Source organism: Gilliamella sp. B2911 (assembly GCF_026536965.1).
Taxonomy (GTDB): Bacteria; Pseudomonadota; Gammaproteobacteria; order Enterobacterales; family Orbaceae; genus Gilliamella; species Gilliamella apicola_E.
Map to the genome: position 1 here is coordinate 1 of NZ_JAFNNA010000008.1, position 115343 is coordinate 115343.

Annotated in this window: 98 protein-coding genes, 2 tRNA genes, 2 pseudogenes and 1 riboswitch (1 of these 103 running past the window's edge); of the genes and pseudogenes, 59 read left to right on the forward strand and 43 right to left on the reverse strand. The window is 34.5% G+C overall.

Translation table 11 applies throughout. The annotated features are described in order from the left end of the window. The 4 genes and pseudogenes from J3U27_RS07710 to dinB all read left to right on the forward strand — a co-directional run. Window positions 1-1078 (forward strand): annotated as a pseudogene (locus J3U27_RS07710) (hypothetical protein); the annotation flags it as partial. Between the two features lie 192 nt (window positions 1079-1270). Continuing rightward, on the forward strand, window positions 1271-1771 hold the full coding sequence (locus tag J3U27_RS07715; RefSeq protein ID WP_267377195.1) for a hypothetical protein: 501 nt from the start codon (window positions 1271-1273) through the stop codon (window positions 1769-1771). Between the two features lie 319 nt (window positions 1772-2090). After that, window positions 2091-3785: a phosphoethanolamine transferase CptA gene (gene cptA / locus J3U27_RS07720; RefSeq protein ID WP_267377196.1), complete on the forward strand. Its 1695-nt coding sequence runs from the start codon at window positions 2091-2093 to the stop codon at window positions 3783-3785. A gap of 73 nt (window positions 3786-3858) precedes the next feature. Further along, a complete protein-coding gene (gene dinB / locus J3U27_RS07725; protein ID WP_267377197.1) occupies window positions 3859-4914 on the forward strand; it encodes a DNA polymerase IV in 1056 nt (351 codons plus the stop codon). A gap of 81 nt (window positions 4915-4995) precedes the next feature. On the opposite strand, the gene J3U27_RS07730 is transcribed toward dinB, so the two are convergent. Then, window positions 4996-6432 (reverse strand): 6-phospho-beta-glucosidase, encoded by a 1437-nt coding sequence (locus tag J3U27_RS07730; RefSeq protein WP_065734534.1) that lies wholly within the window; start codon window positions 6430-6432, stop codon window positions 4996-4998. A 13-nt stretch (window positions 6433-6445) separates the two neighbouring features. Next, the gene (locus J3U27_RS07735; protein WP_267356939.1) at window positions 6446-8317 is read right to left on the reverse strand and encodes a beta-glucoside-specific PTS transporter subunit IIABC; all 1872 of its coding nucleotides are present in this window, start codon (window positions 8315-8317) and stop codon (window positions 6446-6448) included. 137 nt (window positions 8318-8454) lie between these two features. Between J3U27_RS07735 and J3U27_RS07740 the strand changes: the two genes are divergently transcribed. Further along, window positions 8455-9195, forward strand: coding sequence for a GntR family transcriptional regulator (locus J3U27_RS07740; RefSeq protein WP_267330917.1), 741 nt, complete (start codon window positions 8455-8457; stop codon window positions 9193-9195). A 69-nt stretch (window positions 9196-9264) separates the two neighbouring features. On the opposite strand, the gene J3U27_RS07745 is transcribed toward J3U27_RS07740, so the two are convergent. The 3 genes from J3U27_RS07745 to rph form a co-directional block, all read right to left on the reverse strand. Beyond that, window positions 9265-10377, reverse strand: a complete 1113-nt coding sequence (locus J3U27_RS07745; protein ID WP_267337016.1) for an SIMPL domain-containing protein — start codon at window positions 10375-10377, stop codon at window positions 9265-9267. A 146-nt stretch (window positions 10378-10523) separates the two neighbouring features. Continuing rightward, window positions 10524-11171, reverse strand: a complete 648-nt coding sequence (gene pyrE, locus J3U27_RS07750; RefSeq protein WP_065561745.1) for an orotate phosphoribosyltransferase — start codon at window positions 11169-11171, stop codon at window positions 10524-10526. Window positions 11172-11184: 13 nt separating this feature from the next. Then, window positions 11185-11901, reverse strand: a complete 717-nt coding sequence (gene rph / locus J3U27_RS07755) for a ribonuclease PH (RefSeq protein ID WP_267377198.1) — start codon at window positions 11899-11901, stop codon at window positions 11185-11187. A 150-nt stretch (window positions 11902-12051) separates the two neighbouring features. Here rph and J3U27_RS07760 point away from each other — a divergent pair, with 150 nt between their 5' ends. Together J3U27_RS07760 and J3U27_RS07765 are read left to right on the forward strand one after the other, a co-directional pair. Further along, on the forward strand, window positions 12052-12918 hold the full coding sequence (locus J3U27_RS07760) for a YicC/YloC family endoribonuclease (protein WP_065734530.1): 867 nt from the start codon (window positions 12052-12054) through the stop codon (window positions 12916-12918). Window positions 12919-13310: 392 nt separating this feature from the next. Next, the gene (locus J3U27_RS07765; protein WP_267377199.1) at window positions 13311-14204 is read left to right on the forward strand and encodes a hypothetical protein; all 894 of its coding nucleotides are present in this window, start codon (window positions 13311-13313) and stop codon (window positions 14202-14204) included. 54 nt (window positions 14205-14258) lie between these two features. Here J3U27_RS07765 and J3U27_RS07770 read toward each other — a convergent pair whose 3' ends face one another. Further along, window positions 14259-15647 (reverse strand): MATE family efflux transporter, encoded by a 1389-nt coding sequence (locus tag J3U27_RS07770; protein ID WP_267377201.1) that lies wholly within the window; start codon window positions 15645-15647, stop codon window positions 14259-14261. 178 nt (window positions 15648-15825) lie between these two features. Between J3U27_RS07770 and yejK the strand changes: the two genes are divergently transcribed. From yejK to J3U27_RS07790, 4 genes are read left to right on the forward strand one after another with little or no spacing between them, the layout of a single operon-like run. Then, the gene (yejK, locus tag J3U27_RS07775; protein WP_065734527.1) at window positions 15826-16824 is read left to right on the forward strand and encodes a nucleoid-associated protein YejK; all 999 of its coding nucleotides are present in this window, start codon (window positions 15826-15828) and stop codon (window positions 16822-16824) included. A 9-nt stretch (window positions 16825-16833) separates the two neighbouring features. Continuing rightward, window positions 16834-17676 carry a deoxyribonuclease IV gene (nfo, locus tag J3U27_RS07780; protein WP_065561737.1) on the forward strand — a complete coding sequence of 281 codons (843 nt, stop codon included), beginning with the start codon at window positions 16834-16836 and terminating at the stop codon, window positions 17674-17676. Then, window positions 17673-18686 carry a hypothetical protein gene (locus J3U27_RS07785; RefSeq protein ID WP_267377202.1) on the forward strand — a complete coding sequence of 338 codons (1014 nt, stop codon included), beginning with the start codon at window positions 17673-17675 and terminating at the stop codon, window positions 18684-18686. The genes nfo and J3U27_RS07785 overlap by 4 nt, the downstream gene beginning before the upstream one ends. 46 nt (window positions 18687-18732) lie before the next feature. Continuing rightward, entirely contained in the window at window positions 18733-19290 is a 558-nt protein-coding gene (locus J3U27_RS07790) for a hypothetical protein (RefSeq protein ID WP_267377203.1), read from the forward strand. A gap of 26 nt (window positions 19291-19316) precedes the next feature. On the opposite strand, the gene yccS is transcribed toward J3U27_RS07790, so the two are convergent. Further along, a complete protein-coding gene (yccS, locus tag J3U27_RS07795) occupies window positions 19317-21407 on the reverse strand; it encodes a YccS family putative transporter (protein WP_267356921.1) in 2091 nt (696 codons plus the stop codon). Window positions 21408-21741: 334 nt separating this feature from the next. On the opposite strand from yccS, the gene J3U27_RS07800 reads away from it, so the two are divergent. From J3U27_RS07800 to hisM, 3 genes are read left to right on the forward strand one after another with little or no spacing between them, the layout of a single operon-like run. Further along, complete coding sequence (locus J3U27_RS07800; protein ID WP_065561733.1) at window positions 21742-22530, forward strand: lysine/arginine/ornithine ABC transporter substrate-binding protein; 789 nt, start codon at window positions 21742-21744, stop codon at window positions 22528-22530. Window positions 22531-22535: 5 nt separating this feature from the next. Continuing rightward, window positions 22536-23219: an ABC transporter permease gene (locus tag J3U27_RS07805; protein WP_065734523.1), complete on the forward strand. Its 684-nt coding sequence runs from the start codon at window positions 22536-22538 to the stop codon at window positions 23217-23219. A gap of 12 nt (window positions 23220-23231) precedes the next feature. Further along, entirely contained in the window at window positions 23232-23951 is a 720-nt protein-coding gene (hisM, locus tag J3U27_RS07810; RefSeq protein WP_267377204.1) for a histidine ABC transporter permease HisM, read from the forward strand. Window positions 23952-24029: 78 nt separating this feature from the next. Here hisM and J3U27_RS07815 read toward each other — a convergent pair whose 3' ends face one another. Both J3U27_RS07815 and lexA read right to left on the reverse strand, forming a co-directional pair. Further along, window positions 24030-24410, reverse strand: coding sequence for a hypothetical protein (locus tag J3U27_RS07815; protein WP_065734521.1), 381 nt, complete (start codon window positions 24408-24410; stop codon window positions 24030-24032). A gap of 51 nt (window positions 24411-24461) precedes the next feature. Continuing rightward, window positions 24462-25088 carry a transcriptional repressor LexA gene (lexA, locus tag J3U27_RS07820; protein ID WP_065734520.1) on the reverse strand — a complete coding sequence of 209 codons (627 nt, stop codon included), beginning with the start codon at window positions 25086-25088 and terminating at the stop codon, window positions 24462-24464. 323 nt (window positions 25089-25411) lie between these two features. Between lexA and coaE the strand changes: the two genes are divergently transcribed. From coaE to J3U27_RS07850, 6 genes are all read left to right on the forward strand, one after another. Beyond that, the gene (gene coaE, locus J3U27_RS07825) at window positions 25412-26026 is read left to right on the forward strand and encodes a dephospho-CoA kinase (protein ID WP_267377205.1); all 615 of its coding nucleotides are present in this window, start codon (window positions 25412-25414) and stop codon (window positions 26024-26026) included. Beyond that, complete coding sequence (gene zapD, locus J3U27_RS07830; RefSeq protein WP_065734518.1) at window positions 26019-26756, forward strand: cell division protein ZapD; 738 nt, start codon at window positions 26019-26021, stop codon at window positions 26754-26756. Before coaE ends, zapD begins: the two co-directional genes overlap by 8 nt. A 25-nt stretch (window positions 26757-26781) precedes the next feature. Further along, the gene (gene yacG / locus J3U27_RS07835; RefSeq protein WP_065734517.1) at window positions 26782-26994 is read left to right on the forward strand and encodes a DNA gyrase inhibitor YacG; all 213 of its coding nucleotides are present in this window, start codon (window positions 26782-26784) and stop codon (window positions 26992-26994) included. Continuing rightward, window positions 26994-28013: a tRNA (adenosine(37)-N6)-threonylcarbamoyltransferase complex transferase subunit TsaD gene (gene tsaD / locus J3U27_RS07840; RefSeq protein WP_267377206.1), complete on the forward strand. Its 1020-nt coding sequence runs from the start codon at window positions 26994-26996 to the stop codon at window positions 28011-28013. Before yacG ends, tsaD begins: the two co-directional genes overlap by 1 nt. Before the next feature lie 31 nt (window positions 28014-28044). Beyond that, window positions 28045-29802 carry a 30S ribosomal protein S12 methylthiotransferase accessory factor YcaO gene (gene ycaO / locus J3U27_RS07845; RefSeq protein WP_267377207.1) on the forward strand — a complete coding sequence of 586 codons (1758 nt, stop codon included), beginning with the start codon at window positions 28045-28047 and terminating at the stop codon, window positions 29800-29802. Between the two features lie 422 nt (window positions 29803-30224). Further along, window positions 30225-31178, forward strand: a complete 954-nt coding sequence (locus J3U27_RS07850) for a carbohydrate kinase family protein (protein ID WP_267377208.1) — start codon at window positions 30225-30227, stop codon at window positions 31176-31178. A gap of 203 nt (window positions 31179-31381) precedes the next feature. Here the strand turns inward: J3U27_RS07850 and J3U27_RS07855 are convergent, their stop codons facing one another. Next, window positions 31382-32212, reverse strand: coding sequence for a shikimate 5-dehydrogenase (locus J3U27_RS07855; protein ID WP_267377209.1), 831 nt, complete (start codon window positions 32210-32212; stop codon window positions 31382-31384). Between the two features lie 72 nt (window positions 32213-32284). Here J3U27_RS07855 and J3U27_RS07860 point away from each other — a divergent pair, with 72 nt between their 5' ends. From J3U27_RS07860 to J3U27_RS07915, 12 genes are all read left to right on the forward strand, one after another. After that, window positions 32285-32659, forward strand: coding sequence for a nitrous oxide-stimulated promoter family protein (locus tag J3U27_RS07860; RefSeq protein WP_255561409.1), 375 nt, complete (start codon window positions 32285-32287; stop codon window positions 32657-32659). A gap of 191 nt (window positions 32660-32850) precedes the next feature. Then, on the forward strand, window positions 32851-33087 hold the full coding sequence (locus tag J3U27_RS07865; RefSeq protein ID WP_065734513.1) for a FeoA family protein: 237 nt from the start codon (window positions 32851-32853) through the stop codon (window positions 33085-33087). Next, window positions 33084-35384, forward strand: coding sequence for a Fe(2+) transporter permease subunit FeoB (gene feoB / locus J3U27_RS07870; RefSeq protein ID WP_267377210.1), 2301 nt, complete (start codon window positions 33084-33086; stop codon window positions 35382-35384). The genes J3U27_RS07865 and feoB overlap by 4 nt, the downstream gene beginning before the upstream one ends. 15 nt (window positions 35385-35399) lie before the next feature. Beyond that, a complete protein-coding gene (locus J3U27_RS07875; protein ID WP_065561719.1) occupies window positions 35400-35636 on the forward strand; it encodes a FeoC-like transcriptional regulator in 237 nt (78 codons plus the stop codon). A gap of 770 nt (window positions 35637-36406) precedes the next feature. Next, window positions 36407-37357 carry a transaldolase gene (gene tal / locus J3U27_RS07880; RefSeq protein ID WP_065561718.1) on the forward strand — a complete coding sequence of 317 codons (951 nt, stop codon included), beginning with the start codon at window positions 36407-36409 and terminating at the stop codon, window positions 37355-37357. Between the two features lie 115 nt (window positions 37358-37472). Next, window positions 37473-39479 (forward strand): transketolase, encoded by a 2007-nt coding sequence (tkt, locus tag J3U27_RS07885; protein ID WP_267377211.1) that lies wholly within the window; start codon window positions 37473-37475, stop codon window positions 39477-39479. 359 nt (window positions 39480-39838) lie between these two features. Further along, a complete protein-coding gene (locus J3U27_RS07890) occupies window positions 39839-40786 on the forward strand; it encodes a sugar-binding transcriptional regulator (protein ID WP_065734499.1) in 948 nt (315 codons plus the stop codon). Window positions 40787-41003: 217 nt separating this feature from the next. Then, window positions 41004-42251 (forward strand): NAD(P)H-dependent oxidoreductase, encoded by a 1248-nt coding sequence (locus tag J3U27_RS07895; RefSeq protein ID WP_065734498.1) that lies wholly within the window; start codon window positions 41004-41006, stop codon window positions 42249-42251. Window positions 42252-42330: 79 nt separating this feature from the next. Next, window positions 42331-42717: a transcriptional regulator GutM gene (locus J3U27_RS07900; protein WP_065734497.1), complete on the forward strand. Its 387-nt coding sequence runs from the start codon at window positions 42331-42333 to the stop codon at window positions 42715-42717. 45 nt (window positions 42718-42762) lie between these two features. Further along, window positions 42763-43284 (forward strand): PTS glucitol/sorbitol transporter subunit IIC, encoded by a 522-nt coding sequence (locus tag J3U27_RS07905; RefSeq protein WP_065734496.1) that lies wholly within the window; start codon window positions 42763-42765, stop codon window positions 43282-43284. Window positions 43285-43296: 12 nt separating this feature from the next. Continuing rightward, entirely contained in the window at window positions 43297-44322 is a 1026-nt protein-coding gene (locus J3U27_RS07910) for a PTS glucitol/sorbitol transporter subunit IIB (RefSeq protein ID WP_267377212.1), read from the forward strand. Between the two features lie 18 nt (window positions 44323-44340). After that, on the forward strand, window positions 44341-44694 hold the full coding sequence (locus J3U27_RS07915; protein ID WP_065734494.1) for a PTS glucitol/sorbitol transporter subunit IIA: 354 nt from the start codon (window positions 44341-44343) through the stop codon (window positions 44692-44694). Window positions 44695-44814: 120 nt separating this feature from the next. On the opposite strand, the gene J3U27_RS07920 is transcribed toward J3U27_RS07915, so the two are convergent. The 4 genes from J3U27_RS07920 to J3U27_RS07935 form a co-directional block, all read right to left on the reverse strand. Beyond that, on the reverse strand, window positions 44815-45984 hold the full coding sequence (locus J3U27_RS07920; protein WP_267377213.1) for a phosphoethanolamine transferase: 1170 nt from the start codon (window positions 45982-45984) through the stop codon (window positions 44815-44817). Between the two features lie 602 nt (window positions 45985-46586). After that, window positions 46587-47975: an MATE family efflux transporter gene (locus tag J3U27_RS07925; RefSeq protein ID WP_267377214.1), complete on the reverse strand. Its 1389-nt coding sequence runs from the start codon at window positions 47973-47975 to the stop codon at window positions 46587-46589. Between the two features lie 9 nt (window positions 47976-47984). Beyond that, window positions 47985-49301, reverse strand: coding sequence for a 30S ribosomal protein S12 methylthiotransferase RimO (rimO, locus tag J3U27_RS07930; protein WP_065734491.1), 1317 nt, complete (start codon window positions 49299-49301; stop codon window positions 47985-47987). A 195-nt stretch (window positions 49302-49496) separates the two neighbouring features. Further along, window positions 49497-50396 carry an ABC transporter substrate-binding protein gene (locus tag J3U27_RS07935; RefSeq protein ID WP_267377215.1) on the reverse strand — a complete coding sequence of 300 codons (900 nt, stop codon included), beginning with the start codon at window positions 50394-50396 and terminating at the stop codon, window positions 49497-49499. A 194-nt stretch (window positions 50397-50590) separates the two neighbouring features. Here J3U27_RS07935 and J3U27_RS07940 point away from each other — a divergent pair, with 194 nt between their 5' ends. The 3 genes from J3U27_RS07940 to J3U27_RS07950 all read left to right on the forward strand — a co-directional run bounded on the left by J3U27_RS07940 (window position 50591) and on the right by J3U27_RS07950 (window position 56271). Beyond that, window positions 50591-52564 (forward strand): TonB-dependent receptor domain-containing protein, encoded by a 1974-nt coding sequence (locus tag J3U27_RS07940; RefSeq protein WP_267377216.1) that lies wholly within the window; start codon window positions 50591-50593, stop codon window positions 52562-52564. Between the two features lie 635 nt (window positions 52565-53199). Further along, window positions 53200-54759, forward strand: a complete 1560-nt coding sequence (locus tag J3U27_RS07945; protein WP_267330224.1) for a hypothetical protein — start codon at window positions 53200-53202, stop codon at window positions 54757-54759. A gap of 546 nt (window positions 54760-55305) precedes the next feature. Beyond that, entirely contained in the window at window positions 55306-56271 is a 966-nt protein-coding gene (locus tag J3U27_RS07950) for a sugar-binding transcriptional regulator (RefSeq protein WP_065563273.1), read from the forward strand. A gap of 52 nt (window positions 56272-56323) precedes the next feature. On the opposite strand, the gene pssA is transcribed toward J3U27_RS07950, so the two are convergent. Next, window positions 56324-57679, reverse strand: coding sequence for a CDP-diacylglycerol--serine O-phosphatidyltransferase (pssA, locus tag J3U27_RS07955; protein ID WP_267377217.1), 1356 nt, complete (start codon window positions 57677-57679; stop codon window positions 56324-56326). Window positions 57680-57811: 132 nt separating this feature from the next. Beyond that, window positions 57812-58864 carry an AI-2E family transporter YdiK gene (ydiK, locus tag J3U27_RS07960; RefSeq protein ID WP_065734485.1) on the reverse strand — a complete coding sequence of 351 codons (1053 nt, stop codon included), beginning with the start codon at window positions 58862-58864 and terminating at the stop codon, window positions 57812-57814. Between the two features lie 102 nt (window positions 58865-58966). Here ydiK and eco point away from each other — a divergent pair, with 102 nt between their 5' ends. The 6 genes and pseudogenes from eco (at window position 58967) to ribB (ending at window position 65338) form a co-directional block, all read left to right on the forward strand. Continuing rightward, window positions 58967-59461 (forward strand): serine protease inhibitor ecotin, encoded by a 495-nt coding sequence (gene eco / locus J3U27_RS07965; protein WP_267377218.1) that lies wholly within the window; start codon window positions 58967-58969, stop codon window positions 59459-59461. A 304-nt stretch (window positions 59462-59765) separates the two neighbouring features. Continuing rightward, on the forward strand, window positions 59766-60875 hold the full coding sequence (locus J3U27_RS07970; RefSeq protein ID WP_267337023.1) for an extracellular solute-binding protein: 1110 nt from the start codon (window positions 59766-59768) through the stop codon (window positions 60873-60875). A gap of 100 nt (window positions 60876-60975) precedes the next feature. Then, a complete protein-coding gene (potG, locus tag J3U27_RS07975) occupies window positions 60976-62112 on the forward strand; it encodes a putrescine ABC transporter ATP-binding subunit PotG (protein WP_081299544.1) in 1137 nt (378 codons plus the stop codon). 324 nt (window positions 62113-62436) lie between these two features. After that, window positions 62437-63309 (forward strand): annotated as a pseudogene (potH, locus tag J3U27_RS07980) (putrescine ABC transporter permease PotH); the annotation flags it as partial. A gap of 237 nt (window positions 63310-63546) precedes the next feature. Continuing rightward, a complete protein-coding gene (locus tag J3U27_RS07985) occupies window positions 63547-64305 on the forward strand; it encodes an ABC transporter permease subunit (RefSeq protein ID WP_416380372.1) in 759 nt (252 codons plus the stop codon). A 109-nt stretch (window positions 64306-64414) separates the two neighbouring features. Beyond that, a riboswitch (FMN riboswitch) is annotated at window positions 64415-64553 on the forward strand. Window positions 64554-64699: 146 nt separating this feature from the next. Beyond that, complete coding sequence (gene ribB, locus J3U27_RS07990) at window positions 64700-65338, forward strand: 3,4-dihydroxy-2-butanone-4-phosphate synthase (protein ID WP_065734483.1); 639 nt, start codon at window positions 64700-64702, stop codon at window positions 65336-65338. A gap of 42 nt (window positions 65339-65380) precedes the next feature. On the opposite strand, the gene J3U27_RS07995 is transcribed toward ribB, so the two are convergent. Genes J3U27_RS07995 through J3U27_RS08005 form a run of 3 tightly spaced genes read right to left on the reverse strand, consistent with a single transcriptional unit; the run spans window position 65381 to window position 67618 of the window. Next, window positions 65381-66481, reverse strand: a complete 1101-nt coding sequence (locus J3U27_RS07995; RefSeq protein WP_065563279.1) for a M20 peptidase aminoacylase family protein — start codon at window positions 66479-66481, stop codon at window positions 65381-65383. A gap of 14 nt (window positions 66482-66495) precedes the next feature. Continuing rightward, entirely contained in the window at window positions 66496-66969 is a 474-nt protein-coding gene (locus J3U27_RS08000; RefSeq protein ID WP_065563280.1) for a YjiG family protein, read from the reverse strand. After that, entirely contained in the window at window positions 66962-67618 is a 657-nt protein-coding gene (locus J3U27_RS08005) for a nucleoside recognition domain-containing protein (RefSeq protein WP_065734480.1), read from the reverse strand. The genes J3U27_RS08000 and J3U27_RS08005 overlap by 8 nt, the downstream gene beginning before the upstream one ends. Before the next feature lie 599 nt (window positions 67619-68217). On the opposite strand from J3U27_RS08005, the gene J3U27_RS08010 reads away from it, so the two are divergent. The 3 genes from J3U27_RS08010 (at window position 68218) to J3U27_RS08020 (ending at window position 69052) form a co-directional block, all read left to right on the forward strand. Then, a complete protein-coding gene (locus J3U27_RS08010; protein WP_065734479.1) occupies window positions 68218-68541 on the forward strand; it encodes a DMT family transporter in 324 nt (107 codons plus the stop codon). A 23-nt stretch (window positions 68542-68564) separates the two neighbouring features. Continuing rightward, the gene (locus tag J3U27_RS08015) at window positions 68565-68879 is read left to right on the forward strand and encodes a DMT family transporter (RefSeq protein WP_065563283.1); all 315 of its coding nucleotides are present in this window, start codon (window positions 68565-68567) and stop codon (window positions 68877-68879) included. A gap of 97 nt (window positions 68880-68976) precedes the next feature. Continuing rightward, window positions 68977-69052 (forward strand) — tRNA-Lys (locus J3U27_RS08020). Between the two features lie 465 nt (window positions 69053-69517). Here J3U27_RS08020 and J3U27_RS08025 read toward each other — a convergent pair. Both J3U27_RS08025 and J3U27_RS08030 read right to left on the reverse strand, forming a co-directional pair. Next, window positions 69518-69715: a hypothetical protein gene (locus J3U27_RS08025; RefSeq protein ID WP_267377219.1), complete on the reverse strand. Its 198-nt coding sequence runs from the start codon at window positions 69713-69715 to the stop codon at window positions 69518-69520. Beyond that, window positions 69708-69977 (reverse strand): hypothetical protein, encoded by a 270-nt coding sequence (locus J3U27_RS08030; RefSeq protein ID WP_065734477.1) that lies wholly within the window; start codon window positions 69975-69977, stop codon window positions 69708-69710. Before J3U27_RS08030 ends, J3U27_RS08025 begins: the two co-directional genes overlap by 8 nt. Window positions 69978-70518: 541 nt before the next feature. Between J3U27_RS08030 and J3U27_RS08035 the strand changes: the two genes are divergently transcribed. From J3U27_RS08035 to J3U27_RS08040, 3 genes are all read left to right on the forward strand, one after another. Further along, complete coding sequence (locus J3U27_RS08035; protein WP_267377221.1) at window positions 70519-70707, forward strand: hypothetical protein; 189 nt, start codon at window positions 70519-70521, stop codon at window positions 70705-70707. Window positions 70708-71372: 665 nt separating this feature from the next. Continuing rightward, complete coding sequence (locus tag J3U27_RS11655; RefSeq protein WP_416380556.1) at window positions 71373-71480, forward strand: hypothetical protein; 108 nt, start codon at window positions 71373-71375, stop codon at window positions 71478-71480. A 1121-nt stretch (window positions 71481-72601) separates the two neighbouring features. Next, a complete protein-coding gene (locus J3U27_RS08040; RefSeq protein ID WP_065563209.1) occupies window positions 72602-72934 on the forward strand; it encodes a DMT family transporter in 333 nt (110 codons plus the stop codon). Between the two features lie 148 nt (window positions 72935-73082). Here the strand turns inward: J3U27_RS08040 and J3U27_RS08045 are convergent, their stop codons facing one another. Together J3U27_RS08045 and srmB are read right to left on the reverse strand one after the other, a co-directional pair. Further along, window positions 73083-73685 carry a peroxiredoxin C gene (locus tag J3U27_RS08045; protein WP_065563210.1) on the reverse strand — a complete coding sequence of 201 codons (603 nt, stop codon included), beginning with the start codon at window positions 73683-73685 and terminating at the stop codon, window positions 73083-73085. A gap of 125 nt (window positions 73686-73810) precedes the next feature. Beyond that, window positions 73811-75121 carry an ATP-dependent RNA helicase SrmB gene (gene srmB / locus J3U27_RS08050; RefSeq protein ID WP_267377222.1) on the reverse strand — a complete coding sequence of 437 codons (1311 nt, stop codon included), beginning with the start codon at window positions 75119-75121 and terminating at the stop codon, window positions 73811-73813. Window positions 75122-75364: 243 nt separating this feature from the next. Here srmB and trmA point away from each other — a divergent pair, with 243 nt between their 5' ends. From trmA to J3U27_RS08065, 3 genes are all read left to right on the forward strand, one after another. Next, window positions 75365-76465 carry a tRNA (uridine(54)-C5)-methyltransferase TrmA gene (trmA, locus tag J3U27_RS08055; protein WP_267377223.1) on the forward strand — a complete coding sequence of 367 codons (1101 nt, stop codon included), beginning with the start codon at window positions 75365-75367 and terminating at the stop codon, window positions 76463-76465. A 351-nt stretch (window positions 76466-76816) separates the two neighbouring features. Next, on the forward strand, window positions 76817-77503 hold the full coding sequence (locus J3U27_RS08060; protein ID WP_065563213.1) for a heavy metal response regulator transcription factor: 687 nt from the start codon (window positions 76817-76819) through the stop codon (window positions 77501-77503). Further along, the gene (locus J3U27_RS08065) at window positions 77481-78893 is read left to right on the forward strand and encodes a heavy metal sensor histidine kinase (RefSeq protein WP_081299540.1); all 1413 of its coding nucleotides are present in this window, start codon (window positions 77481-77483) and stop codon (window positions 78891-78893) included. Before J3U27_RS08060 ends, J3U27_RS08065 begins: the two co-directional genes overlap by 23 nt. Here the strand turns inward: J3U27_RS08065 and J3U27_RS08070 are convergent. The 5 genes from J3U27_RS08070 to J3U27_RS08090 all read right to left on the reverse strand — a co-directional run bounded on the left by J3U27_RS08070 (window position 78886) and on the right by J3U27_RS08090 (window position 83181). Continuing rightward, window positions 78886-79086: a YaeP family protein gene (locus J3U27_RS08070; protein ID WP_065734473.1), complete on the reverse strand. Its 201-nt coding sequence runs from the start codon at window positions 79084-79086 to the stop codon at window positions 78886-78888. The genes J3U27_RS08065 and J3U27_RS08070 overlap by 8 nt on opposite strands. 37 nt (window positions 79087-79123) lie before the next feature. Beyond that, window positions 79124-80086, reverse strand: coding sequence for a lipopolysaccharide heptosyltransferase RfaC (rfaC, locus tag J3U27_RS08075; protein WP_267331405.1), 963 nt, complete (start codon window positions 80084-80086; stop codon window positions 79124-79126). A gap of 2 nt (window positions 80087-80088) precedes the next feature. Beyond that, window positions 80089-81129, reverse strand: coding sequence for an ADP-heptose--LPS heptosyltransferase RfaF (rfaF, locus tag J3U27_RS08080; RefSeq protein ID WP_220224830.1), 1041 nt, complete (start codon window positions 81127-81129; stop codon window positions 80089-80091). Window positions 81130-81140: 11 nt separating this feature from the next. Beyond that, window positions 81141-82067: an ADP-glyceromanno-heptose 6-epimerase gene (rfaD, locus tag J3U27_RS08085; RefSeq protein WP_065563218.1), complete on the reverse strand. Its 927-nt coding sequence runs from the start codon at window positions 82065-82067 to the stop codon at window positions 81141-81143. A 118-nt stretch (window positions 82068-82185) separates the two neighbouring features. Further along, on the reverse strand, window positions 82186-83181 hold the full coding sequence (locus tag J3U27_RS08090; protein WP_267377224.1) for a KpsF/GutQ family sugar-phosphate isomerase: 996 nt from the start codon (window positions 83179-83181) through the stop codon (window positions 82186-82188). Between the two features lie 249 nt (window positions 83182-83430). Here J3U27_RS08090 and J3U27_RS08095 point away from each other — a divergent pair, with 249 nt between their 5' ends. The 4 genes from J3U27_RS08095 (at window position 83431) to J3U27_RS08110 (ending at window position 88179) form a co-directional block, all read left to right on the forward strand. Continuing rightward, on the forward strand, window positions 83431-84195 hold the full coding sequence (locus tag J3U27_RS08095) for a DeoR/GlpR family DNA-binding transcription regulator (protein WP_141673957.1): 765 nt from the start codon (window positions 83431-83433) through the stop codon (window positions 84193-84195). Window positions 84196-84264: 69 nt separating this feature from the next. Then, on the forward strand, window positions 84265-85563 hold the full coding sequence (locus J3U27_RS08100) for a four-carbon acid sugar kinase family protein (protein WP_065563221.1): 1299 nt from the start codon (window positions 84265-84267) through the stop codon (window positions 85561-85563). Window positions 85564-85637: 74 nt separating this feature from the next. After that, a complete protein-coding gene (gene pdxA / locus J3U27_RS08105; protein WP_267377225.1) occupies window positions 85638-86639 on the forward strand; it encodes a 4-hydroxythreonine-4-phosphate dehydrogenase PdxA in 1002 nt (333 codons plus the stop codon). A 199-nt stretch (window positions 86640-86838) separates the two neighbouring features. Further along, complete coding sequence (locus J3U27_RS08110) at window positions 86839-88179, forward strand: GntP family permease (RefSeq protein WP_065563268.1); 1341 nt, start codon at window positions 86839-86841, stop codon at window positions 88177-88179. Between the two features lie 54 nt (window positions 88180-88233). On the opposite strand, the gene cmoM is transcribed toward J3U27_RS08110, so the two are convergent. Together cmoM and J3U27_RS08120 are read right to left on the reverse strand one after the other, a co-directional pair. After that, window positions 88234-89001, reverse strand: a complete 768-nt coding sequence (gene cmoM, locus J3U27_RS08115) for a tRNA uridine 5-oxyacetic acid(34) methyltransferase CmoM (RefSeq protein WP_267377226.1) — start codon at window positions 88999-89001, stop codon at window positions 88234-88236. Then, entirely contained in the window at window positions 88991-89728 is a 738-nt protein-coding gene (locus tag J3U27_RS08120) for a 1-acylglycerol-3-phosphate O-acyltransferase (protein WP_065734458.1), read from the reverse strand. Before J3U27_RS08120 ends, cmoM begins: the two co-directional genes overlap by 11 nt. Window positions 89729-89814: 86 nt before the next feature. Between J3U27_RS08120 and mnmD the strand changes: the two genes are divergently transcribed. Beyond that, complete coding sequence (gene mnmD, locus J3U27_RS08125) at window positions 89815-90528, forward strand: tRNA (5-methylaminomethyl-2-thiouridine)(34)-methyltransferase MnmD (protein ID WP_065563225.1); 714 nt, start codon at window positions 89815-89817, stop codon at window positions 90526-90528. Between the two features lie 41 nt (window positions 90529-90569). On the opposite strand, the gene J3U27_RS08130 is transcribed toward mnmD, so the two are convergent. From J3U27_RS08130 to J3U27_RS08155, 6 genes are all read right to left on the reverse strand, one after another. Next, a complete protein-coding gene (locus tag J3U27_RS08130; protein ID WP_267377227.1) occupies window positions 90570-94370 on the reverse strand; it encodes a translocation/assembly module TamB domain-containing protein in 3801 nt (1266 codons plus the stop codon). 1 nt (window position 94371) lies between these two features. Then, window positions 94372-96090, reverse strand: coding sequence for an autotransporter assembly complex protein TamA (locus tag J3U27_RS08135; RefSeq protein ID WP_305082836.1), 1719 nt, complete (start codon window positions 96088-96090; stop codon window positions 94372-94374). Between the two features lie 17 nt (window positions 96091-96107). Beyond that, entirely contained in the window at window positions 96108-96647 is a 540-nt protein-coding gene (gene hpt / locus J3U27_RS08140; protein ID WP_065563227.1) for a hypoxanthine phosphoribosyltransferase, read from the reverse strand. Window positions 96648-96771: 124 nt separating this feature from the next. Beyond that, the gene (gene tadA / locus J3U27_RS08145) at window positions 96772-97269 is read right to left on the reverse strand and encodes a tRNA adenosine(34) deaminase TadA (protein WP_220224824.1); all 498 of its coding nucleotides are present in this window, start codon (window positions 97267-97269) and stop codon (window positions 96772-96774) included. 8 nt (window positions 97270-97277) lie between these two features. Beyond that, the gene (dapB, locus tag J3U27_RS08150; protein ID WP_267377228.1) at window positions 97278-98099 is read right to left on the reverse strand and encodes a 4-hydroxy-tetrahydrodipicolinate reductase; all 822 of its coding nucleotides are present in this window, start codon (window positions 98097-98099) and stop codon (window positions 97278-97280) included. Window positions 98100-98462: 363 nt separating this feature from the next. Then, entirely contained in the window at window positions 98463-99074 is a 612-nt protein-coding gene (locus tag J3U27_RS08155) for an FKBP-type peptidyl-prolyl cis-trans isomerase (RefSeq protein ID WP_220224823.1), read from the reverse strand. 207 nt (window positions 99075-99281) lie between these two features. Between J3U27_RS08155 and bamE the strand changes: the two genes are divergently transcribed. Further along, window positions 99282-99725 (forward strand): outer membrane protein assembly factor BamE, encoded by a 444-nt coding sequence (gene bamE, locus J3U27_RS08160; RefSeq protein ID WP_065563231.1) that lies wholly within the window; start codon window positions 99282-99284, stop codon window positions 99723-99725. 86 nt (window positions 99726-99811) lie between these two features. Here the strand turns inward: bamE and J3U27_RS08165 are convergent, their stop codons facing one another. Further along, entirely contained in the window at window positions 99812-100183 is a 372-nt protein-coding gene (locus J3U27_RS08165) for a DUF5362 family protein (protein WP_220224822.1), read from the reverse strand. Between the two features lie 382 nt (window positions 100184-100565). Between J3U27_RS08165 and dusA the strand changes: the two genes are divergently transcribed. The 3 genes from dusA (at window position 100566) to J3U27_RS08180 (ending at window position 103986) form a co-directional block, all read left to right on the forward strand. Then, the gene (gene dusA / locus J3U27_RS08170) at window positions 100566-101528 is read left to right on the forward strand and encodes a tRNA dihydrouridine(20/20a) synthase DusA (RefSeq protein ID WP_267377229.1); all 963 of its coding nucleotides are present in this window, start codon (window positions 100566-100568) and stop codon (window positions 101526-101528) included. Window positions 101529-101624: 96 nt separating this feature from the next. Beyond that, the gene (rep, locus tag J3U27_RS08175) at window positions 101625-103640 is read left to right on the forward strand and encodes a DNA helicase Rep (protein WP_065734450.1); all 2016 of its coding nucleotides are present in this window, start codon (window positions 101625-101627) and stop codon (window positions 103638-103640) included. Window positions 103641-103909: 269 nt separating this feature from the next. Further along, window positions 103910-103986: transfer RNA gene (locus J3U27_RS08180), tRNA-Arg, on the forward strand. Between the two features lie 1304 nt (window positions 103987-105290). Here J3U27_RS08180 and J3U27_RS08185 read toward each other — a convergent pair. From J3U27_RS08185 to J3U27_RS08210, 6 genes are all read right to left on the reverse strand, one after another. Further along, window positions 105291-110276: a DNA repair ATPase gene (locus J3U27_RS08185; RefSeq protein ID WP_267377231.1), complete on the reverse strand. Its 4986-nt coding sequence runs from the start codon at window positions 110274-110276 to the stop codon at window positions 105291-105293. 106 nt (window positions 110277-110382) lie between these two features. Continuing rightward, on the reverse strand, window positions 110383-112461 hold the full coding sequence (locus J3U27_RS08190; protein ID WP_218058451.1) for a hypothetical protein: 2079 nt from the start codon (window positions 112459-112461) through the stop codon (window positions 110383-110385). A 52-nt stretch (window positions 112462-112513) separates the two neighbouring features. Beyond that, window positions 112514-113161 (reverse strand): hypothetical protein, encoded by a 648-nt coding sequence (locus J3U27_RS08195; protein WP_065563262.1) that lies wholly within the window; start codon window positions 113159-113161, stop codon window positions 112514-112516. A gap of 96 nt (window positions 113162-113257) precedes the next feature. After that, window positions 113258-113950 carry a PspA/IM30 family protein gene (locus J3U27_RS08200; RefSeq protein WP_065734407.1) on the reverse strand — a complete coding sequence of 231 codons (693 nt, stop codon included), beginning with the start codon at window positions 113948-113950 and terminating at the stop codon, window positions 113258-113260. A gap of 31 nt (window positions 113951-113981) precedes the next feature. Next, window positions 113982-114623, reverse strand: coding sequence for a YjfI family protein (locus tag J3U27_RS08205; protein WP_267330274.1), 642 nt, complete (start codon window positions 114621-114623; stop codon window positions 113982-113984). A 217-nt stretch (window positions 114624-114840) separates the two neighbouring features. Beyond that, window positions 114841-115343, reverse strand: the final stretch of a protein-coding gene (locus tag J3U27_RS08210; RefSeq protein ID WP_267377232.1) for a TonB-dependent receptor domain-containing protein. Its footprint extends 1798 nt past the window's final position; the window shows 503 of its 2301 coding nt (coding positions 1799-2301); its start codon lies beyond the right edge, outside the window; it ends in the stop codon at window positions 114841-114843.

Consider the following 115343-nt stretch of genomic DNA (forward strand, 5'->3'; position numbering starts at 1 on the left):
GTTCGTTCCTACTGATACAAATTCAGTCGCTTTGAGTTCTCTTATCGGTCCACCTAATAATTATTGGGGGGATGATGATGGTGATTCTGGTGTTACCGCTACAGGTTCTTTAAGTTTATCTATCGTCGATAAAAACAATCAGTCAGTATCACGTAATTCCGTGTTAACGACTTGTAACGCACCTTATAGGATTAAGTTATCTAGTACTGACGGTACATTATCAACTCGTTACGGATTTCCTAATCGTAGTACTTTCAGTGCTAGTAATGTGACTTACTATGTTAATCCTAAGGCTTCGCCGGTGGTTTGTTTTGCCAGACCGGATATGTACTATAGTACAGGTCAATATGCTGGCCCAGCTTCGATGTGGGACCCGGATAATGGTTTTATCCCTCAGTCAACTGGCCCATCCTCTTACGGTAGAAACTTTCCTACAACTGGCGCTAATGGATTGTACTTTGATTTACTCATTAGTGGTAGTAGTCAGCCATTGTTTTGGTCTCCTGTTTCTCAGGGGGGTATCACAGTCACAATGTCTAATTCTACTGCTACAAGCGTTCGTGTTACTTTAACTGGTCCTTACGCTACCGAATCCCAGATTAATTCATCCAGTCCTATTCCTATTTCTAAACCTACTTTGCCTCAGACCTTCGAGTTGGTCGGTCGTGATAGTAATGGTACTCCAGTCGTCAGATATGGTTTTACTTTAAAGCAGTGGTTCGTCCACCGAGGTTCTAAGTGGGACAATTATTCTAATACATTATCTTGGTGTAATAGTCTTGGTTATCGCCTTCCTAAGGTAAAGGATTTAACCAACGCATTTTGTCCTAACAACGGTTTTAGGTGTCAGGGTTCAGTCGGCGCCACCCCTTCTTCCTCTGATAATCATTACATGCGTCATATAGGTTCAGGTTTTTTCACGGAGTGGGGCAAAATGGAGGATTACTCTGGCGTTGGCTTCAACAACGTGTACTGGACTAGTGACCCGTCTGGTAGTAACCAGTTTACCGTGGCCACGTACAACGGCGATGTGTATTTTAGCAACGCCTCTTACTACGGGCTTTGTGCCTATCCTTAGTTCTTATTCCTTCGTCCTTAATCCTTAGGGCGGGGGTGGGGGTGATAAAAAATAGTGTTGAGTGATTAAAAGCAAGCTGACTCGAAGAGTCAACGTCGTTTAGCTATAAAAAGCGATTTTGCGGCTAAGCGGCAAAAATGCTGGGCACCGAGGTGGTGGTTAAAAATATTGATATTAAAGGAGTAATATAAAATGAATATTGAAGAAAAAATAGCGTTAAGTAAAAGGCCGGTTCAGTTTATTGCTGAAGGTAATTTTTTAAAGCTTTATGATCAATCATTATATGTGGTTGAGCAATTATTGGGTTTTAACTTAAAGGTAACGGCAAAGTATATAAAAAAAATTGATGAAATTATTATTTGCGGTGGATTTCCTACCCGTTCTATTACTAAACGCTATCCCAATGCCAGCCCTAATTTAACGGGGTATGAGTTATTGGGTGATTATGATTTAAGTGGCTATAATTTATGGTACCAAAAGCATTGCCAAGTACCGAAGCAAAAAACACCACAATCCCTTCTCACAACATCCCAAGAGGTAAACGAACAGTTAAACGAATTTCGCGATATGAACAAACCGTTAACGGTTCAGCATCTATTATTTTTACAATCATGGCAGGCAAATAAATATCCTGCTATGGTAGATAGTGCGTTTATTCAGGAGTTGAAGAATTATTTTAGTGAATTGCATTAATAGCAGAGTGATGTCGAAGATAAATCATCCGTTTCAACTAGGGTGATTTTTTAAGTTTTTTATCGAAAAAAAAAGTTGAGGAGTGGGGGTTTTGGGGTTTAAAATTCTGCAATGTTGTCTAAAATAAATAATTCGGCCTTAAACTGAGGCTTTTTTTAGTAGCCGTTTTTTGCATCAAAAAAAGTTGAGGAACGGGGTTTTTGAATCCCTTTCTTCATAATCAATCAATAAATAATCTTTATTAGTTCCATCTTAAGGTTTTGTTAATCTGTTTTTGTTAGTTTAGTTGCACTTTTATTTGTAATTATTGGAGCAAAATTTGGATAGAAATTTTAGTTGGCGCTCGTTGGTTTATGCTATTTTGTATTTCTGTTACTTTTCTTGTGCATTACAACTTTACATTGCATTGTCAGGACATGCTAATTTTATTGGGCTTCGTGACTCGATAATTTATAGTATGATTTGGCTGGTGCCTATTCTCTTTTTTCCTAATATTACCAAAAAATTTGCTACCGTTTATGGCATTATCGTCGGTGGGTTGTCACTAATTTCGATTGGTTATTTTACGATATATCGACAGGAGTTTTCGCAGAGTGTTTTTTTTGTGATGGCAGAGTCGAACTATAATGAGTCGCATGAATTTATTTCCCAGTACCTTAGTATTAAACTCGTCGCCGTGCTGTTGATTTATATTTTGGTTGGGGTGTTTTTGTGGTTTAAGGTTAAACCGGTTTATGTAAAAAATATGACTAAATGGTTAGTGTCGATAATCATTGTGGTTTATGCGTTGATGCCTTTGTTTATTAGTGTGGCGATTAAGAAGACTTCGTTTGAGCGCGCTACCCAGCATCTGTTAAGTCGGATGGAAACGACGGTTCCATGGCAATTGCTCAGTAGTTATATTGCTTATCGTTCTCAGCTTTCTAATATGGACAAAATCTTGAATCATCTCGAAACCTTGCCTAAATTCGAAAATTTAACTGATGCCAATGGAAATACTCCAAGAACGTTAGTACTGGTGATTGGTGAGTCAACGACTCGTAGCCGTATGGGCATTTATGGTTATGATCGTGATACGACGCCGTTAATCGAGCAATTTAAAAAAGATAATCCTGATTTTCTTGCTTTTAATGATGTTGTTTCATCAAGACCTTATACGATCGAGATTTTGCAACAAGCGCTAACTTTGGCCGATGAGCAACATCCTGATTTATATCTTTCTAAGCCATCATTAATTCATTTGATGAAACAGGCCGGCTATAAGACTTTTTGGATTACCAATCAACAAACGATGACTAAGCGCAATACGATGTTGACGATGTTCTCTAAGCAAGCTGATGAGCAGTTTTATATGAATAATGATCGTAATCAGAGTTCCAGACAATATGATTCGTCGGTTTTTGAGCCGTTTAAGAATGTGCTAAATGATCCTGCTGAAAAGAAATTTATTGTTATTCATCTGCTCGGTACGCATATGAAATATGAGCTGCGCTATCCGGAAGGTGAGGAGTATCAGCGTTTTAAAGATAAGACTGGCGTAAATTTTGATTTGGATAACGATAAGTTAAAAGTTTATAACAGTTATGATAATGCGGTCGCGTTTAATGATTTTGTTACTACTGAGCTGTTTAAGCTATTTAAGAATAGTGATCCAAATGGTTTTATTTTGTATTTTTCCGATCATGGTGAGGAAGTTTATCAAACGGCTCCGCATGATGTTTTAGGGCGTAATGAGAAGGCGCCAACTAAAGCTATGTATACGGTTCCTTTTATGCTTTGGCAATCGCCTAAGTGGTTAGTGAGTCATCCTAATAATCATTTTGAGTCTTATGTGAATCGAAAATTTAGTACTCAGGATTTGATTCATACTTGGTCTGATTTGGCTGGGTTAAGCTTCGATGATTATCAACCCGAAAAAAGTATTGTGAATGAAAAATTTGCACAGCCAACTCGATGGATTGGTGATCCTCATGGTAAGGAGGGGTTAACCGATTTCGATCAGCTCGCTAAATAGTGATTTACAGATAAAGTAAAGGTATGGTATTGTATATTTATACAGTTATTTTCTATATACTAATACCTTCATTATGCGAAAAATTATTCATGTCGATATGGATTGTTTTTATGCAGCTGTCGAAATGCGAGATAATCCACGTTATCGCAATGTGCCGATCGCCGTAGGTGGCGATCCACGTAAGCGTGGTGTGGTGGCAACTGCGAATTATATTGCTCGTCAATATGGTGTGCATAGTGCGATGTCAATGGCACAGGCAATTAAGCTGTGCCCTAATATTAAGGTCATTCCTGGTCGTCATGCCGTCTATAAAGAGGTTTCCAATCAAATTCATCAAATATTTAAGCGTTATACTCAAGCCATTGAGACGCTTTCGCTTGATGAGGCTTATTTGGATGTGACGGATTGTAAGCTCTGTCATGGTTCTGCTACGTTAATCGCCCAAGATATTCGACAAGCAATCTATAACGAGCTTGAATTAACCGCGTCAGCAGGTGTGGCACCACTTAAGTTTTTAGCTAAAATCGCCTCCGATATGAATAAGCCAAATGGGCAATATGTGATTACACCCGATCAGGTTGAAGGATTTATTGAGCAACTTCCACTGAAGAAGATCCCCGGTGTGGGTAAAGTGACCGAGAAGAAGCTAGCAGAGTTGGGGCTTTATACCTGTAAAGATGTGGTTAATTATGATTTGACTAAGTTACTTAATCAGTTTGGTAAGTTTGGACGTATTTTACATGAACGTTGCCAAGGGATTGATGAACGCGAAGTCTGTAATGATAGGCAACGCAAGTCAGTTGGGGTAGAGCGCACGTTGGTTGATGATATTCACAGTTGGGATGAGTGTTTAGCGCAATTTGATCCGCTATTTGAGGAGTTGGAGAAGCGTTTAAGCAAAGTTCGCTCGGATCTCTCTATTGCTCGCCAAGGTGTGAAATTTAAGTTTGATGATTTTCAGCTTACGACTCAAGAGCATGTTTGGTCTAAGTTGGATAAAGCTGATTTGATTGAACAAGCTCATAAAGTTTGGCTAGAAAGGCGCAATGATCGGGGTGTTAGGTTAATTGGTTTTCATGTGACGTTGATTGATCCACAAGTTGAAAAGCAACTTATTTTTAAGTTTTGATTGATGATGTGTTGATTAGATGAGATGGGTTAAAGGATCTGATTTTAATTCGCAAATCAGATCCTTTATATTATTAAATGATTATTTTAAGTTTTGACCATTGGTCTTAATCACATTTTTATACCATTCGAATGACTCTTTTTTATAGCGTTTCATGCTTCCGTTACCTTCGTTGTCACGATCAACATAAATCACGCCATAACGTTTTTTCATTTCGCCAGTGGTGAATGAAACGACGTCGATAATCCCCCAAGCGGTATAACCAATCACATCAACACCGTCGTAATCCATCGCTTTTTGCATCGCTTTAATATGCGCGCCGAGGTATTCGATTCGTGGTTTATCGTGAATTTGGTTGTCGTGCTCAAGTTCATCAATCGCGCCAAAACCATTTTCAACAATAAATAGTGGTAGTTGATAACGATCGTATAAGCGATTAAGTGTGTAACGTAATCCTTCTGGGTCGATCGGCCAACCCCAGTCACTGCTTTTAATGTATGGATTTTCAACTGCATTTGGTAATGCACCATTGACGATGTTGTCACGGTTGTCGTTTTTAACATCCGCTTTTACGACCGTTGACATGTAGTAACTAAAGCCGATGTAATCAACCGTACCTTGTTTTAAACAAGCTAAGTCTTCTTCTGTAATATCAAGTTTGTAGCCTTCGCGTTCAAACTCTTTTAATGCGTATGATGGATAATATCCACGAACATGTACATCAGGGAAGAAGAAGCGTTGATGCATAGCAATTTCTGATGCCATCATGTCTTCAGGGTTACATGAGTATGGGTAAATTGGCACGTGAGAAATCATACAACCAATTTCAAAGTTAGGGTTGATTTTTTTACCAGCAATAACCGCTTTAGCACTGGCTAATAATTCGTAATGCGCAACTTGGTAAAGCACTTCTTGTGGATTTTCACCTGGTTTAACTTGTACACCTGAGTTGGTCCAGAAGAAGATTGGGTTACTGGTGTCCATTTGGTTGTTGATTTCGTTAAAAGTCATCCAATATTTAACTTTGTTTTTATAACGTTCAAAACAACTTATAGCAAAACGTTCAAAAAACTCTACGGTTTTACGATTACGAAAACCACCATATTGGCGAGCAATGTGTAATGGGATTTCAAAATGTGAAAGGGTAATAACCGGTTCAATTCCATTCGCAATGAGTTCATCAAATACGTCATCGTAAAATTGTAGGCCTGCTTCATTTGGCTCTAGCTCATCGCCTTTAGGGAAAATTCGAGTCCAAGCAATTGAAGTACGGAGGCATTTTAGTCCAAGTTCAGCAAATAATTTGATGTCTTCTTTATAATGATGATAGAAATCAATTGCTGTATGATTTGGGTAAAATTTGCCTGCTTCGATATCTTGAGTGATTTGTCTTGCAACACCATGTGCGCCAGCGGTCATGACATCAACCACGCTTGGTCCTTTGCCCCCTTCATTCCAGCCGCCTTCGAATTGGTGAGCGGCTAATGCACCGCCCCATAAAAATGGTTTTTTAGTCATTTTTGATTCCTTGTTATTGCTTAATTTCGAATATGATATCGTCAAGATTCACGTCTTTATTTTCAGTTAATGTGATCAATTGGTATTGATCTGTATTAACAATAATAATTGGTGTAATTAATGGATAACCCGCTTGTTTGACCGCTTGTGGATCAAAGCTGATTAGCAAATCACCTTTTTTAACTTGTTGACCCATACTGATGTGATAACTAAATTCGTTATTAGTTAAATTAACGGTATCTATTCCAACGTGAATTAATAATTCTACGCCGTTATCTAGGACTAAGCCGATAGCATGTTTTGAACTTTCGAATACCGCACTAACTACGCCATCAAATGGTGCATAAACATGGTTATCTGTTGGTTCGATAGCAATACCTTCACCCATTAATTTTTGTGCAAAAGCGGGATCTGGCACTTCGCTTAGTGGTAATGCTTTACCGATCATTGGGCTAGTGATATTCACTTTATCAAGAACGACTTTTGGGGTGTCGTTTTCAATTTTTTCATCACTTTGTGCTTTTTCATTAGTACCAAAAATTTGCATTAAAATCACTGGCCCAAATAGTGCTATTGCTGAACCCAGTGCTACGCCGATGATTGATCCATAATGTTCTGGATTAATTGCATTAACAATAGTTAGTGGTCCAGGTAACGCTGCATAGGTGTAGTAGTAAGGCGTAAAGATACCAGCGACCATACCACCAATTGCAGCACATATACACCCATAAATAAATGGTGTTTTAAAGCGTAAGTTAACCCCATAAATAGCTGGCTCTGTGATACCAAATAGACCCGTAATAAAGGCTGAGATTGATACACCTTTCATCTCTTTTGAGCGAGTTTTGATATAGAATCCTAATGCTGCACCGACTTGACCAATTACCGCGATAGTTTGGTAGGCTTGGAAAGAGTCTTTACCATATTGGTTAATGTTTTCGATAATAACTGGTGTAATACCCCAATGCACACCAAATATAACCAGAACTTGCCAAAATGCCCCGATAATCGCACCCGCGACCCATGGCGCAAGGTTTACAATCCAGTTGTATCCGCTTGCAAGGTAGTGCGCTGCACCAGCTGTAATAGGTCCAATTACTAATAAGGTTAATGGAACCATAATCACTAAGCAGATTAATGGCATGACTAATGGTTTAATAATGCTGTGTAAGCGAGGTTCTAAGAAACGCTCTAAATAAGAGAGTAACCATACTAAAAATAGTGGTGGTAATACGGTTGACATATAGGTGGTTTCAGATAACGGTAAACCAAATAAGTCAAATGTTCCCCCATTTTTTATTGATGTTGCAATTTCTGCCCATGTTGGTGATAGTAGCGCTGCACAACATGCTACTGCAATATAGATGTTGCAACGGAAATGTTGCGATGCAGTAATGGCAATAAAGATAGGTAAAAAGGTAAATGGCGCCCAAGAGATAAAGCTAAATACTTGGCAAGTGCCAGTTTGTTCAAATTCTGGATAGGCAAGCTTAATTAAAATTAAGATCCCTTGTAATATACCTGCTCCCGCTAAAACATAAACGAAGGGAGCAAAAACAGCTGACATTGTGGCGATAACACGATTTAACATACTACTTTTGCTATTTACATCAACTTTATTGTTTCCACTCATTAATTGCGTAAATGCATTATAGACTTTGTCTACATTTGTGCCGATAACAACTTGAATTTGTCCACCTTTTTCAACCACGGTGATAACACCCGGCAAACTGGCGATTTTCTCTTTCGCTTCCGCTGGGGTGGTTTGAGTAACGACACGCAAACGAGTTGCACAACGCGCGACAGAAACAATATTATTTTCGCCGCCTAACTCATTTAATATATCAACTGCTAATTTATTATAATCTCTAATTTTAGATGACATCAATAAAGCTCCTTTTAACAGGTAAGAGAGCATATCTTATCCTTAAATTGAAAATTGTTAATGACCAATTTTATTGTTTGTGATCTAGATCGCGTTTTCTAGCAATTTTGATTTATTTAATTAACGATAAGTATAGAATGTCAATCATTTATACCAATATCAAAGAACGACTAATGTTAAAATACCAAGATGTGGCAAAGAAAATTCAACAGTCGATTTATCAACAAAATCTGCCTAAAGATACACAATTGCCTAATATCGAAGGATTAATTCAACAATATCAAGTTAGTCGTACCACCATTATCAAAGCACTTAATCGCCTTGAAAGGCACGGTGTGATCTATCAAATTCAAGGCAGTGGTATTTTTGTTAGGCAACCCAAAAAAAGGGGTTATCTGAATTTTTTAGAGAGTCACGGTTTTAGTGTTGACCTAAATGATTTACCCGGCGCTTCACAAGTATTTAATGTTGACGTTATTCAGCCTAATGCCAAAGTGAAAGAGAACTTACAGTGTGAAGACGGTGAAGAAGTCTATTACATAAAACGATTACGTTTGGTTGAAGGGAAGGTTTATGGTTTTGAGCAATCTTATTATCGTAAAAAGATCATCTCTTACCTTAACCGAGAAATTGCCGAAAACTCAATTTTTAGTTACGTTAAAGAGATTTGTAAAATCAATATTGGTTTTTCTGATAAATATTTCAAAGCGATAAAATTAGATGAGGAGATCGCCCCTTATTTAGGATTAAAACCTGGCGATCCCGCATTATGTGTTGAAGAGATTTTTTATACTACAGCAGGCGAACCTTTCGATTTTTCAAGAATTATTTATCATTACGACAATGCTAAATTCTATGTACAAAGTCATTCAAAATAGTCGAAGGTATTTCATTTAGTTAATAAAATAAATTACTAACTAAATGAAATTTTATCAATTTAACAGCTACTACTTTTGTTCAACTTTTTTAAGTGTTTCGAATGTACCTGATAAAGTTAATGTGACTTCATATTCTGGTGGGGTATTGATATCTACATCCATAGCATCATCAACACTTCTATCCATACCTAGATAACGGTTTTGACTTTTGGCGTTGTTAAATGATGAATATGATGTATCAAAATCTCTTGAGTCAAGTGAAAGTGTAATTGGTGCGCCTAGTACATACTGTTTATCCAGTAATCGTTCAACTTTAGCGCTCAATTTGTTTAGTAAAAGGGTTTCATGCTCGTTTAGCGCAGCTTGAATTGCTTCAGGTGAAACACTATAAGAGATGTTATTGTTGACTTGCATCTTTAATTCTTGCGCTTTAGCAATAATTTTACCAATAAGATCTAATTTATTTATTTTTATTTTTAGTGTGTTATTGACGAAATAGTGTTTTTCTTCAATTTCTTTAGCCTCCATTTCGCGTACCATATATTTTTTAATTGATACGTTCGTTAAGCCTATCTTTTTTAATTCGTTAGCGATATTGTTAAAGTCTTTGTACAGATCATCCTTTGCTCTACTTTCTCTATTACTGGTTGTAGCAATGGAGAATTCATAGTAGTTAGTCAAATTTTTATCGTCAATCTGATAAATGTTGTTTATACCATATTTATCAAGTATTTTATTAAGATTGATGAAGCTATCATTATTATCAATCGTTAATACAACATTAAGAATAGCTGCATAAGTGGTATTGTTTTTACTATCTGGTTTCGTCACAGTTCTAACACTGTTTTTGTAGTCGGTGGTAACTAAATTATCGTCGGTAATATTAAGTGTATTTAAATAAGTTTTTAACTTCTTCATTGTTTCGACATTAAGATTAGAAGCTTCCGTTGATGTTTCACCCTCTGTTTCTAAGGTTACATAAAATTCAACTGTATCGGGTTTTAATATAATGTTATCAGTAATTTTGGAGGTAATTTCTCCAACAGGGATAAGGTTCTTTCCATATTTTAATTGCTGTAGTTCTAAATAATTATTGCTAACGTTTAACGCATTATTTTGGGCGTGAGATGGAAAGATGGTACTCATATTCATTAATAGGATTAATAATAAGGTTTTTTTCATTTTATTTCCTTTATTCAGTCTAGTGAAATGGGCTAGTAAAGTAGGTTCAATGTAGAAAGATAAGATGATTATAATTAATATAATTGGAAAGTTGTAAAAAAATTGTAAAACTTTATGAATATAAAAAAGCGTCTTACGACGCTTTATTATTTTATTCCATATTCAGCACGATAGGCTTCGACTTGGGTGACTTGGTCTTTTCGTGATGGATCTTGGTAGAGGTATTGGATCAAATCATCTAAAGTAATAATTGAAATTACATCACAATGATAAGTCTGTTTGATTTCTTGAATAGCAGATAAATCACCTCGGCCTTTTTCTTGACGATCTAAGCAAATCAATACGCCAGCAAGTTTAGATTGATTGTCTTCCAAAATTCGCATTGATTCACGAATTGCTGTACCAGCGGTAATTACATCATCAACTAACATAACGCGTTGTTGATATATTGAACTACCTACAAGATTACCACCTTCGCCATGGTCTTTCGCTTCCTTTCGGTTAAAGCAGTAAGGAACATCAACATTGTGGTGTTCAGATAGGGCAACCACTGTTGATGAAACGATTGGAATGCCTTTGTAGGCTGGACCAAAGATAACATCATATTGTAAATCTGCATCGATCAATGCAGCGGCATAAAAACGACCTAATAACGCTAAATCTTTACCGGTATTAAATAGTCCTGCATTAAAAAAGTAAGGGCTTTTTCGACCTGATTTTAAAGTAAACTCGCCAAATTTTAATGCTTGCCTATCTAAAGCAAATTCTATAAATTCACTTTTATATGATTTCATCGATCCTCTCCAATTAATCTTTTAAAGCTTGTTTTTGTGCTTCTGTAATAGTTTTTATGCCATTTTTTGCTAGTTCTAATAGGGTTAATAATTCTTCATGACTAAATGGTTCACCCTCGGCAGTGCCTTGAACCTCTATGATACGACCATCATCTGTCATAACGACATTCATATCGGTTTCAGCATTAGAATCTTCAATGTATTCTAAGTCGCATAGAGCTTCACCGTTTACAATGCCTACCGATACGGCAGCCACTAAAGATTTAATTGGATTTTCTTTGATTTTGCCATTAGAAATTAATGTGTTTATTGCATCAACGAGTGCAACACAAGCTCCGGTAATCGATGCAGTTCTTGTGCCACCATCGGCTTGAATAACGTCACAATCAAGGGTAATGGTGTATTCACCTAATAATTCAAGGTCAACCATCGCGCGCAGTGAACGGGCAATTAGGCGTTGGATTTCCATTGTTCGGCCAGTTTGTTTGCCTTTTGCAGCTTCTCGTTGTGTTCTTGAATTTGTTGCGCGAGGTAACATGCCATATTCAGCAGTGATCCAACCTTGATTTTGACCTTTTAAAAAGCGGGGTATAGATTCATCAATTGTTGCATTACAAAGTACTTTGGTTTCACCAAATTCGACTAATACAGAACCTTCTGCATGCTTAGTGTAATGACGGGTTATTTTGATTGGGCGGACTTGTTCCGCAGATCGACCAGACGGGCGCATGCAATTCTCCAGCAGTTTATTTTATCTTCGAATTAATTTTTTAGGGGGACATCAACAAGAAAGCGTCGATGTTTAGCCTAAGCTAAGGGCACATTATACAGAATTTGTGATACAATGCACACTAAGTTTTTATAAATTTAGGAACCTATTATGATTTCTAGTATGACCGCGTATGCGAGAAAAGAGTTGAACCAATCATGGGGTAATGCGTCTTGGGAGTTGCGTTCGGTCAATCAACGCTACTTAGAAACCTATATTCGATTACCCGAACAGTTTCGCTCACTTGAGCCGATCGTTCGTGAGCGTCTTCGTGCTCGATTAACTCGCGGAAAGATTGAATGTAACTTACGCTTCGAACTTGATCCCGCTACTCAGAACCAAGAGTTATCATTAAATATTGAGCTAGCTAAACAGATATTAAATGCAGGTGATTGGATTAAACGTGAATACCAAACCGGTCCAATCAATCCGCTTGATGTGTTACGTTGGCCGGGAGTGATGTCGAGTAAAGAACAAAATTTAGATGCAATTTCGCAAGAAATTTTAGCTTTACTTGAAAAGACAATCGATGAATTTATCACTGTTCGTGAACGTGAAGGTAAAGCCTTAAGCGAATTAATTACTCAACGCTTAGACGCAATAACTCTCGAAGTTAATAAAATTCGAGATTGGATGCCACAAATCTTAGATTGGCAGAAAGAGCGTTTAAAAAGCAAACTAGACGAAGCCAATATTGAACTAGATAGCTCACGTCTTGAACAAGAAATTGTGATGGTTGCACAAAAAATTGATGTGGCTGAAGAGTTAGATCGATTAATGACTCATGTTAAAGAAACTTATGCAATCTTAAAGAAAAACGAAGCAGTAGGGCGCCGACTTGATTTTATGATGCAAGAATTTAATCGTGAATCAAATACCATCGCTTCAAAATCAATTAATGCGGATGTAACTGCAAGTGCGATTGAACTTAAAGTATTGATTGAGCAGATTCGAGAGCAAGTACAAAATATCGAGTAATTTAATGAGCAAGTATTTTGTCATCGGCAAAGTCCTTCACTCAATATAGTCTTAAATGTTTATATCGATTAACAGACTGATTTATTATTTACTCTAAAAAACAATCAATGTAGATTAAATTAACAATAGGGGCGCAATGCCCCTTTTTTATATCAAGATATTATGAATTGCTTTTTCAAAGATTATTTTTAATTAAAAAATAAAAATCTTTACTTTTATCTAGCCTAATAAACTTTACTTTTCATAGAGCAAGTTTAAAATGCACCAGTCAAATTAATAACTCAGTCCTAGTTATTGGAAAAAATAACAAAAATTGACAATTATCATTTAAACATAGCTAGAAGTTTTTTTATTAGTATTATAATTTTTAAGGAATAATAAGGAATAAAACAATGAGCTCTACAGTTAGTCATTATCAGTTGTCACAAAAATTTAATCCGCTTTTAACCATTATCTTTACTTTAATAGGTATTTTTGTCGCAATTGCTTTGGGCATTATCTATTCAATCATCTCTTATTATTCGCCGTTTGTCATAATTGATATTGGTTTAGTCGTTGTAATGGGATTGACGTTAGCCTATCTTGCTTCATTTCTTGCAAAAGCAGCAAAAGTAAGAAATACCATGGTTAATTTTTTTATGGCATTCTTTATCTGTTTATTTGCTTACTACTCAAGTGTATGTGGATTTGAAGTAGGCCTTTTTTCGGGTGATTTTACAGATTATATTGAACTGTTTTTTTCACCATTCACTGTCGTTGACATCATGTTTGATGAAATTCTTCCATACCGTGAAATATCCATCACCAGAAAATCGAATACAAGTCACATTTCTGGTTTAATGTTGGGTGTTGTTTATTTAATTGAATTACTTGTTTTCTTCTATCCATTAATCGTTTCATTTCATATTGACGATTATTATTGTGAAGATTGCCAAGCATGGTACAAAAAATATCAATTCTTTTCATTAAGTAATGAAAGCCTAGAAACTAAACTTTCTGCCAATTTAACTGGTAGTTATGCCGATGTATTATCGCAAACAACTTTTTATACTGATACAAAAGGAATAGTTAACCAAGTCGATCAATCAGCAGGAAATATCGATGTATTAGAATATCAATATTGCCAATGCCCAAAATGTCGTCAGAAAAGCATTCTTACCATAGAGAAGAAATTATTGAAAAAAGACAAAAAAGAGTATGAATTAAAAGGTGTTAGTGATGGATTTATAGTCCAAGATGCCTATATCGATAACAAAACCGATGCATTATTTGAAAAAGAAATATAAATTGGTAAAAAAGATAAATGAATAAGAAAGATAAAAGGGACTGATGTCCCTTTTTTAATGGTGATTTTTAGGATAGTGTCGATTTTTAATTGATTTAAAGTACCAATATAACGCAGCATAAGCGATCCCCGTCGATAACAAATCAGCAGTTGGTGATGCTGCCCATACACCATCTAAATCAAAGAATAATGGAAGAATATAAAGTGTTGGTAACAAGATTAAAATTTGTCTTGAAAGGCTCAACAAAATAGAAATTTTTGCCATACCAATACATTGGAAGAAACTGGTAGTTACCATTTGGAACCCAACAAACGCAAAAGAAAATGTAGTATAACGTAGTGCAATTGCAGATATTTCTATTAAATCAACATCAGAGCTAAATGCTCTAACCAGCACATCAGGAATAAAACAACCTAATATAAAACCAACGCTAGTAATGACGGTGGCAATTTTAACCGCATAAATAAACGTTTCCTTAACCCGAGCATAATTTTTGGAACCGTAGTTATAACCAATAATCGGTTGCATACCTTGGTTTACGCCAATAACAATCATAATAATCAGTGTAATTAATCGGTTAGCGTTAGAATAGCCGGCAATTGCATCATCACTTGAAACATGTGATATTGGTGCATAATGGGTTAACTGCCAGTTGATAAATACCACAACAACCGACGCAGCCACCTGCATAGCAAACGGTGACATACCAATCGATAAAATAGATTTAACATAAGTAAAATCGAGCTTAAAGTTGCGACGATATAATTTAATATTGCTGTTTTTGCTGATAAAGTGTTGCATTACAAACAAAAAACTAATAAACATCGATAGCGTAGTTGCAAACGCTGCACCACGCATTCCCCAACCTAAAGCAATAATGAAAATTGGTGCAAGAATAATATTAGCAATCACACTGATAAACATCGTTACCATGGCTTTGAAAGGATAACCACTGGCGCGCATCATGTTGTTGTAATTAAATGTTAGTGTGATAAAAATACTACCCGGTAAAAATACCTCTAAAAATTCCCGTGCATAAATATGATTAGTGGGGCTTGAACCGATAAAGTGTAAAACCGGATCAATAAAATAAAGTAATAATGCTAAAGTAATACCGCTAAGCACGGCAGTTAACATAAACGATGTGCCTGCTACTCTTTCGGCTTTATCAATCTCGCCTCGACCCAAAAATATCGAAATACGGCTTGCCGAACCAATACCGACCAACATACCAATGCCGGCAGCAAGATTCATCACAGGCAAAATAATACCAACGCCACTTAACGCTTCGCGACCGATCCAATGACCAATAAAAATTCCATCAATAATATTGTAAAGCGTATTTACTGTTGTCCCAATAATTGATGGTAGCGCATATTGCCAAAATATTAGGCTAATTTTTTTATGTTTAAAATCATCATAAATATCGCGTGAGTTTGTCATTTTTATTCACATTGAAAAAAAGTTAAAGTTGCTAAGAATTTTAGAATATACGTAAAAGTATAAAATTGACTTGAATAATCATAACTAGTTTAACAGAGATAAAAATTGATGATAGCACTTTTTTAGTGCTTTGATAAAATAGTCGATTATCAAATCGTCTAGCGTAATAGGAATTTTCATGAGTGTACAAATAGAAAACGTTGTTTTACATAAATTAATAAGAAAAAGCGATACGGAAATCGAATTACAACTTCGTGACTCACTACTGAACAATGAACAAGCGGTAACCAACTTGATTGAAGATATAAACCGCGTTTATAACAACAAAAGTAAAGCTTATGGACTATTTAATAGTGAAAGCCTTTTTGAACAGTCGCTTAAAGAATTACGTTTAGGGAATCAAGACTTCCTTAATTTTAGTCAAGAATCTACCAAACAATTACGTAATGAACTGGCCAAATATCCATTTGCTGAAGGTGGCACCGTTATTTTTTGCCATTATCGATATCTAGCTGTTGAGTACCTTATTATTGCTGTATTAAATAGCTGTTTAAGTATGTTAGTCAACGAACAACTCAATATATCAGAAACCCAGTATTTAGATATTGACCATGCCGATATCATTGCTCGTATAGATATAACCGAATGGGAAACGGCTCCTGACTCAAAACGTTACCTAACTTTCCTAAAAGGACGAGTAGGGCGTAAGGTTTCTGACTTCTTTATGGATTATTTAGGTGCGAGTGAAGGATTAGATGCTAAAGCGCAAAATAAAACACTTGTTAAAGCGGTTGATGACTATTGTCAAGAAATGCAATTTGACAACAAGAATAATGCCCGTGAAAATGTTTATAATTATTGCCAAGCGCAATTACAAGCAGGTGAAGAAATTGAACTGAAAAATCTTGCTAACGAATTGCCAGCGACTGACGAGAATAATTTTATGGAATTTGTCAAAAATAGTGAATATGATCTGGAGGACACTTTCCCCGTTGATCGTAGTGCACTACGCCAACTTAAAAAATTCTCTGGTAGCGGTGGTGGATTAACCTTAAGCTTTGATTCTGATCTATTAGGCGAACGAATCAAATGGGACCCGCAAACTGACTCACTTGTGATTAAAGGTGTTCCACCTAATTTACGTGACCAACTTCAACGAAACAGTGGCTCAAACTAGGAAAAAATTATGAAATATATTGGTGCTCATGTGAGTGCTTCTGGTGGTGTCGATAATGCTCCAATTAATGCTTATCAAATTGGTGCAACGGCTTTTGCTTTATTTACTAAAAATCAACGCCAGTGGCATGCAAAACCGCTTGAATCAGCAGTGATTGATAGTTTCAAAAAACGCTGTGAACGATATGGATTTACTAGTAAACAAATCCTACCGCATGATAGTTACCTTATCAATTTAGGTAGCCCTGATAGTGAGCAACTCGATAAATCCCGAACAGCTTTTTTAGACGAAATGCAACGCTGTGAACAGCTAGGGTTAACTTTACTCAACTTTCATCCTGGTAGTCACCTACAAAAAATTTCGGTGGATGAGTGTTTGGCGCGTATTTCCGAATCGATAAATATCACTTTAGATAAAACTAAAAATGTTGTCGCAGTGATAGAAAACACCGCAGGGCAAGGGTCTAATCTTGGTTATAAATTTGAACATCTTGCACAAATCATCGATAAAATAGAAGATAAAAGTCGTGTTGGTGTCTGTATTGATACCTGTCATGCGTTTGCTGCCGGTTATGACTTACGTACTGAAAAAGCCTGTAAAGAGACCTTTGACGAATTTGAAAAAATTGTTGGCTTTAAATACTTACGAGGTATGCACTTAAACGATGCTAAAAGTGAATTGGCAAGCCATGTTGATCGTCATGATAGCTTAGGCAAAGGAACCATCGGCGAAACGGCATTTAAATTTATTATGCAAGACTCGCGAATCGATGAAATTCCTCTCATCCTCGAAACTGTCGATCCGGATCTTTGGAAACAAGAAATAGCGTGGTTAAAAGAGCAGGAAAAATGAAAATAATGAAAATAATAAAAATAAAGTTATTAATATTATTATTACTGAGTTGTTTTGTAAATGCTAACGAGGAAATACAAAATCATTCAGATAACACTATAAAAGACTTAGATATTTTTATTGTTGAGAAAAAAGATAACCCCATTTTCTATTTTACTTCAGTATCAGAAAAAATTAATTTTAACTCATATGATGAAAATGGAAATACTCGAATCGTTCCACACTTAATTCCAGATGAAATAGGTAATTATAAGAAAGATAGCTATAAATTAACAAAAATCTATCGACAACGTTTTTTGAAAGAAGCTGGAATATCTGAAGACGATAATTTCTATCTTTATGATTACGAACATAATCGACTATTTACTTACCCTATTCGCAAATTAGAAGCTTTTGCAATCATAAATATTTATAGTATCGGTAAAGCACCACATCATGATGAGAAGAGTTATCAATTTGGTTTTAAACTGAACCTTAAGCAATTACCCAACTTAAATCCTAAAAATACATTTGTTTATATCGGTAAGGAAAGTCCGTTTGCTATGCAACAACTAACGCGAATAGACTGGCAAAAAATTGACAATCAAGATTTTCCAAACGTCTCGAATAATAACGATACTTCTGTTCAAAATAGCATTACTCAAAGCTATTTAGCTCAATTAAATGAATTAAATTACTATCTTCAAGATGAAATAATTAAGCATGACAACTTTACTGGGACCTATCATAGGAAATTGGTAATAGCTGATAATGAAAAAAACATTTTTACTTATTTTGAATATTTCCATACTGAAAGTTCAAGGATTGGAAGTCTAACTGAGAAAGATTTTAATGAAATGAATAAAGACAAATGGACTGGCAAATTGTTTAAAAATCAACCTTTAGTGGCATTTGGATTTGAATCAATGATATTTCCGTATTCATATATTTATTATATTGATCCAATATATAAATTTAGACGTTTAGATATAAAATCTGATTATCGACAGGAAGATCATAGATCAAGATAAAATTCAGATTAATTTTGTGGATATGTACTTAAGGAGTAGGTAAACAATGAAAAAAATACTAATTGTATCTATTATTTCTTTAATAAGCTTTGGTGCTTATTCTCAAACATCAGTGCATCCAAAAACAGTGAATCATTCACCATCAACTGAAAAAGTAAATCTTCATCAACTAACGTTTATTGATTATATAAAAGATAAAAAGCGATTTGCATTCGTTTCTGTGACAGAAGATTTACTTGCTCATGGCGATAAATCAATTGAGGCTTTCTTTTTGATACCAGATGAAGAACGAACTCACTCAGATCCTGTCAATGCACAATATTCAAAACCCTATTATTCAATTGACGGCAGATACCACGACATTTTTCTTGGCAAAATAGGTTTACCAAATTCGTCAATATTTATTTATGACAAAGCCACTAAGCAATCAGTATCATTTGATATTAAAGATCTCAAAATATCAGCAGTGATTAAACCGAATCAAAACCAAGGTCCATATTTCGAATCAGATTATTTATATGGTTTTGAAATTGATGCTGATAAAGTTAACAACTTCGAACAACCCTTAGTCTACATTGGTGAACAAAACCCATTTATTCAATAACGAAGTTAAATTAATAAGCATGCTGGTCAATTAGTTTTTTCTTCAATTGAGGTAATTAAATCGATGATTTCAGGAAGAATATCCAAAATCAAAGCTAACTGTTGCATGACCAGCAAATCATTATCTTTATCATCATCGGACACAATCTCAAGATGATCATCCACCATTTTCTTTAAAGGAAGATATTCAGAGTCGATCTTCTTATTGCTCAAAATGGTAATAATATAAAGCGAAACATCATCAAATAGTTCAAGCGTGTGGGGCGAGATGTTTTTATCACGATGCGCCCCTAATGTTGACAAGTAACTGATAAATGTATGATTAAGTGTTAATAATCGGAAACCTTGTTCAATCAGATCGGGTTTTACATGAGGCTCTTTGGTCATTAAGCTGATAAGTGAAGATAAATCGGCGTTACTATCATGTGCAGCTCGCCGTGCAACACGGTATTTAGGATCATTGGTTTTACCTGATACGTATTGACTACCAATTAGCGCCAAATAGTGACTATCATCATGGCAGACTCGATCAAGTAATTTAGGTAAGTTTCTAAACTTCCAATCAGGCCAGATAAAACTGACCGCAAACCATGCAATAAAGCATCCAATTAACGTTGCTATAATACGTGATATTGCCACCGAAATACTACTTTCACCGATCAAGCTAAAACTAAAAAATACTAATAAAGTAATGAAAGCAGTCGCATAGGCATATTGCGAATTCTTAAATAGAAAAAATAACCAGCCGGTCAAAATAATCAATACTAATTGTGCTTCAATACTTGGAAATAAATAGGTTAACGGAATCCCGATGATGATCCCTAAAATTGTCCCGATTACTCGCAATTTTAAGCGGTATTTAGTGGTGGAATAGTTAGGTTGGCAAACAAATAAACTGGTTAAAATAATCCAATAGCCATGTGAAAGATGAGAGAAGAAAATCACCATATAACCCACAAAAAGCACTAGACTCATACGAATAGCATGACGAAATAATGATGATTTCAAAGTTAAATTTTGCTTAATTCGTGAAAATATATCATGAAAGCGAGTTAGTTCCTCATCAATCAACTGATTATCTTCTTGTATTTTAGATAGGTGTTGCTCGGTATCAATATTGGCCAATAATAAATCGATGGCTTGCAAATTTTGATAGAGATTTTGCAACGATTTAATAAATAACATATTGGCATTAGGATGCTGTTGATATTGTATGATTGCCTCTTCTAAATAAGCAAAATAACGAGCAAACAGCGGATCATGGTGATAAGTTTGATTTAATTTAATCGATACCGCTAATTTGGCACAAGCTTTAGCTTGTAAATTCAAAATTCTTGCAAAACGAAATAACAGATCGCTATGCTTAAAGTGTTCACTGAGTGCTTGATAATCACCATGAGAGGAGCTTGCTCGTTCGTGAATATCTTGGGCCACAAAATAATAACTAAGCATCTTTCTAATATAAGATTGTCCACGAAAGCCTTTTAAACGATTAAATAGCGAACGCTTGGTATCATTAAACGCATTAATCACTTGAGTGTTGCATTCTGTTAATTCAAGCGTTTGTCGTCTAAAGCCATCAGTTTCATCAGGATCAAACATCGCTGCTTTGGCATCAAGATAAAGTGATAATTTCAAGAAGCAATTTGCTAATGTCTGCTGAGTTGTACGAATCGGTTGTACTATAGATTCAATTAATGAAACAATGTTATACCAGAGTGCACCCAATAGTAGAAAGCAAGGCAGAGTATAGTTATCATCAAACAGATTGTGGCCCAGCATGGTATACGCAGCAATCAATAACGAACCAAAAGCAATCACGCCATATCGTTGTCCAAGCGTACCAAGCATAATAAACATAAACGTCGAGCTAACTAATCCAACAATGAATAACAAAGGAAAATTAAACAACAACTCGACCGAAAACGTTGCAATCGCAAAACAAACTAACGTAAGTAAAATATTAATACAGCGACTGAGCAACCGGGTATCAATCTCTGTCAGGCCTGCGGCAACCACGCCTAAAGTGAGTGGAATCACCAACGAAACTGAACCAAAATACCAAGGCACGAGCGTAGAGCCAGTCAAACTAACCAGCATACGAATACTAAATAGCAAATTACTGCTATAAAAAACTTTACGCAAAGATAAGATAAAAGAATGCACGTTATTTAGTGTTTGAAATGAGTTAACATCATAATGCAAAGCATACTATATAATTAGCGAAAGTAAATTTATTAATATCAAATCAGACTTAAAAGTAATGAAAGATATACTTTTTAAGCAAAAAAAGTTGAGGAACGGGGTTTTTGAGGCCTAAAAATTCGCCTTTTAACAATGTTAATTATAACTTTTACTCAATTTTCACCCGCATGTTAATAATTTTTTTTTATTATTAATTCATTTAATAACACGCTATATTATGCGTTCAAAAATTTTATAGGATTAAATCATGAAGCGTTTATTTAAAATTGCCTCGGTAGCGATGTTGTTAAGTTGTGCTTGGACAATTCAAGCCAAAGTGCCTGAATCGATTAAAATTGGGTCGGATACATCCTACGCGCCGTTTGATTTTATTGATAAAAATGGTGAAATCAGTGGCTTTAATATCGAAATCACCAAAGCACTTTGTGAAAAAGCCAAGATCAAGTGTGAGTTTCAGACTACTGATTTTGATGCGTTAATTCCCTCTTTATTGTCACGCAAAATCGACATGATATCCTCTTCATTGATGATGACGGAAAAACGTAAAAAACAGATAGCTTTTTCCGACGAAATTTTTATTACTAATTCTCGCTTAATCGCAAAAAAAGGCTCTGATTTGTTACCAACCATTGAGTCATTAAAAGGTAAGCGGGTTGGCGTTGAGCAGGGGACTTCTCAAGAGCATTTTGCTAATGATAAGTGGCGCCCAAATGGTGTAGTGATTGTGCCATATCAAAATCAGTTACAAGTGTTTTCGGATTTAGCAGCGGGGCGTTTAGATGCGGCATTGCAAGATGAGGTTACTGGTAGCTACGCCTTTTTAAAACAGCCTCAAGGTAAAGACTTTGCGTTCGCTGGTGATGTGCTTAGTGATAAAGGCTATTTTGATGTTGGTGTTGGGCTAGGATTCCGTAAAAAGGATGATGAGCTTCGTGAAGCGTTTAATCAGGCACTTGTTGAAATTTTAAATGATGGCACCTATAAGAAAATCAATGATAAGTATTTTGATTTTAGCGTTTATGGCAATAAAAAATAAATTATATGCAAGGCTATAGTTCATTAATATTACAAGGTGCACTAGTTACAATTGAATTAGCGATTTGTTCGCTAATTCTTGCCATAATGATGGGGGTAGTTTGTGCTCTTGGCAAATTATCTCAAAAGCCTATTTTGCAACTACTTTGTCAGGCTTATACCTCATTAATTCGTGGTGTGCCTGATTTAGTTTTGATGATGCTGATCTTTTTCGGTTTGCAATTTTTGTTAAACAGCATTACTGATTTTTTTGAAGCTGATATGATCGAAATCAATCCTTTTGTGGCAGGTATTATAACCTTAGGATTTATCTACGGTGCTTATTTTACCGAAACCTTCCGCGGTGCTTTTCAATCGGTTCCCAAAACATTAATTGATGCTGCTACTGCATTAGGCTTAAATAAGCGTCAAGTTTTTATCTATGTGCGATTCCCATTGATGATGCGTTATGCTCTTCCCGGAGTTGCTAATAATTGGTTAGTCATTTTAAAAGCCACGGCACTTGTATCATTATTAGGATTGTTCGATCTAGTAAAAGCAACCAAAACCGCTGGCGAGGCAACCTATCAACCGCTATTTTTTGCCTTACTAGCCGGAGCGTTTTATCTATTTTTTACTTCTATATCTAATGTTGTTTTATGGTGGCTTGAGAAACATTATTCCGCCGGTGTCACTAAAGCAAAATTATAATCGAGCCATATTATGTTAGAAATCATTCAAGATTATTGGAAAGCTCTATTATGGTCGGATGGCTACCATATTACAGGTCTGGCAATGACGCTTTGGATCTTGATTCTGTCCGTATCATTAGGTGGGATTTTAGCGTTAGTGTTAGCGGTGGGGCGAAATGCTAACCATATCTACATTAAATGGCCGATTTGTTTGTTTACTTATGTTTTTCGTGGGACGCCACTTTATGTGCAGTTATTGATTATTTATACCGGCATATATACATTGAGTTTTGTTAGCGAACATAAGTATTTAAGTGACTTTTTCCAAAGTGGATTAAATTGTACTATTTTAGCTTTTACACTCAATACTTGCGCGTACACTACTGAGGTTTTTGCTGGTGCGATTCGTAATGTACCAAGTGGTGAAATTCAGGCCGCTACCGCACTTGGTTTTAATCGCTGGCAATTGTATCGCTATATTATTTTACCAAGAGCTTTTCGAATTGCATTGCCTGCTTATAGCAATGAAGTGATTTTTATGTTGCACTCAACCGCATTAGCTTTTACGGTGACGGTTCAAGATGTGATGAAGATTGCCCGTGATATTTATGCTGAAACCTATCAACCTTTTCATGCCTTTGGGATTGCAGCGGTGATCTATTTGTGTGTGAGTTTTGTTCTGATTTTTGGCTTTAAACAACTTGAAAAACATTGCTTAGCTTACATGCGGGTTAATGAAAAAGTGATATAAAAAAGTCAATCAAATAGAATTTTACCAAATAAAAAAACAGGCAACGTTTTGCATTGCCTGTTTTTAGAATCAACCAATTTAATTGATGATTAAATCATCAGCAGGCACTCCGTCACCATGACTATCACCACCATCTTTGGCGCCAGGCAGTGCTCGGGTGCGGTCAATTGGTAAAAAGTTACCGTTTGAAGTTTCGATCTGGCACTCACTCCAAAAAATAGAATATTTGGTGTTAGCGTGCATACTTTCACCTCGGAAATAACATTTTGCAGCGCTGTATAAATCATTTCGACAAATGAGTGCTATTAGTAACCAAACACAAACTACGGCAATCGAAATCCATTTTAAATTGTGCCACAAAAAAGACCAAAATCCTTGCTTACGAATACGACAGTAAGCGAAGACTAATAATATAACGCCAACAAATCCTAAAAATTCATATACCCAAAATAACCACATATTGTTATCTCCTAAGCAACAATTATTGGATATTTTATACTAACTTTAAGATTACATCCATGAACCATTACGAATAATACCAACCGCGATACCTTCAATGGCAAAATTTTGTTGCTCTAAATCAACATCGATTGGCGCAAATTCAGGATTTTCCGCTAGAAGTTTTACATGCCTTCCTTTTTGCGATAATCGTTTTACGGTGACTTCGTCATCAATGCGCGCAACAACCACTTGGCCGTTTTTTACATCTTGAGTTTTGTGAACGGCAAGTAAATCACCATCTAAAATACCAATATCCTTCATTGACATGCCTTGAACTCTTAATAAAAAGTCAGCTTGTGGTTTGAATAATGCTGGTGACATTTGATAATGGCTTTCGATATGTTCTTGTGCCAAAATTGGTGAGCCAGCAGCTACTTTACCAATTAAAGGGATGCCTTCAAAATCGGATGCGTCATCAGGTTGTTCAAGTAATAAACGAATTCCACGAGATGAGCCAGCTATCATCTCAATCGCCCCTTTTTTAGCTAATGCTTTTAAATGTTCTTCAGCTGCATTGGCGGATCGAAATCCTAATTTTTGGGCAATTTCCGCTCGAGTCGGTGGCATACCGGTTGTTTGAATGTTTTCTTTAATTAAATCATAAATTTGTTGTTGGCGTTCGGTTAATGGTCTCATGGTTTATTCCTGTTTTTATATACAGATACATGTGATTATATACAGCTATACGAACAAAACAACTGTTTTATCTAATTTTTTTGATATTGGACATTAAAAAATACACAAAAAGTATTATTTTTGATCTAAATCACAAAATATGGCGGCATTTTTTCATCAAAATGCGTTATTGATGATATTCTGACAGAGATGATTTAAATGTTTTATGTGGGACCTTTTGCGGGCAATTATTAAAATTATTTTAGGGATAGATGCGATATATTCTGTTGCCCAGTTGTATGATATAATCCCTTAATATAGTCATTTTAGTTGGAATTTGATTTATGTCTTATATTGTTGCTCTTAGTGGAGGCATTGCAAGTGGTAAAAGTACCATTGCCCATCTATTTGCTCAATTAGGCGTTCCAATTATTGATGCTGACATTATTGCTCGCCAAGTGGTTGAAGTAGGTACGCCTGCTTTGGAGCAAATTACTAAACATTTTAGCCAAGAAATCTTGTTAGAAAATGGTGAATTAGACCGCGGTCAATTAAGAGAGATCATTTTTAACAATGATCATGAACGGTTATGGTTAAATAATTTATTGCACCCGATTATTGCACAAGAGACGCAAAAACAGTTTGCTCAGCAAACCAACCCTTATGTGATATGGGTGGTGCCTTTATTAATTGAGAACAATTTACACCAGCTGGCTGATCGCGTTTTAATGATTGATATTCCAGAAGCGTTACAATTAGAACGCCTGATTAATCGAGATAGAATTAGTGAGTCATTGGCAAAAAAAATGATTGCAACACAGGTTTGTTTGACCGATCGTTTAGCCTTTGCCGATGATATTATTGTGAATGATGGTGATTTAGAGTCACTGAAAATTCAAGTAGATAACTTGCATAAGCAATATCTACATAACTTAAAAGTTAAGAATAGCTATGAATAACATAATTTTCGAACATCCATTAAATGAAAGAATGCGTACTTGGTTACGTATTGAGTTTTTACTTAAACAATTACATTTACATCGCCATTTCTCACAAAATAATGCATTATTGTTTTTTCATGCATTATCAGAGTTATTAGAAATCGTTGAGCGTAATGATGTTAAAGGCGATTTAATTAAAGAGATCGAAGCTCAAAAACAGAAAATACTATCTTGGATTGAACTTGATGGTGTAGATAAAGAGTTACTTGGCGATATGCTTAAAAAATATGATCTTTTTTTAACAAAGTTTAATTCGAGTTTACGCTTAGGACAAGCTTTGAAAGATGACCGTTTTATTACGGCAATTCGTCAGCGTTTGATGATCCCAGGTGGATGTTGTAGTTTTGATTTACCATCATTTCATTTATGGTTAAATCAAACACAAGAAAAACGCAATTCACAAGTTGATGAGTGGTTAAAACATATTGCGGTACTTGATGAGCCTTTGAAAGCTTGTTTACAATTTATTCGACAATTAGGCGAATTTAGTCTTTTCACTTGTACCAACAATTTCTTCCAAGAAACCAATGGTGATGTGAGTTTGATTCGAATTCGTGTTGCTTTGGATAAAAATGTTTATCCTCAAGTATCCGGTCACATGTCTCGTTATAGTATTCGTTTTTTACCCCTTTATGCTGGCGATAATAACAATATTGATGCAATCGAATTTGAACTTGCATGTTGTTAGTCAAATAGAATTTAAGAGCGTTTAAATGAATAAAAATACCATTGTAAAATGTCCTACCTGCCAAAAAGATGTTGAATGGTCTGAAAAAAGTCCATATCGTCCGTTTTGTAGTAAACGTTGCCAATTGATTGATTTAGGTGATTGGGCCACAGAAGAACATCGCATCGCTGATAAAGAACTTTCTGAACAAGATCTTTGGAGTGAAGACGAAATTTCTGATCTGATGAGTAAACATTAATGAAGATTTTAGGCATTGAAACCTCGTGCGATGAGACGGGGATTGCTATTTATGATGACAAGCAAGGTCTTATCGCCAATCAACTCTATTCACAAATCAAATTACATGCTGATTACGGTGGCGTCGTACCTGAGCTCGCTTCGCGCGATCATATTCGTAAGACGGTACCGCTCATTCAAGCTGCATTGAAAGAAGCAAATTTAAAACCCAGTGATATTGACGGCGTGGCTTATACCGCTGGGCCTGGGTTAATTGGTGCATTAATGGTTGGTGCATCTATCGGTCGCTCGCTTGCTTATGCTTGGAATGTGCCTGCGGTTGCGGTGCACCATATGGAAGGCCATTTACTCGCGCCTATGTTAGAAGATAACCCGCCCGAGTTTCCTTTTGTTGCTTTGCTCGTTTCCGGTGGTCATACTCAATTAATTAAAGTTACTGGTGTTGGCGAATATGAGTTACTTGGCGAATCGATTGATGATGCGGCAGGTGAAGCGTTCGACAAAACAGCAAAATTATTAGGATTGGATTATCCTGGTGGCGCTAAATTATCTAAGCTTGCTGAGCAAGGCGATGCGTCACGTTTTCATTTTCCAAGACCGATGACAGATAGACCGGGTTTAGATTTTAGTTTTTCCGGTCTAAAAACGGCTGCAGCAAATACTATTCATCAACAAGGGCAAGACCTCGACGAGCGAAGCAAAGCTGATATTGCTAGAGCATTTGAAGATGCATTAGTCGATACGTTGTTAATTAAATCACGTCGAGCTTTAGATCTCACCGGTTTTAATCGTTTAGTTATCGCTGGTGGTGTTAGCGCCAATAAAACGTTACGCCGTAAATTAGCTCAACTAATGGCTGAGCGAAAAGGGCAGGTATATTATCCGAGATTAGAATTTTGTACAGATAATGGTGCGATGATTGCTTATGCAGGTATGATCCACCTTAAATCCTCACAATTTGCTGATCTGGCAATAGAAGTCAAACCAAGATGGCCATTAAGTGAACTTAATGACAAATAAATTGTTCAAGCTATATTAAAAAGGTTTTTTAATGAAAACATTTATCCCCGGTAAAGATGCAGCACTTGAAGATTCGATTAACTATTTTCAACAACAATTGGAAAAATTTGACTTAGTTGTTAAAGAAGCATCTTGGCTTAATCCTGTACCTAACGTATGGTCGGTACATATTCAAAATACTAAATGTCCACTCTGTTTTGCTAACGGTAAAGGCGCTAGCAAAAAAGCGGCATTAGCTTCTGCTCTTGGTGAGTATTTTGAAAGACTTTCAACCAATTACTTTTTTTCTGATTTTTATTTAGGTGAAAAAGCTGGCAATAGTGAATTTGTTCATTATCCAACTGAAAAATGGTTTACGATACCGAAAGATAATAGCTTACCTAAAGGATTATTATCGCCAAAATTACTCAAGTTTTATGATCCGGATCATGAATTAACTGCTACCGATTTAATTGATTTACAGTCAAGTAATGGTGAACGTGGGATTTGTGCTTTACCGTTTGTACAACAATCCGATGGTCAAACCATCTATGTACCGGTTAACTTAATAGCTAATTTATATGCTTCTAATGGAATGTCAGCAGGCAATACTCCAAACGAAGCACGAGTACAAGGTCTGTCAGAAATATTCGAACGTTACACTAAAAATAGAATTATTACTGAGGCAATCAGTCTGCCAACCATACCTGTCGAAGTACTCAATCGTTATCCAGCAGTATTAGCTGCAATCGACGCTCTAGAAAACGAAGGCTTCCCGATTTACTGCTTTGATGGCTCATTAGGTGGCGAATTCCCCGTTATTTGTGTTGTTTTATTTAATCCTCAAAATGGTACTTGTTATGCCTCTTTCGGTGCGCATCCTAATTTTGGTGTGGCTCTTGAGCGAACCGTTACCGAACTCTTACAAGGACGAAGTCTTAAAGATTTGGATGTGTTTTCACCACCAAGTTTTGATAATGATGATGTTGCCGATTTAAGCAACTTAGAAACGCATTTTATCGATTCAAGTGGCTTAATCTCGTGGGATCTGTTTAATGAAAAATCGGATTATGAATTTGTGGATTGGGATTTTTCAGGATCGACAGAGCAAGAATTTGCCAATTTAATGGCAATTTTTAATCGTCATCAAATTGAAGTCCTGATCATGGATTACCAACATCTTGGGGTTTATGCTTGCCGTATTTTAGCTGTCGGCATGTCAGAAATCTATCCGCCTGAAGATCTATTGATCGCAAACAATAATATGGCGATCCATTTACGCGAATTGATCTTATCGCTTCCTCATCAAAAGCGAACAGCAAAAGAGTTGCTGGCAATTATTGAACAGTTCGATGATGAAGGTTTAGATGATTTTGCTCGTGTTCGTGAACTGCTTGGCATTGCAACAGGTAAAGATAATGCATGGCTGACTTTACGAATTGGTGAATTAAAAGCTATGCTGGCATTAGCCGCTGGTGATTTACCACAAGCAAAATTGTGGATCGATTGGACGGTTGAAATGAACGAATCCATCTTTACGTCTGAACGTAACCATGCTTATCGTTGTTTGCAAACCTTAGTGAATTTTATTATTGAACGAGGCGAAAACCAATTTAGTGATTACCAAAATGCATTCAATAAAATGTATGGAAAAACTTGCGTTGACGAAATGTGGCAATATGCAACAGGCAAAAAACAGTTTTTTGGCCTCGCTGATTTGATTAGCAATGAGCATAATCATCCAATGGATCAATTTGTGATGCATCAAAAACTTTTAGAGGTCTACAACAAATTAAAGCAGACCATGTAAAATTGCTGTTTTTTAAGATAAATCATTATTTAAAGAGAAAGTATTCATCATCAGTGATAAACCTAAACCGTCTTTGCTGATGATTTTATGTACATTTGAATTTGATATTTAGTGATAAAAGGACTATATTTGAGACTTATGTCACAAAATTCAAGTTTTATGCTTACTAAACTTAAAAAATTCACTTAGCATAAAATGAATCCTTAAACGGGTTGTTCTATAATAATATATTATAGTTTTATATGATAAAGCCTTTTTGAGGCATCGTTTTTCTAAAAGCAATAAGTAGATTCCCTTATTGCTTTTCATTTTCTCTCTAGCAGTTTGAACGCTGGCATAATTATTTAAATCAAGTCGAACAAAGTTAAGTCAAAAATTTTCAATTTTTAGTTTTTTTAAATTAATCCATTTATTGAGGCTAAATGATGACAATTCTTACCGTAGGTTTTGCTTGTTTAGATCTAGTTTGTTTTACTTCACCTAATTTAGAAAAAAACGGTGTTATCCCGCCAGATAATATAGTCCGTTGTGGAGGTGGTTCTTGTGCTAATACGGCTTATTTGCTCGCACTTTGGGGCGAAGCTATTTATCACATTAGTCATTTAAATAATGATTCCTATGGTAATCAGATTGTTTCTGAACTTACTGATGCAGGCGTGAATACTGAGCAATTTATTTTTTCAGAAAACATGATCACCCCATTAGAAGCAATCACCATTGATGAACAAACCGGAATGCAAACCATTATATCGCACCGATTAACCACGCCACCAAAATTAACTGATGATGAAAAAAATAAACTCAATCACTTTATGCAAACCATTCGTGGCTACAATATTGTTATTTTAGTGGATGGATATGAAGCCGAATTAAGTGAATATATCATCAAGAATTTACCTAAAACGAAAGTTATTATGAGTATAGATAGTCTGTCTGATTCGAGTCTGTACCTAGCTCAACATGCAGATTATGTCATTGTAACTGAACAATTTGCGTGTGCATTTTTAAAAATAAAATCCTTTAGTGATAAGAAAACAATTAAAGACGCATTTAAAAAATTGCGTAGTTTAACTCGCGGTAAAGTCATCATCCGCATGGGTGAAAAGGGAAGTGCATATCTTGATCGTCAAGAAGTCATCATTATTCCCGGTTTTAAAAATCAATCGATTGATAAGATGACCGAAAGTGATATTTTTCAGGGCGCTTTTGCTTACGGCATTAGTTATGATTGGCCATTAGAAAAGACCCTATTATTTGCAAATCTATCAGTTGCTGCTGTTAACCAGCAAAAAAGAGGGCGAAGCGCTATGCCAAACTTGGTTGATATCAATCGAGTAGGTAAAACGTTTAGTAAGCATTTTACTCCCTATTTTTAATTAATGATATTTTATAGAAGGTTTGCAAACATCAAAAACCCCGCTCCTCAACTTTTTTTGGAGTAAAAAAGGGGGGTTCGAGTTTTTCTATTAAACAGATTTTAGGTAAGTTTGGACGTTTTAACCTGTATTTCATTAAGGAATAAACGTCCGAATCAAGAGATTTTTTAGCGTGTGCTTTACAAATTATGTTATCAATGAGATTAACCTTGTCTGGCAAACTCAGCAGCTTGATTGATGAGTTCATCGCTAGGCGTAACACCGGTATACAAAATAAATTGTTTAACGGCTTGTAACACAACAACATCTGCACCGGTAATCACAGTTTTATTTAATTTTTTTGCATAATTAATTAGTGGTGTTTCAATTGGTAGGGCGACCACATCAAATACAATATCGGCATGATTAATCAGGGCTTCACTGAATGCTAGTTGATCTGCTTCAACGCCACCTTGCATACCAATAGGGGTCACATTAATAATTAATTTTGCTTGTTCTGGCGTAATGGTTGACTCATCCTTAACCCATTTATAATTGTAACGCTCAGCTAAAGCTTCGCCTTTAATCTGATTTCGGGCACATACAATCCCATGTTTAAAACCAGCATCATAAAAAGCGCCAATTACCGCATTAGCCATGCCTCCACTGCCTTTTAAAACAAATGGCGTGTTGTTGTTAATATGATTGGCCTTAATTAGTTTTTCTACAGCAATATAGTCGGTGTTATACGCTTTTAAATAGTGGTCGGTATTAACGATCGTATTCACTGCTTGAATGGATTGTACTGATACATCTAATTCATCAATAAATTCAATACAAGCTTGCTTATAAGGCATCGAAATTGCACAACCACGAATAGATAATGCTTTAATACCATAAATTGCATCTTTCAAATTATTGGTGGTGAAGGCTTTATAGATATAATTTAGATCCAATTTTTCGTATAAATAATTATGAAAGCGAGTACCAAAATTACTTGGTCTAGCTGAAAGTGACATACAAACAGTAGTATCTTTGTTGATAATTCTTGCCATTAACCAAAATCCTTGTGATCATACTAATTAATTTAGTATTCTAGCATCTTTTTGACCGATATATATTTAATTATGGTTGCAAACAACACTGGCCCCAAAATAAATCAGGAAAAAAACACAGTAAAAGTGATGATATATCTTTATTGTCACCAAAAACACCATACTTCAAAAAACCAGTTATGCGATGAGTGTAATGATCTATTACAGTACGCTATGCAACGATTGACTATGTGCCGATTTGGCGAGTCTAAAACTACCTGCGAACTCTGTTTAAAACATTGTTACCGTAAAGACTACAAGCAGAGAATAAAAGAAGTCATGCGTTATTCTGGTCCAAGAATGATGATTTATCACCCTATAATGGCTATCAAGCATCTTAATAAAAACTTAAAAACGATTTTGAAGAGATTTGTAGAAAAGCGCTTTTCTAATGCAAAAAAAAGTTGAGGAGCGGGGTTTTTGAGCCTTGAATTATCAACTTTTGTCAGGGTTATCTTCTAATTTGCCTATAAATTCAATTGTTTTCACTTATTTTAGATGTTCTTTGCGATTTGTTCGCAGTTAAACACTAAAAATGCGAATGATTATCTTTTAAAATATCGCCATTTATTGAAATACAACCGTATTTGATAGGAAGTATGATATTTACGCTTGAACACCTTTCTATAGGTCACGAGGCTGTTGTTAAACGTCTGTTACCTGACTCTTTACCTTTTCGTCGCAAACTTTTAGCTATGGGGATGACGCCTGGATGTAAATTGAAGGTATTGCGAATTGCACCACTAGGTGATCCGATTGAAATAAGCCTTCGAGGTTTTTTGCTCTGTTTGCGTCGACGTGAAGCCGCAGCCATCGAAGTTGAGGTAGTTGCATGAAAATTGCGTTAATTGGTAATCCCAATTGTGGTAAAACCACCTTATTTAATTTGTTAACTGGCTCAAAGCAGCGTGTTGGTAATTGGCCTGGTGTGACGGTTGAGCATAAGTCAGGCTCATTTGATTATCAAAATACACAGTATGATGTTGTTGATTTGCCTGGAACTTATTCCATTGAGTCAGATTCAACCGCTCAAGATGAATTTATTACTCGTCAGTTTTTGTTAACAGACAAAGACAGTTTGATTGTTAATGTTATTGATGCAACCAATTTGCAACGTAGCTTGTATTTAACTTTTCAGCTAATTGATATGCAAGTGCCGATGATAATTGTGCTTAATATGGTTGATGCTCTCACTGTGATGGGGGAAAAATTAAATATCGCTAAACTCTCGAAACTATTAGGTTGCCCAGTTGTGGCTATCTCATCTACGCAAAAGACGGGATTAACACAATTTTATCAGCAAATACAAATTAGCACTCTAGATCTGAAAATAGCAAAACCAACAATAGATACCTTAAATTGGGATTCAAAAGTGATCTTTAATCGCTATTTGCATGAATTACCCGTGACGAGCAAAATCCATCAATTTAACCGGTGGCAATTAATAGAAGCATTGCTTAATGGTTCTGATCCCTCATTTGATTTAGTTGAAAATGAGAAGTTAGAGACTTGTCGTCGTTTGGTATCGATTAATTTTGATTATCAAGTTGATGTAGCCTTAGCCTCTATACGTTACGATACGATTGATATGGTTTGCAAAATGGTGGTCGATAAACCTCGTGAGGCCAGCTTAAATCTTACTGAAAAATTGGATAAATTAGCTTTAGGACGTTTTACTGGGATTCCCTTCTTTTTGTTTGCAATGTATGCCATGTTTTTGGTTGCGATTAATTTTGGTTCCGTTTTTGTTGATTTTTTTGAAGGTATTTTTAGTACGATTTTTGTTGATGGCTTTAATTACCTTTTAAATATGCTGCATGCGCCAACTTGGTTAACGGTTATTTTAGCTGACGGGCTTGGTAATGGGATCACGACTGTATCAACATTTATTCCAGTTATTGCGGCGATGTTTTTTGTTTTATCTTTTTTGGAAGATTCAGGTTATTTAGCTCGAGCTGCGATGATTGTAGATCGTTTTATGCGATGTATCGGACTACCCGGTAAAGCCTTTGTACCAATGTTAATGGGATTTGGTTGTGGGGTGCCAGCTATTATGGGGACAAGAACATTAGATAGCCCTCGTGATCGTCTCTTATCTATTTGTCTAATTCCGTTTATGTCTTGTAGTGCACGTTTGCCAGTTTATGCATTGTTTGCTGTGATATTCTTTCCTAATTATGCATCGGTTGTGGTTTTTATGTTGTATTTACTTGGTATTTTTGTGGCGATGCTGACCGGTTTTGTCTTAAAAAATACTTTGCTACAAGGCGAATTAACACCATTTATTATGGAAATGCCGGTATATCGTATTCCGACTTTACGCAGTATGTTGCGAATAACTTGCCAACGGCTAAAAAGCTTTGTTTTACGAGCAGGTAAAGCAATCGTAATGATGGTGACAGTACTTAGCATATTAAACTCATGGGGTGTTGATGGTTCGTTTGGGCATGAAAATTCGAATGACTCTATGCTATCTGTTATTGGCCAAAAAGTGACGCCAGCTTTTACACCCATGGGGATTGATAAACAAAATTGGCCAGCTACCGTGGGTATTTTTACCGGAATTTTTGCCAAAGAATCAGTGGTTGCAACTTTAAATTCACTCTATTCAATGGATCATCATGAGCAAGAAGAGTTTTCATTTTATGGTGGAATTAAGTCAGCTTTTTCCACGATTCCTGCTCATCTTATTGATTTAGCAAACTCAATTGGCGATCCACTCGGGCTCGTTAATCAAGATAGCCGACAAGATGAATTATCTGTTGATTCAATTACGATAACTAAAATAAGCAATTCTTTCATTACTTCAACTTCTGCCATTGCTTATCTCATTTTTATTCTACTATACACACCGTGTGCAGCAGCATTAGGCACCATTTATCGTGAGGCAGGGCTAAAATGGATGATCTTTGTTGCAGTTTGGACATTTGTTATTGGGTGGTTATGTGCAACGATTTATTACCAATTTAGTTTATTAGGTCATTCAACATTTGCACCATATTGGCTAACTGGTATAGGGGGATTTATTATTCTGACTTTTGTTGTTATGCGTAAACTTGGGAATCTGCCATGCTTTAATCATTATCAGTTACCTAAACCACGCTCACACAATAAATCGGCTTGTTGTGAATAATAGACTTTAATTTTTATGCTTATAACATCAATCCGAGATTATGTTCAATTACGAGGGCGAGCCAATTTGCTAGATGTGGCTCGTCACTTTCGTTTACCTGAAAGCGCCGTTGAACCGATGCTTGATTTTTGGGTAAATAAAGGAGTCATTAAATTAGTAAATAATAATTTATTAACTTGTGCTGGTAAGCAGTGTTCTGCATGTATTAGTTGTAATTTAGCCGTTTATCCCAATTATGTTTGGGTTCAATAATTTATCTTCTTTTAACAATCTTAATTAATTAAATCAGGTTAATCTGCCTTAAATAGACTAAATGTATCAAATGTATTAATCTTTAACCTTTGATTAAACCCTGTCACTTTTTTAAAAATTTAACCGCTTATTTTTGCCTATTTTTGTTATCTTTTAAATAAAAAGGTCAATATATTTTTTATTCAATATCTTTTTTCGAGACTTACATCACAAAATTGAATTTATTTATACCTCAAAGTAACAAATGATATTAATATGAACGCATGTTCATTTTGGTGTGATGAAACACAAAATATAAAACATGAAGCTATTGGTGCAGATGATGCTTTATGTAAAGTGAGACAAAGCATTGTAGCATATTAAAACAGTATTTTAGGTTACATTGCTTAAATAAGGTCATGAAATACATACAGTATAATGCCGTGATAGATTATCCGCCGTGAAAAATAGTGATCACATTATGGCAATGGATGGAAAAGGGTTGAATTTGCTAAAAATTGATTCAACTGAGATAAAAATCATAATTTAAAAGTGGTCTATTTGCTGAAGAAGTAGAACGTTTTTTATTACGATGAGTTTTAAAGTAACGAGTTGTTGAATTACGCTTAAATTTAGCTTGCTTGAGCTTGCTAACTTTTAATTTTGCTTTGTTTTTATACTATTTTTGATAAAAATAGCCTGAACTGAAACGACTTTATCCTGTCGTTTTATTACTTAATAAATGTTATTATAATTATGTTTAAAAAACATGTAGTAGAGGAATTTGAAGTATGAGCCAATTAGATGAATTTAAAAAATTAACTGTCGTGGTTGCCGACACAGGTGATATTGATTCGATTAAACAGTTTTCTCCAGAAGATGCAACGACGAATCCATCGCTTGTGTTAAAAGCAGCTCAACTTCCTCAATATCGTTCTTTAATTGATTCAGCTGTTGATACTGCTAAAAAATTAGGTGGCAGTAAAGAACAACAATTGGTTAATGCTTGTGATCAAGTTGCGGTGAATATAGGCGCCGAAATTCTAAAAACAGTTCCAGGCCGAATTTCAACCGAAGTCGATGCTAGATTGTCGTTTGATAAACAGGGATGTATTGAAAAAGCTAGGAAAATTATCGATTTATATAAACAAAAAGGCATTGATAAATCGCGAATTCTAATCAAAATCGCTTCAACTTGGGAAGGAATTAAAGCAGCGGAAGTTTTAGAGAAAGAAGGTATTAACTGTAATTTAACTTTATTATTTTCCTTTGCTCAAGCGCGAGCTTGTGCAGAAGTTAATGCATTTTTAATCTCACCATTTGTTGGACGTATTTATGACTGGTATCAAGCAAAGAAACCAATAGAACCTTATGTTGCCGATCAAGATCCGGGCGTAGTATCTGTTCGTAATATTTATAACTATTATAAACAGCATGGTTATAAAACAATTGTGATGGGAGCAAGTTTCCGTAAAGTTGATCAAATATTAGCGTTAGCGGGTTGTGATCGTTTGACCATTTCACCAAATTTATTAGCGGAAATGCAACAATCAAATGCGCCAGTAGAACGCAAATTGAATCCGAATCAAACAATTGTAGAACGTCCATCGTTAATGACTGAAGCTGAGTTTAGATGGCAACATAATAGTGATGCAATGGCAGTTGAGAAATTAGCTGAAGGCATTCGAGCCTTTGCGGTCGATCAAGGTAAACTCGAAGATATGATCGGGGCACTGCTTTAATTATTAATAAAAGGGGAGAGAGTTCCCCTTTTTAATTTTGTTACAAACCTGTTTTAATTGTCTGCTGATCGCAGACTATCAATGAATTATTAAATATTTTTTGGAGATCATTATCATGAATGCAACCACACTATCCCACCGCGAATTAGCAAATGCGATAAGAGCATTAAGTATGGATGGCGTGCAAAAGGCAAAATCAGGTCATCCAGGTGCACCAATGGGGATGGCTGATATGGCTGAAGTACTTTGGCGTGGATTTTTAAAACATAATCCAACCAATCCAAATTGGGCAGATCGTGACCGATTTGTGTTATCCAACGGTCATGCGTCAATGTTAATCTATAGCTTGTTACATTTGACTGGTTATAACGTAACGCTTGATGATTTAAAAAACTTTCGTCAATTAAATGCTAAAACAGCAGGTCACCCTGAATTTGGTCATGTTCCAGGTGTTGAAACCACAACAGGTCCACTTGGTCAAGGTATTGCTAATGCAGTGGGTATGGCAATAGCTGAAAGAACATTAGCTGCTCAATTTAATAAGACTGGCCATACGATTGTTGACCACAATACTTATGTATTTATGGGTGATGGCTGTATGATGGAAGGGATCTCTCATGAAGTTTGTTCTTTAGCGGGAACCCTTAAATTAGGCAAACTTATCGCTTTTTACGATGATAATGGTATTTCAATCGATGGTGAAGTTGAAGGTTGGTTTACTGATGATACTGCTAAACGTTTTGAAGCTTATGGATGGCATGTGATTCGCGGTATTGATGGACATGATGCCAAAGCGTTAGCTGAAGCTATCGAACAAGCACAAGCTGTAACTGATAAACCATCATTATTAATGTGTAAAACTGTCATCGGTTTTGGTTCGCCTAATAAAGCCGGTAGCCATGAAAGTCACGGGGCTCCTCTTGGTGATGCTGAAATTGAAGCAACACGTAAAGCATTAGGTTGGTCTCATCCTGCATTTGAAATTCCAAAAGAATATTATGATGCATGGGATGCAAAAGCTAAAGGTAAACAACGTGAAGATGAATGGAATGCTCGTTTTGATGCCTATGCTAAAGCTTATCCTGATTTAGCGAAAGAATTTAAACGCCGTATGAATGGCGACTTACCAAGTAATTGGCAACAAACAGCCAAAGATTTTGTTAATAAATTACAAGCAAATCCAGCAACAATTGCAACTCGTAAAGCGTCACAAAATGCAATTGAAGCATTTGCTCCAGTATTAACTGAATTCTTAGGTGGTTCTGCTGACTTAGCGCCAAGTAATTTAACCATGTGGTCTGGTTCTAAAGAAATTTTAGCCAACCCTGCTGGTAACTATATTCATTATGGTGTGCGTGAGTTTGGTATGTCAGCAATTATGAATGGTATTTCTTTACATGGTGGCTTTATTCCTTATGGTGCAACCTTCTTGATGTTTATGGAATATGCTAGAAATGCAGTACGTATGGCAGCATTAATGAAGATTCGCTCTTTATTCGTTTATACTCATGATTCAATTGGATTGGGTGAAGACGGCCCAACACACCAACCAGTAGAACAAATGGCAAGCTTACGCGTGACACCAAATGTAAGTACTTGGCGTCCTTGTGACCAGGTTGAATCAGCCATTGCTTGGCAATATGCGGTTGAACGAAAAGATGGTCCAACTGCACTTATCTTCTCAAGACAAAATCTTAAACAACAAGAGCGTACAGCTGAGCAACTAGCTAATGTTTACCGTGGTGGTTATATCTTAAATGATTGTAGCGGTACGCCAGAACTTATCCTTATTGCAACAGGTTCAGAAGTTGAGCTAGCTGTTGAGGCTTATCACAAATTAACCGAAGCAGGTAGAAAAGTAAGAGTTGTTTCAATGCCATCAACTGATGCATTTGATAAGCAAGATCAAGCTTATAGAGAATCAGTATTACCATCTTCAGTAACAGCTCGTATCGCTATCGAAGCTGGTATTAGTGACTATTGGTTTAAATATGTCGGTTTAAACGGCAAAATCATTGGCATGACAACCTTCGGTGAATCAGGCCCAGCAGAACAACTATTTGCTAAGTTTGGTTTCACGGTTGAAAATGTTTTAAACCAAGCCAAAAGCCTATTGAAATAAATCATAGTTTCATTAACAAAATAAAACTTCGCTAATAACTTTAGCGAAGTTTTTTTATATTTCTATTTTATATTTTTTAGATCCCAATTCTTAAATCCCCCTTTATCTATTACTTTTGTCGCTAATAACTCCATAACCAATTTATAACATTCTTTTTATAACTTATTTTTAATATGATTTATTTTTATAAATTATTTATTTTCAATTGACTACAACTATTTTTATTAAACTATATTTTAGTTATTTTGAATTATATTCATGAGGAAAATTGACCTAATATATGATTTTTTTCCATTTATGTTACTATGGGTAAAACATTTGTTATATTAGCTGACTATTGTTAATTATAGGAGTGATTTATGAGATGGGAAGAAAAGCGAGATTTAGTCAAGATTGCGACTTGGTATTACCAATACGGTTGGACTCAGGCTCAGATAGCTCAGAAGATAGGTATTTCGAGATCAATTATTTCTAAAAAATTACAAGATGCGAAAGAATTGGGTATTGTCGAAATTTTTATCAAGGATGAAACAGCATATACAGTTGAATTAGAGCAAAAACTTGAAAGTAAATTCAAATTGGAAGAAGCGATTGTTGTTGCTACGCATGATTTATCTTATGAGGAATCTACCAATTGGTTAGCTAAAAAAGCAGTTTACGCATTGAATAAACGAATTTTGAAAGTTAAAACTTTAGGTATTTCATGGGGAAAAACGATTAGGAAATTCGTTAACGAGTTCCCTTATATCACTCATAAAGAGCTTGTTATTGTACCTTTAATTGGTGGCATGGGCGCCGAGGAAGTAGACTTACATTCAAATCAAATTTGTTATGATCTTAAGAAGAAGATGCAATGTACATGTAAATACCTTTATGCCCCCGCACTGGTTGAAGACGAAACAATGAAAAAAGATTTATGCAAAAATAAATATATAAATGAAGTTCTCAATGAAGGTAAAACGGTTGATATGGCAATCGTAGGTATTTCTAATCCTTATCATAATAGTACTATGGAAGAGATTGGTTATATTAATAACAAAGATCTTGAGGAGTTTCGTTATTACGATGTAGTAGGAGATTGTAATTCACGTTTTTATACTTCTGACGGGAATGAATCGAAAAGCCCTATAAATCATAGAATTATAGGTTTAGGGTTAGATGATTTACGTAAAATTCCAACAGTAGTTGCAATTGTCTCTGGTGAAAATAAAGAAAAAGCGGTCGTTGCAGCTTTAAATTCTAAGATTATTGATGTTATCGTTATGACTGACAAAATGGCAGAATATGTTTTAAATATTAATCATTAATAATTTTATAGTATTAATTTTAGTTAATAAGCCTCTTTATTTTATAAAAGAGGCTTTTTTATGTCCTAAATTTGTAATTGGTGACAAATGTCATTTATTGTGACAAAAGTCACATAACGTTACTTTCCTAATTGTAGTTATGATTTGTTATGTTATCTTTATGATAAATAGTTAGTATATCTATTTAATTAAAAAAATTAATAAGGAGAACATAATAATGACCATATATAAACAATTGTTACAAAGAGAAGAAAATGACAACCCGATTAAAGTTGGTGTTATAGGTGCTGGTCAAATGGGAAGAGGAATGATAGCGCAAATAGCAACCATTCCTGGAATGAGTGTAACCGGAATTAGTGATATTAATTTAAAAGCTGCACAACAAGCAGCGAAAGATTATAAGGCTAGTGCTAGTAAGAAAAATAGTATTCTGGTTTCTAAAAATTTTAAAGAAGTGATCCAATCAAAAGATGTTGAAATAATCGTCGATGCTACTGGGGTGCCAGAAGTAGGTGCAAAAATTGCCTTAGAAACATTATTGGCCAAAAAACATTTAGTTCTTCTTAATGTTGAAATTGATATCACGATAGGTCCTTTGATGCATAAACTATTTAGTGCTGCAGATCTTATCTATACCGGTTCTGATGGTGATGAACCAGCTGCAACTCTTGAAATGTACGAATTTGCTAAATCAATGGGTATGGAAGTATTAGTTGTAGGTAAAGGGAAAAATAATAAATTAAAAATCGAGGCAAACCCTGATACTGCACAAGCTGAAGCTGATTCAAAGCATATGTCATCTCATATGTTAGCAGCATTCCAAGATGGTACGAAAACGATGGCAGAAATGAATTTACTTTCTAATGCAATGGGATTTATTCCAGATGTAGTGGGTATGCATGGTGTTAAAGGTGATTTAGATTCTGTTCTTAAAGATTTAAACCTTAAAGAAAACGGTGGTGTTCTTAATAAATTTGGCGTTGTTGAATATGTAGATGGTTTAGCACCTGGGATTTTTGTTATTGTTAAAGGACAAAATCCAAATGTTAGTAATGAATTGAATTACTTGATGAAAAAAGGTGATAGGGATCATCATATTTTATATCGTCCTTTCCACTTAGCTAGCCTTGAAACACCAATGACGATTGCTAAAGCGATTTTAAATCACGATACCGCCATTGTTCCTTGTGGCGCTCCTGTATCTGAAACTGTTGCGGTCGCTAAAAAGAATATTAAACGAGGTGAGAAACTTGATGGTATTGGTGGTTTTTGTGTCCGCGGTGTTATTGAAACACATGCAGATATGAAGAAAAACAAAAATATTCCAATTGGTCTTATCAGCGGTAATGTTGTTGCTAAACGAGATATTCCAAATGGTAAGTTTTTAACTGAAGATGATGTTGTTTTAGATGAAACAACAACAGTTTGGAAATTACGTAAACTTCAAGATGAAGTCTTTAGTTAAAAATATAAGAACTGCTGAGCAATAAGGCTCAGCAGTTTTTAAAGCGATGTGTTAACTAGATTTAATAGGGTTGAAAAATATGAATATTGTAATAATTGCCACTGTTATTTTTGTTTTACAGTCTATATTGAGCTTAATGCAAATTAAGTATTATCAAAGATATATATACAAAATAACTCAACAATATTCAAATTCTAAAAATTATCATCTTTATACAGCTATTGAACGTAAATGGTTTGGTTCAAGTGCGATTGTGGTTATGGTAATTGATGAAAATAATATGATTAAGGATTGTCAGATTTTAAAAGGAAAATCTGTATTTGCCAAATTTAAACCTTTACCAAAATTTAATGGGTGCTATCTATCACAAATTTTAACTAATTTACAAGAAGAGAGTGGAACTAGAAGACTCTCTCTTGAAGAAAAAGCAATTATAAAAATGGGAACAAATCAAGTTCCTATTTGATTAAACATTAATAAAAGCGTTATTACAACTTTAAAGGAGATAATAATGGAATATATTGAGTGGTTTGGAACCCATTTTATTGGGTTGTTTCAGGCTGGTGGGCAAGTCTTTGTTGGATTTATGACTGGAATTGTCCCGCTTTTAATTGTGCTATTGACATTTACTTATTCTTTAATTGCTTTTATTGGTGAACAAAGAGTCACTAAAGCTATTCAATTTTCTGCTAAGAATATGTTATTGCGTTACAGTTTAATGCCAATACTTTCAGTTTTAATGTTAACTAACCCAATGGCTTATACTTTTGGTCGCTTTGTTAAAGAAGAGCAAAAACCGGCTTTTTATGATTCGGTTGTTTCTTTTTTGCACCCAGTGACCGGTTTGTTTCCTTATGCAAACGCAGGTGAGTTATTTGTATTTCTAGGTATTGCAAATGGTGTTATGGATGCGGGTTATAACATTTCGAGTCTTTCTGTTCGGTACTTTTTAGCTGGTGTTATTATTATTTTAATGCGTGGTGTTATTACCGAAATGATTACTAAATTTTTGATGCGTAAAGAAAATCTGTAGGGGAGAGTCACGATGTATAAAACAATTTTTATCGAGAAAGGCCAAGGTGGCTGGGGAAAAGGTTTTTCTTTAACGCCAACTGCTGAAAAACATAAAATACTTTCTGTTACTGGTGGTGGTATTCATCCAGTAGCCCAAAAAATTGCTGAATTGTCAGGTGGTGAGGCTGTAGATGGCTTTAAAAATGCAATTCCAGAAGATGAAATTTTGTGTGCAATTATTGACTGTGGTGGTACAGCTCGAATTGGTGTTTATCCAATGAAAAAAATTCCTACCATTGATGTTATTCCATCTGCGCCAACTGGTCCTCTAGCAAAACATATTACTGAAGATGTTTTTGTTTCAGGCGTTAAACCTCAAAACATAATGTTATCAGAAGGTCATAATGAACAATCAACGACGACATCTTCGCAGGATCAACAACAGCAAACGGTTGAAGATCCAATTTTGGATCGCGAAAAATTCAAAGAAAAATATGCACAAATAAAGAAAGAACATTCCCAAAATCAAAAGGAAAGCTTGTTGATTAAATTATCACGAGGTATTGGTAAGGCAATGGGGATCTTTTATCAAGCTGGTCGCGATTCGACAGATATGTTAATTAAAAACATTATTCCTTTCATGGCATTTATTAGTATGCTTATAGGGATTATTAATTACACAGGAATTGGTAATATTATAGCTACAACATTGTCACCTTTGGCAGGTTCAATATGGGGGATGATGGTTATTGCGTTTATTTGTAGCTTACCATTTTTATCTCCAATTCTTGGACCAGGAGCAGTTATAGCGCAAGTGATTGGGGTTCTGATTGGTTCGCAAATTGCAATTGGTGCAATTCCAGTTGCGTATGCATTACCTGCGTTATTTGCTATTAATGCTCAGGCTGGATGTGATTTTATTCCTGTTGGATTATCTTTAGGTGAAGCAAAACCTAAAACAGTTCAATTTGGTGTACCCGCAGTATTGTATAGTCGTATGATAACTGGAATATTGGCTGTTGTTATTGCATGGGTTATGAGTATTGGAATGTACTAAACTAAAAAAGGGTTAAATATGGCTAAAAGTATCATTACTGAAATCGGTTCAATTGTTCCAGAATTCAAGGAAGAAAAAGTTATCATTCTATTTGGTCCAATGGCAACACCTGATTTACGTGAAATTTGTGTTATTCATGAATTTCATAAAAAGCCTAATCAAACATTGGTTGAAGGTAAAGAGTTTACGTTAGGTAAGCATAAATATACCATTAAACAGGTTGGCAGTGAGGCAAATAAAAACTTTGAAGAATTAGGTCATATTTCTATTTATTTTAAACAAAGTGATGATGGCATTTTGCCAGGTGCAATAGAAGTTGAACCTGCTGTTTTTCCTGATTTAAATATTGGTGATGATATTTGTTTTGAATAATAGCTAGGAATTTATCCATTTTGTAGACAATAATTATTATTTTTGATTCAACAAATTTTGAAAAACCATCACTATTAATTTAGTGATGGTGAATTGATCTTAATCAGTAAACATCAATACTTAATACGGATTAGGATCTTTCTTCAAATTATCAAATGGATATAACTTATTTTTCCAATCTTTAATTTGAATATCTTTTTGTTCGGGGATATCAATCAGATTATATTGCATATAATCATGGTGAACGTTTAAGTCAATCCCCATCCAATGACTTAGTAGATATACGAATTGATATCCGGTAATTTGTTTATTGATTTTAATTTGATTTTTTTCTGATGAATCAAAAAATATTAATGGCACTTGATAACTATTTTGGTATTCCCAATTATGCCTTAAATCTTGATATTTCTCAGCGTGAGAAAGCCCATGATCGGCAAAGTAGACTACAGAGTAATCTTCATTGTGTTTTTTCAATATATCAATTGTAGATTTTATTAAGTCATCGGTTTCTTTAATGCTACTGACATAACAAGATATATTTTCGTTTTTTAGATCGAACTGAATATCAAATTGTAATCTTTTACAAAAATGAGGATGTGAGCCAATTAAATGCATAATAATAAGTTTTGGCTTATCTTGCTTTTTAGATAATAAGGAGTCAAATTCTGGTAATAGTAAAGTATCATATTTACCACGAGTTGATTTACCATTGTACTCACCTTTTTTAGTGTAAAAGATATTTTTACTATAAGCGGAAATTCTTGGTACAGTTATTTCCATTCTACCTAATTTTCCTTGATTAGATAGCCAATAGGTTTCAAATCCAGCATCATTAGCAATAGCAATAATATTATTATTTAATTGAGCATTGACTTCATTATCATCTAAATAGCTAGACTGACTAATTAAATGTGGAATTGAGGATTGGGTATTTGATGCAGGAGCAATTAATCCATCCCAAATCACTGAGGCATTTTTATTGGTGAAAGGAGTATTATTATATTTAAAGCCATAAGCACTCATGTAATCTTTACGAACACTTTCACCAATGATAACAACATAGGTTTTATGTTTAGGATTGACAGAAACAATGGGTATGGTATTGGGTTGTTGTATTTGTCTAAGTTGTTCAGCCTTTTCAGTCTGATATATTTTTGCACTTGAATATAAATCGAAGCAAAACTCAAATAAGGGATATTTGAAGTTATTCATTATTAAAGTTGTTATCGAAGATAAAGTAGTTGGCTGATATTTGATGGCACTTTTAACCGGTTTATAAAAACAAATCATTAATGCTACTGCAATAACATAATAATTTTTTATTTTAGGAAATCTAAACTTTTTAAAAAAAAGAATAAAGAAAATTACTAATAGGAATGGTATTAAATAAAAATAGAGAGGTAATTGCGAACAGAATTCTTGCATTTCATCGATATCAGTTTCTGATATGGCACTGATTACAGCAACATTGGGATATCCATAATAAAATCCTATTGGAAAATAAAGTGCAGCTATGACGAATGTTAATCCGAATAAGAAACGGAAAAAAGTGAATCTAGCTAAAAAAATTAGAGAAAAATAAGTAAGAAGTATCCTATCAAATCTTAGCGGGTAACCTAATAAGTAAACCAATACTACTGAAAGACAAATACAAATAACATGCGATAGTAATTCTTTTTTTAACATTACAAATTTATATTAATAACAATCCATTGAAGAGGTCAAAAATTATATAAGTAATTAAATTTTAAGCAATATAAATTTATTTACAATTTAATTTCTTTTATGACTTTTATATTTATTAAGTTAGATTAAGTATAGATATTAACAATTTTAAATAAAATATTGCCAAACTCACTCTGTTTATTGATAAGTTTGGCGAGAAATTTTTATTATCGTGAAGCTCTTTTCAGTATGATATCTTGCGGTTGTTTTTGAATGTAGATCATTCTACCGATAAGTAAGAACGCTGCTACAGCTAGTCCTAAAATAATTCCTATCCAAAAACCGGCTGCACCAATTGGCTGTATGACAAGATCGGTTAATCCTAAGATATATCCAACAGGTAACCCTACTACCCAATAAGAGATAAGCGTAATAAAAAATATACTTTTAGTATCTTTATAACCACGTAATACATTGCTTGCTACAACTTGTAAGTAATCAGATACTTGATAGATAGCGAGTAGAATAATAAGTTGTAGGCAAATAGTGATAACATCAATCTCATGGGTGAATATGGTAATAATTGGTGACCTGAATAACACCAGAATTAATGCTACCACTACGGCTATCATGAATGATATGGCTAAACTTACATAAGCTGTTTGTTTGGCCAATATGGGTTTGTTTTTACCTAATAGGTAACCAACTCTAATACTAGTTGCTACCCCTAAAGATAAAGGTATTGCAAACGTTAAACTGCTAATCGTGAAGATAATTTGATGTGCAGCAACAGTTATTTGACCAAGTGGTGCAATAAGTAATGCAACTACCGCGAACAAACTCATTTCAAAAAAATAGGCTAAAGCAAGGGGAGTACCTAATACAACTATTTTTTTGATGATAGCAAAATCAATCAGTTTTGTTAGTGGTGTTTTACGAATATCCCGTTGAGTAGTTGTCGTTAATGTATAGATACGAATCAAAGCAAACATTAACCAAAAGATTATTGCTGCGGTAATACCACAACCTACACCACCAAATGCTGGCAATCCTAATTTACCGTAAATTAAAACATAATTAATGGGGATATTAGCAAGTAATGCAATAAATATAATCACCATAGCAGGCTTTGTGTTAGATAAACCTTCACATTGATTACGATAAACTAAAAATAGCAAGAAAGCAGGTACACCCCACATAATTGAGCGTAAAAATGATACCGCTACATCAACCATTTCTGGATCGATTGGATGGTCAGCTGAGCTTCTAAAACTAATTATTTTGTCCGAATTGTACAAAACTAGCATCATGATTATGGATAAGATTAAAGCAATCACAACACCTTGACGAGTCTGATCAGCAACTTGTTCACGTTTAGCCGCACCATTTAAATTGGAAATTATCGGTGTTAATACCGTTAATAAGCCTTGTCCAAATAAAATAGTAGGCAACCAAATTGATACAGCTATGGCTACACCCGATAGTGCTGTTTTGCTGTAGTTACCTGCCATAATGGTATCAACAAACGTGATCGCGGTTTGAGATATCTGTGCAATCATGACAGGGATTGCCAACGTAACTAAGTTTTTTATTTCGTGTCGATAATGTTGCTTCATTGGATTTATTTACTGTTTTACAGTACCCCATAAATCATATTCATCTGAATGTTCAATATTTACTTGAACAATATCGCCGACTTTAACATCTTTTTCTTCATTTAGATAGACAACACCATCTATTTCTGGCGCATCGGCCATGCTTCGCCCAATAGCACCTTCTTCATCAACTTCATCAATCAATACAGATAATGTTTTACCTATTTTATTTTGAAGTTTTTGTGTTGAAATCGATTGTTGTAATTGCATAAAACGGTGGAAGCGTTCTTGCTTTATTTCTTCTGGTATTTGATCAGCTAGTTGATTTGCTGCAGCACCTTCCACTGGGCTATAAGGGAAACAACCAACACGGTCTAATTGCGCTTGAGATAAAAAGTCGAGTAATAGTTCGAAATCTTTCTCAGTTTCACCAGGGTAGCCAACAATAAACGTTGAACGTAAGGTAATTTCAGGGCAAATCTCACGCCAATGATGAATTCGCTCTAAGGTTCTTTCAATTGTGCCTGGGCGTTTCATTGATTTTAAAACGCTAGGGCTAGCATGTTGTAAAGGGACATCTAGATAAGGTAATATTTTTCCTTCAGCCATTAATGGAATCAAATTGTCGACACTTGGATAAGGGTACATATAATGTAGACGCACCCAAATACCAAGGGTAGATAATTGCTCGCAAAGGGTATGAATATCAGTTTTTAATGGCATACCGTTCCAAAAGTTTGTACGATTTTTGACATCGATACCGTAAGCAGACGTATCTTGTGCGATAACTAAAAGCTCTTTTACGCCACTATCGACTAAACGTTTTGCCTCATCAAGAACATTACCGATAGGACGACTAACCATCTCACCACGTAATGATGGGATAATACAAAATGTACAGCTATGGTTACAACCTTCAGAAATTTTTAAATAAGCATAATGTTTAGGTGTTAATTTTACTCCTTGCTCCGGTACAAGGCTTGTAAATGGATTGTAGCTAGGTTTTGGTGCATATTTATTAACATGTTCAAGAACAGCTTCGTAACTATGAGGTCCTGATATTTCTAGAACTTTAGGATGAACATTACGTATCTGATCTTCTTTCGCACCAAGACAACCTGTCACAATAACTTTGCCATTTTCATTAAGGGCTTCACCGATGGCCTCTAATGATTCTTGTACAGCACTATCAATAAAGCCACAAGTATTAACAATAACCAAATCAGCATTGTCGTAACTTGGCACTACTTGATAACCTTGAGTACGTAGTTCAGTTAAAATTCGCTCAGAGTCAACTAAATTTTTAGGACAACCAAGGCTCACAAATCCAATAGTAGGGGATGACATATTCATAGTAATTTAAAATTTATTGAGGTATTTATCGAGAATCTAAAAGTTTATTCATTTAGATTAAAATAATAGGTGAGCATTCTAACATAATTAAATTAGTCGAAATAAAAATTTTTAATTTGCAGTGATGAATATGGAGAGAAACGAGAAACAAGCCCTTACTGAAATAAGGGCCTACATTATGATAAATAATTATTTCAATGCATTAATGACTTCATCAATTTGACGATCCAAACTTTCGACACCGCCACCCGATAAGTACCAAAGATCGGGTGTTAAATAGATAACCTCAGTTTTACTTTTCGCTAATACTTTTGGATTTAAAAAGTCGTTTTTCATTGCTGATTGACCAATAGCTTTACTTCGGTCAACCACATAAACAATATCAGGTTTTACTTTACTAATATAGCTGTTATCAATAAAGGTCGGTTTTGGTTTGACACTAGGCTGTGGTGTTAATGGTACAGCCCGTTTTACTTTCAACACATCATGAATTAATGCTGCGCTTGAACTGCCATTAATAAGAATCATTTTTCCATCATTATGAATAGCAACTATTGCTTTTTTGTGACTGGCTTGTGCAACAGCTTGTGCGTTGGTCACTTTTGTATCAAGCAATTGAATCAAATCTTCAGCTTTCTTTTCAGTTCCAGTTATATCTGCTAGAACATTGATATGATTTTTAGTTGATTCAAGATAATTCTTCGCGTCAACACTTAAATTAATTACTGGTGCAATTTTCGATAATTCTTCAGTTCGACTAGCTTGACGACCATCAATAACGATGAGTTGCGGTTTAACTTGTTTAATTGCATCGATGCTTGGTTCTTTCATACTACCTGTATCAGAGACACTTTTATATTGTTCAAGATAAGAAGGAAGAACGGAAAGAGGTGTTCCTACAACAATAGAACTTTTACCTAATGCATCTAAGGTATCTAAAGCACCATAGTTCATTACTACCACTTTACTTGGTGATTTAGGAACAACAACGGTTTGTTTATTATCTGGATTCACAGTGATTGATGATTGGCAACCTGATAACCCTAAAGTAAAAGCTATTAGAGTGCTTAATAATATTTTTTTATTCATATTGATACCTTTTGCTTTGATGAAAATGATAACCATTATTATTTAAATAGTGTGAAATGTCTAGATATAAATAATTTTTCGTAAAGATATTGATAATTATTATCGAAAAGTTATTGATAATTATTCTCACGTAGGTTATTGTAACGCACGGCTTGCTTTGCAAAATATCAATATAAATAATAAGGTTATAAAACATGAATACTAAAATTAAACTGGCAACACATGTCATAAATACAAGTATTTTATTATCATTATCTGGTTTAGCGATAGCAGACACTGATAAAAATACTGATACTATGGTGGTGACAGCATCAGGATTTTCTCAACAAATTAAAGAAGCTCCAGCAACAATTTCGGTAATCACGCCAGAGGAAATCAGCAAAAAACCTTATCGTGATGTGACTGATGCGCTTAAGGATATTCCTGGGATCACGATAACTGGTGGCGGTGATTCAACTGATATTAGTATTCGTGGTATGGATGCCAAATATACTTTATTATTAATTGATGGTAAAAAAGTTAGCACTCGTGAAACCAGACCTAATAGTGATAATTCTGGTTTTGAACAAGGCTGGTTACCGCCTTTAACTGCTATAGAACGTATTGAAGTTGTCCGAGGACCAATGTCATCGTTATATGGTTCAGATGCTATGGGTGGGGTCGTCAATATCATTACTAAGAAAGTTTCAAATAAATGGCATAGCGGTATTCGAGTTGAATCAATCATGCCTTATCGTTCAGATGAAAAAAATACCTATGTAGGTAGTTTTTCAACTATGGGACCAATTATTGATGATATTTTGGGGATTCAATTATATGGTCAATATACAAATCGACACGAAGATAGATTCTTGAATGGTCATTCAGGCCAAAAATTAAGAAGCTTAAACGGTAAAATATCGCTTAATGCTACTGATACCCAAAAATTTGATTTTGATTTTGGTCGTTCTTTACAAAATAGTACTTCAACTAGAGGTAAAACTAGAGATAAAAGCAGAAAGGATGACTATAAGCGAGATAATGCGAGAAATACTTTTGCATTGACTCATAATGGTATGTTTGGCGATGTTTCAACAACTTCGTTTATTGCCTATGAAGAGAATAATAATCCTGCAAGGCAAATGAAAATCAAGAATACTGATGTTGATACACATGCAACAATACCTTTTTCGATTAACATGTTAACGGTGGGTGGTAAATATAATTATCAAGAATTACATGATAAAGGTAATGAACTTAATAGTAATATTACTAAAATTGACCGTTGGAATTATGCGCTATATGCAGAGGATGAGATAAGCATTTTCGATAATTGGAATATAACGGCTGGTTTACGTTATAACAAAGATGAAAATTATGGTAGTAATTGGAATCCAAGAATTTATAGTGTCTGGAATATTGATGATAACTTTACTATGAAGGGTGGGTATTCTACCGGTTTTGCAACACCACAACTACGTCAAGTTGTTTCTGATTGGGGACAAGTAACAGGTGGTGGATTTTCCAATGGTGTAGTTGTTGGTAACCCAGATTTAAAACCAGAAAAATCAGATAATTTTGAAATTGGTTTGGCTTATACCAATGATTATGGTATTGATGCTTCAGCAACAGCCTTTTATACAAAGTATAAAGATAAAATTCAATCCTACTATATATGTGATACTAGAAAGATTCCAAATAGAACATGTAAATATAAAAACTTCAATAAAGAATTTGATTTTATTCAAGGGCGAGAAAATGTAGATAAAGCAGACCTTAAAGGTATTGAGCTTACATTTAAAACGCCATTATTTACTGATTTCTTGTTAAGCTCGAACTATTCATGGACTGAGACAGAGCAAAAAACGGGTAAAAATAAAGGTAAACCATTAAACCGTACACCAAAACAAAAATTCAATACTCAACTTGATTGGAATCTCACTCAAGAGTTGGATTTATGGACTAAGGTTGCTTATTACGGGGTAGAAACTACCACAGATCGCAGTGGTAAGAAAATTGAATATCCAGGCTATACCTTCTGGGATGTCGGTGCGTCTTTCCAAATAAACAAAAATGCTAAAGTATATGGTGGCGTTTATAACTTGTTTGACAAAGATGTTTCAAACGATGACTTTGGTAAAACATTAGAAGGGCGTCGTTACTTTATTGGAACAGAAATTAATTTTTAATATTTAACTCTCACCAAGTAGCTATACTTCATAGCTACTTGGTAAAACTGTTTATTTAATCCATAATAAAACCGATTTGAAATTTTAATAACTCTTCTTTCTTTATTTTATTAATCGTTTTTAATTAATTAACTCTCTTTTGAAATTATTCTTTATTGATATTTGCAAAATGATCTTTGATTAACTAAAAATTATGTTTTATTTATTTTATTGATCAAATAGTTAAAATTATCCTTTCTTAACCTTTCTTAAACATTTTTTAATTCTTTTTATTAACTTATGATCTTATTATAAAAATTCTATATTAATTATTATTAATCATATAAATATAATTTTTGTAAAATTGTAGGCTAAATCAACTCCTATCTTATTTTAAACTTCTAAAGCTTAATTTGTACATTTGATAGCCAGTCACGATCAAATGGTTATTGATTGATCGGAAGTTTCGATCAATAATTTGATCGTTTTCAAATTTAAAAGCTTTAATGTCTGATCTTTAAAGAAACAATTTCATATAACAAGCTGTATAAATCATATCCAGTTTAGCTGTTTGATGTCGTGTATTAAAAGAGGACATATAAAGGAGTGTCATTAGATTTATTTGCAACAGCATGTTAATAAAAAGGAGATTTAGCTTGAACTGGTTAGCAATATTAAAAAATGGAAACTTTAATTCAGTTTCTATATCAGGCAATGGAGTATTCAAAAATAAACAAAATTATTTATTGGTCATCTTGCTATTGTCATTTGTTAATAATATTAACGCATTACTTCCTGTCTCAGCGACTCAATTGGTTCATGGTAATTCACCAATGATAGCGGTCAATGATGAAATGGTTGATTCAACTGGCTTTAAGGAAAAATTGAGTGTTGTTAGTATGCCTGATGGTCGGTTACGCACTTCAGAAAGTGATATTAACGATTTTAAATTGGAACCGGATACCACTCTTAGCCAAATAAGTTGGGTAATTCAAGGAAAAGAGGGTTCAAATGAAGTAAAAAAAGTTATTGAGGCCAATGGTCAAGATGTCAATTTGATGGATATCGCCAATAATCTCAATATCAGTATTTTTGATCAAGATGGTGATACAGGTATTCCTGATGGCGTATTAACGGCGACTTGGTATTATAGTGTTCCTGGTGGTTATAATGGTAATAAAAAAGGGCTAGAGGACTATAAAAAAGTACCTGAAAATGAGTTAACTAAAACAATAGATCCTTGCAAAGCACCTTATAAATTAGAGCTTTCAGTTAAAAATATAAAAGTAGAAACAGAATATGGTCTGCCAAATGAGTCAGAACATATTTATAACGATCTTTTTAAAACATATTATTTTAAATCCAAAATTAATCAAGTGTGTTATGCCCGGCCTTATCCAATGTTGGATAAAACTAAATGGTCTTGGATTCAATATAATAATGATGAGCCTAGTGGTTATGGTTGGGGAGCATCAATAGATCCTACACCTAATCCAAAACATGGTGGTGGTTATAATAAAGATGAGTGGCATCCAGAATTAGGATTTTTACTCAATACCAGTGCTGGGCATAATAATCGTTTTCCTCATACTGCGTTTAAAGGGGCATCATTCCAACTTTGGATGAGTAATCATCAGCAAGATTATTTGTTTTCAACAGATGATGAGAATCTTTCAATTGATAAACTTGGTATTTTAACTTTTAAGGGCAAACCTAAAAAAAGAACCATCCAAATTTTTGCATGGCCTAAAGATGCAAATGGAGAATCTGATAGGATTGTATTTTGGAGTGATTTAAATTTCTGGGCAATACCCGGAGAAGAGAAATTAACATATTCAGATGATCTTTGTGGTGGAATTCAAAATCAATTAACACTTACTGACTGGATTAATACGCCTCAAGCAACCAACCCAAATACTAACGCAAGTTTTAGAGAAACCGGAAATGCGATGACCAGAAAAATGAATGGTGGTCTAAGTGGTGAATGGGGACAGTTAACAGTTGATAGATATGCTGAATCTGGGTTTCCTACATCCGGTGCAATTAATGGTACTTTCCAACGGCATGCATGGGTTTCTGATTTCACTATGGAGCCGCAAGGAAAAGTACATCGTGTTGTATTTATGTTAAATGGTGGAATTTTTAAAGCTTATAACAATCCTTGGCCTAGTGCACCTTTCTCAGTAACGTTTGAAGTTTGTAAAGAAACTTGGTAAGAACGCATAATTTCAATTAGATATAGGCCCATGTGATAATCATCGCATGGGTTTGATTAATCTGCATGACAACCCTTTAACTATGAAAAAAAGTTGAGGAACGGGGTTTTTGAACTTAAAAAAGTGAATATTTTTTATTAAAATCTAATTTTATTCCATTTGTATATAATGGTGAGAGTGCTAAAGAAAAATGATGTCTAAGCTCAATCCACTGTTATATAAATGAAGGTAGCTTTATTCTATTTCTATAAAATACAAGTTAGCTAAGTCATAATAGCTCATCAACCAATTTGCCATTACCAAACAAGATCTATTTCTCATCCTAATGAAGAAAAATATATATGTTAAATTATGTTCTGCATTGATTAAATTGATAATAATTTTAATAATTTAACTATACAAAGATAGTGCAAATCTCGAAAATTAAAGATTATTAATCGATAAACTAAACATTGCGAAATCATTTATTAGACATGGAGAATGGCAAGCTAGAGGATTTTGTAATATATTAACAATCAGCTAAGCTAATAATGAAAGGCAAGCCTAATGGATATATTTGAAGATAAACAAGAGTCAGAACTACTTACTGAAATTGCCGTTGCTTACTATGAGTATGAACAAACGCAAGAAGAGATTGCCAAGAGATTTGGTCTTTCACGTATTAAAGTAGGGCGTTTGCTAAAAAAAGCGAGAGCGGAGGGGATTGTTGAGATTAATGTCAAATATCACCCGATTTTTAGCTCGCGTATTGAGCAGCAATTCGTTAATAATTTTGGTATTAAAAGAGCGTTAATTGCTTTAGATCACCAAGATGAGGATGAGCAACGACGACAAGTGGCGGCACTTGTTTCAAATTATTTATCCAGCACTTTGAAAAATGGTATGACGGTAGCGGTTGGACAGGGGCGTAATGTGGCTGCAATTGCTAGTCATGTAGGCGTTTTTCCTGAAAAACAGTGTAAATTTATCTGTGGTATTGGTGGTACTCAGCGAGTTGGAGAGATTATTGATGCCGATCATATCAGCCGTAGCCTTGCGAGAAAATTTAGCGCAAGTAGCGAAACTTTGTATGCGCCAGCTTATGTTGAGAATCGTGAACTGAAACGTGCGTTTATGCAAAATCGGGTTATTAAAGATACGATCGAACGCGCGAGTAAAGCTGATATTGCTTTAGTTGGTATTGGTGATATGAATGAAAACTGTTACATGGTACAGTTAGGCTGGTTTACCCCGCAAGAAGTCACATATGCTACTTTGAATCAAGGGGTAGTTGGTGATATTGCAGGTTATGGTTTTTTTGATATCAATGGCAATCCTGTTGATACAACCATGAATGATCGGGTAATTGGTTTAAGTATTGATGAGTTACGTAACATTCCTTGTGTTATTGCCATTGCATCAGAAAACACTAAAGCGACAGCAATTTTAGGTGCGCTTCGCTCTGGTGTCATTGATATTATTGCTACTAGTGCTTCAAATGCTAGGATGGTGTTGAACCTAAATAAAATTTAAGTTGTATATAAGCTATTTGTAACAATGTAGCTATTTATTATCACTTTGTTAATTATAATAAGCGTTTAATAATTCTATCAACCCGAATTCGGCTTAATCGTTTAATTAATTTATGTACATTTTTAGGATAGAACACGCTAGCTTGAATTTGTTGAAAATGTGTAACTAAAGTCGTTTTTTCTCGAATTGCGACGAGTTCTTGTTTGATTTGTTTTTGTAATTCGTGTTTTGGATCGTGGATTAATATTGCATTTTCCAGATCTAAACGCCATGCTCTAGGATTAAGATTATTACCTGTGATCATCATCCAACTATCATCGACCCAAATACCTTTTAGATGATAGGTTTGATCGCCATCTTTCCATAATCTAATGATTAACTGTTCTTTGTCTATGAAATTTTGAAGGCGTTCAACAAAGCGTCTTAAGTTGATTTCATATAAATAGGGTAGTCCACCCGAAATATTAAATGGCTGATCTTCTGGAATATAAAAGTCGTTAGCAACTTTATCACCAATAATGATCTCAACTTGTTTTCCTTTTCTTAGGAGGCGAATAATATCGCGCACTAATATATTGGGTAGATTGAAATACGGAGTACAAAATATAATTTTTTGTTTTGTGACATTTATTAAATGGTGAATGACCTTATTGAGCTGATTATTTCGCCCAAGACCAACTATTGGAGAAACCGATAATGTATCATTATCCGTATCTGCCACATATTGATAATTTGCGTCGGTAAGATTTTGACGTAACGCTTTAATTTCTGGTTTAATTTGTTTGCGAGTTTTATGTTCACTAACATCTAAACGTTGCACACCTTCAGCAGAAAGGAAATTATCATTGACGTAATTGACCATGGTGTCAGATAGCGCTTTATTGGTTATAAAGTGATATCTGTCATAGCGGTATTTATCCAGTTTATGTAAATATACATTGTTGATACTCGCACCACTATAAATCACGGTGTCATCGATGATCAAACCTTTTAAGTGTAGTACACCAAGTACTTCACGGCGATTAACGGGGACACCATAAATAGGAATATCAATATTTGGATGTTGCTGTTTTAGATCATAGTAATACCGAGCATTCGTTTGGGCTTTATCTTCACCTATTCGTCCACGTTGAGCACGATGCCAATCAACAAAAATCTTGATATCTAAATCTGGGCGCGCTGTTTTTGCTTGATAAAGTGCATCAAGTACCTCACGGCCGGCTTCATCTTTTTCTAAATAAAGTGCAACAATGTAGATACGGTGCTTAGCTTTCATGATATGCTCAAGCAATGTAATTCGATAAGATTTTGGATCGTATACAATATGATATTGCTCAGCATTTTGCTGAAGTTTTGCTAATTCATTTAGATGCTTTTGATGGTTGTATTTAATAAATGGTATTCGCATGATTTAAATATCATTAAAACTGACACAAAGTGTAGAATATCACAATTTATGTCAGAAAATAACACTCCTATTTTTCATAGGTTATCCTATGTTTAAATTAATCTGTTTTTATTCAGTCTATTAACTCAAAATTTAAGATTGTTCATTAACCCAAGTTTGAATAATTTTATAGCTTAATGCCAGAACGACTGGACCAATAAATAGTCCCATAATACCAAAAGCCAGAATACCTCCAATTACACCAAAAAGTATAAGTAAGAAAGGTAGATCGGCCCCTTTTTTTATCAAATATGCTCGCATTACGCTATCTAGTGTGGTTAATATGATGGCAACTACAATTAATACAATACCTGATACGATATGACCATCCCAAAATTGCCAAATAATACAGCCAATCATTACGATAACTGGTCCAATTTGAGCAACACAGCAGATGAATAAAATGAGGGTTAATATGCCTGGAAATGGCATTTTGGTAATAATAAAGCTTAAGCCACCAATTAAAGCTAATGTAATGGCGGTGACAACCACGCCTAATGCAACCGCTCGTATAGATTGACCGGCTAATGTAACGGTAGTTGTTCCATATTGTTTAGATAAACGATTAGCTAAAACATAAACATATTTAGTAATGCTTTCACCTTTAAGAAATAGTAATAAACTAAATATAATCATCACACCAGCATGGAATATGAAAACGCCAATGTTGGTGACTTGTTCTAATAGCCAGCCAATCATTGTACCAATATAGGGTTGAATATCAGATACTAATTCCGACCCATCGGTTTTAATAATTTCGAGCCATTTTTGGTGTAGCTCCTCACCAAACATAGGAACGTTTATTAACCAGTCAAAAGTAGGTAATTCTCTATGAGATAGGTTTCTAACCCATTCGATAAGGTAATGCCCATTTTGAGCGACACTACTAATGATGAGAAGAAAAGGAATGACACAAACAAATGCCAATATTAATGCCATAACTAACAGTGATAACCAACGTTTATTAAACAACTTTTGTTGGATTTTTATCATTAATGGCCAAGTAGCAATAACCACCATAACAGCCCAAAAAAAGCCAAACAAAAATACTTCTATCACTCGATAAGTTACTGTTATAAGTAAACCTATCAGTAATAGATTTAAAATTAGCTTTAGTAAATCATCGGTTTTTTTTTCTGCTGGCATTTTTACCTCATATTCTTTAATCTAGATAATGTTATTATACGCATTATGTTTTGAAAAGCATACGATGTCGTATCAATTAGACAATTTTCTTGGAGATATAAAATGAAAAAATTAATGTTGTTAGTTTTGATGGGTGTAACATTATCAGCGTGTGCAAACACACAAAAAGCCCCTCAAGTTGCGCAAAAATTGAATGAAATCGCGCCATATCCTAACGCTAAAGTCGGTGCTACGCGTTATGTGATTCATCTTCCTAGCTTAAAAGATGAAGCTAACGCAAAAGTAGAAATATTAGTTGGTAAAGATATGAATGTAGATTGTAATGCACATAATTTAGGTGGGGTAATTAAAGAAAAAGAGCTTAAAGGATGGGGATATTCTTATTACGAAGTTGAAGAAGTTAAAGGAACGCTTTCAACCATGATGGCTTGCCCTGAAAGTGCTAACAAAAACCAGTTCGTTACAATCAGACATAATTTAGGTTTATTAAATTATAACAGTCAGTTACCATTGGTATTTTATGTACCAAATGATGTAACAGTTAAATATAGAATTTGGCAACCAGATTCAAAAGTTTTGCAAGCCACTGCCGAATAAAAAACGTTAATTAATTGTTAATAGCTCGCTAACAAAGGGCTGATTGATTAAAATATAATCATTCGGTCCTTAATCTAAGTTTATTTGATTTTTTATGTAGACATCTGTAAAAAAAAAGGTATTTTATCCCTCGTAATGCAAGGTTAGCTCTACTTGCTCATTAATTCAATTAATGACTTGTAATTGCCTGATTACCTCGGTTTCGCCGTTAATTAGATAATGGTAAAATTTGGGGGTCCGTTGTGTTTCACAATGGGCTTGTGTCTAACATGTAATATCCCTAACTAGAGGAGAAGTGGTGAGCATGTTTACTCAACGTAAAACAATTCTTTCAATCATAGCTGGTGTTTCACTAGCATTATCTCAATCTGCTATAGCTAAAGATCGCGTTGTGCATTTTTATAATTGGGCAGGTCAAATTGGTAACGATACTATCACTGATTTTGAAAAATCGACAGGTATCAAATTAGTTTATGATGTGTATGACTCTAATGAAGCACTTGAAGGTAAATTAATGGCCGGTCATTCTGGCTTTGATGTCGTTTCACCTTCTGATAGTTTTTTAGCAAGACAGATCAAAGCTGATATCTATCTGCCATTAGATAAAAGTAAATTACCAAATTGGAAAAATCTTGATCCTAATTTGATGAAATTAATGGCAAACCATGATCCTGATAATAAATATGCAATTCCTTATGTATGGATGACGACAGGTATTGGTTATAACATTGATAAAGTTAAAGAACGTCTTGGTGATAATGCTCCAGTTGATAGTTGGGATCTAGTCTTTAAACCTGAAAATATGGAAAAACTTAAAGATTGTGGTGTTGCTTACTTAGATGCGCCAACTGAAATCTTTGCGAGTGCACTTAAATATTTAGGTAAAGATCCGAACAGTACTGATGCGAAAGATTATACCGGTGCCGCTTACGAGTTGTTAGAGAAAGTAAGACCAAATATTCGTTATTTCCATTCATCACAATATATAACTGATTTAGCTAACGGTGATATTTGTGTAATTTTAGGTTGGTCAGGCGATATATTACAATCTCGTGATAGAGCTAACGAAGCAAATAATGGTGTGCATATTGGCTACCATATTCCTAAAGAAGGTGCATTAGTATTCTTTGATACATTTGCTATTCCTAAAGATTCAGCTAATCCTGATGAAGCTCACGAGTTTTTAAACTTCGTTATGAAGCCAGAAATTGCTGCACAGGTAACTAATGATGTTAACTTTGCTAGTGCAAATAAAGTTGCTAACGATCAGTTTGTAAAACCAGAAGTGAAAAATGATCCTGCGGTTTATCCAAAACCAGAGGTTATGGAAAAATTATTTACCCTTACAGTAAAAGATCCTAAGCTTGAACGTGTGATTACTCGCACATGGACAAAACTTAAAACGGGTAAATAGCCGTTTGAACGTCAAATTATTGACTTATATATTCTAGGCGGAGAGGTTTAATAACCTTTCCGTCTCGTTTTTTTTGGCTTGTTGTTATGAGGAAAAAAGTGTGAACGATAAAACAACAAATCAGGTACAGCCTAAAAAAAAGATGATAACTCCATTATTGGAGATCAAAAATTTAACTAAAGTTTTTAATGACGACTATTATGCCGTCGATGATGTAAATTTAACCATTTATGATGGGGAAATTTTCGCCTTATTAGGTGCATCGGGTAGTGGTAAATCGACCTTATTGCGTATGCTTGCAGGGTTTGAACAACCAACATCCGGACAAATTATTTTAGATGGTAAGGATTTATCGCAAGTTCCTCCTTACAATCGTCCAATTAATATGATGTTTCAATCGTATGCTCTTTTTCCTCACATGACGGTTGAGCAAAATATTGCTTTTGGTCTTAAACAAGATAGATTAGCTAAAAGCGACATTAAACAGCGTGTTGAAGAGATGTTAGCGCTTGTGCATATGGAGCAATTTGGTAAACGTAAACCTCATCAATTATCTGGTGGTCAAAGACAACGCGTTGCTTTAGCAAGAAGTCTAGCCAAAAGACCAAAACTTCTATTATTAGATGAACCGATGGGCGCTTTGGACAAACAACTTCGTGATCGTATGCAACTTGAAGTGGTTAGCATTTTAGAACAAGTTGGTGCGACCTGTGTAATGGTAACCCATGATCAGGAAGAAGCGATGACAATGGCAGGACGCATCGCGATTATGAACAAAGGTCAATTTGTGCAAATTGGTGAGCCTGAAGAGATTTACGAGCACCCAAATAGTCGTTATAGCGCTGAGTTCATCGGTTCAGTAAATGTATTTGATGGCATTTTACAAGAAACATTAGAAGATGGATTAATTATTAGTTGTCCTATGATTAAGCACTCTTTAAAAGTTGATTATGATTCACCCGCTGTCGAAGGTGTTCCAATTCAAGTTGCCTTAAGACCTGAAAAAATCAAACTTTGTGATGAAATTGCTGAGGATGCCTATAACGTTGCAACTGGTGAAGTTGTTGAAATTGCTTATTTAGGCGATCTTTCAATTTATCACGTAAAATTGCAAAGTGGTCAGATAATTATTGCACAGCTACAAAACGAACATCGCTATCGTAAAGGTATGCCTACTTGGGGTGATATTGTCAACCTTAGTTGGGAAATCGATAGTTGTGTTGTGCTTACTGAATAAACACAAGAGGATATATTGATGCGATCCATTATATGGGGTTTGTTATTAAATGCCTTGGTGTTACTCGGTATTTATTTACGTTTTGTAACAACAAATGCATTTGACAATCTTTTTTTAGATGCGTTATTTACATCAATGGTATTAAGCTTTTTATTATCATGTTTAGGTGCATATTTAGCGCATTATAAACCATCTAAATTTGCTTATCGGTTGATAATAGCTGGTAGTATTTTATATATACCTGAATTAGTCGGTTTGGTTGCTATCTATTATGCTTATAAAAAGATGCGACAACAACGTGATGATTCCGACTTAATGACATTATATGGTCGTTTGTTAGTTATCGCGATTCCTTACTTTTGGATGCTGTTACTCTTTTTATTACCATTTTTAATCGTATTTAGAATCAGCTTTTCGGAAGTGGCGATAGCCGTTCCTCCTTATACTGAACTTTTTAGTTATGAAGATGGGCTGGTAAATATTGTTTTAAATTTTGGTAATTATCTAAATTTATTAGCTGATACTATTTATCTAGACTCCTATTTACAGTCATTAAAAGTGGCTGCAATTTCGACATTATTATGTATTTTGATTGGTTATCCATTAGCATGGGCTATATCGCAATGCAAACCATCTACTCGAAATATTTTATTATTGTTGATTATATTACCATCATGGACATCATTTTTAATTCGTGTTTATGCGTGGATTGGAATATTGAATCCTAATGGTTTGTTAAATCATTTCTTAATGTGGTTAGGTGTTATTGATCAACCGCTAATCATTATGAAAACTTATCTAGCTGTTTATATCGGTATTGTATATTCTTACTTACCGTTTGTGGTGTTACCAATTTACACATCATTAAGTAAAGTCGATTCAACCCTAATTGAAGCAGCTCTAGATTTAGGTTGTAAGCCAATCAAAACCTTCTTTAGGATTATCGTACCATTAACTAAAAATGGTGTTATTGCTGGAGCCATGTTGGTATTCATTCCAGCGGTTGGGGAATATGTAATCCCTGAACTGTTAGGGCCTTCAGATAGTCTAATGATTGGTACTCAACTATGGGCTGAATTCTTTAATAATCACGATTGGCCAGCTGCATCAGCTGTCGCAACAGTGATGTTATTGATATTAATTGTCCCTATCTATTACTTTAACAAATTCCAAAACCGACAAATGGGAGGTAAATAAATGAATAATTTACCATTAATCGTGCGATCAGCATTGATTGTTTTTATCTCCGCATTCTTAGGTTCATTGGTGCTATCGGTTTTGATTTCAGGATTTGCTTTATTAAGTAGTAGTAGCTTATATGTGGGATGTTTTGTCTTCAGTCTTATTTTGACAATTATTGTAACGATATCATTGCTAGGTAAATTTTTAAAAGGATTAATTCTATTATTAGTGTTTTCCTTTTTATATATACCGATGATCATTTTGATTGTTTATTCTTTCAATAGTTCAAGACTTGTAACTGTTTGGTCTGAATTTTCAACTAAATGGTATTTTGAATTGATCCACAATGAAGCCTTACTTAAAGCGGTAGGATTGAGCCTTTCTATTGCTGCTGGTGCTGCATCATTAGCAATTGTACTTGGTACCTTAGCTGCTTACGCCATAATACGATATAGACGGTTCCGAGGATCTAATTTGTTTTCGTTTATGACAACGGCACCACTAGTTATGCCAGATGTAATAACCGGTTTGGCATTACTATTGTTATTTGTTGGAATGGGACAAGTACTTGGTTGGCCAACACAAAGAGGTGCAATTACTATTTGGCTCGCTCATGCAACATTTTGTACCGCTTATGTGACAGTCGTTATTAGCGCAAGATTACGAGAGTTAGATAAGTCAATTGAAGAAGCTGCATTAGATTTGGGTGCAAATCCATTAAAGGTATTTTTCATTATCACATTACCTATGATTGCTCCAGCTCTTGTATCTGGTTGGTTATTGGCATTTACTTTATCACTTGATGATGTGGTTATCGCTAATTTCGTGACAGGGCCAGGTGCGATGACGTTACCAAAACTGGTATTTTCTAAAGTCCGATTAGGGGTTGACCCTCAAGTTAATGCCTTAGCGACAATTATTTTATTAATTGTTGGTATTATTGGCTTCATTTCATGGCTTTGGATGCGTCGAGCTGAAAAACGGCATTTGCGTGAAATTCGAATGCATTAATTGCCTCATCAAAAATTGCCGCTTTATGCGGCAATTTATTTATCCTCATAAAATATACGTGTTTTTTTTATTGAATTATATTATAGTGTTTGATGTCAGTTCACTGACAAAAAATTCTCAGGGCGGGGCGTAATTCCCCACCGGTGGTATAGCCCACGAGCGCTTAATAAAATAGATTTTATTAAGGACAAGCAGATTTGGTGAGATTCCAAAGCCGACAGTTAAAGTCTGGATGAAAGAGAGTAGCTTATCTTTTCTATATTTGCGCTATAGCAAAATCACTATGGTCAAGCACTTGCCCTGATTCTGGTATTTAATGTATTTATAACTTAATGAATTCAAATTAATTAAGAATAAATATAATTAGTTTAATAAAACAGGATAGGTATTTACCATGAATCAGTTTAACTTAAATGAATTTGGAACACCCATCGAGCGTGTCAAAAAAGCAATCGCTTCAATCAAAGCTGGATCTGGCGTATTAGTGCTAGATGATGAAGATCGCGAAAACGAAGGCGATATTATTTGGGCAGCACAAACAATTACAACCCAACAAATGGCGCTAACGATTCGATATGGAAGTGGTATAGTTTGCCTATGTATGCCACAATCCTATTGCGATAAATTAGAGTTACCAATGATGGTTGCTAACAACACCAGTAAAAACCAGACCGCTTTTACTATTACTATTGAAGCTGCGAAAGGCGTAACAACTGGCGTATCGGCTGCGGACAGAGTCACTACGGTAAAAGCTGCGGTTGCAGATAATGCAAAACCAAGTGATTTAAATCATCCAGGCCATGTCTTTCCATTAGTCGCAAAAGAGAATGGCGTCTTGAGTCGTCGAGGTCATACAGAAGCCTCTGTAGATTTAGTTTCATTAGCAGGCTTTAAACCAGCCGCTGTAATTTGTGAATTAACGAATGATGATGGAACCATGGCTAGAGCACCACAAGTTGTCGAATTTGCTAAAAAGCATCAGTTACCAGTAGTTACAATTGATGATATTGTGGCCTATCGTAAATCATTATAAGCCTTTCAAGAAACCGCCGAAATATTCGGCGGAATAATTTACTTAACCTAAAACTTTTAAAGCACAAGTTTTAGTGATTTTTACACCATTTTCTAATGCTGATGTATCAAAAGTCATATCTGGATGATGTAGACCTGGTGTTAAGTCAACACCCAATCCCCAAAAACCTGATTTTACATCTCTTTCACGAGGATAATTGAAGAAATCTTCTCCACCTGGGGTAAAAATAGGATCTTTTAATCCATCTTTGCCAAGCACATCTATAATAGATTCAGCAATAATTTTTGTGACTTCATCATCAATTTCAGCTGCTGGTATTTCTTTTGATACTTTGATATCAGCTTTAGCACCAATTGATGCAACGCTGAGTTCGATTGCTTTAAGTGTTTTTGCTTTTAAATCATCCATAGCAGGATTAGTTGGGGCTCTTAAATCCCAACAAACATAGGCCTCTGATGGAATAGCATTCGTTACACCTGCATCACATATACAACGCGTTGCTTTCACGCTATAAGTTAAGCTAGGCGCTAGATGAATAGTATTCACAGCTTGAATTGCCATAGTTGCAGCATCTAATGCATTTACGCCTAAATGTGGTCTTGCACCATGAGCAGGAATACCATGAATATTTACTTCAACTGTCGTTGAGGCTGAATAAAACATGGCAGCTGATGCACAGCCTTTTGGGCATTCATCTTTAGGACGTACATGTAAGCCAATGATCATATCAACATCGTCAATAGCACCGCCTTCTATCATGGCTAAAGCACCTGAACCTAACTCTTCAGCAGGTTGAAAAATTAGCTTTAATTTTCCTTTTTTTATATTACCTTCTTTAATGAGTTCTTGGGCTGCAGTTAATAACATTGATGAGTGACCGTCATGTCCACAAGTGTGTCTCGCACAGTGTTCACCATCAATGATATGACCTAGAGCATCCATATCAGCTCGTAATGCTAACACTGGACCGGGTTTTCCACTGTCATATTCAGCAACAATTCCTGTGGTATTGTTAATGTTTCGTGTTACTTTATAGCCAGCAGCTTCAAGTTTATCCGCGATATAGGCTGAGGTTTTAAATTCTTCAAAACCCAACTCAGGAATTTGATGTAAATAGTGGTAATGTTCAAGTACATTAGACATAGATATCTCCTTTATCACACTATAAATCGCATGATGATCATCGCAATTAAAGCATTAACTATACTGTTAAGCATTAATAGTGGCCAATATTTTTTAGGTACATCAGCAACACCCAATAAACGTCCCATATATTGTAATTGTGAGCCCATTAAGAAAATAGCTGGTGCTAAGATCGTGATATCAACACCACTTAAAATACCGCCAGAAATTAAATTTACAGCAACACCCGTACCTGCTGAAGCTGATAGCCAAGCGGTCAACAATACCGTTATAGCTTCACCCGGCAAACCAAATAGCCCCATAACGGGAGCAAATACTTCACCGATTAATTGCATCAAACCTAATCTTTTTAATATTTCCGTGATAACAAATGCCATAATAATGTTAGGCATTAAATTGTTTATTGCAATATTGAAGCCTTTGCGTGCACCAATAACGAAAATATCTAATGGATTGTTAGTCTGTTTTTGATTGGTTGAGTTATTCATTGATAAAATCCTTTTTATAAACTGAATTTAAAATCATGCGTACTAAAATCGCACCAACGAATTTCAATACAATCATAATGACTAATGGTGTAAATATTGCGACAGTCATTGAAGCGAAAAGCGCAGAACCAATAGAAAAATAGTTATTAATTAAGCCTGCTCCTGAATATTGCCAGGCGCTGATAATGATAAGATCTTTTTTACTGATCTGTTTTTCATCATACAACTCTTTAGTTAATACGGCTCCAGCGTCAGTACTTTGTAAATCAGTAATTAACGCAAGACCCGTTTTACCAGGAACCCCTAAAATAGGTTTAAGAAGGGGAGTTAATAGTTTGTGAGCTGCACGAATTGTACCGTAATGGGTAAAAATTTCTAAAACACCTAACGCAAGCATAACTGTCGGTATTAGTGATAAGGCAAAAATAAAGCCGGCTCTGGCGCTATTTCCACCTTCACCAACAAAAGTATTTTTTTCAGGGTGAAGCATCGTACCAAACTTACCACTTAAGCTGGTAAAATCAAATGCACCTAACCAAGCTTTTCCATCCACGTTATAAAATAGCCCGGAAAAAAACAGTATGGCAACAACTAGTGACACATAGGCCTTTATTCCGACTTTAAACTCATTGTCCGATTTATTTGACATTGTCTATTCCTTTTTGATTTATCTGACTTATTTTCTAATATAAATATTAAATAAGTTACACTTAAAGTACTTGAATTATTTTGATTTAAAATGAATTAAAATACTAAGCGACGTATTCTATATTGATTTAATTGAAAAAAAACCCCTTTCCTCAACTTTTTTTTAAAATTAGATAGATTTTATTCGTCAATTACGCGTTGAGTAAGATTGATCATTTGCTGGGATTAAGGATAGGATCTAAGCTATATTAAGTTATCATTTTTGGTAATTGATTTAAGTTAAATGGATTAATTTTATTTCGGATTTTTTCTCAATTTTTGAGAAAGTTATTTAAAAGCATACAATTATCAATAATTCTAGGCTTGCCATTTTTCATCCGTCATTATAGAATTGTTAATAAATAGTAAGAAATAGCATTAAAGTGTTTCAGAAACTATCGATATTATATATAAGGTTGAACTGTTTCTCTGCATAAACATCATAATCTTTAGGTGGCAAATGTTTTAGTTTGCGAACCGTCTTTTGTTTTCATTAAGCACATTAGTGAAATAATAAAATTAAGCAATATAAACAAAAAATAAAAAAATAATGAGGTCATTATGTACAGCAGGAATAAAGAGTGGGTATTTGTTGTTCTCACCTGCTTTTTTGAATTGTGTTGGGTATTTGGTTTTACTACTGCGAGCCAGTGGTGGCATTGGGTGATTGTTGTATTAGTCATTATTGTTGATTTTACGTTTTTAACTAATGCATGTAAGACTATTCCTACAGGCACTGTCTATGCAATATTTTCTGGTGTTGGCGCGATTGGCTCATTACTGATTGATATGGTTGTATTTGGCAAACAAATTAAACTGATTGAAATATTTTTTGTAGCATTAATTATCATTGGTGTTGTGCAATTAAAACGAGCTGATAGCTAATTAACTAAAATTTGGATTGAGATATGGGATGGTTATTTATTTTAACTGCTGCAATTTTCGAAGTTATTGGCGCGATAGGTCTTAAGCTATACTCGCAACAAAAAAGCTTGTTGCGATTAATGTTTTATTGGGGCGGTTTTTTTGTTTCATTTATACTATTTTATTTTTCACTCAAGTATCTAGATTTAAGTATAGTTTATCCAGTGTGGGTAGGGTTAGGTACTTCAGGTGCGGTTTTGGCTAATATGCTTATCTTCAATGAACCGAAGAATTTCACTCGAATATTTGGTCTGAGTGTGATTATTATCGGTATCGTTGGTTTACATGTTACCGTTTAGTTGTAAATGAGTTTTCATTCTGACAATTATATTAATTTGAGAATAGAGGATTTGCATTAGAATATAAAGTTATATAGAATATCCCCACTAACTAAATGGGTTGTTAGCTCAGTCGGTAGAGCAGTTGACTCTTAATCAATTGGTCGCGGGTTCGATCCCCTCACAACCCACCATTTTTATCATTAATAATCAATTCATTACGTAATTTATCACTTCTGTTAAAATTATCATAAAAAACCAAATGGCGGTTGATTTTATTTATTGAGTATAAGAAAGGCTGGTAACCGCGCCTTTTTGTTTAATGAAAATCAATCCCACATATCGAAGCAACATGCAAAAATCTCAGTTGAATTGTACGGCTTGTTCGGCAACCCTTTGTTTTAGTTTACTTTTAATTCAACAATATTAGTGCCATGAATTTTTGAGCCATTTTCTTGTTCAACTAATTTGTAGATCGTTTTGTCAACATTGCAAGATGCTACTATTGATATGCTATTTAGTGCTATATATGAAACGAAATAGTAAAATTTAAATTTTTATGAACTTACCTTTTAAGTAAGTCCGGAATTTGCTGGGGCAGTCGAGTTGCTTATTAACTCTGGATATATAATGCAATAACGCGCGCCATTAGTCAGCGATTATTTTACTTTTTTTAATTTTTCTTTTAAAAGTTTTAGACCTTCAAATATTGCTGCTTTCTGAGTGCCACAGATTATAGCCAACTCTTTTAATAGCGCAGACTCATCTTCGGTTAAATATGTGCCCGGCAGGCGAGGACGCCCCGCATTCCTATCTCTGTATGCTTGTTCATTTTTGCGTTGTTTTTCTCTATTCATAATTTAACTCTGAATCTGTATTGATATAGCAATCGTCATCAGGTTTTGATTGGTAACGGTATACATTAATTTTTTTACTATTACATGTCATTAGTAACAAATGTCTATTATCATAATTTTGATTGTATAATTGCCAAAATGCCGCTTTTGCTATTTCAAAACTGGTAGTATTTGTTCTAGTTTCTATTAGAATATCACTACCTCCTCGGCGTTGTTTTAATACATAGATTCTATATGTTTTTAGATTCTCAGATACCGCCATTTTCTGCCTCTGCTTTCATTATTTTTATTTGTGATTTGCTGGGATTTGTGACCTAACAAATTCATTGTATCAACACCCTGTGCACGGTACAACCGCTCTGATAGAGATCTGATCTCATGATATGAGGGAGGGGTGCCAATCCAATAGTTTCGGTCATAAAAAAACTCATTACTAAATTCTGAAAAATATTGAGTTAGCGAAAACAATTTAACTTGTTTTCTGTTATTTTTATTAAAAGTTTTTTACCCGTACAAATGTTGTTTATTACATGTTTTAATGTCATATCTAATTTTTCACAATATAAATTGAGGGGCAACACTATTTTTGCACCGGTTTGTATTGTTCTATGAACAAGTACACGTCTTTTATATCCGACCTCTGTATAGCAACTATATCAGATCGTCGTTGGCCTGTTACTAATGCTATAATCATTACCTGATAAAAATATTGTTGTCTCGATTTTTAGCAGAATCAAAAATTTTCTAAATTAATCAAATGTTAATCGGCTACGTTTTTGTGGCGTTCTTGGGGGCTTAGTGGAATGGTTGGATCTGTCGGAAAATGGCTATTTGAAAAATATTTAAAGGGCGGTAGGCGTATTCGTAAAACGTTCGCATCCAAGGGCGAAGCGTTGGCATATGAAGGCTATATCGAAGAACAAGTAGCTACCAAACCTTGGATTGATGAAAAGCAAGATAGGCGTAGGCTGTCAGATCTGATCGAGCTGTAGCACAACGCGCATGGAAAAACATTCAGCGACGGTGAAAATGTCTATAAAACGCTATTATTTATTGATGAAAGTATAAATAATCCAATAGCCGCAAATTTTGCCGCTAAAGACTTTACAGAACACAGATCTAAAAGACTAAGCTGTGAAATTTATCGAAGTGAGCGAGTTAAGACAGATTCATAACAGACATTAAACTTAGAGCTAACCTACGTCAAGGCGATGTTTAACGAACAGATCAGGTTGGACTAATAGACATAAAGACCAGTCGAGCTCATTAGAAAATATAGAATTGACAAGCAGAAAATGGGGTATATAACACCCGATCAAATCAGAAAATTGTTAGCCCTCAGCAAAAGAGAGCAAAATCAAGGATTTGTTGACGATCATAAGAATCTGTTTAGCAACCGGTGCACGCTGGAACGAAGCCGAATCATTGCAAGATAAACAGCTGAAAAACCAGTCTATTACATATTTAAAAACAAAAGTTAAATAGTTGAACAATACCCATCGATGAAACATTATTTAACGAATTCGACAAAAGAAAAGGGGCATTATTTACTCCATGTTATTCAGCTTTCCGATCATCAATTAAACGCGCACAGATAGAATTACCAGTTCGGTAACTATTCCTCGTTTTGCGTCATACATTTGCAAGTTATTTCATGATGAACGGCAGCAATATTTTAGTATTACAAAAAATACTAGGACATTCCGATATAAAAATGACAATAAGATTTGCGCATTTTGCCCCGATCTCTTCTAAGATGCAATAAAATTAAACCTGTTTAATAACATTTAAAATGGCGGTAAAGTGGCGGTTTAGCTAATCTATACATTATTTTATGAATGCTTATTAGTCTTTTAACTCATTGACTATTTTGTAATTTATTGAATTTCAAAGTGTGTACATAGAACTCTTAATCAATTGGTCGCCGGTTCGATTCCCTCACAACTCACCATTCACCCGATTTATCCAATAAGATGATAACTCTTCTTCGAAAATAATTATTGATTTATTAAGGCGTTACATATACTATTTCTCTTTTATGAAGTTGAATCATAAATTTGTTATGATTCTTAATAACACGTTATAATTATTTAAGTATATAAATTTCAAATGTTTTCACTAACTACAGGCCAAGCAATTCTAATTCTGTTAATAGTTGCACCGTTTTATTTTTGGTATATCTATTTACCGATTCTTCTCATAGGTATTTTTTTGCTTTGTTTCAATAGAAAGAAGCGGGAAAATCAAAAAAATAGATTTTATTACAAAGTTGGTAAATTTTTAATTGGATTTATCATTGTTAGCTTAATTATTTCATTATTAAGCATTTTGTGTTTACTTAATAGCTGAATCTTTTTTGAGATGATGCTGATAAGATAAGAGTATTGAATGCTAATTGAAGTGCAGGTATTTAATTGAACTTGAACAATTTTTTCAATGTATGAGATTGAATCGACTACCGAAATCTTTTAGTTGGGTATTTGTATTTTATCAAAAATAATGAGTAATTGTCGTGCTGAGTAACCTATTAAATAGTTTAGTTTGATTATAAAAAGTTCTGAATCAAGTGTATAAATCAATGAAAATTGATAATTACTTTAAGGGACTCATCACTCAAAAAGTAATATACTAAAAAGTAATCCGTTTTCTTTTAACTTTTTACTTTATTATTGAGGAGTGATATATTACATCAAGGTATTGAGTGGATGATAAACGTTATATGTTTAATGGGTATTTTTTTAATAGCTCTTTTCTGATCCCTCATACCCCAGCATTTATTCTATTTTTTCCTGAATTGTGTGTTTATTGAGTTTGTATAGATCATTTTTACACTAAGATTTATGGCGAGTCTTCATTTTTTATTTCAACTAACTTATGAGTCATAATATGAATTCATATCTATTACTTTTTATTGCGATTATTTGTGAAGTGATTGCAACTTCTTCATTAAAGCTTTCTAACGGTTTTACGCATTTAATGTATTCAATAATTACTATTATTGGTTATAGCGCGTCATTTTATGTTCTTTCATTGGCCTTAAAAACTATTCCTGTCGGTATTGCTTATGCGATTTGGTCGGGAATCGGGATTATTATTATCAGTTTGATAGCTTGGATCTTTATGAAGCAATCTTTAGATCTAGCAGCGTTAATTGGTATGGGCTTTATTATATTTGGTGTGGTTATTATTAACCTATTTTCAAATGTTAGCGGGCATTAATATAAACATATTGCGTTGATAATAACTTAAATACTATTTGAACGTTATCTGACTGTAGTTCGCGTTTGAACATAAAAAACCGGAGTTGTACTCCGGTTTGCGTTTTTTAAAATATTTCTAAGCTAATTATAATAGCTTGTTTCTCAACTTAGATTTCATTAGCGTGTTGTTTTAAGTAGCTAGCAACGCCATTTGGATTTGCTTGCATTCCTTGCTTTCCTTTTGTCCATTGTGCAGGGCAAACTTCGCCATGTTCTTCATGGAATTGGAAAGCATCAACAATACGTAGCATTTCATCAATGTTACGACCGATTGGTAAATCATTAATTGTTTCATGACGAACAACGCCTGATTTATCAATAAAAAATGATGCACGAAGAGCAACACCAGCTTCAGGATGTTCAACACCATAAGATTGCATAATGCTATGCTTTATATCAGCAACGATAGGGAATTTCACTTCTCCAATACCACCTTTATCTTGTGGTGTGTTACGCCATGCATTATGAACATATTCTGAGTCCATTGAGACACCAATTACTTCGACACCACGTTTTTTGAACTCTTCTAAACGGTGATCAAATGCAATAATTTCTGATGGGCATACAAAAGTGAAGTCCATAGGCCAGAAAAATACTACGGCATATTTACCTTTAATATGCTCAGCTAAATTAAAATTATTTACAATTTCGCCAGTACCTAGTACTGCTGCTGAAGTAAAATCTGGTGCTTTACGAGTGACTAATGTCATAAAATTTTTTCCTTGTGTAGCTAATGTATATACTGAATATGCGTTTTATTATATCAATCTTAGCCAATACGCCAAGTCGTTATCAGCAATTGATTTCATAAGTTTAACCTATGGTAAATAAATTATTATTCGGTTTTAATTATCGTTTTATTGGGTTTTCCCTTATTTTTAATGTCTCGGTGACGTTGTTTTAGCTTTTTCTTTTTAGTCTCTTCTTGCTTTTTAGCCGCATTTTTCTGTTTAGCTTTTTGCGAAGGTTTCTTTTTTGTTACTGGTTTAGGTGCTTTGGTTTTTGGGCGTAGTTCATCAATTGTTCTTAATTTGATAGGCTCACGAATATAACGTTCAATTTTTTGTAATAACTCATTATCGTGTGCCTCAATCAACATAATTGCTGTACCTTTTTTCCCTGCTCTAGCGGTTCGACCAATTCGATGTAGATAAACATCAGCCGTTTTAGGTGCATCAAAATTTATAACATGGGTAATATCGTTAATATCTATCCCTCTAGCAGCAACATCAGTTGCTACCAGTACGTTGACCGTGTTGTTATTCATCCGTTTGATGGCTTCGTTACGTTTGGCTTGAACCATTTCTCCTTCTAAATAACAACTATGAATTCCAGCTTGATGCAGCAGTGAAACCAATTCATGTACACGTTCACGTTTACGAACAAAGACGATAGTTTTTTTAACTTCTTTCTGCTTTAATAAGTGAGTTAACAACGCGACTTTATGTGTTAAATCATCAGCACGATAATAAAATTGTAAAATCTTCTTTCGTTCTTTTCGAGAAGGATCTGCATTGATTTCAATAGGTTCGTTAAGAATTCGATTAGCAAAACTATGTAAACCTTCTCCTTCTAACGTTGCTGAAAATAATAATGTTTGTTTACGCCAGCGTGTTTCAGCTGAAATGGTTTCAACGTCTTGAGCAAACCCCATATCTAACATGCGATCGGCTTCATCCAAAATGAGCATTTCAACTGCACGACAATCAAAATTTTCTTCTTTAATGTATTGTAATAGACGTCCGGTTGTTGCAATGACTATATCCTGATTTTTGCTGAAAACTTCGGCATGATTCATATAAGCAACCCCACCTGTAATCGTGGCTATACTCAAGTGTGTTGACTTGGTTAGTAGTTTTGCCTGTTCAGCTATTTGCATAGCTAATTCTCGAGTGGGGGTTAAGATTAATATTCTTGGAGGTCCAGGTTTTCGACGTGGAAAATCAAGCAGATGTTGTACCGCTGGAATTAAAAATGCCAATGTTTTACCGGTTCCTGTCGGGGCTGATCCTAGAACATCTTTACCGTCTAGGGCTACAGGGACAGTTTGTGCTTGTATTGCTGTGGGTTCGTTAATGTTTTGCGCTTGCAGATTTTCAATTAAAATATCATCTAACTGTAAATCAGAGAAAGTTTGCGTTGTCATAGTGCTCTTCTAATCTATCATTTTGCCCCACATTATAACGGCAATCGCTATAACTACAATCTTTATCAGCAACCAATCATATTATATGAAAGTAAAAATTGTTTTAATTGCAGACGCTTTATTTGATAGGCAACTACTGGCGTATGAGCTTATCATAAGCTGGGGATTATGATAGAATTATGATTTTTAGAAATTATAAAATACTATTCACTCTTTATCAAAATTGATGGTCGAATTATAAATATGACAGAATCTTTTTCGAACGATAAATATAACCAGCAGTTACAAAATAAAATAATCAATTTAAAAACGATATTATCTGATTTTCAATTACCCGAGTTAGTGACTTATTCTTCACCTATTAGTCATTATCGAATGCGTGCTGAATTTAGAATTTGGCATAATGGTGATGAGCTTTATCATATAATGTATGATAAGAAGAAAAGAGTCAGAATAGATAGTTTTCCTATTGCCTCAAAACTGATTAACAAGGCAATGCAGTCAATTTTACCTTTAATTCAATACAACGATAATTTACGTCATAAGCTTTTTCAAATTGATTATTTCTCTACACTTAGTGGGCAGTTATTAATAACACTTTTGTATCATAAAAAATTAGGTGACGAATGGATAATTGCTGCTGAGCGTTTAAAACAACAATTAGCTGAACTAGGAATTAATGCTAATCTGGTTGGTCGAGCAAGTAATCAAAAAATTGCCATTGATGCTGATTATGTTGATGAGGTTTTACCAATATTTGATAAGGCTTTTAAATATCGACAAGTTGAAAACAGTTTTACTCAACCTAATGCGGCTATCAATATAAAAATGTTGGAATGGGCTGTTTTGGTAACTAAAGAGTCTAAAGGTGATCTTCTAGAGTTTTATTGTGGTAACGGTAATTTCTCTATTGCATTGGCTCAAAATTTTAATAAAGTCTTAGCAACTGAGATTGCAAAAGCTTCCGTCTATTCAGCACAACATAATATCAAAATCAATAATATTGATAATTTAATTATTGTGAGATTATCTGCTGAGGAGTTTACTTCTGCCATTAGGAAAGAGAGGGATTTTAATCGATTAAATGGTATTAATTTAGATGATTATCATTGTCAAACTGTGTTGGTAGATCCTCCTCGAGCGGGATTAGACGATAAAACGATTAATATCATTCAAAGTTATGATCGAATTGTCTATATTTCATGTAATCCTTATACTTTAAAAGATAATTTGCAACAACTTACTCAAACGCATTATATAGAACATTTTGCTATGTTTGACCAATTTCCTTATACTGATCATATTGAAACAGGTATTGTATTACGTAAAAAGGAATATCAATAATATTCAAAAACGGTTAATCTGGTTTAAATAAGATAAATTTTATGCCAAATTAACTGTTTTATTCCAATTATTTCATATTAAGTGGTTTAAAAAGCAAAAAAAAACCCTAGATAAACTAGGGCTGCATTAAATTGCAAGGAATGGATGAAAGGAAATAAAACAATGAAACAATACTGTCTAGCCTCATGAATCATTGTGGTGCTACTATAGCAAACCTAAACAGACGTTTTAATGACTGCAAAATTACAAAATAGTCACTGAAATGTCATGATGTCATTTGACTTCCTAATATATCCTATAACTGCATTATGCAATTTCGATAACCTGATAAAACATTAAGGAATATTCAATATGAAATTGTTAGTTGTTGAAGATGAACAAAAAACCGGTGAATATCTTCGTCAAGGTTTAGTTGAATCAGGATTTATTGTAGATCTTACTGATAACGGACTCGATGGTTATCATCGAGCAATGACTGAAGATTATGATCTGATTATTCTTGATGTAATGCTACCTGATATTGTGGGTTGGAAAATTGTACAGTCTTTGCGTGAAGCAGGGAAAGATACTCAAATTATTTTACTTACTGCAATGGGAAGTGTTGAAGATAAAGTGAAAGGACTCAATTTAGGCGCAGACGACTATTTAGTTAAACCTTTTTCTTTCGCTGAATTGTTAGCAAGAATTAAATCCTTATTAAGACGAAACGTTCCACAAGTCAATAATTATCAATTAAGCATTGCTGATTTAATTATGGACTTACCTAAACGAACAGTAACCCGAGGTGATAAAAGAATTGATTTAACGAATAAAGAATTTTTATTACTAGAATATTTTTTACGTTATCCCGGAGAAGTTTTACCAAGATCCCTTATTGCTTCACAAGTATGGGATATGAATTTTGACAGCGATACCAATGTAATTGATGTAGCAATTAGGCGATTGAGGAACAAAATCGATGCCGATTTTGAACCTAAATTAATTCATACAGTCCGTGGAATGGGATATAAATTAGATGTCTTGGATGAAGCAGAGTAACTTCATATCGTTTCGTATACCACTTATCGTATGCCTGCTAACCTGCGGGCTACTTTATTGTTTCAGTTATCTTATTGAACATACGTTTGAAAAAATTTCAATTCAGCAAAATGTTTCGGAATTGAATTCAGTTATTACCTCAATTGAACGTGAACTTACCTATTATTCACCCGATGAAAATCGAGATGAATTCTTTCAAAATCTACTACTCATTTTGACCGGTCATCATCATCTATTTGTTTATATCATTGATGATTCAGGAAAAATTGTGTATCGCACTCGTGGTCCTAATTTATCTATTGCTTTATCACAAGAAGATTTTGAACGATTGATTACCGAAAATAGTACGGCGATTTGGAATATCGATAAATCATCTTATCGTATCGGTGCTTCCAGAGTTCTACTGGATGAAGGGCGTCAATATACGACAATAGTTGCAGTAGCGCGCAATTTACAGCTTGAATTTATAAATCGATTGAGAAATGGATTAGGTTTACTAATTGCTATTTCTTGTGTGTTAGCATTGATTGGATCGTTAATTTCCATTTATTACACACAAAAACCAATTAATCGTTTAATTAAAAAAATTGAACGAATTAATATGAAAAGCTTAAATTATCGTATTTCAACAGCTTCGGTTCCTGTAAAATATGTGAGTTTGGTTAAGGCGTTTAATAATATGCTTCATCGAATGGAAGATGTCTTTGAACGACAACGCAATTTTACCGCAGATATTGCCCATGAAATGCGAACACCAATCACAAATCTAACGACACAAACGCAAATTGTTTTAAATAATGCGCGCTCTACAGAAGAGTACCGAGAAATTTTATATTCTAATTTAGAAGAGTATGAAAAAATGTCTCAGATGATCTCGGATATGCTTTTTTTAGCACAAGCCGATAATCATCAGCTAGTACCTAATCTTATCGATATAGATTTACATTCGATGATTAGTTTAATGTGTGAATATTTTGAACCTTTGACTGATGAGAAAAATATTACTTTTGAACTTGAAGGTAATTGTTCTCATATTCAAGGCGATAAAATGATGTTAGGGCGGGCGATAAGTAATATCATCTCCAATGCGATTCGTTATACCCCTGAAAATCAAACAATTAAGATTAAATTGGGTCAACTCACGCAAAAACGAATTCAAATTATCATCTCTAACCCTGGTAAAAAGATTGAAAGTCGTCATTTACCTCATCTTTTTGACCGCTTTTATCGAGTTGATGAATCGCGTCATCGAAATAACAAAGATAGCTCAGGTACCGGAATTGGTTTGGCTATTGTAAAATCGATTATCGATACACATAAAGGTCATATTTATGTTGAATCAGATGATCTGTCTACACGTTTTATAATCAATCTTCCGACCGTTATTTAACATCATAATCACTTATTAAGAGATTAGCTGCAGCGTATGCGGCTTTTTCTCTTAGATCTTGCGGTACTAGTTGATTATCGACTACTTCATTAAGTACCATCATTACCGCACCTAACGCATCTTCAATATAACCTAAATCATTACTGCCAATTTGAGCATATCTTTCACGAATTAGCTCATGATATTTGTTCATATTATTATCTTCCTATTTATTGAAACTCAAATACAATTTAAATAAACGCAGTTAACATTTGATAAACTTCATTGGATGTGATTGATTGCATCGTTTTATCTTTTGAAATGATGCTGTGTTGGTTTTTGCCATATCCTCCAATTAGGTTTGGATCGGTTTTTCCAAATAAAGTTATATTAGGACGATCTAGTGCCGCTGTTAAATGGCTTAATCCTGTATCTACTGACACTACAGCTTTTGAACCCGCAATAACCGTTGCGATTTCGTTAAGAGAAAGCTTTGGTAATACTTCAACGTGATTAAATCCTTGTGCTAAGCGTAAAGCCCGTTCTTGCTCATGAGGAGCTCCCCACGGTAGTTTAATCCTTAGTCCTGTTGGTTGAATTAATTTAATTAATTCTCGCCATGCTTCTTCTGTCCAGTGCTTTTCTTCGCGAGTAGTAGCATGAAGGAATACTAAATATTTCTGGTTATCATCAGGTAATGCAGTTAAGAAATGACGAGCAATAGCATAATCACCGATTGAATCAGGTTGCAAGTAATTAAGACTTTTAGCAAACAGCATCCGAACACGTTCTATGGCATGCATCTGTTTAGGGACATGATGTTTAACATCATAAAACCAACTAGCGATGGGTTCTTTGATGCTTTGTCGATCTAAGCCATGCTTAATACCTCGCGCTTTACGAGTAATTAAAAATGCGCTTTTTATTAAACCTTGAGCATCAATGATGCAATCATACTGTTGTCGTCTTAAATGCTCTATAAATTGGTGGCGTTCTTGACGAACCGTTTTAGCAAACCAGTTTTTTCGCCAACGCCTTATTGCAACTGGGATAACTTCATCTACAGCAAAATGCCAACTTGGAATCTGTGAAAAGTTTTCTTCAACTACCCAATCAAATGTAATATTTGGTAGATTGTTGGCGGCATCGGTTAAAGCCGGTAAAGTATGCAACACATCACCCATTGATGAAGTTTTAACAACCAATACACGCATAATTAATTACTCTTTTCACAGCGAACGATAAGTTTCATCAATGTTTCAAAAACATGATCGGGTTTTATATCAATTAGACTTTGATGATAACCTTGCTCACTATCACCTTTACGAACTCGGTGGTAGCCAGTAATGAGTCTAATGACTTCTGCTTTATTTGATAATGGGGGAGTAAAATCAGGGCTACTTGGTCCATAAAGTGCAACTAAAGGCTTATCAAGTGCAGCTGCAACATGCATTAAGCCTGAATCATTAGTGACAATTGCTTTACATGCCGCAATCAAGTTGATCGCTTGTTCTAATTTTGTTTGGCCAGCAAGATTAATACACTGATCACCATGCGCCATTTTGGCAATAATCTGTTCTCCAACAGCTTTATCTTTTTCTGAACCAAAGATAATAATTTTAGCATGTTGTTTTACTATCAAATCAGCCAATGCAGCATAGTGATAATCAGGCCAACGTTTAGCAGGGCCAAATTCAGCGCCAGGACAAAATCCAATTAAAGGAACATCTGTAGGAATATTAAAGTTTGATAATGCTTGCTCAACCTCATCCTTTTCAACACTCAGTTTTGGCCATAAAATTGGTTGAGGAATATCTTTTGCTGAATGGATATCTTGTTTAGGGTAGGCAAGGGCGACATAACGTTCGACCATTAATGGAAAAGCTTTTTTATCAAGTATGCGCATATCATTTAATAAACCATAACGCATCTCACCCTTCCAGCCAGTGCGTTTAGGAATTTTAGCAAAGAAAGGAATCAGTGCTGATTTAAATGAGTTAGGTAAAATGATTGCTTGGTCGTATTGACGTAATTCTTTTCCTAGTTGGTAACGTTTAGTTAATGCAAACTCCCCATGATTAATTGGCATAGCAATTGATTGATTGACTTCAGGCATTTTATTCAATAAAGCACGGCACCAAGCTGGTGCCATTACATCAATTTCAATACTTGGCTCTAGATGCTTTAAAGTGCGATATAAACTTTGTGACATCATCATGTCACCAACCCAAGATGGACCAATAATCAGGGTTTTCATTGTTGTTCCTCTTATTGCTCGTTTAACCATTTCATATATTCAGTTGTACCTTGTGCAACTGTTTTAAACTCAATTGGACATCCTGTTTTTCTAAATTTAGTCAAATCAGCTTGAGTAAAGCTTTGGTAACGTCCTTTCAGGTGTTCTGGGAAAGGGATATAATCAATTTCACCTTTTTGATGATAATTTAAAACTGCATCAGCTACTGATTGGAAAGATTCAGCTCGTCCAGTTCCACAATTAAAGATGCCAGAAACATTATTTTTCCAGAACCATAAGTTTACCTCAACGACATCTCCAACATAAATAAAATCACGTCTAAAATTATCACTTCCAGTAAATAATTTAGGTTTTTCCCCTTTATTGATTTGTTCATTTAAATGGAATGCGACGCTAGCCATGCTACCTTTATGGTTTTCCCGTGGACCATAAACATTAAAATAACGAAATCCACAAATTTGTGAATTTGCTTGTGGTAATATTTCACGGACATATTGGTCGAATAAGAATTTTGAATAACCATAAACATTTAATGGTTTTTCATAGGAACGCTCTTCAATAAAATTATCGCTCCGACCACCATAAGTGGCAGCTGAGGATGCATATAAAAAAGGAATATCAAAATCTAAACAATAATGGAGCAAATCTTTAGAATAATTATAATTATTTTCCATCATAAATTTGCCATCCCATTCTGTTGTGGATGAACAAGCACCTTGATGGAAAATAACTTCAATATCAAGATTTTCGCCAGATATTATTTCTGCTATAAATTCATCTTTATCCATATAATCAGCAATATCTAAATCGGCTAAATTTGAAAATTTAGTACCATCAGTTAAATCATCTACCACTAAAATATCTTTGTGCCCTAGATCATTTAATCCTTTAACGATATTACTTCCAATAAACCCAGCACCGCCAGTAACAACAATCATAATCACAACCTTTAACTAGTAAAAATAATATAATAACGATTTATTGGCAAATTTTCGAGTATTCATTTCTACATCTTAGTTTTGTTGCTAATGAATTTATGATAAAAAATGACACGATTTAATGGTATATATCAGTTATGTGAATCATACCTATGAATTTTTCATTAACATCAAGTACTGGTAAAACTGTTATTGGTCTTGGCTTGTGTTGTTCCATTATATTTAAAGCATCTGATACTGTTTGGTGTTGTTCAACTATTACAGGAGTTGATATCATCAACTGAGTAACATTGATATTTAATAAATCTGGATAAGTCTTTAGCTGTCTTCGAATATCGCCATCAGTGATTATACCAAGTAATGCATTTTCCTTATTTACTATTGCAACTGCACCTATTCCAGAATTAGTCATCACAAAAATGGCATCAGAAATAGATTTTTCTGCAGTAATCGATACCTGTCTATTGTGTTTTTCAACCAATTGCTTAACAGTCATTAAACGAATTTGCCCTAAACTTCCGCCTGGATGATAAAAAGCAAAATCATTTTTGGTAAATTTTTTAGCGTTCATAACTGAAATTGCTAAAGCATCACTTAATGCTAATTGGACAGTAGTACTTGTAGTTGGCGCTAAATTTAATGGGCATGCTTCATTAGTTATATGCGCGTCTAAATTATATGTTGCAAATCGGGCTAATGTCGATGAAGGATTACCACAAATTGAAATTAGTGGAATGTTAATTTTTTGTATGGTGGATAAAATATTAAGAATCTCGGCGGTTTCTCCGCTATTTGATATTGCAATAATGGTGTCAAATTTAGTAAGGCTACCTAAGTCACCATGGATTGCTTCAGCTGGATGTAAATAAAATGATGGTGTTCCAGTACTCATAAATGTAGCTGAAAGCTTACGAGCAATATATCCTGGCTTTCCCATTCCAGTTACGATAACTCTTCCTGACGTATTCAAAATTAACTCGACAGCATTAAAGAAACTTTCGTTGATGGTATCAACAATATCCTCTATTGCAGCTGCTTCTTGTTTTAAAACTTGTTTCGCCATTTTTAAAGTTTCACTTTTAAGTGTCAAAAGGTTCGCAGATTTTGTGGTCATATCTCAATTATCCTTATTTATAAATTGATTTAATTGAATTAATTCTGTCAACAACGAATTAAACATGTTTAGAAATTGTACTAATAAAATGAAAAATAATTTTGATGATTCACAAAATACTTACGATGAAAAAGTGAAAGTTTGATTGGGATCACAATTGTTAAACTTGGTTGTGAAAGTGTTAAAAGATTAACATTTTGTGAATTATTTTATTACTACAATGCCCTCAAATTAATCGAGAAATTAACTATGAAACAAGAATTACCGAGATACAAAAGAATTTTAGAGTACTTAGATGAATATGATGTTGCCAATATCAATTCATTATCTAAGCTATTTTCAGTTTCGCATATGAGTATTAGGCGTGATTTAAAGCTTTTGCAAGAAAAAGGCCTAATAAAAGTATCTTATGGTGGTGAAATAAAGAGGAGTTTTTTAAATGGTACCCCTCTATATAACATCAAGCAAAATCGATTTTCAGAAGGAAAAAAGAAGGTAGGTAAAATTGCAACAGGATTATTGCAACCAGGAATGGTGATCTTTATTGATGCAGGCACAACAATGCGAGAATTTGCATTGAACATCAATGTTCCTATTACAGTTATTACTCCAGATTTACACGTTGCTCTTGAATTATCTTCTCATCCAGAAGTGAATACCATTATTTGTCCTGGTGAAATACAAGCGTCTAGTGCAGCCATTTATAACTCACAATCAATGAAGTATCTATCTGAACAGGTTATCGATTTGGCATTTATTGGCGCTGATGGTTTTAATCTTGAAGATGGCGCATTAACGACATCTCAAATTAAAGCTGACTGTAAATGGATGGCCTTAACCCGATCTATTCAATCTGTTTTGCTTGTTGACAGCAGTAAATTAGGACTTAGATGTCGATTTAAAATCTGTGATTTGAGTCGCTTTAATTACCTTATAACTGAAAAGCAATTTCCAAGTAATTTTGAAAAGCAATTATTAAAACAGGATATTAAATATATGTTTGAAGTCGTGTAACAAACTACCTAATGGTAGATGTATAAAAAGTTCATTAACTGAACTTAATTTTTGAGAGGAAGCAAAAATATGAAAGTAGCCGTTGTAGCTGATGATTTAACAGGTGCTAATGCCACATGTGCTTTATTAAGCAAAAAAGGGTTTAACGCGATCACTTGTTTGGAAAAATTTAATGAAGATCTTAGCAAATTTGATGTTATTTCGTTTGCAACAGATTCTCGTTCAATACCTTATAAAGAGGCATATTCGCGTGTTGTTGATTGCATAAATCAATTTAGTAAATATCAACCTTTAATTAGTAAACGAATTGATTCAACATTACGAGGAAATCTAGGAGCAGAAGTTGATGCCGTTATTGATAATGATCCTAATTTAATGGCTTTAGTTGTTCCAGTTTACCCATCGAGTGATCGTATCTGTGTAGGTGGTTCTTTATTAGTTAATGGCGTTCCATTACAAAATACAGCGATGCGTAACGATCCTAAAAATCCGATGACTGAGTCTTCAATTATTGAATTATTTCGATGCCAATCCCGTTATCCAGTTTCTCATATTGCACTAAAGGATGTTTTAGAAGGCAAAGATAGAATTGAGCAACGGTTAAAACAAATATATCAACAGGGAGGACGAATTGTCATATTTGACGCAACAACAGATACGGATATAAGCGTTATCGCTCAAGCAGCTAATAATATTAATTTGCCTGTTTTTTGTGTAGATCCTGGACCATTTACTGCGCAATTTGCAGATCTTCGTTATTCGTCTGAAAAAAAAATGGCAAACAAAGTCTTTGTTGCAATAGGAAGTGTTTCGGATCTTACTCAAAGACAAATTAAAAAATTGAGATATGACCGGAAAGTTTGGTTAGAAACAGTTTTAGTCGATGAATTAATTGAGATTGCAAAAGACACAAAGAAAGCTAAACCTATCGTCGATAAATTGTTAGAAAAAGTCGAACAATTTGATGTTATTGGTATTGATACAGTTGAAATGCCTGAGCATGTCTGTGATTTAAGTAAACTCGCTACTAAACATAATATGAATAAGAGCGAAATTAGCAACACGTTAAATCAAGCCATTGCTGAAATTACTGCACAGGTATTACTCCATCCTGAATCTATCATACGTGGCATTTATACCAGTGGAGGTGATGTAACCGTAAATGTTGTTAATCGCTTAGGCAGTAGTGGGTTCTTGCTAAAAGATGAAGTAGAACCATTAACAGTTTACGGGCATTTGGTTGGAGGACAATGCGATGGTTATTCGATTGTAACTAAAGGTGGTTTTGTTGGTAATGATAATACTTTAGTTCATTGTATCGATTATCTGAGTACAAAAATTTCATCACATGAAAGTTTAAAGCATTAATAACCCTGAGTTAATTTAGTTAATAAATAAAAATAGAGTTTAATAAATTCTGAAAAAAGTTAAAGGAGTAAGACATGAACCATCGTAGCTTAATTGGCGTGCCTATGGGCGATCCAGCAGGAATCGGTCCTGAAATTGTTGTTAAAAGTATCGCTGCATCAGAAACGTATAAATATGGATGTGTAGTGGTAACTGGTGATAAAAAAGTATTAGAAGATGCCTGTAAATTCTCCAAAGTAAATTTACATATCAATCAAATAACTGATCTTTCACAAATACAAGATGAACCTAATGTTTTGAATCTTATTCAATGTGGCCAATTAAATTATGACACTTTCAAAATTGGCCAAATTGAAGGCCAATGTGGGCAAGCTGCATTTAATTATATTAAAGTTATAACCGAGCTTGCTATGCAAAAGAAACTTGATGCTATAGCAACTACACCAATCAATAAAGAGTCGTTAAAAGCAGGAAATGTTAATTATATCGGTCATACCGAGATATTAGCAGACCTTACTGGCAGTAAAGATCCTTTAACCATGTTTCAAGTTAGAGATTTACGAGTCTTTTTCCTAACACGCCATTTGGCTCTTATCAAAGCCATCGAATCATTAACACCAGAAAGAGTATGTGATTATGCTATCCGTTGTAATGAAGCATTAATCAAATTAGGTATTGATAAACCTAAAATGACCGTTGCAGGAATAAATCCTCACTGTGGTGAGCATGGTCTTTTTGGTCATGAAGATGATGATGTCCTATTACCTGGTATTGAGTTGGCTAAACAACAAGGGATTGATATTAATGGTCCGAAACCGGCAGATAGTGTTTTCCATTTTGCCATGGGTGGGGGATATGATGCAGTGTTATCTCCGTACCATGATCAAGGTCATATTGCAACGAAAATGGTTGATTTTCATCGTACTATTTCAATTACCAATGGTATGCCTATTCTCCGTACTTCAGTTGATCATGGCACAGCAAATGACATTGCCGGTAAAGGAATAGCCAATCCAGTTAGTTTGATTGAAGCAATTCGTTTAGCTGCGCTTTACGCACCAAATTTCAAACGTTAGTAAGTATTTATACTTATAACTATTTATTTTTCGATAGTGATTATCATTGTCGAAGGAGGGTTTGCATATGTCTAAAAAAGAAAATAATAAAAAATCACTTTATCCTTATGTCTTATTAAATGGCATTATTCTAGTGGTTGTAGGATTAATTGTTTTTTATTTAGGAAGTTTACATAGTATTGAAAAAAGTAGCTGGCGAATGGTAGCTGGTTTGCTTGTTGCAATAACTTTATTACTTTTTATGATTTTAAAAACAAGAATTCAAGCATTTCCTGCATTAATTATATCTGCTGTAATTACGGGATCATTAGGGGGAATGCCTGGTGAGTTTATGATAGCAACAATTAGTAAAGGCTTTGGTAACACACTTGGTAACATCGGAATTGTAATTGGTTTTGGTGTTATGATGGGGTCTGTTTTGCAGATGAGTGGTGCTGCACAAAAAATGGCTCAAGTTTTTATTAATTTATTAGGGAAAGGAAGAGAAGAATTAGCCCTAGTTATTATAGGATTATTAGTTAGTTTGGCTGTTTTTTGTGATTCAGCATTTATTGTCCTATTACCTCTTGTAAAGGCAATTTCTCGTAGTACAGGTAAGTCCGTTGTGGGACTTGGTTCAACATTAGCAATGGGATTAGTTATTAGTCATAGTATGATCCCGCCAGCAGTTGGGCCATTTGGTGTTGTTTCTCAGTTTGGTATTGGACTAGGTGAATATATGCTATGGGCAATGGTTGTAGCTATACCCATTACTATTGCTGGATTTATTTATACTCGTCATGTGGGTCGTAGCATTTATCAAATTCCAACTGAAGATGGTGAAAACTTCACACGGGAACGCTTGACTGTTACATCACAAAATATACAAGATGACCAACAATTACCAAGCGCATTAGCATCTTTTGCACCAATAGTTACTCCAATTATTCTGATATTAACTGCGACATTAGTTAATGAAATGAAATGGGATAACTCTATTGCTATTATGTTAAAAACTATCGGGCACCCAATTGTTGCTGTTGGAATTGGGTTATTAATCGCAATAATGGCCTTAACCAATTCATTCCCAAGAAAAGATGTTGTACATCAAATGGAAAATTCAATTCGATCAGCAGGTATTATATTGCTTGTCATTGGTGGCGGTGGCGCATTAGGAATGGTGTTGCGTGATTCAGGGACAGGGCAAATAATCGCAGAGTATATTGTTCAAATTGGAGTCCCAGGTATTTTGTTACCGTTGACAATCTCGACTTTGATTCGACTAATACAAGGATCAGGTGTGGTTGCAATGATTACAGCAGCAAGTATTACTGCCCCAATGATTGGGACACTAGGTGTAAATCCAATTATGGCAGGGTTAGGGTGCTCTATTGGATCATTTATGTTCTCTCACTTCAATGATGCATACTTTTGGGTGGTTAATCGTTCATTAGGGGTTACAGAAGTTAAAGAACAAATTAAAGTTTGGAGTATGACAACTACCGTTCTTTGGGCTGCAGGAACGGTTACATTATTAGTTGTTAATGCAATTTTCTTCTAAAATAAAAAAGGATAGCGTAAAGGAATATGCTATCCTTAATATCTTCTATAAATTTCAATTTAATAATTTTGCAGTAACTAAAATATATCTAGCTAAGTTAATATAAGGTTCGATTTGGCAGTATTGTTTTTCAATTTCTAATAACTGATCAAAATGAGTTTCTGCTTTTGACTTATTAGTTAAATAGTCATGAAAGACTCGGATTCCTGTTTTATTCGTAATCTCAAAACTTTGTTCAATTAGCCATTGATACACTTGATTTGGATCACGAGGATAATCAGGCGATAAGGTTTTCTTTTTGCGTTTAGCAAGTCCTGATTGAGTATATCCAAAGTTACCTAATGTCACCGTTTTAAATAATAGTCCATGATAGTTATAAAACATTAAAGATAAATAACCCTCTTTTTTTAGATGTCTTTTTAAAGATTGGATTATCTGTACAGGATCAGCTACCCACTCTAATACAGCATGGCAAATCACAAGATCAAAAGGTTGATCGATAAACTTATCAAGATTTTGAATTGAACAATGAATAAAGTTTAAGGTTAAATTTTCTTGCTGCGCTTGATGGCTAGCTAAATCCAGCATTTGTTTGGAAATATCACAAACAGTTATATTATGTCCTAATTTGGCAAGTCTACACGCTATTTGTCCTTGACCACCACCAGCGTCAAGGATGTTGATAGGTTTAGGATATTTGGCTAATATGTTTTCAAGTTCTTGCCAAACAATAGCTTCTCGGATTTTGCCTTTAGTTGTACCATAAATATTTTTGGCAAATTTATGGCTAATATCATCAAAATTACGATCGTTAACAGTCATATTTATTATTTAATTTAGTTACTTCTAAATTAATCTGAGCAATTTTTTCTGACATTTGTTGATAACATTGTTCCATCAAAGTTCTTGCATCTTCTTTACGTAAATTTTTTGTCTCAATAGGCGAGAGCATTTCGACAATCATATGACCATTATTGAGGCGATTTAGCTTAATGTTATTTGTATCCGATACACAAATTGGCACAATAGGGACTCCAGCTGCAATAGCTGCTTTAAATGCGCCTGTTTTAAAGGGTAACAAACCTCGCCCTTTACTACGGGTTCCTTCAGGAAACATCCAAATTGATATACCACGTTTTTTTATTTCTTTAACGACCAAATTAATCGTATCACGAGCTTTTGATTTATTGTTACGGTCAATCAAAATATTTCCTGTAAGGTAATAAAGTTGACCAAAGAATGGAATCAAAGCAAGGCTTTTTTTGCCTACCGTAACTGTTTTAGGCTGTACAATATCAGCAGCGACAACCATATCATAATTATTTTGGTGATTAGCAATAAATACACAGCTACCTAAATTTTCAATTTCGGGGTATTTACGAGTATCGACTTTTACTCCTAATATTGGTTTAAAGAAAAAGCTGAAAAGATGGGCAAATCGAGCCACATTTTTGGGGTTGCGAGGATTGAATAAGCAAAAAATAACGCCTAGTACACAAGTTAAAATACCAATAAATAACACGATGATTAAGCGAAAAAGAAAAACCATAATTTACCTCATAAGTTAACTTGGCGTATTATATACGTAATCTATAAGAATATACAGTTTGTTAAATATCGCTTTGAAGGATGTTTATGCACGAATCAACAATCATTTGGGATGAAAATCAAACCCCAATTTCTCGTTATTTTGATGATATCTATTTTAATACCAACGGCGCAATCGATGAAACTCGTTATGTGTTCATTGAAGGAAATAGTTTATATGAGCGTTTTTTGCTACATCAGCGCGAAAGCTTCACTATAGCAGAAACAGGTTTTGGTACAGGTCTAAGTTTTTTAATTGCTTGGCAAATGTTCAAACAATTTAGAGAGAATAAACCTAATAGTCCCCTTAAAAGATTGGATTTTTTTAGTGTTGAAAAATATCCTTTATCTGAAAAAGAAATGTCAAAAGTTCATAGTAAAATAATCAACAGTAATGATTCTTTGAGTTTACTAGCCAAACAATTAAGAGATTCTTTAAACGAGTCTCAAAGTATTGTTTTAGATGATACTCATTTAGTTATTTGCTATGACGATATCACTCACTATCCAAAGTTTTTAAAACAACAAAATTGTTTGATTGATGTTTGGTTTTTTGATGGTTTTTCACCTGCAAAGAATCCTGAAATGTGGTCGGAATCGCTTTTTAAAAAGTGCTATGACTTAACGAATGAAGGAGGTTCTTTTGCTACTTTTACTGCGGCAGGCTTTGTTCGACGTAATTTAATCAATGCAGGTTTTAATGTCAAAAAACATAAGGGATTTGGGGTTAAGCGAGAAATGCTTATTGGCAGTAAATCTTAATTTAGTTTGCCAATTTTGACAAACTAAATTAGAGTTTGAAATTAATTAAATTCAAATTGATAAATAAGATCTAAAGTTTGCGCTAGACCAGAAGCAGCTTCCACGTATAAATTTGGTAAAAGTCTATATCGTAAGGTAAACGTTGCTAATGAGTCAAAAATACCTACACCGTATTTTAATTGTAGATTAGGTAAAATATAGCCGCTCACTACCACTTTTGAATTATTGCCTGCTCCTTGAGTATCTAAAGTTAGATTTTTAATTCCAAAAGCATTACCTATATCACCGATGAATTTTCCTGTTTTTGCTGTCCCAACACCGACTAAAAATGCCGTCATCATATCGTTGTCACTCTGATCGGAGCTATCAAGACCTTGACCTCGAATTAAATAAGAAAGTGCTTCTTGTTGTGACATAGCTGGATCAGAAAATATTTCGATCTTAGGATCTTCTGTAGATCCTTTAACTCGAATCCCTGCTGTAATATTGCTATTATCCATTGAGTCAGGATTTCTTATTGCTTCTATGTCTAAGATAGCTTGATCGGTTGGTCCTGAAAAAGTGACAACGCCTTTGTGGATAATTAAATCTTGTCCATAGGCATGGAATCGACCATTAGGAATAAGAATTTCACCATGTAAATCTAACCCTTTATTAGTCTGTGTTGCGATCAATTTCCCTTTTAATGATGCTTTTAATCCAAATGCATCGACCGTGACGTTATCACCAATATTGATTTCGATATGACTATTAATTTTCATACCAAAGTTTTGTGGTTGAATTTGTTTATAGTTCCTATCCAACATTACTTCATCAGGAGAAACATCAATACTTGAAGGCGGAAGTGAATCAACCGTAATTTTACCTTTTGGAATTGAAACTTTACCAAGTACCGTTAGTTCATCTTGCGTTGCCTCGATCTTAATGTCTGGAATGACAGACATAACAATCATTGGCGGTACAGTAACCTCCATAGCGGCACCATTTACAGTTATATTAGCTTGCCATTTTTCAAAGTTATTCCAACTAGCTTGGCCATTAATATTGATATTTCCAGATTTAGTTACTAATACACCTTTTAATGTTGATGATTTACCATTAAATTTAATATCAACCATAGCGGATTTTACATCAATTGGTAATTGATAAGTCTTAATATCACTATGTCTTAAATTGATGCCACCATTTAAGATTGGGTCCATTAATGAGCCAGAGAATTTGATATTACCATTGATAGCGCCTTTGGCATATTCATCTTTACTCAATAACGGATTCACAATCGCTAATGCCAAATTGTCAATATTCAATTGGCCACTTAACTCTTTTTTGGCGGTAGGATCTTTAATTAATAAATCGCCAGTGATCTTTCCTAATTTATTTAAACTAAAACGCCAATCTAGCTTAGCTTGTTGCTCATTAAATTCTGCATTGATATTGAATAAATCAAATGGAATCGGCAAAGCTTGATTAGTGATCATTTGTTTAACATAAACTTTATTACTAGTTATATTTGCTTTGATACTTGGAATTTTGCTTGAGTCATCAAATTTAATATTTGCCTTTCCATTTATGAAACCATCAATTTTAGTTTCACCATCATTTGGAATAGGTAACTTAGCCAGATCAATATCTTTTAATGTAATTGATGTTTCATTATTTGGCGCAATGGAAAATGATTTATCTAAACAGATACTTGAAATATTATCACGCCAACAATGAGCGCCAATAGTTGGAATTTCTTTAGTGATATCATAAGAAAGACTGATCGGCTTGGTTAATTGCCAACGGCTCTTATCACCTAATGTTATTAAACTACGTGGTATATTTCCAGTCCATATAGTATGTTCTTTATCAAGTTCACCTGTTACAGAAGTTGTCATGGAAAGAGGGCTACCATCAAGATTGATGGTTAAAGTGTGATGAGCTTCATTACCTGAAAGTTCTATGTTAGCTTTTTTGATACTTTCACTTGCAATATCGATATTTTGACCAACTAGATTCAATTGACCACTAAATTGATTGGTATATTGAACTTTGCCAGTTAGGTTTGCCTTGGCTATCGAAATAGATTCATAACTTAATGAGTTAATATTTAAATTTGTATTAATAACAGGGGAAGCACTATTTCCTGTCATTTTAATATTACCTACAACAGCACCATTAAGATTATTAACCAGTAATGATAAAGCACTTAAATTAAGTTGCGCATTCAAATTTCCCTTATCTGTAGAACCATTGATGTTAATTTGGTTTTTACCCCAAACCATTTCAAGGTTATTGGCTGATATAGAGTGGTTAGAATCAGCTAACAAATTGCCATTTGCTAAAAAGTTTGCTTGTTTTATATTACCTTTTAACTGCATATCCGGTATATTTAATTGCCATGAATCCTTATCGAATGCCCCTGTGGTTTTTAATTGTCCGGCTAAACGAATAGGGTAGTCAGGTAATTCTTTAGTAAGATCAACATTATCTAATTTTATATTAGTATCCCATTTTAAAGCTTTTTGCCAATCTAAATGACCTGTAATATTAATGCTACCTTGAGGTAATTTAATATTAGCATGATCAAAGGAAGCTGATTGATTTGTTCCATTACCAATAACGTCGAAACTGGTATCAGGTAAACCTTCACCTTTAATATCGCCTTTGGCTAGCATATTATATTTTTCGGTATTTCCATCTAATGCGATATCAAAATTATCTAACTGATATTGTGGCTTACCTTCAATTGGCCATTGAATATGTTTACCATTGATTTTAGCCATTAATGGTAAATATTTCTCAATAAAGTTAATTTGCCCATCAATAGTAATTTGATTCAATCCGGTAATATTGGTGTAAGTGGACAATTGACCTAATAATTTTCCTGAAAACTGTCCATTAAGATGATTACTTTCAGTATCCACTTTCACTAAAGCAAAAATAGGCCAATCATCGCCTAAGGTAATCTGCCCTGATACAAAAGCATGCCCATTGGCATATGGTGTTATAGCATCAGTTTCAACTTGTTTTACAATAATATGATTATTAATCATATCCGTTTTAATACTAACCTGGTTGAAATGGTAATCTTGACCACCAATATGTAGCAACCAATTGTTACCGGTTAAACTAGTAACATCAAAATCTAATGGAATATTAACTTGTGGTAGTGACGTAATTAGAGGTTGATTAAATATTTGGTTAATTTTTTGATTTAATGGTAAATCATCATTTGAAGTAGTAATTGATTTATTATCATCAGTATCGGCAAAGATAGCTGATAAATCCATAGCAACTGATGGATAAACATAAATTTTTTCATTCACCCATCTAGCTTTACCGGTAAAGTCTGACATGCCAAATTGCATATCATTGACTTTTACTTTGACATTAGTGATATGGGTCTGCTTAAGATCAATTGGTAGTGGTGTACTAATTGTTTCTCGTTTTTCGGGAATAGGTTCATCTGGTGAACGATTGATTTTGTCAGTATCAATAATAACGCTTACACCATCAGCATCAAACTGTTTGACACAAATTTTGGTTTGAATCAAACATGAACCATTCAATTTGAATTTTGCATCTTTTACTTTAACATCAATGCCCGGAAGTTCTAATGACAGCCCTTGAAGGTGTAAATTATGAAAAGTGCCATCTATTTGTTCAATTTTTAATTCTGGTAAAAACTTATTAAGTACGTAAGTTGTTAGTTTTACACCTAAACTGGTATAGATCATCAAAATAATAAAGGTGATGAGAAAAACAAAAATGGATAACACGACAATACTGCGTTTTTTCCACTTTCGGATTCGCTTTATTTTTTCAGCTTTTTTTACTCTATTTGGATTTTTTGCCATTTTATAATTCGCTTCCCAAACCAATATATAGATGTATTGAGCCTTTATCTTTTTTGTTTAGAGGTGTTGCTAAATCGAACTTAATTGGGCCTACCGGTGAAGCCCATCGAACACCTAAGCCTGTTCCTGTATAAAACTTAGCTTTATCGACTTTATCTATCGCTTCACCCGTGTCAATAAATGCCGCTCCCCACCAAGAACCAGTAACATTGTATTGATATTCAGCAGAACCGGTTATCAGTTTTGACGCGCCTTTCAATTTACCTTTTTTATCTTTAGGTGATATGGATTGGTAACTATATCCGCGGATGCTTCGGTCACCACCAGCAAAAAATCTGAAAGAGGGCGGAACTCGTTCAAAGTTACTGGCTTGGATAATGCCGAAATTACCTCTAGCAATGAATCGATGAGATTGATTTATTGAACGAATCCAAGTTTGTTGCGTTTGAAAACGCACTAAATTGATATCAGATCCTAACGCATCAGCACCGCCTTCAATTGAAAAACGTTGAGAATCGCCCCACATAGGCAATAACTTACCATCATTACGAACACGCGAAATACTAACTGATGGATAATATAAGTTGGTTTTGTAACTGTCATCACCTTGAGTGAAGTTGTCCCGCAACATATTTAAGCCTAATGCTGTTTGCCAACCATCAAAGTTATCCCAATTACGAAGCACGCCAAATGTATAAGATCGAGAATAGGTATCGTTATTATCGATTTTCTTATAACCACCTTGGATAGTATAATATTGTTCAATCGGATTTTTTTTCAATGGGATTTTATAGCTCATCGTAATAATCTGTTCAGGCGATGAGAGGGATAAGCTACTTTGAAAACTCTGTCCTCGGCTATTAATCCAAGGTTTATTCCAACCAATTTTACCATGCACACCATTATCGGTTGAAAAGCCTAAACCTAAGTCCATTGCATTTCTTTTTCTAGGTGTTGTTGCAACTTCAATGGGTAATGCTTTATCTGCTGTAAGATGAGGAAAATCTGGTGTAACCACAACAGAATTAAACCAGTTAGTTGAACTAAGACGGCGATTTAATAAAGATAAATCTTCAGCAGAGTATTCATCACCTTCTTTAAACGGTACAATATTTTGAAGATAATCCTGACGGATTTTTGCATTAGGAAAATTGACTTTACTAAATTTGTAACGCTTACCTGTATTAAAGTCTATATTCCAAAAAGCTTGATGATCAAATTGAGCTATCGCCAATTGATGAGTAGGCATATCTGCGTCAAAGTACCCTTTTTTTAACGATATGCTTTGTAATCCTTTCTTGAAATTCTCATAAGTGCCATGGTTCAACACATCACCAATTTTAGGTAATTGTGTCGCCATTAATTCTTGAAAATCTTTATCTTGTTTCCCTTCACCATTCAGATTGATATTTAATTGTTTTATTCTAACAGGTTGTCCAGGAGTTATTTTTACTGATAATACTTTAGGATCGGTTTCATCATATTCAAAAGTAGGGGAATAATAACCTAAAGCACGTAGTGCTTTTTGCGTTTCACTCTCAAAATAACGTTTGAAATTTGGCGTATTATTAATCTTATCTGGCGTAATTAAAGAAAGGCGTGCGTCGACATTTTCTTCAAGCTCTCCAGACAATCCTTTAATGGATAACTTCATATCTGCATAAGTTGATGCTGTCGTAACCATTAAAAGTAAGCATAATGAGCGAGAAAATCGTAACACATACACCTCGATAATGTTTAAGATTCAAGTAATTTCACATGTCCAATATAAGGTAAGTGGCGATAATGTTGTGCATAATCGATACCATAACCAACCACAAACTCATCAGGGATGGAAAATCCAATATATTTAACAGGTACTGCTACTTCACGCCGAGATGGTTTGTCTAGTAATGTACAAATTTCAATACTACGCGGATGACGCAACTTAAGTATTGCCATCACTTTGCTAAGCGTATTACCTGTATCAATAATATCTTCGACAATTAACACATCTTTATCACGAATATCTTCATCTAAATCTTTTAATATTTTAACATCTCTATTACTTACCACCGCATTGCCGTAACTCGAAGCCGTCATAAAATCAACTTCATGCCCGACAGTAATAGCACGGCTTAAATCAGCCATAAAAATAAACGAACCTCTTAACAAACCAACTAATATAAGCTCGTTTTGACTTTGAGCATAATCTTGGCTAATTTGTTGTCCTAATTTACTTACTCGTGTTTGGATATCTTCAGCCGATATCATCGTTTCTAATGTGTGCTTTTTCATCAATAATGCTCAGTGTACTTTAAAAAAATCAGAACAGATTTTAACAATTTTCATAGGTAAAAAGAATTAATTTTTTATCAAATAATTAAGAAATGATTAAAAGAATTTTCTTTTAAATATTAAATTAATCTTCAATTGTTTTGAGGATTGATTGTTTATTTTGCTTTTTTTGTTGGCGGCGCTTCTGAAAAAAAGCGCTTAACATTGAACTACACTCATCAGCCAATACGCCACCAATGATTTGAGCATAATGATTAATTCCTGTTCGGGAAAGAATATCAATGTAAGAACCTGCCGCACCAGTTTTAAAATCACTTGCTCCATAGACCACACGCTTGATGCGACTATGAATGATTGCACCCGCACACATGATACAAGGTTCAAGGGTGACATATAAAGTTGTATTTACTAATCGGTAATTCTTTTTATGCTGACCGGCTTGTTCTATTGCCATAATTTCCGCATGAGCAGTTGGATTATGATTAATTATTGATTGGTTATAACCTTCACCAATGATTTGGTTATGTTCATCAACAATAACCGCTCCAACAGGAATTTCGCCTAGTGATTCTGCGTGTTTTGCTAATTCTAATGCTCGTCGCATCCAAATTTCATCTAACATACTCAATATTATAGATTGTTTAAATTAAGCACATCGCGCATATCATAAAGTCCTTCAGGTTGCTCAGCAAGCCATAATGCAGCACGGACTGCACCATTGGCGAACGTCATTCGGCTTGAGGCTTTATGGCTAATTTCGACTCTTTCGCCAATATCGGCAAAAATAGCCGTATGCTCACCAACAATATCACCAGCACGAATAGTTGCAAATCCAATAGCATCTTTTGGTCTTTCTCCGGTATGTCCTTCTCGGCAATAAACTGCGCGGTCGTTTAAATCGCAGCCTAAAGTATCAGCAATTGCTTCGCCCATAGCTAGTGCGGTGCCAGAAGGTGCGTCAACTTTATGACGATGATGTGCTTCTATAATTTCGATATCAGTATAACTACCCATAATTTTAGTCGCTTTTTCAAGTAACTTGAGCACTAAATTCACGCCAACGCTGAAATTTGCAGCAAATACAATAGCAATTTGCTTAGCGGCTGTTGCAATCGCTTTTTTGCCTGCTTCATCAAATCCTGTTGTACCGATAATCATCATTTTTTTATTGTCTGTACAAAAAGCTAAATGAGCAAGTGTGCCTTCAGGACGAGTAAAATCGATTAATACATCAAATTGGTCTTTTGCCTGTTGTAGATTATCAGTCACTTTAATTCCACAGGCCCCAATTCCGGCAAGTTCACCAGCATCGCTACCGACCAATGATGATCCTTCTCGTTCAAATGCTGCACCTAATGTAACCCCTTCTATTTGTGACACAGATTGAATAAGCTGTCGCCCCATTTTTCCACCAGCGCCAGCAATAGCGATACGAATCATACTTGTAGCCATATAACTTTCCTTAACTTTTTTATCAGATATTTATAACAAATTATTATAGCGGAAAACTTTCAAGTTATATACTTAAACAAAATGATATACATTTCATGCTTTATGTGACTAAGTCGAAACTAAATAGCAATAACGGATGCCATAAGACGGCACTTTTAACCATATTTTTAAGAGGATTGATTTGAAGGGGGCATTTTTGCCTATTGCTGATAATTTACACTTTAGTCAAAAAGCGTTGTCTTATTTTATAGATAATACTTGCTTGGTATATCCATTTTTTATTGCGAAATATTGAGAGATCAAATAAAGCAATTGATTTGCGATTGAACTTGATAATAGGGACGCGAATGCGCCCATATAAACTTATAGCACTTTTAATAATTCTACATCGAAAATTAATGCACTATAAGGAGGAATTGAAGCGCCAGCCCCTTGCGAACCATAGGCTAACTCTTGAGGAATATATAAACGCCATTTTGAACCTTCTGGCATTAATTGTAATGCTTCAACCCAACCGCGAATCACACCATTGACAGGGAATTCAGCTGGCTGTCCTCTTTCAACTGAGCTATCGAATACCGTACCATCAATTAACTGTCCAGTATAATGGACTCGAACACGGTCTGTTGCTTTAGGGAATGCACCATCACCTTGTTTAATAATTTCGTATTGTAAACCAGATTCAGTCGATTTGATGCCATCTTTTTTTAGATTCTCAGCTAAAAAGTCTTTACCTGCTTGGGCAATTTTTTCAGCTTGTTTAGCTTTTTCTTTAGCTGCTTCTTCATGAACATGACGAAGGGCATCATGCAATTCTTGTAAAGGTAAAGCCGGTTGATTACCGCTTAGCACATCTTCCATAGCAAGTTTCAATGCATTTAACTCTAAATTATGTAAGCCAGATTCTTTTAGCTGTTGGCCAATTTGAAGTCCAATTGCATAACTTGCTTTTTGCTCAATTGTATCTAATTTCATTTTTTACCTGTCATTTGTTGAGAATAGTTTTTTATTATAGAGCATTAACATTCGAGATAAAAAGTAAAATATTAACAGTTGTTAATTATCATCAATATAAGCAAACATTTTATATCATATTACTTAAGTTTTTTTTATTTTATCTAGCGCTTAGTCAAAATATCAGCGATAATAAGCGACATTATATATTTGAATGGATTAATTTAGATGTCGTTTTTCAAACTTATTCCGCTTGCAATTGTGACTAGTATATCGATAACTGGTTGTTCACTTGTTGACCGTTTAGTTTATAGACCTGATATCAATCAAGGTAATTATATCTCTCCAGAAGCGATTGAATTATTACAAGTTGGTCAATCCAAAGATCAGGTCGTATTTATTATGGGCTCGCCAATGTTAACTTCAGCTTTTGGTGGTAATGTTTGGTACTATGTTTTCCGTCAACAACCTCAACATGGAAAATTAAGCCAAATTAATTATGCTATTTACTTTAATGAAATGGGTATAGTTACTGATATTAAAACTTCGTCTTTAGAAGGTTCTTTATCTTTAGAAGAGATGAACCAACAGGGTATTTCAGACCCAATTAATATAAAATCTGATGATGATCAACCGAATAGTTCACGTCCGCCACAAGCCCCTGAAGAGTAATAATCGGAATAAAAATTTCAAAAAAACCTCGTCATTCTGCGAGGTTTTTATTTATTTAATTCGATAAATTATTACTGTGGAAATTATTAGTGATTAGCTATAGAAGCAATGATTGAAAAGATGATTAAAAAGTAAATAAAGAAAAGAATAACTGTACATATAATTCCAATTAATACATATTTCCAATACCCATGTAAATTTCTGATAGCTTCAGTAAAGTCTTCTCCTCTACCGAGGGCTGCTGCTAGACTAAATGCACTACCGGATTGAAAAAGTTTAACTCCGTTGATTATTACTGGAATACCAACAATAGCTGTAATTATACCTAAACAGCTAATTGCACCTATAACAATATTTACTACGCCAAAGATTTGTTGCATAACTCCAATAAATCTCAATTGGCTTTTTAACAATTCTGTTGATTTAATTAAAATAGTATCTGTATTATCTGTTAACATTTCCATTCCTATCACTACCAATTATTATATTTAAAAAAATGCAAGTCAGAATAACACGTTATTTACCTATGTCGAGGTAAATTTGTTTAAGAATTGTACATTGTTAACTTTTATATTAATCACATCATTCTAAGGTAAACCCCTGAAATAACGAAACGACTAGCTCCAACGTGCATTTGAGTAAGACAATTAAATGAAAAAATAGTACCACTGGGAATGATATTAGAAAAAGACTTTAAACATCTTAAAATTAGCTGCTTAATGCCTGATTGAGGCTAAAGTGTATTTACAATGAAGGTTTAAAGAGTGTAGATGAAGTTGTTCCAAGTATAATAATATTTTAATATAACCAACAAAGACAGTTTTAATCACCGGTATATCAATGAAATCAACCTTAAATAAATTTTCTATAGCTCCAATGCTCGATTGGACTGACAAACATTGTCGATATTTTCATCGAATATTAACTAAACAAACATTACTTTATACCGAAATGGTAACCACTGGCGCAATTTTATATGGTAAAGGAGACTATCTCGCTTTTAATGAACAGGAACAGCCAGTAAGTTTACAATTAGGTGGAAGTGATCCCATAGCGTTGGCTAAATGCGCTAAGTTGGCAGAGGAACGAGGATATAATGAGATTAACCTTAATGTAGGTTGCCCATCAGATCGCGTTCAAAATGGTATGTTTGGTGCTTGTTTAATGGGAAAAGCTGATTTAGTCGCAAATTGTATTGATGCCATGCAAAAAGAGGTAAATATACCTGTCACGGTAAAAACACGCATAGGTATTGATAACCAAGATAGTTATTCATTTTTATGTGAATTTATTGAAAAAGTGATGCCATATACCGATACATTTATTGTTCATGCTCGCAAAGCATGGCTTTCGGGGCTAAGCCCAAAAGAGAATCGAGAAGTACCACCACTTGATTATGAGCGAGTTTACCAGCTAAAGCGTGACTATCCGCAGTTAACTATTTCCATAAATGGTGGGATTAAAACCATTGAAGAAATCAAACATCATCTAAATTATGTTGATGGTGTCATGGTTGGGCGAGAAGCTTACCAAAATCCAATATTATTAACTCAGATTGATCAGCAAATTTTTGGAGATGATAAGCCAATTATCGATCCTATTGTCGCAATACAAACTCTTTATCCATATATTGAAACACAACTTAGTCAAGGCGGACAACTCAATCATATTATGCGACACACCTTAGGAATATTTAATGGTAGAAAAGGTGCAAAACAGTGGCGACGTTACCTTAGCGAAAATGCGCATAAACCAGGAGCGGGAATTGAAGTTGTTGAACACGCATTAACTTTCATTCAATAAAGAATTTTGTCTAGCTTAATTGGTCATGCGTCTGATTGCGCATGATTGATAAATCAGTATATACTAACGAACAATTTTACTTAGGGCTTTTCTTCTGTGCGTTTAAATCCAAGTCAACAACAAGCTGTGGAATATGTTTCGGGGCCATGCCTTGTATTGGCTGGTGCGGGTTCGGGCAAAACTCGGGTAATCATTAATAAAATAGCTTATCTAATTCGAGTCAAAGAGTATTTACCTCGTCATATCGTTGCCGTGACTTTTACTAATAAAGCTGCACGAGAAATGAAAGAACGTATTGCTCAATCGCTAAGTAAGCAAGAGGCAAGAGGTCTGAAAATTTCAACTTTTCATACTTTAGGCTTAGATATTGTTCGACGAGAACATAAACATCTTGGTATAAAATCTAATTTTTCATTATTTGACGACCACGACCAAATTGCTCTACTCAAAGAACTAACACAACAATGGTTCGATGGAGACAAAGATCTCATCAACCAATTACGCTCTACCATCTCAAATTGGAAGAATGATATCGTTGATTCGACAGTTGCAATGGCTAGGGCGCAAACCAACAAAGAAAAATTATTTGCTCACTGCTATCAACTTTACGAAAAACAACTTAAGTCTTGCAGTATATTAGATTTCGATGATCTAATCTTACTACCTACATTGTTACTAAAAACAAATGAAGAAGTTAGAGAAAAATGGCAAAACCGTATCCGCTACCTGCTTATTGATGAATATCAAGATACTAATACCAGCCAATATGAATTTATCAAATTATTAGTAGGTAGCCGCGCTAAATTTACGGTTGTTGGTGATGATGATCAGTCGATTTACTCATGGCGGGGGGCTCGTCCTAAAAATTTAATTCTACTAAAACAAGACTTTCCTAAGTTAGAAGTGATTAAATTAGAACAAAATTACCGATCATCAGGAAGAATTCTAAAAGTTGCTAACATCTTAATTGAAAACAATCCGCATATCTTTGAAAAAAAATTATTTTCAGAACTCAGTTATGGTGAACATTTAAAAGTGATCTCCGCCGACAATGAAGAACACGAAGCGGAAAAGGTTGTTAATGACTTGATTGGTCATCGTTTTGCTAATAATAGCCAATACGGTGAATATGCTATTTTATATCGCGGAAATCACCAGTCTCGCTTAATTGAAAAAATGCTAATGCAGTATCGAATACCTTACCGAATTTCTGGTGGGACATCTTTCTTCGCTCGCATTGAAATTAAAGACTTAATGGCATACCTTCGCCTATTAACCAACCCTGATGATGATAATGCTTTTATCCGCATTATTAATACACCAAAACGAGAAATAGGGCCAGCAACTATCCAAAAACTGGGTGAGTGGGCAAATCAACGTGGTGTAAGCTTATATCATGCAAGTCATGATATGGGGCTAACCGAATTATTATCAGGCAAAAGGATGGAAACCCTACATGCCTTTATCCATTGGTTCGATTCTCTAATAGAAAAATCACATTCCGAACCAATGGCCGCGATTCATGAATTATTACATGGGATTCACTACGAAAGTTGGATCTATGAAACGTCTACCTCACCAACAGCTGGGCAGATGCGAATGCGTAATGTTGAACAGTTAGTTAGCTGGCTGAATGAAATGTTACAGGGTGATGAAATAGACGAAGCATTAACGCTAGAACAAGCAGTAGCAAGATTTACGTTACGTGATATGTTAGAAAGAAATGAAACAGAAGAAGAGCTAGATCAAGTACAGTTAATGACATTACATGCTTCAAAAGGCCTCGAATTTCCTTATGTTTATTTAGTTGGTATGTCTGAAGGGGTATTACCTCATCAAACAAGTATTGATGAAGACAATATCGAAGAAGAGAGACGACTTGCTTATGTAGGCATAACTCGAGCCCAAAAAGAGCTAACCTTTTCATTCAGCCGGCAGAGAAAACAATTTGGTGAAACAGTTTATGTTGAACCAAGTCGCTTTTTACTCGAACTTCCACAAGACGATTTAGCTTGGCAAGATCAGCGTAATGAACTATCACCAGAAAAGAAAATGCAACAAGGTCAAAGCCGGTTAGCGATGCTAAAAGCGCAAATAGCTAGCGCAAAATAAATTATCTATATATCAAAAACAATTAACTACAGCTCAAATTATTAAACAAATTTATCGACATAACTGAAAAAAAGTTGAGGAACGGGGTTTTTGAGATCGAATAAATGAATATTTTTTCATTTTTTCTGATTATTAATATTGAATTTATTGCTGATAACGTCAAAATTGACGATATTTTGTCTATATAGATTGATAATCAATTAAAAAGCATTGACGGATCAAAATAGCTTTATATAATACTCAGCGTTTAATCACTAAATCCAATCGATGTCTCCTTAGCTCAGCTGGATAGAGCAACGGCCTTCTAAGCCGTAGGTCACAGGTTCGAATCCTGTAGGGGACGCCATTAAAATTAAATATAACTATAGGTTTAATGTTAAATATTTAAGTCTTGATTATCTTTATTTACATTTTGCGACACAGATTGTGATCACATCTAAAATTTGCACAAATGGATAGCATTCAAGTTATTATGTTATTTCAACCATTTTAACGTTTCTTACCCACCAAATTCTTTTAAGTTGTACTGTAGCAGATCAAGCTTTTTCATTTACATTTCATAAAGCGATGTTAGGTCAAAGCGAAAAAAGAATTGAGCTTGCTATTGCTTTATATACTCCAGAGCCGTCAAAGGGTGAATTAACGGCTTTCGGTTTAACAAAAGCTGATTATTAAGATAAGTATATAGAAATATGGCAAGATAATTTAAAAGCTTTTAGATTATTCAAGGTGATGTCTACTCAATGAGGTGCAAGCATGGGCAGCATAATAAGGCTTGATTACAATTGCCTTTCGTTGGTAGTGAAACTTAAGGATATTTGTGAAAATGAACGCATTTTTAATACATGAATTATATTCTTTAATACAATTTGGTAAAATTAACTCATTTTCGTGTTCTCCATGTACACTGGAATGAATTTTTTGAAAAAATTATTATGATAAAAATCGAAAATTTAATAGGATTATCGATAACTGAATTTTAATGTAAAAAATTTGACTTCAATACTACAGGTTATTTTGAAAGAGTAATGTAACTATCTAAATATTAATTACAAATTACTATGAGTAATAATGCCGATGAACTTATTGTTCATAATCTTTCCCAATTAGAAACTACCCCATATTTTATCCCAGATTAGGCAAATAACTTCACCAATAAACCAGTTATGCAATGTTGAGTTAAAATGAAAAAGGATATTCTGATTTAATTTGTCTGGACTTGATGAATTAATACCCAGTATCGTTTTGTCTTCTTAAACTTCTGAAATAAAAGTCGGATTAGTCAATTATGGTAAATAACTCGAAAAGGATAAAAATAGAAAAAACAATAATTAATGGAGTTAATTAAATGATTTATTTAAATGGAGTAGGTTTTTTTTTATTGTCACTATTTATGTTTTGGTGGGTTTATTTATTAGTTTTCGTAATTGGTCTAATAATTTTATGCTTCGCTAAAACCAAAATTATGCGAAGATTAGGTATTTTATTGATAATCACACCAATAGGTTGTTATATTTTTGCCTATTTATTATACGGATTTTTATCATTAATGTGGATTTGACCTATTTTAATTACCTTTTTCCTAAATAATAAAAAAGCGGAAGTCTATTTCCGCCTTTTTTATTAACAATAAAATATAATTAAAATTCGCTATTTACCTTTTGTATTTCTTTTCTCTTTTTTCGGTTTTTTATTTGATGATAACTGCAAAGCCTGTACACTTTGCACTAAGTCAGCCAATTGCGTAACAATTTGGTTTCCGGTATCACTTTCATCACCACCTAGTGTTTTATTGCGTATAAAATCAGCTTTGATTTGTTGCCAACGTTTAGTTTGTGTATCAGTTAATACGCCACGAATTTCAGCGAGTTTAAGAAGATTTTCTTCAGCACCATTAGTTAATAGTTGAGCTTCACCCAAATAGTGATCGTTGATGATTTGATTAAGTTCATCATCATTCATAACAGAAGAAACCTTCTCAGCAAGTTTATTCATGTTTCTATAACTACCTTGAAGTTTGAAAGGTGGTTCTGTACGGTATTTATCTGATTGAGCAGCACTAACGATGTATTGTTGGTTAACTTTGAATACCACTTCTCTAATTTTCAATAGGTGAGTAAGTACTGCAACAATTTCGCTGATTTCTGCTTGGCTGTAAGCATAACTTAATTCATTGCTATTAAGTGGCTTACCTTGTGCATGGTCAATGAGTTGATAAAGATCATTTAAGTCACGTAGCGCAAGTGGTGCTAAAATTGGATTTGAAGTTAAGCAGTTTTCAATATAACTTGAAGCAAAAACTTCATCCATACCACCAAGAACTTCACCTAAATTATAAATATCTGCACGGTTAGCCAACATATCTGGTATTTTGAATACTTCTCCTGATTCAGTATACGGGTTACCTGACATAATAACGCAGAATTTTTTACCTCGGAGATCATAGGTCTTAGTTTTTTCTTTCCAAACACCTTCTATCCGGCGTGAACCATCACATAGGGAGATGAATTTTTGTAAGAATTCCGGATTGGTGTGCTGTATATCATCAATATAAAGCATGACGTTATTTCCCATTTCAAGCGCTAGATTAAGTTTTACTAGCTCTTGTTTGGCAGTTGCATTCGGTGCTTGATTTGGATCGAAAGATAACACACTATGGCCTAAAGCCGGTCCGTTAATCTTCATAAAGATTAATCCAAGACGATTAGCAACATATTCCATTAATGTCGTTTTACCATAACCCGGTGGAGATATAAGCAGTAATAACCCCATTAAATCGGTACGTCTAGTTTCACCAACCGTTCCCATTTGTTTAGCTAAGTTATCACCAATGATAGGTAAGTAAACTTGATTAATGAGTTTGTTTCGCACAAACGAACTTAATGGTTTAGCCTTAAATTCCTCTAGATGTAGAAGATCACGTTGTTCATCGAGTACTTCCTGACGAAGACTTTGATAATGCTGAAACTCCGGAATAATAATTCTGGACTGTTTACGCATGCGACTAAAGAAATCATCAAGATTAATATTCAACACTCCCTGAATTATACTTGGATGATCGCCAAGTAAATCGTTGACGGAAATATCAAGCTCAAGCTCGCTAATTCCCAGCGTAATGCTACTTTCTTTATCTAACATACACAATACTAAAGCTTCAGCAATATAGTCTGATAGTTTTTGATATTGGGGTAGGGTACAAAGACCTTTAAACCAACTTTCGATTAGAATCCAGCGATCGGCAAGTCGTTTTTGAAGATTGCTTTGTGATTGGTTAAAATCACCCCACATATGAGATTCCTCGAGGCGGGCTTTTAAACCTTCAAATAGATAGTGGCCATATTTACTTAATGTAAATTCTTGTGGTGTTTCGGCTAATATATAACTTAAATATTCAGTTGCTTGTTTTACATGATACTGTTCATGTTGAATAGGGTACTTTTCTAAAAATTGGGTTAATTCAAAAGACATCTCTGTTTGAAGATTTCTTATACCTTCATCATGACCAAATAACGCCTGTATATCTTTACAAGTTTTGGCTCGCTCTGGCCATAATTTGGCAATATCACTCTTTTGATTATGATGCCAAAAAAGGATAGCTAAGCTTCGGGCTAAAGGGTTATAGCGTAATAGACCGGCCGCTTCACCTAGCGGGATCAGTTTGGCTAATATTTTTAATGCATCGTGATCGTGAATCCCTTTTTCATAGCCTTCACGATATCGCATTGACGCATAATCTCTTACTGTTTTAGCTAATACCTCAGGTTGGTTTGATTGATTTTTTAAATCGTCATAACTTAAATCATGCTCTTTTTTAAGCGCTGAATTAATTATTGAATATGCTAAATATTCACCACGGTAAACACTAGGCGATTCGGATTCTAATGAAATTGACCAGAAAGGTTTATAACTTTCTAATTTAGGGTGATTGATTCTTTCCTGATAATCAGTACCCGTTAATTGCAAATAAAGATGATCTTCTTTTGGTACAATGGTTAAATCAAGCTCTTGGGTGTTGACACTAAACTTATGTCTTGGCCCCAATTTGATTACATTTCCGCCAGATTCAAAGATTTCTGATTTATCTCGTAAGGCGCGTATTGATTGATCTCTGGCACTTTGGAAACGAGATTCAATATCATCCGCTTTGACATTATCAAAAAGTGCTCTTAATTTTTCGACAATTTCACGAATTTTTAAAGCTAAAGCGTCGGCAACAAAAAAAGCATTTAACTCATTTTGATCAGAAAATTTAGCCGTTCTTCTTGGTATACTATCTAAAATTCGATTGGCAGCCGTAAGTAACGCTTCTGTTCGTCTTGTTCTATCTTCAAGTAGTGATTGTTTGTGAGTTTCAAATGATTCTAATATCTCTTCCCGTTTAGCCAGAATATCATTAAGGAACTCTTCACTTTCACTAAATTGATTCTCAAGCTCTTCAAGTTGTACTAGAAGACGAGATAGCTCATCATCACATTTTTCAGGTGTTGTTGCCATACTCAAGGCATTGGCGATACTTTGGCCAAATAATTTAAATTGAGCACCAAATTGAGCGACCATTTCAACATTAGCTAAATTTTTTCGTTTTTGTTGGATTTTAGCTTTTGTTTGGTTAAGTTTTGCATAGACTTCAGCTATTGATTCTATGATTTTAGTTTGTAATGTGACATCATCAAATTTTAGGGTTGCTATCAATTGTGAAAGCATATCTAAATCAGTTGACATAGTTTCTGTTATTTCAACAGATTCAAGTAATTTTGCAACAGTATCTGCTTTGGTAATTTGTTGTTCAATATCGTCAATTTTTACATTGAATGGCTCTAATGCTTTATCACTTCCTAAAAACTCAGCAGTAGCTAATGAAACCTCAGCTTGTCTAGCTTTTAGTTTATTTTCCATTTCATCGATTTGGTCTAAATCAATGTATCGGTAAGTTCTTAATGTGACTAAACTGCCTAGTTGTAATTTTATTGCATTTAATGCATCAACAAATTCTTGTGTTTCTTGCCAGCTATCAGGGTAAAGCTTGGTTAATAAATCTTGTTGATTAGAAATTGCCTCACGCATAGCGCTTTCGGATTGACGTCGAATGCTTTCGACTTTTTCATACTCATCTATAACTAATTCACTCGTTTGTGAAATATTACGAAGAATAGGGGAGAATGATAGGTGTTTCTCGTCATTGAGCCAAAAGTAATTATCAAAGAGCCGTTTTGTATCTTCACTTAGTTTGCTATAGAGTTGTGAAGAGACTGCCTGGTTATCGATTTCGCGCGAGATAAAATACAGATCTGAAATTCCGCGAACAAGTTCAGCATTACCTATTTTTCCGAGGAAGCTATTATTTGTCGGTTGTTGTGCTGCATATTCATCACTATAAAAAGGAGTTTGCCAAATTTGCATTGGATGAACTCTAGTTGGCTCATCACTTTCTCCTTCAAAAACGACCATTCGACCATCTTCAAAAACGGCGTAGCCATGACCTAAAATTGGGTTATCTAGTTTGCGTTCAATCATATTATAATTGAACAGTGCTAGTCGCCCATTGCTTGGGTCATAGAAAATGTATAAAACATCTTCACCATTTGGTGAACGGCGAATTCGTCTGAAACGCATACCTGACATTGATTGGTCAAAAGTTTTATAATCTCCATTTTGTAAGTAGTATCCCCCAGGAAATATAATTCCATGATCTTCTGGAAGTTGAATACATGATTGACCAATAAAATCTATACGATGTACTTGCTGGGTTAGCGAGTTATAAACTAAATAGCGCCAATTGTCTTCGCGGTAAGGGAGAATTTTCAATAGGATTAATGAACCAACTTTTGCATATTCTATTTTAGCATCATTAATTGATTGATTTTTATCAACAACCTCTTCTCGATAAATTCCTAAACCATCATTAGTATTATTTTCACACTTTATTGTTAAGTCACCACCAATGGTTTCAACAAATACTGTATCAAGAACATTGATATGGGGAAATCGCCCATTAACAATATCTTCACGTGTTGTTTCGATCCATTCAAAATCGTAGGCAGGTGGTAGTGCGATATCTCGCTCACCTCGATTATCTATATACTCGATTGTTTTTTTATCGCTAGATATAGACCATCGAAATACACGAATATCACTAATTCGTTCTCCAATTTGAAAACTAGCAAGAAGTTTTCCATCACGTTCAACAAGCTGAAGTAACTGGGCATTTTTATAATAAGTATAAAGCTCATTAAAGTCTTGTATAAATCTATCTATATTTAAGAATGTATTTGAGAGATCAACCGGATCAGCTTCATAATTGTTATCACGTTCAACTAATTGATAAAGTGAAAATACATCTTCTATCTTGGTTTCTTTTTTTAATCCTAAATAGACGTTATAACCAAACAACAACCAATCACCAAAGCGAACAATATCTCGTGCTACACAGTTATTTTCCGTTCTAATACGAATACGGCTAATAATGGACATGTCACTTTTACCAAACTCAGATAGCCTTTCCTGATTTAGAGCTTCTGTCTTTTGATTAAGTTCTTGTCCTAAAGAGGTTAAACGTTTACGAAGAATTTCATAAGCTCCGCCTTCCGCGACTGCTTTATCAATTGATGTTTGTTGCTGATCTTGGGTTTCTGACATGTTTTACTCGTTGAAGATAATACTGAAATACCTAATGTTTTAGGTAGGAAATGAATCCTACCTAAAACTGATTACATTATAGATAAATGGCTATTCTGATAGTAACCTATTCATTCTCATTATTGGATGACAAAAATTGTTTTGCTAACGCTTTTAAATCAGTGTTTTGCAAAGTCTCTTTTATGTTTATGTTTTTGTCTCCCGATAAGCGAGATAGTACTGATTGTAATGCAGATTGTAGTACAGGGCTCTGATTAACAGTTCCTTCTATTGCTTTACCTACACTAATTGCTTTAGAGAAGCTATTAAAGAAGTTATCATTACCGCCTACAATTTCAATATTGGCTTTACTGAATGCCGCAGCAAGCACGTCAGCTTGTTCTCTAGCAATTTCTTTGTTAGCAGCAATAGCAGCCATGGCTTGTTCGAAACCTTTTTCAAGCGCTAAACGGAATTCCTCATGATTTTTCGATTGTTCATTCATCGTACCCATTGCTTGGAACTTATCTACTAAACCATTTGCCTCAGCAGTTAATTTTTCGCGAATTACTAACGCTTCTGCAAGACCTTGTTCTTTTGTTGCTGATGCTTTTGCGAATCCAATACGTTCATCACCACGAGCTTGAGCAGAAAGTTTTTCCTCAAGTACTTTAGCTTCAGTTAAACCTTGTTTTTCTACTGCAATTGCTTTGGCTTCAATAACTTTAGCTTCTGCTAAGCCTTTTTCTTGATTACCTTTCGCTTCAGCTAATAATGTCTCAGCTGTAATATTTGCTTTGACTAAACCTTCTTTTTCTTCTGCTTCTGCTCTTGCTTTACGTACTTTAGCTTCGGCAAGGCCTATTGCCGCTTCTTCGGCTTCTATACCCTGAGCTAATTGTTTTTTAGCTTCAGCTTGTTTAGCTGCAGCTTCTAATTCAGCTTGAGCCATCGTGCTGATTTCAATTGCGCGATGTTTAGATGATTGTTCATCTGCTTCAGCTTGTTTTACTTGTTTAACTAGCTCTTGTTCAGCTCTAGCTTCAGCTTCAATAATTGTTGTTTGTTTTTCACGATCTGCTCTTGAAACTTCACGAACTTCTTTAATGTTTTCCTCTTCAACTGCAACTGTTTTTTCAACTGCTACACGTTCACGAATAACATTAGCAATCTGTTTCTTTTCCTCTTCTACAACTTTGTCTTTCTCTATTCGTTGTAGTTCAACTTCACGTTCACGAGCAACAATTTCAAGTGAACGAGCTCGGATTACACGTTCTTCTTCAATCGCAATAGCTCTTAGGCGGTTATTCTGTGCAACTTCTACTTCACGTAAACGATTCTCTTCTCTCACTTCAATTTCTTGTTGGGTTTGAATTCTAGCTTGTTCAGCTTTCAAACGTTCTTCTTCTTGAACTTTTAATGTTTCAGCGGCTTCTCTAGCTCGAATAGTTTCAATTTCACGTTTTTGTCTAGCTTCAGCGTCAGCTTGTTGACGTTCTAATTCAAGTTTAGCTTCGATAGTTTCAGTATCTTTTTTCTTAAGAGCTAACTCTAGATCGCGTTCTCGCTTATTGGTTTCATCTTTATGTACAGCAGTTATAGCTGTAATTTTATTAATACCTTCAGCATCAAAAATATTATCTGGGTCGAGTGATTTAATTGGAGTTTGTTCTAAATAATCGATAGCAACATCTTCAAGGGCATAACCGTTAAGGTCTTTACCTATTACATCAATGATACGTTCACGGAAATTCATTCGATCTTCAAATAGCTTTGCAAGTTCAAATTGTTTACCTACGGTTTTCAATGCTTCTGAAAATTTAGCACTAAATAATGTGCTTACCGCTTGTTGGTCTGATGCACGATCTACACCGATTGATTTGGCAACTTTAAGAACATCTTCTGTTGTTTCATTAACGCGTAAATAGAAGGCTACGCAGATGTCAGCCCTAAGGTTATCTTGGCAAATTAAACCATCTTTACCTCTTCGTTCTACGTCAAAAGTGATCAAGGAAATTTTCATGAACTCTTTTTTGTAGATGATTGGATATACCAATGCACCAGTAAAATGAACTTTAGGTTTTGACGTCATGTCATTAACAATAAGCGCCGTACCTTGAGGAACCTTTATGTAAAATGCCTTAAATAATAGGAAGAATCCGACAATTACAAGGAATATACTTCCAACTATTACCAAAAAAAACATTATAGTATCACTGCTTAAAGACATATTTTTCAATTCTCCAAATTAACTTCTATTAGCCATTAAAATCTTTTAGGCTAATTATTTCATAACAATTTGTTGTTTCATCATACTGAAGGATTACGGCTTTATCACCGCGCTTGAATTGATAAGATTCATCACATCTTACCTCTAAAATAAGGCCCGCTCCTCCATCTTCACAGGTAGCTTGTCCTTTAGTTCTGGTTACGGTACTTGAGCGTATTTCGATAACTTGCCCTAACAATGATTTATGATTGTGGTTAATTATCAACTTTCTAAATAAAGGACGAAGTGGTTTAATAAAAAAAGCAGTTAAATAGACTGATAAAATAAATGAGATAATTAAAAGAGCTATCCCTGCTAAATAATAAAGAAATACAAAATCATACAAAGGTAGGATTAATAGACGAAAGGCAAAATAACAAATTGACCATCCAATTAAAGAGATCAATGTGATGATGAGAGTCATTGGTACTTCATTGAAGCCAAATTTCATTAATAAACCACCTAATCCAGTAGATGGAACATCACTATAAACATCATTGACACTGATATCAAAATCTAAACAGTCAACGCTTAATAGTCCTAATGCTGCAACAAACCAATATAAGATACAGATTGTTAACAATGCACTAAAGATAATTACGGGAAAAGAAAAAAATATTCCCCAAAACAGTTCCATTATATTCCCTTCATCTATCCAAACTAGTTTTAACTAATTAATTATTTTATAATTGTTTTTGCTATTCTAACTTAAAAATATCAAAACGCGAAAACTTTAATTCGATTGTTTTTCTTTTAATCTAGCTAAAATTGAAGCTGCATTATTATTGCCAGCTTTAATACCGGCCGCTTCTAATTTACTATCAAGCGAATCAGGATTTTCAGTTGCTGCTAATTCTTTTTTTGCTTCAAAAGTGGCAGCAGCTTTTTCTTGACGTTTTTTGATTCTATCTAATGAATCGAGTGCAGTATGCAATTTAGCTGTTGAACCACCGTAACGCTGTGCTACTGCAGATTGTGCTTTTTGGACACTTTCAGTAGCTTTAACTATATCAACTTGTTGTTTTAAATTACGAATATTGATTTCAGATTGTGAAATAGTTTGTCGTAAATTTTTAACACTTTCAGCAAAATAGTTAGCTTGCTTTTTGTTATTTTCATATTGATTTTCGAGTACCGAAAGTTTTTCCGCTACTTCCAAAGCTAACTCTTCATTGTTATTTTCAAGTGCTTTAATAGCATATGCTTCATATTCAGTTATTTGAGCTTTTGTTGATTCAACTTGTTTCTCTGCTAATTTTTGTTCTGCTAGAATATTAGCTAATGATTCTTTAGCTTGTCTTAATTCTTCATCAGCATCTCTAATTTCTTGGTCTAATATACGTAACGCTTGAGAATCAATTATTGATTCGCCAACTTCATTTATTCCACCACGTAATGCTGTTACTAATTTTTTGAAGATAACCATATTTAACTCCTTCTATAACTTTTCGCTTTAACTATTCAATATTAAAGAAATGCTCATAAGCTTCAGTCGCTTTGATCACATTGTCTGATAACATTTCGAGTTCATAAATAATATCGTTTAAGGTTGAGGATGAACTAAGTGCACCATACATAATGTAATTGATTTCTCCATCTCCTGTTTTTTCAATTGCTATAGTTGATAAAGCAAATAGTTTTCTAGCAGACAGAATTTCTTCATTAAATGATGAAGGATTTTTGATTAGTGAAACTGGCCAAAGTAGTGCTTCTACAATAATTTGCTGATTTGAAACGCTTAAAAAAAGTGGTAAATCACCATAGTCATGCATAATGATATGTAAACAAGCATCGACACCATCAATTATTTCAATACTTGCAGAACCTTGTTTGATTAAATCAGTTTGATTTAATTCTTGGAAAAGGTCATTAATTTTCCAGATTTCTTTATTTTTCATTTCATTGTTTTCCTTCACATGGTACAAAAAAGATTTATTTTCTACAGCTGGTTGACGAAATTTTTTTTCGATTTCAAGTAACTCAGCAGTATTTTCAGGCAAAATCCAAACTTCTTTTTTTATCAACCCCTGTTCTCTTAAACGTTGTCGGTATTGTTGTTGATAAAATGCTGAGCTTTTAGCTTCTTTGGTTTTTTTCATAAATTTTGGTTATTCTTTAATTTTTTATAGAACTTATATTAGCATAATTTTATCACATGTAAATATTACATGTGATATTTTTTTATCAATTTATTGATGCTAAATTTACTTTAATTTTAATAAAAAACCAAACACCTTTAGGGAGGTTTTATAGAAGACTATAGAATAAATAACCCGCATGATGCGGGTTATTTATTTGAAAAAATGATATATCATTCTAGAAATCAACATCTAAACCTAATTGGAATGTTCTGCCTGGAGCAGTAAACATGTTTAGATATTTATGATCTGATGTGCTGTATAATTTATTATTACTTAGATAATCCCAATATTTTTGATCGGTAAGATTATAAACTCCACCATTCAATTTAACATTCTTAGTAATATTAATATAACCAGTTAAATCAATAATGCCATAACCGGCGATTCTAAAATAGTCATCTTTAGAATTAGGAAGTGGTCTACCATCATTACCATAAGATTCTCTAGATGTCGCTTCGGCTTTTTTACCTTTTTGGAATGTTGCTGTAACAGCCACACCATAAAATTTATTCGGATCATCCCACGCTAAACCGACAACACTTTTCATTGGTGCTATTGAATCCATTTCAATATATTTATCACCTAAATAGCTTGATTTTGATTTGCCTTGGTTATAACCAATTGCAAATTTAGCGCTTAAGCCATTAGCAGATTCTACCCATTTGCCGATATTGAATT

What these genes read in the sequence shown, in the direction of transcription:
- J3U27_RS11655 (WP_416380556.1), top strand. Translation starts at nt 71,373, where the DNA reads ATGAACGGCAGCAATATTTTAGTATTACAAAAAATACTAGGACATTCC.
- J3U27_RS07940 (WP_267377216.1), top strand. Translation starts at nt 50,591, where the DNA reads ATGAATACTAAAATTAAACTGGCAACACATGTCATAAATACAAGTATT.
- J3U27_RS07910 (WP_267377212.1), top strand. Translation starts at nt 43,297, where the DNA reads ATGTATAAAACAATTTTTATCGAGAAAGGCCAAGGTGGCTGGGGAAAA.
- J3U27_RS08035 (WP_267377221.1), top strand. Translation starts at nt 70,519, where the DNA reads ATGGTTGGATCTGTCGGAAAATGGCTATTTGAAAAATATTTAAAGGGC.
- J3U27_RS08090 (WP_267377224.1), bottom strand. Translation starts at nt 83,181, where the DNA reads ATGACCACAAAATCTGCGAACCTTTTGACACTTAAAAGTGAAACTTTA.
- pyrE (WP_065561745.1), bottom strand. Translation starts at nt 11,171, where the DNA reads ATGAAATCATATAAAAGTGAATTTATAGAATTTGCTTTAGATAGGCAA.
- J3U27_RS08045 (WP_065563210.1), bottom strand. Translation starts at nt 73,685, where the DNA reads ATGACATTAGTCACTCGTAAAGCACCAGATTTTACTTCAGCAGCAGTA.
- coaE (WP_267377205.1), top strand. Translation starts at nt 25,412, where the DNA reads ATGTCTTATATTGTTGCTCTTAGTGGAGGCATTGCAAGTGGTAAAAGT.
- J3U27_RS08155 (WP_220224823.1), bottom strand. Translation starts at nt 99,074, where the DNA reads ATGAAATTAGATACAATTGAGCAAAAAGCAAGTTATGCAATTGGACTT.
- J3U27_RS08100 (WP_065563221.1), top strand. Translation starts at nt 84,265, where the DNA reads ATGAAAGTAGCCGTTGTAGCTGATGATTTAACAGGTGCTAATGCCACA.
- hpt (WP_065563227.1), bottom strand. Translation starts at nt 96,647, where the DNA reads ATGAAAAAGCACACATTAGAAACGATGATATCGGCTGAAGATATCCAA.
- J3U27_RS08065 (WP_081299540.1), top strand. Translation starts at nt 77,481, where the DNA reads ATGTCTTGGATGAAGCAGAGTAACTTCATATCGTTTCGTATACCACTT.
- yacG (WP_065734517.1), top strand. Translation starts at nt 26,782, where the DNA reads ATGAATAAAAATACCATTGTAAAATGTCCTACCTGCCAAAAAGATGTT.
- pdxA (WP_267377225.1), top strand. Translation starts at nt 85,638, where the DNA reads ATGAACCATCGTAGCTTAATTGGCGTGCCTATGGGCGATCCAGCAGGA.
- dinB (WP_267377197.1), top strand. Translation starts at nt 3,859, where the DNA reads ATGCGAAAAATTATTCATGTCGATATGGATTGTTTTTATGCAGCTGTC.
- J3U27_RS07925 (WP_267377214.1), bottom strand. Translation starts at nt 47,975, where the DNA reads ATGAAGCAACATTATCGACACGAAATAAAAAACTTAGTTACGTTGGCA.
- J3U27_RS07995 (WP_065563279.1), bottom strand. Translation starts at nt 66,481, where the DNA reads ATGTCTAATGTACTTGAACATTACCACTATTTACATCAAATTCCTGAG.
- J3U27_RS08195 (WP_065563262.1), bottom strand. Translation starts at nt 113,161, where the DNA reads ATGGAACTGTTTTGGGGAATATTTTTTTCTTTTCCCGTAATTATCTTT.
- J3U27_RS08185 (WP_267377231.1), bottom strand. Translation starts at nt 110,276, where the DNA reads ATGTCAGAAACCCAAGATCAGCAACAAACATCAATTGATAAAGCAGTC.
- pssA (WP_267377217.1), bottom strand. Translation starts at nt 57,679, where the DNA reads ATGCGAATACCATTTATTAAATACAACCATCAAAAGCATCTAAATGAA.
- J3U27_RS08040 (WP_065563209.1), top strand. Translation starts at nt 72,602, where the DNA reads ATGAATTCATATCTATTACTTTTTATTGCGATTATTTGTGAAGTGATT.
- J3U27_RS08190 (WP_218058451.1), bottom strand. Translation starts at nt 112,461, where the DNA reads ATGTTTTTTTTGGTAATAGTTGGAAGTATATTCCTTGTAATTGTCGGA.
- bamE (WP_065563231.1), top strand. Translation starts at nt 99,282, where the DNA reads ATGTCGTTTTTCAAACTTATTCCGCTTGCAATTGTGACTAGTATATCG.
- J3U27_RS08200 (WP_065734407.1), bottom strand. Translation starts at nt 113,950, where the DNA reads ATGGTTATCTTCAAAAAATTAGTAACAGCATTACGTGGTGGAATAAAT.
- J3U27_RS07905 (WP_065734496.1), top strand. Translation starts at nt 42,763, where the DNA reads ATGGAATATATTGAGTGGTTTGGAACCCATTTTATTGGGTTGTTTCAG.
- ydiK (WP_065734485.1), bottom strand. Translation starts at nt 58,864, where the DNA reads ATGCCAGCAGAAAAAAAAACCGATGATTTACTAAAGCTAATTTTAAAT.
- rfaF (WP_220224830.1), bottom strand. Translation starts at nt 81,129, where the DNA reads ATGAAAACCCTGATTATTGGTCCATCTTGGGTTGGTGACATGATGATG.
- tsaD (WP_267377206.1), top strand. Translation starts at nt 26,994, where the DNA reads ATGAAGATTTTAGGCATTGAAACCTCGTGCGATGAGACGGGGATTGCT.
- J3U27_RS07970 (WP_267337023.1), top strand. Translation starts at nt 59,766, where the DNA reads ATGTTTACTCAACGTAAAACAATTCTTTCAATCATAGCTGGTGTTTCA.
- rimO (WP_065734491.1), bottom strand. Translation starts at nt 49,301, where the DNA reads ATGTCATCCCCTACTATTGGATTTGTGAGCCTTGGTTGTCCTAAAAAT.
- eco (WP_267377218.1), top strand. Translation starts at nt 58,967, where the DNA reads ATGAAAAAATTAATGTTGTTAGTTTTGATGGGTGTAACATTATCAGCG.
- rfaC (WP_267331405.1), bottom strand. Translation starts at nt 80,086, where the DNA reads ATGCGTGTATTGGTTGTTAAAACTTCATCAATGGGTGATGTGTTGCAT.
- J3U27_RS08095 (WP_141673957.1), top strand. Translation starts at nt 83,431, where the DNA reads ATGAAACAAGAATTACCGAGATACAAAAGAATTTTAGAGTACTTAGAT.
- J3U27_RS07895 (WP_065734498.1), top strand. Translation starts at nt 41,004, where the DNA reads ATGACCATATATAAACAATTGTTACAAAGAGAAGAAAATGACAACCCG.
- J3U27_RS08130 (WP_267377227.1), bottom strand. Translation starts at nt 94,370, where the DNA reads ATGGCAAAAAATCCAAATAGAGTAAAAAAAGCTGAAAAAATAAAGCGA.
- J3U27_RS08015 (WP_065563283.1), top strand. Translation starts at nt 68,565, where the DNA reads ATGGGATGGTTATTTATTTTAACTGCTGCAATTTTCGAAGTTATTGGC.
- feoB (WP_267377210.1), top strand. Translation starts at nt 33,084, where the DNA reads ATGAAAATTGCGTTAATTGGTAATCCCAATTGTGGTAAAACCACCTTA.
- J3U27_RS07735 (WP_267356939.1), bottom strand. Translation starts at nt 8,317, where the DNA reads ATGTCATCTAAAATTAGAGATTATAATAAATTAGCAGTTGATATATTA.
- trmA (WP_267377223.1), top strand. Translation starts at nt 75,365, where the DNA reads ATGACAGAATCTTTTTCGAACGATAAATATAACCAGCAGTTACAAAAT.
- J3U27_RS07875 (WP_065561719.1), top strand. Translation starts at nt 35,400, where the DNA reads ATGCTTATAACATCAATCCGAGATTATGTTCAATTACGAGGGCGAGCC.
- cmoM (WP_267377226.1), bottom strand. Translation starts at nt 89,001, where the DNA reads ATGACTGTTAACGATCGTAATTTTGATGATATTAGCCATAAATTTGCC.
- J3U27_RS07915 (WP_065734494.1), top strand. Translation starts at nt 44,341, where the DNA reads ATGGCTAAAAGTATCATTACTGAAATCGGTTCAATTGTTCCAGAATTC.
- J3U27_RS07935 (WP_267377215.1), bottom strand. Translation starts at nt 50,396, where the DNA reads ATGAATAAAAAAATATTATTAAGCACTCTAATAGCTTTTACTTTAGGG.
- J3U27_RS07805 (WP_065734523.1), top strand. Translation starts at nt 22,536, where the DNA reads ATGCAAGGCTATAGTTCATTAATATTACAAGGTGCACTAGTTACAATT.
- J3U27_RS07815 (WP_065734521.1), bottom strand. Translation starts at nt 24,410, where the DNA reads ATGTGGTTATTTTGGGTATATGAATTTTTAGGATTTGTTGGCGTTATA.
- J3U27_RS07950 (WP_065563273.1), top strand. Translation starts at nt 55,306, where the DNA reads ATGGATATATTTGAAGATAAACAAGAGTCAGAACTACTTACTGAAATT.
- srmB (WP_267377222.1), bottom strand. Translation starts at nt 75,121, where the DNA reads ATGACAACGCAAACTTTCTCTGATTTACAGTTAGATGATATTTTAATT.
- J3U27_RS07790 (WP_267377203.1), top strand. Translation starts at nt 18,733, where the DNA reads ATGAAAAAAATACTAATTGTATCTATTATTTCTTTAATAAGCTTTGGT.
- rfaD (WP_065563218.1), bottom strand. Translation starts at nt 82,067, where the DNA reads ATGATTGTTGTTACTGGCGGTGCTGGGTTTATTGGAAGTAATATCGTT.
- ycaO (WP_267377207.1), top strand. Translation starts at nt 28,045, where the DNA reads ATGAAAACATTTATCCCCGGTAAAGATGCAGCACTTGAAGATTCGATT.
- J3U27_RS08165 (WP_220224822.1), bottom strand. Translation starts at nt 100,183, where the DNA reads ATGTTAACAGATAATACAGATACTATTTTAATTAAATCAACAGAATTG.
- tal (WP_065561718.1), top strand. Translation starts at nt 36,407, where the DNA reads ATGAGCCAATTAGATGAATTTAAAAAATTAACTGTCGTGGTTGCCGAC.
- J3U27_RS07785 (WP_267377202.1), top strand. Translation starts at nt 17,673, where the DNA reads ATGAAAATAATGAAAATAATAAAAATAAAGTTATTAATATTATTATTA.
- J3U27_RS08010 (WP_065734479.1), top strand. Translation starts at nt 68,218, where the DNA reads ATGTACAGCAGGAATAAAGAGTGGGTATTTGTTGTTCTCACCTGCTTT.
- J3U27_RS07920 (WP_267377213.1), bottom strand. Translation starts at nt 45,984, where the DNA reads ATGATTTGTTTTTATAAACCGGTTAAAAGTGCCATCAAATATCAGCCA.
- J3U27_RS07860 (WP_255561409.1), top strand. Translation starts at nt 32,285, where the DNA reads ATGGTTGCAAACAACACTGGCCCCAAAATAAATCAGGAAAAAAACACA.
- nfo (WP_065561737.1), top strand. Translation starts at nt 16,834, where the DNA reads ATGAAATATATTGGTGCTCATGTGAGTGCTTCTGGTGGTGTCGATAAT.
- J3U27_RS07865 (WP_065734513.1), top strand. Translation starts at nt 32,851, where the DNA reads ATGATATTTACGCTTGAACACCTTTCTATAGGTCACGAGGCTGTTGTT.
- J3U27_RS07765 (WP_267377199.1), top strand. Translation starts at nt 13,311, where the DNA reads ATGAGCTCTACAGTTAGTCATTATCAGTTGTCACAAAAATTTAATCCG.
- tkt (WP_267377211.1), top strand. Translation starts at nt 37,473, where the DNA reads ATGAATGCAACCACACTATCCCACCGCGAATTAGCAAATGCGATAAGA.
- J3U27_RS07770 (WP_267377201.1), bottom strand. Translation starts at nt 15,647, where the DNA reads ATGACAAACTCACGCGATATTTATGATGATTTTAAACATAAAAAAATT.
- J3U27_RS07985 (WP_416380372.1), top strand. Translation starts at nt 63,547, where the DNA reads ATGATCATTTTGATTGTTTATTCTTTCAATAGTTCAAGACTTGTAACT.
- ribB (WP_065734483.1), top strand. Translation starts at nt 64,700, where the DNA reads ATGAATCAGTTTAACTTAAATGAATTTGGAACACCCATCGAGCGTGTC.
- lexA (WP_065734520.1), bottom strand. Translation starts at nt 25,088, where the DNA reads ATGAGACCATTAACCGAACGCCAACAACAAATTTATGATTTAATTAAA.
- J3U27_RS07745 (WP_267337016.1), bottom strand. Translation starts at nt 10,377, where the DNA reads ATGAAAAAAACCTTATTATTAATCCTATTAATGAATATGAGTACCATC.
- J3U27_RS07890 (WP_065734499.1), top strand. Translation starts at nt 39,839, where the DNA reads ATGAGATGGGAAGAAAAGCGAGATTTAGTCAAGATTGCGACTTGGTAT.
- tadA (WP_220224824.1), bottom strand. Translation starts at nt 97,269, where the DNA reads ATGTTAGATGAAATTTGGATGCGACGAGCATTAGAATTAGCAAAACAC.
- J3U27_RS07760 (WP_065734530.1), top strand. Translation starts at nt 12,052, where the DNA reads ATGATTTCTAGTATGACCGCGTATGCGAGAAAAGAGTTGAACCAATCA.
- J3U27_RS08070 (WP_065734473.1), bottom strand. Translation starts at nt 79,086, where the DNA reads ATGAACAAATATCATGAGCTAATTCGTGAAAGATATGCTCAAATTGGC.
- dusA (WP_267377229.1), top strand. Translation starts at nt 100,566, where the DNA reads ATGAAATCAACCTTAAATAAATTTTCTATAGCTCCAATGCTCGATTGG.
- J3U27_RS08205 (WP_267330274.1), bottom strand. Translation starts at nt 114,623, where the DNA reads ATGAAAAAAACCAAAGAAGCTAAAAGCTCAGCATTTTATCAACAACAA.
- J3U27_RS07800 (WP_065561733.1), top strand. Translation starts at nt 21,742, where the DNA reads ATGAAGCGTTTATTTAAAATTGCCTCGGTAGCGATGTTGTTAAGTTGT.
- J3U27_RS07900 (WP_065734497.1), top strand. Translation starts at nt 42,331, where the DNA reads ATGAATATTGTAATAATTGCCACTGTTATTTTTGTTTTACAGTCTATA.
- J3U27_RS08000 (WP_065563280.1), bottom strand. Translation starts at nt 66,969, where the DNA reads ATGAATAACTCAACCAATCAAAAACAGACTAACAATCCATTAGATATT.
- rph (WP_267377198.1), bottom strand. Translation starts at nt 11,901, where the DNA reads ATGCGCCCGTCTGGTCGATCTGCGGAACAAGTCCGCCCAATCAAAATA.
- mnmD (WP_065563225.1), top strand. Translation starts at nt 89,815, where the DNA reads ATGCACGAATCAACAATCATTTGGGATGAAAATCAAACCCCAATTTCT.
- J3U27_RS08030 (WP_065734477.1), bottom strand. Translation starts at nt 69,977, where the DNA reads ATGGCGGTATCTGAGAATCTAAAAACATATAGAATCTATGTATTAAAA.
- J3U27_RS07855 (WP_267377209.1), bottom strand. Translation starts at nt 32,212, where the DNA reads ATGGCAAGAATTATCAACAAAGATACTACTGTTTGTATGTCACTTTCA.
- dapB (WP_267377228.1), bottom strand. Translation starts at nt 98,099, where the DNA reads ATGGCTACAAGTATGATTCGTATCGCTATTGCTGGCGCTGGTGGAAAA.
- J3U27_RS07715 (WP_267377195.1), top strand. Translation starts at nt 1,271, where the DNA reads ATGAATATTGAAGAAAAAATAGCGTTAAGTAAAAGGCCGGTTCAGTTT.
- J3U27_RS08120 (WP_065734458.1), bottom strand. Translation starts at nt 89,728, where the DNA reads ATGGTTTTTCTTTTTCGCTTAATCATCGTGTTATTTATTGGTATTTTA.
- zapD (WP_065734518.1), top strand. Translation starts at nt 26,019, where the DNA reads ATGAATAACATAATTTTCGAACATCCATTAAATGAAAGAATGCGTACT.
- J3U27_RS08110 (WP_065563268.1), top strand. Translation starts at nt 86,839, where the DNA reads ATGGTAGCTGGTTTGCTTGTTGCAATAACTTTATTACTTTTTATGATT.
- J3U27_RS08005 (WP_065734480.1), bottom strand. Translation starts at nt 67,618, where the DNA reads ATGTCAAATAAATCGGACAATGAGTTTAAAGTCGGAATAAAGGCCTAT.
- hisM (WP_267377204.1), top strand. Translation starts at nt 23,232, where the DNA reads ATGTTAGAAATCATTCAAGATTATTGGAAAGCTCTATTATGGTCGGAT.
- J3U27_RS07850 (WP_267377208.1), top strand. Translation starts at nt 30,225, where the DNA reads ATGATGACAATTCTTACCGTAGGTTTTGCTTGTTTAGATCTAGTTTGT.
- J3U27_RS08025 (WP_267377219.1), bottom strand. Translation starts at nt 69,715, where the DNA reads ATGAATAGAGAAAAACAACGCAAAAATGAACAAGCATACAGAGATAGG.
- J3U27_RS08060 (WP_065563213.1), top strand. Translation starts at nt 76,817, where the DNA reads ATGAAATTGTTAGTTGTTGAAGATGAACAAAAAACCGGTGAATATCTT.
- yejK (WP_065734527.1), top strand. Translation starts at nt 15,826, where the DNA reads ATGAGTGTACAAATAGAAAACGTTGTTTTACATAAATTAATAAGAAAA.
- J3U27_RS07730 (WP_065734534.1), bottom strand. Translation starts at nt 6,432, where the DNA reads ATGACTAAAAAACCATTTTTATGGGGCGGTGCATTAGCCGCTCACCAA.
- J3U27_RS07740 (WP_267330917.1), top strand. Translation starts at nt 8,455, where the DNA reads ATGTCAATCATTTATACCAATATCAAAGAACGACTAATGTTAAAATAC.